The 115,343-nt window shown below is 35.7% G+C and carries 93 protein-coding genes, 13 tRNA genes, 6 rRNA genes, 1 pseudogene and 2 riboswitches (2 of these 115 only partly in view); of the genes and pseudogenes, 21 read left to right on the top strand and 92 right to left on the bottom strand.

Features of this window, described 5'->3' with window-relative positions; genetic code table 11:
* From Q8X41_RS13640 to Q8X41_RS13630, 3 genes are all read right to left on the bottom strand, one after another.
* Positions 1-34, bottom strand: partial view of a nucleobase:cation symporter-2 family protein gene (locus Q8X41_RS13640; protein ID WP_397536839.1) — the beginning only. It extends 1,313 nt beyond the left edge of the window; the window shows 34 of its 1,347 coding nt (coding positions 1-34); the start codon lies at positions 32-34; its stop codon lies off the left edge, out of view.
* 15 nt (positions 35-49) lie between these two features.
* The gene (locus tag Q8X41_RS13635) at positions 50-619 is read right to left on the bottom strand and encodes a xanthine phosphoribosyltransferase (protein WP_397536838.1); all 570 of its coding nucleotides are present in this window, start codon (positions 617-619) and stop codon (positions 50-52) included.
* Positions 620-841: 222 nt separating this feature from the next.
* Positions 842-943: riboswitch (purine riboswitch) on the bottom strand.
* A 238-nt stretch (positions 944-1,181) separates the two neighbouring features.
* Positions 1,182-2,654, bottom strand: coding sequence for an amino acid permease (locus Q8X41_RS13630; protein ID WP_397536837.1), 1,473 nt, complete (start codon positions 2,652-2,654; stop codon positions 1,182-1,184).
* Between the two features lie 140 nt (positions 2,655-2,794).
* Positions 2,795-2,974: riboswitch (Lysine riboswitch) on the bottom strand.
* A 210-nt stretch (positions 2,975-3,184) separates the two neighbouring features.
* Here Q8X41_RS13630 and Q8X41_RS13625 point away from each other — a divergent pair.
* The gene (locus Q8X41_RS13625; protein ID WP_397536836.1) at positions 3,185-4,399 is read left to right on the top strand and encodes a CynX/NimT family MFS transporter; all 1,215 of its coding nucleotides are present in this window, start codon (positions 3,185-3,187) and stop codon (positions 4,397-4,399) included.
* 195 nt (positions 4,400-4,594) lie between these two features.
* On the opposite strand, the gene Q8X41_RS13620 is transcribed toward Q8X41_RS13625, so the two are convergent.
* From Q8X41_RS13620 to Q8X41_RS13570, 11 genes are all read right to left on the bottom strand, one after another.
* Positions 4,595-5,659 (bottom strand): nitric oxide synthase oxygenase, encoded by a 1,065-nt coding sequence (locus Q8X41_RS13620; protein ID WP_397536835.1) that lies wholly within the window; start codon positions 5,657-5,659, stop codon positions 4,595-4,597.
* Between the two features lie 267 nt (positions 5,660-5,926).
* Positions 5,927-7,117: a GGDEF domain-containing protein gene (locus Q8X41_RS13615; protein ID WP_397536834.1), complete on the bottom strand. Its 1,191-nt coding sequence runs from the start codon at positions 7,115-7,117 to the stop codon at positions 5,927-5,929.
* 300 nt (positions 7,118-7,417) lie between these two features.
* Entirely contained in the window at positions 7,418-10,621 is a 3,204-nt protein-coding gene (locus Q8X41_RS13610) for a hypothetical protein (RefSeq protein ID WP_397536833.1), read from the bottom strand.
* Positions 10,618-12,045: a glycosyltransferase gene (locus Q8X41_RS13605; RefSeq protein ID WP_397536832.1), complete on the bottom strand. Its 1,428-nt coding sequence runs from the start codon at positions 12,043-12,045 to the stop codon at positions 10,618-10,620. The genes Q8X41_RS13610 and Q8X41_RS13605 overlap by 4 nt, the downstream gene beginning before the upstream one ends.
* A gap of 2 nt (positions 12,046-12,047) precedes the next feature.
* Positions 12,048-13,079, bottom strand: a complete 1,032-nt coding sequence (locus Q8X41_RS13600; protein WP_397536831.1) for a HEAT repeat domain-containing protein — start codon at positions 13,077-13,079, stop codon at positions 12,048-12,050.
* Positions 13,079-13,990, bottom strand: a complete 912-nt coding sequence (locus Q8X41_RS13595) for a response regulator (RefSeq protein ID WP_397536830.1) — start codon at positions 13,988-13,990, stop codon at positions 13,079-13,081. Before Q8X41_RS13595 ends, Q8X41_RS13600 begins: the two co-directional genes overlap by 1 nt.
* 363 nt (positions 13,991-14,353) lie before the next feature.
* Positions 14,354-15,511, bottom strand: a complete 1,158-nt coding sequence (locus Q8X41_RS13590; protein ID WP_397536829.1) for a transglutaminase domain-containing protein — start codon at positions 15,509-15,511, stop codon at positions 14,354-14,356.
* 312 nt (positions 15,512-15,823) lie between these two features.
* Complete coding sequence (locus Q8X41_RS13585) at positions 15,824-20,599, bottom strand: collagen binding domain-containing protein (protein ID WP_397536828.1); 4,776 nt, start codon at positions 20,597-20,599, stop codon at positions 15,824-15,826.
* Between the two features lie 405 nt (positions 20,600-21,004).
* Complete coding sequence (locus Q8X41_RS13580; protein WP_397536827.1) at positions 21,005-22,126, bottom strand: response regulator; 1,122 nt, start codon at positions 22,124-22,126, stop codon at positions 21,005-21,007.
* Positions 22,104-25,187, bottom strand: a complete 3,084-nt coding sequence (locus Q8X41_RS13575) for an ATP-binding protein (protein WP_397536826.1) — start codon at positions 25,185-25,187, stop codon at positions 22,104-22,106. The genes Q8X41_RS13580 and Q8X41_RS13575 overlap by 23 nt, the downstream gene beginning before the upstream one ends.
* A gap of 175 nt (positions 25,188-25,362) precedes the next feature.
* Entirely contained in the window at positions 25,363-26,559 is a 1,197-nt protein-coding gene (locus tag Q8X41_RS13570; protein WP_397536825.1) for an MFS transporter, read from the bottom strand.
* Between the two features lie 613 nt (positions 26,560-27,172).
* Between Q8X41_RS13570 and Q8X41_RS13565 the strand changes: the two genes are divergently transcribed.
* Positions 27,173-28,657, top strand: a complete 1,485-nt coding sequence (locus tag Q8X41_RS13565; protein WP_397536824.1) for a catalase — start codon at positions 27,173-27,175, stop codon at positions 28,655-28,657.
* 273 nt (positions 28,658-28,930) lie between these two features.
* Here the strand turns inward: Q8X41_RS13565 and Q8X41_RS13560 are convergent, their stop codons facing one another.
* Both Q8X41_RS13560 and Q8X41_RS13555 read right to left on the bottom strand, forming a co-directional pair.
* The gene (locus Q8X41_RS13560) at positions 28,931-29,131 is read right to left on the bottom strand and encodes a hypothetical protein (RefSeq protein WP_397536823.1); all 201 of its coding nucleotides are present in this window, start codon (positions 29,129-29,131) and stop codon (positions 28,931-28,933) included.
* A gap of 182 nt (positions 29,132-29,313) precedes the next feature.
* A complete protein-coding gene (locus Q8X41_RS13555) occupies positions 29,314-29,514 on the bottom strand; it encodes a hypothetical protein (RefSeq protein ID WP_397536822.1) in 201 nt (66 codons plus the stop codon).
* A gap of 182 nt (positions 29,515-29,696) precedes the next feature.
* Between Q8X41_RS13555 and Q8X41_RS13550 the strand changes: the two genes are divergently transcribed.
* From Q8X41_RS13550 to Q8X41_RS13535, 4 genes are read left to right on the top strand one after another with little or no spacing between them, the layout of a single operon-like run.
* Positions 29,697-30,272 (top strand): accessory gene regulator ArgB-like protein, encoded by a 576-nt coding sequence (locus Q8X41_RS13550; protein ID WP_397536821.1) that lies wholly within the window; start codon positions 29,697-29,699, stop codon positions 30,270-30,272.
* On the top strand, positions 30,256-30,438 hold the full coding sequence (locus tag Q8X41_RS13545) for a cyclic lactone autoinducer peptide (RefSeq protein ID WP_397536820.1): 183 nt from the start codon (positions 30,256-30,258) through the stop codon (positions 30,436-30,438). The genes Q8X41_RS13550 and Q8X41_RS13545 overlap by 17 nt, the downstream gene beginning before the upstream one ends.
* 13 nt (positions 30,439-30,451) lie before the next feature.
* The gene (locus Q8X41_RS13540) at positions 30,452-31,747 is read left to right on the top strand and encodes a sensor histidine kinase (protein WP_397536819.1); all 1,296 of its coding nucleotides are present in this window, start codon (positions 30,452-30,454) and stop codon (positions 31,745-31,747) included.
* 1 nt (position 31,748) lies between these two features.
* A complete protein-coding gene (locus tag Q8X41_RS13535; protein WP_397536818.1) occupies positions 31,749-32,498 on the top strand; it encodes a LytR/AlgR family response regulator transcription factor in 750 nt (249 codons plus the stop codon).
* A 189-nt stretch (positions 32,499-32,687) separates the two neighbouring features.
* Here Q8X41_RS13535 and Q8X41_RS13530 read toward each other — a convergent pair whose 3' ends face one another.
* Positions 32,688-33,989, bottom strand: coding sequence for an ABC transporter permease (locus tag Q8X41_RS13530; protein ID WP_397536817.1), 1,302 nt, complete (start codon positions 33,987-33,989; stop codon positions 32,688-32,690).
* Positions 33,979-34,674, bottom strand: coding sequence for an ABC transporter ATP-binding protein (locus Q8X41_RS13525; RefSeq protein WP_397536816.1), 696 nt, complete (start codon positions 34,672-34,674; stop codon positions 33,979-33,981). Before Q8X41_RS13525 ends, Q8X41_RS13530 begins: the two co-directional genes overlap by 11 nt.
* A gap of 551 nt (positions 34,675-35,225) precedes the next feature.
* On the opposite strand from Q8X41_RS13525, the gene Q8X41_RS13520 reads away from it, so the two are divergent.
* The gene (locus tag Q8X41_RS13520; RefSeq protein WP_397536815.1) at positions 35,226-35,648 is read left to right on the top strand and encodes a hypothetical protein; all 423 of its coding nucleotides are present in this window, start codon (positions 35,226-35,228) and stop codon (positions 35,646-35,648) included.
* Positions 35,649-35,881: 233 nt separating this feature from the next.
* On the top strand, positions 35,882-37,039 hold the full coding sequence (locus tag Q8X41_RS13515) for a hypothetical protein (RefSeq protein WP_397536814.1): 1,158 nt from the start codon (positions 35,882-35,884) through the stop codon (positions 37,037-37,039).
* A gap of 72 nt (positions 37,040-37,111) precedes the next feature.
* On the opposite strand, the gene Q8X41_RS13510 is transcribed toward Q8X41_RS13515, so the two are convergent.
* A complete protein-coding gene (locus Q8X41_RS13510) occupies positions 37,112-38,041 on the bottom strand; it encodes an AEC family transporter (protein WP_397536813.1) in 930 nt (309 codons plus the stop codon).
* 163 nt (positions 38,042-38,204) lie between these two features.
* On the bottom strand, positions 38,205-39,782 hold the full coding sequence (locus tag Q8X41_RS13505; protein WP_397536812.1) for a diguanylate cyclase: 1,578 nt from the start codon (positions 39,780-39,782) through the stop codon (positions 38,205-38,207).
* Between the two features lie 846 nt (positions 39,783-40,628).
* Between Q8X41_RS13505 and Q8X41_RS13500 the strand changes: the two genes are divergently transcribed.
* Both Q8X41_RS13500 and Q8X41_RS13495 read left to right on the top strand, forming a co-directional pair.
* Positions 40,629-41,429 (top strand): LysM peptidoglycan-binding domain-containing protein, encoded by an 801-nt coding sequence (locus tag Q8X41_RS13500; protein WP_397536811.1) that lies wholly within the window; start codon positions 40,629-40,631, stop codon positions 41,427-41,429.
* Between the two features lie 167 nt (positions 41,430-41,596).
* Positions 41,597-41,935 (top strand): heme oxygenase, encoded by a 339-nt coding sequence (locus Q8X41_RS13495; protein ID WP_397536810.1) that lies wholly within the window; start codon positions 41,597-41,599, stop codon positions 41,933-41,935.
* A 106-nt stretch (positions 41,936-42,041) separates the two neighbouring features.
* Here Q8X41_RS13495 and Q8X41_RS13490 read toward each other — a convergent pair whose 3' ends face one another.
* Together Q8X41_RS13490 and Q8X41_RS13485 are read right to left on the bottom strand one after the other, a co-directional pair.
* Positions 42,042-42,908 carry an SDR family oxidoreductase gene (locus Q8X41_RS13490; protein ID WP_397536809.1) on the bottom strand — a complete coding sequence of 289 codons (867 nt, stop codon included), beginning with the start codon at positions 42,906-42,908 and terminating at the stop codon, positions 42,042-42,044.
* A gap of 277 nt (positions 42,909-43,185) precedes the next feature.
* Positions 43,186-43,950, bottom strand: coding sequence for a C40 family peptidase (locus tag Q8X41_RS13485; RefSeq protein WP_397536808.1), 765 nt, complete (start codon positions 43,948-43,950; stop codon positions 43,186-43,188).
* Positions 43,951-44,505: 555 nt separating this feature from the next.
* On the opposite strand from Q8X41_RS13485, the gene Q8X41_RS13480 reads away from it, so the two are divergent.
* The 3 genes from Q8X41_RS13480 to Q8X41_RS13470 all read left to right on the top strand — a co-directional run bounded on the left by Q8X41_RS13480 (position 44,506) and on the right by Q8X41_RS13470 (position 47,228).
* Positions 44,506-45,144, top strand: coding sequence for a CotZ-related putative spore coat protein (locus Q8X41_RS13480; protein ID WP_397536807.1), 639 nt, complete (start codon positions 44,506-44,508; stop codon positions 45,142-45,144).
* Positions 45,145-45,237: 93 nt separating this feature from the next.
* Complete coding sequence (locus Q8X41_RS13475; protein WP_397536806.1) at positions 45,238-45,600, top strand: S-Ena type endospore appendage; 363 nt, start codon at positions 45,238-45,240, stop codon at positions 45,598-45,600.
* A 428-nt stretch (positions 45,601-46,028) separates the two neighbouring features.
* Positions 46,029-47,228 (top strand): class I SAM-dependent rRNA methyltransferase, encoded by a 1,200-nt coding sequence (locus Q8X41_RS13470; RefSeq protein WP_397536805.1) that lies wholly within the window; start codon positions 46,029-46,031, stop codon positions 47,226-47,228.
* A 572-nt stretch (positions 47,229-47,800) separates the two neighbouring features.
* Here Q8X41_RS13470 and bioB read toward each other — a convergent pair.
* The 3 genes from bioB to Q8X41_RS13455 all read right to left on the bottom strand — a co-directional run bounded on the left by bioB (position 47,801) and on the right by Q8X41_RS13455 (position 51,659).
* Complete coding sequence (gene bioB / locus Q8X41_RS13465) at positions 47,801-48,799, bottom strand: biotin synthase BioB (protein ID WP_397536804.1); 999 nt, start codon at positions 48,797-48,799, stop codon at positions 47,801-47,803.
* Position 48,800: 1 nt separating this feature from the next.
* Positions 48,801-49,391 carry a biotin transporter BioY gene (locus tag Q8X41_RS13460; RefSeq protein ID WP_397536803.1) on the bottom strand — a complete coding sequence of 197 codons (591 nt, stop codon included), beginning with the start codon at positions 49,389-49,391 and terminating at the stop codon, positions 48,801-48,803.
* A gap of 348 nt (positions 49,392-49,739) precedes the next feature.
* On the bottom strand, positions 49,740-51,659 hold the full coding sequence (locus Q8X41_RS13455) for a S8 family serine peptidase (RefSeq protein ID WP_397536802.1): 1,920 nt from the start codon (positions 51,657-51,659) through the stop codon (positions 49,740-49,742).
* Positions 51,660-51,900: 241 nt separating this feature from the next.
* Here Q8X41_RS13455 and Q8X41_RS13450 point away from each other — a divergent pair, with 241 nt between their 5' ends.
* Positions 51,901-52,377, top strand: a complete 477-nt coding sequence (locus Q8X41_RS13450) for a hypothetical protein (RefSeq protein ID WP_397536801.1) — start codon at positions 51,901-51,903, stop codon at positions 52,375-52,377.
* A gap of 629 nt (positions 52,378-53,006) precedes the next feature.
* On the opposite strand, the gene Q8X41_RS13445 is transcribed toward Q8X41_RS13450, so the two are convergent.
* The 6 genes from Q8X41_RS13445 to Q8X41_RS13420 all read right to left on the bottom strand — a co-directional run bounded on the left by Q8X41_RS13445 (position 53,007) and on the right by Q8X41_RS13420 (position 58,722).
* Entirely contained in the window at positions 53,007-53,621 is a 615-nt protein-coding gene (locus Q8X41_RS13445; RefSeq protein WP_397536800.1) for a PH domain-containing protein, read from the bottom strand.
* A 454-nt stretch (positions 53,622-54,075) separates the two neighbouring features.
* Positions 54,076-54,453, bottom strand: coding sequence for a hypothetical protein (locus Q8X41_RS13440; RefSeq protein ID WP_397536799.1), 378 nt, complete (start codon positions 54,451-54,453; stop codon positions 54,076-54,078).
* A 34-nt stretch (positions 54,454-54,487) separates the two neighbouring features.
* A complete protein-coding gene (locus tag Q8X41_RS13435) occupies positions 54,488-55,942 on the bottom strand; it encodes an FTR1 family protein (protein WP_397536798.1) in 1,455 nt (484 codons plus the stop codon).
* A gap of 322 nt (positions 55,943-56,264) precedes the next feature.
* Entirely contained in the window at positions 56,265-56,915 is a 651-nt protein-coding gene (locus tag Q8X41_RS13430; RefSeq protein WP_397536797.1) for a FusB/FusC family EF-G-binding protein, read from the bottom strand.
* Between the two features lie 256 nt (positions 56,916-57,171).
* On the bottom strand, positions 57,172-58,326 hold the full coding sequence (locus Q8X41_RS13425; protein WP_397536796.1) for a VanZ family protein: 1,155 nt from the start codon (positions 58,324-58,326) through the stop codon (positions 57,172-57,174).
* 105 nt (positions 58,327-58,431) lie between these two features.
* Positions 58,432-58,722, bottom strand: a complete 291-nt coding sequence (locus tag Q8X41_RS13420) for a DUF6509 family protein (protein WP_397536795.1) — start codon at positions 58,720-58,722, stop codon at positions 58,432-58,434.
* A 64-nt stretch (positions 58,723-58,786) separates the two neighbouring features.
* On the opposite strand from Q8X41_RS13420, the gene Q8X41_RS13415 reads away from it, so the two are divergent.
* Positions 58,787-60,016 (top strand): alanine--tRNA ligase-related protein, encoded by a 1,230-nt coding sequence (locus Q8X41_RS13415; RefSeq protein ID WP_397536794.1) that lies wholly within the window; start codon positions 58,787-58,789, stop codon positions 60,014-60,016.
* Positions 60,017-60,062: 46 nt separating this feature from the next.
* On the opposite strand, the gene Q8X41_RS13410 is transcribed toward Q8X41_RS13415, so the two are convergent.
* The 13 genes from Q8X41_RS13410 to Q8X41_RS13350 all read right to left on the bottom strand — a co-directional run bounded on the left by Q8X41_RS13410 (position 60,063) and on the right by Q8X41_RS13350 (position 71,651).
* A complete protein-coding gene (locus tag Q8X41_RS13410; RefSeq protein ID WP_397536793.1) occupies positions 60,063-60,800 on the bottom strand; it encodes a sulfite exporter TauE/SafE family protein in 738 nt (245 codons plus the stop codon).
* 168 nt (positions 60,801-60,968) lie between these two features.
* Positions 60,969-62,282 (bottom strand): hypothetical protein, encoded by a 1,314-nt coding sequence (locus Q8X41_RS13405; protein ID WP_397536792.1) that lies wholly within the window; start codon positions 62,280-62,282, stop codon positions 60,969-60,971.
* Between the two features lie 149 nt (positions 62,283-62,431).
* Positions 62,432-63,133 (bottom strand): hypothetical protein, encoded by a 702-nt coding sequence (locus tag Q8X41_RS13400; RefSeq protein ID WP_397536791.1) that lies wholly within the window; start codon positions 63,131-63,133, stop codon positions 62,432-62,434.
* Positions 63,130-63,873 carry a hypothetical protein gene (locus tag Q8X41_RS13395; protein ID WP_397536790.1) on the bottom strand — a complete coding sequence of 248 codons (744 nt, stop codon included), beginning with the start codon at positions 63,871-63,873 and terminating at the stop codon, positions 63,130-63,132. The genes Q8X41_RS13400 and Q8X41_RS13395 overlap by 4 nt, the downstream gene beginning before the upstream one ends.
* Before the next feature lie 21 nt (positions 63,874-63,894).
* Positions 63,895-64,638 carry a hypothetical protein gene (locus tag Q8X41_RS13390; protein ID WP_397536789.1) on the bottom strand — a complete coding sequence of 248 codons (744 nt, stop codon included), beginning with the start codon at positions 64,636-64,638 and terminating at the stop codon, positions 63,895-63,897.
* 1 nt (position 64,639) lies between these two features.
* The gene (locus tag Q8X41_RS13385) at positions 64,640-65,371 is read right to left on the bottom strand and encodes a hypothetical protein (protein ID WP_397536788.1); all 732 of its coding nucleotides are present in this window, start codon (positions 65,369-65,371) and stop codon (positions 64,640-64,642) included.
* Positions 65,355-66,251 (bottom strand): ATP-binding cassette domain-containing protein, encoded by an 897-nt coding sequence (locus Q8X41_RS13380; RefSeq protein WP_397536787.1) that lies wholly within the window; start codon positions 66,249-66,251, stop codon positions 65,355-65,357. The genes Q8X41_RS13385 and Q8X41_RS13380 overlap by 17 nt, the downstream gene beginning before the upstream one ends.
* A gap of 2 nt (positions 66,252-66,253) precedes the next feature.
* On the bottom strand, positions 66,254-66,628 hold the full coding sequence (locus Q8X41_RS13375; RefSeq protein WP_397536786.1) for a GntR family transcriptional regulator: 375 nt from the start codon (positions 66,626-66,628) through the stop codon (positions 66,254-66,256).
* 130 nt (positions 66,629-66,758) lie between these two features.
* Positions 66,759-67,427 carry an ankyrin repeat domain-containing protein gene (locus Q8X41_RS13370; protein ID WP_397536785.1) on the bottom strand — a complete coding sequence of 223 codons (669 nt, stop codon included), beginning with the start codon at positions 67,425-67,427 and terminating at the stop codon, positions 66,759-66,761.
* 33 nt (positions 67,428-67,460) lie between these two features.
* Positions 67,461-68,078, bottom strand: coding sequence for an NAD(P)-dependent oxidoreductase (locus Q8X41_RS13365; protein WP_397536784.1), 618 nt, complete (start codon positions 68,076-68,078; stop codon positions 67,461-67,463).
* 166 nt (positions 68,079-68,244) lie between these two features.
* Entirely contained in the window at positions 68,245-69,543 is a 1,299-nt protein-coding gene (locus Q8X41_RS13360) for a M48 family metallopeptidase (RefSeq protein ID WP_397536783.1), read from the bottom strand.
* A gap of 80 nt (positions 69,544-69,623) precedes the next feature.
* Positions 69,624-70,277, bottom strand: a complete 654-nt coding sequence (locus Q8X41_RS13355) for an SIMPL domain-containing protein (RefSeq protein WP_397536782.1) — start codon at positions 70,275-70,277, stop codon at positions 69,624-69,626.
* Positions 70,278-70,445: 168 nt separating this feature from the next.
* Positions 70,446-71,651, bottom strand: a complete 1,206-nt coding sequence (locus Q8X41_RS13350) for an MFS transporter (RefSeq protein WP_397536781.1) — start codon at positions 71,649-71,651, stop codon at positions 70,446-70,448.
* Positions 71,652-71,793: 142 nt separating this feature from the next.
* On the opposite strand from Q8X41_RS13350, the gene Q8X41_RS13345 reads away from it, so the two are divergent.
* Positions 71,794-72,525, top strand: coding sequence for a DUF421 domain-containing protein (locus Q8X41_RS13345; protein ID WP_397536780.1), 732 nt, complete (start codon positions 71,794-71,796; stop codon positions 72,523-72,525).
* A gap of 185 nt (positions 72,526-72,710) precedes the next feature.
* On the opposite strand, the gene Q8X41_RS13340 is transcribed toward Q8X41_RS13345, so the two are convergent.
* Complete coding sequence (locus Q8X41_RS13340) at positions 72,711-73,127, bottom strand: dual specificity protein phosphatase family protein (RefSeq protein ID WP_397536779.1); 417 nt, start codon at positions 73,125-73,127, stop codon at positions 72,711-72,713.
* Between the two features lie 2 nt (positions 73,128-73,129).
* Entirely contained in the window at positions 73,130-74,086 is a 957-nt protein-coding gene (locus tag Q8X41_RS13335; protein WP_397536778.1) for a carbohydrate kinase family protein, read from the bottom strand.
* 203 nt (positions 74,087-74,289) lie between these two features.
* On the opposite strand from Q8X41_RS13335, the gene Q8X41_RS13330 reads away from it, so the two are divergent.
* A complete protein-coding gene (locus tag Q8X41_RS13330; RefSeq protein ID WP_397536777.1) occupies positions 74,290-74,853 on the top strand; it encodes a GNAT family N-acetyltransferase in 564 nt (187 codons plus the stop codon).
* A gap of 202 nt (positions 74,854-75,055) precedes the next feature.
* Here Q8X41_RS13330 and Q8X41_RS13325 read toward each other — a convergent pair whose 3' ends face one another.
* Together Q8X41_RS13325 and Q8X41_RS13320 are read right to left on the bottom strand one after the other, a co-directional pair.
* The gene (locus Q8X41_RS13325) at positions 75,056-75,877 is read right to left on the bottom strand and encodes a fibronectin type III domain-containing protein (protein ID WP_397536776.1); all 822 of its coding nucleotides are present in this window, start codon (positions 75,875-75,877) and stop codon (positions 75,056-75,058) included.
* A 63-nt stretch (positions 75,878-75,940) separates the two neighbouring features.
* Positions 75,941-76,633, bottom strand: a complete 693-nt coding sequence (locus Q8X41_RS13320; protein WP_397536775.1) for a Crp/Fnr family transcriptional regulator — start codon at positions 76,631-76,633, stop codon at positions 75,941-75,943.
* Between the two features lie 154 nt (positions 76,634-76,787).
* Here Q8X41_RS13320 and Q8X41_RS13315 point away from each other — a divergent pair, with 154 nt between their 5' ends.
* Complete coding sequence (locus Q8X41_RS13315; protein WP_397536774.1) at positions 76,788-77,678, top strand: EamA family transporter; 891 nt, start codon at positions 76,788-76,790, stop codon at positions 77,676-77,678.
* 78 nt (positions 77,679-77,756) lie between these two features.
* Positions 77,757-78,533, top strand: a complete 777-nt coding sequence (locus Q8X41_RS13310; RefSeq protein WP_397536773.1) for a FixH family protein — start codon at positions 77,757-77,759, stop codon at positions 78,531-78,533.
* A 96-nt stretch (positions 78,534-78,629) separates the two neighbouring features.
* Here the strand turns inward: Q8X41_RS13310 and Q8X41_RS13305 are convergent, their stop codons facing one another.
* The 38 genes and pseudogenes from Q8X41_RS13305 to Q8X41_RS13120 form a co-directional block, all read right to left on the bottom strand.
* Positions 78,630-78,917 carry an MMPL family transporter gene (locus Q8X41_RS13305; RefSeq protein ID WP_397536772.1) on the bottom strand — a complete coding sequence of 96 codons (288 nt, stop codon included), beginning with the start codon at positions 78,915-78,917 and terminating at the stop codon, positions 78,630-78,632.
* A gap of 33 nt (positions 78,918-78,950) precedes the next feature.
* Positions 78,951-79,352, bottom strand: coding sequence for a hypothetical protein (locus Q8X41_RS13300; RefSeq protein ID WP_397536771.1), 402 nt, complete (start codon positions 79,350-79,352; stop codon positions 78,951-78,953).
* Between the two features lie 83 nt (positions 79,353-79,435).
* A complete protein-coding gene (locus tag Q8X41_RS13295) occupies positions 79,436-80,809 on the bottom strand; it encodes an ATP-binding protein (RefSeq protein WP_397536770.1) in 1,374 nt (457 codons plus the stop codon).
* Positions 80,806-81,483 carry a response regulator transcription factor gene (locus Q8X41_RS13290; protein ID WP_397536769.1) on the bottom strand — a complete coding sequence of 226 codons (678 nt, stop codon included), beginning with the start codon at positions 81,481-81,483 and terminating at the stop codon, positions 80,806-80,808. Before Q8X41_RS13290 ends, Q8X41_RS13295 begins: the two co-directional genes overlap by 4 nt.
* 267 nt (positions 81,484-81,750) lie before the next feature.
* Positions 81,751-82,851, bottom strand: a complete 1,101-nt coding sequence (locus Q8X41_RS13285) for a DUF1648 domain-containing protein (protein WP_397536768.1) — start codon at positions 82,849-82,851, stop codon at positions 81,751-81,753.
* A gap of 175 nt (positions 82,852-83,026) precedes the next feature.
* Positions 83,027-83,143: ribosomal RNA gene (gene rrf / locus Q8X41_RS13280) — 5S ribosomal RNA — on the bottom strand.
* Between the two features lie 59 nt (positions 83,144-83,202).
* Positions 83,203-86,130 (bottom strand): 23S ribosomal RNA (locus Q8X41_RS13275).
* Positions 86,131-86,312: 182 nt separating this feature from the next.
* Positions 86,313-87,860 (bottom strand): 16S ribosomal RNA (locus Q8X41_RS13270).
* A gap of 143 nt (positions 87,861-88,003) precedes the next feature.
* Positions 88,004-88,079 (bottom strand) — tRNA-Ala (locus Q8X41_RS13265).
* Between the two features lie 17 nt (positions 88,080-88,096).
* Positions 88,097-88,173, bottom strand: a tRNA-Pro gene (locus tag Q8X41_RS13260).
* Positions 88,174-88,176: 3 nt separating this feature from the next.
* Positions 88,177-88,253: transfer RNA gene (locus Q8X41_RS13255), tRNA-Arg, on the bottom strand.
* 41 nt (positions 88,254-88,294) lie between these two features.
* Positions 88,295-88,383: transfer RNA gene (locus Q8X41_RS13250), tRNA-Leu, on the bottom strand.
* A 5-nt stretch (positions 88,384-88,388) separates the two neighbouring features.
* A tRNA-Gly gene (locus Q8X41_RS13245) sits at positions 88,389-88,463 on the bottom strand.
* Positions 88,464-88,510: 47 nt separating this feature from the next.
* A tRNA-Leu gene (locus Q8X41_RS13240) sits at positions 88,511-88,595 on the bottom strand.
* Between the two features lie 15 nt (positions 88,596-88,610).
* A tRNA-Lys gene (locus Q8X41_RS13235) sits at positions 88,611-88,686 on the bottom strand.
* A gap of 15 nt (positions 88,687-88,701) precedes the next feature.
* A tRNA-Thr gene (locus Q8X41_RS13230) sits at positions 88,702-88,777 on the bottom strand.
* 13 nt (positions 88,778-88,790) lie between these two features.
* Positions 88,791-88,866 (bottom strand) — tRNA-Val (locus Q8X41_RS13225).
* A gap of 7 nt (positions 88,867-88,873) precedes the next feature.
* Positions 88,874-88,990, bottom strand: a 5S ribosomal RNA gene (rrf, locus tag Q8X41_RS13220).
* Between the two features lie 125 nt (positions 88,991-89,115).
* Positions 89,116-92,044 (bottom strand): 23S ribosomal RNA (locus Q8X41_RS13215).
* A gap of 99 nt (positions 92,045-92,143) precedes the next feature.
* Positions 92,144-92,219: transfer RNA gene (locus tag Q8X41_RS13210), tRNA-Ala, on the bottom strand.
* A gap of 14 nt (positions 92,220-92,233) precedes the next feature.
* A tRNA-Ile gene (locus Q8X41_RS13205) sits at positions 92,234-92,310 on the bottom strand.
* Positions 92,311-92,414: 104 nt separating this feature from the next.
* Positions 92,415-93,962: ribosomal RNA gene (locus tag Q8X41_RS13200) — 16S ribosomal RNA — on the bottom strand.
* The 16S, 23S and 5S rRNA genes sit together here with 11 tRNA genes alongside, the layout of an rRNA operon.
* 535 nt (positions 93,963-94,497) lie before the next feature.
* On the bottom strand, positions 94,498-95,988 hold the full coding sequence (gene lysS / locus Q8X41_RS13195) for a lysine--tRNA ligase (RefSeq protein WP_397536767.1): 1,491 nt from the start codon (positions 95,986-95,988) through the stop codon (positions 94,498-94,500).
* Between the two features lie 179 nt (positions 95,989-96,167).
* A complete protein-coding gene (dusB, locus tag Q8X41_RS13190) occupies positions 96,168-97,196 on the bottom strand; it encodes a tRNA dihydrouridine synthase DusB (protein ID WP_397536766.1) in 1,029 nt (342 codons plus the stop codon).
* Between the two features lie 106 nt (positions 97,197-97,302).
* Positions 97,303-97,431: pseudogene (locus Q8X41_RS13185) on the bottom strand (helix-turn-helix domain-containing protein); the annotation flags it as partial.
* Positions 97,383-97,904: a 2-amino-4-hydroxy-6-hydroxymethyldihydropteridine diphosphokinase gene (gene folK, locus Q8X41_RS13180; protein ID WP_397536765.1), complete on the bottom strand. Its 522-nt coding sequence runs from the start codon at positions 97,902-97,904 to the stop codon at positions 97,383-97,385. The pseudogene Q8X41_RS13185 and the gene folK, both read right to left, overlap by 49 nt.
* Entirely contained in the window at positions 97,901-98,269 is a 369-nt protein-coding gene (folB, locus tag Q8X41_RS13175; RefSeq protein WP_397536764.1) for a dihydroneopterin aldolase, read from the bottom strand. The genes folK and folB overlap by 4 nt, the downstream gene beginning before the upstream one ends.
* 91 nt (positions 98,270-98,360) lie before the next feature.
* Positions 98,361-99,191 carry a dihydropteroate synthase gene (folP, locus tag Q8X41_RS13170; RefSeq protein ID WP_397536763.1) on the bottom strand — a complete coding sequence of 277 codons (831 nt, stop codon included), beginning with the start codon at positions 99,189-99,191 and terminating at the stop codon, positions 98,361-98,363.
* Between the two features lie 4 nt (positions 99,192-99,195).
* Positions 99,196-100,035 (bottom strand): aminodeoxychorismate lyase, encoded by an 840-nt coding sequence (gene pabC, locus Q8X41_RS13165; protein WP_397536762.1) that lies wholly within the window; start codon positions 100,033-100,035, stop codon positions 99,196-99,198.
* On the bottom strand, positions 100,032-100,616 hold the full coding sequence (gene pabA / locus Q8X41_RS13160) for an aminodeoxychorismate/anthranilate synthase component II (RefSeq protein WP_397536761.1): 585 nt from the start codon (positions 100,614-100,616) through the stop codon (positions 100,032-100,034). Before pabA ends, pabC begins: the two co-directional genes overlap by 4 nt.
* Positions 100,613-102,004: an anthranilate synthase component I family protein gene (locus Q8X41_RS13155; protein ID WP_397540270.1), complete on the bottom strand. Its 1,392-nt coding sequence runs from the start codon at positions 102,002-102,004 to the stop codon at positions 100,613-100,615. Before Q8X41_RS13155 ends, pabA begins: the two co-directional genes overlap by 4 nt.
* 141 nt (positions 102,005-102,145) lie before the next feature.
* Complete coding sequence (cysK, locus tag Q8X41_RS13150; protein WP_397536760.1) at positions 102,146-103,081, bottom strand: cysteine synthase A; 936 nt, start codon at positions 103,079-103,081, stop codon at positions 102,146-102,148.
* Between the two features lie 147 nt (positions 103,082-103,228).
* Complete coding sequence (gene hslO, locus Q8X41_RS13145; RefSeq protein ID WP_397536759.1) at positions 103,229-104,119, bottom strand: Hsp33 family molecular chaperone HslO; 891 nt, start codon at positions 104,117-104,119, stop codon at positions 103,229-103,231.
* A 16-nt stretch (positions 104,120-104,135) separates the two neighbouring features.
* The gene (locus Q8X41_RS13140; RefSeq protein WP_397536758.1) at positions 104,136-104,900 is read right to left on the bottom strand and encodes a type III pantothenate kinase; all 765 of its coding nucleotides are present in this window, start codon (positions 104,898-104,900) and stop codon (positions 104,136-104,138) included.
* Between the two features lie 112 nt (positions 104,901-105,012).
* Positions 105,013-107,037 carry an ATP-dependent zinc metalloprotease FtsH gene (gene ftsH, locus Q8X41_RS13135; protein ID WP_397536757.1) on the bottom strand — a complete coding sequence of 675 codons (2,025 nt, stop codon included), beginning with the start codon at positions 107,035-107,037 and terminating at the stop codon, positions 105,013-105,015.
* Positions 107,038-107,166: 129 nt separating this feature from the next.
* A complete protein-coding gene (gene hpt / locus Q8X41_RS13130; RefSeq protein WP_397536756.1) occupies positions 107,167-107,709 on the bottom strand; it encodes a hypoxanthine phosphoribosyltransferase in 543 nt (180 codons plus the stop codon).
* A gap of 30 nt (positions 107,710-107,739) precedes the next feature.
* Complete coding sequence (gene tilS / locus Q8X41_RS13125) at positions 107,740-109,152, bottom strand: tRNA lysidine(34) synthetase TilS (protein ID WP_397536755.1); 1,413 nt, start codon at positions 109,150-109,152, stop codon at positions 107,740-107,742.
* Between the two features lie 15 nt (positions 109,153-109,167).
* A complete protein-coding gene (locus tag Q8X41_RS13120) occupies positions 109,168-111,576 on the bottom strand; it encodes a SpoIIE family protein phosphatase (protein WP_397536754.1) in 2,409 nt (802 codons plus the stop codon).
* 183 nt (positions 111,577-111,759) lie between these two features.
* Between Q8X41_RS13120 and Q8X41_RS13115 the strand changes: the two genes are divergently transcribed.
* Together Q8X41_RS13115 and Q8X41_RS13110 are read left to right on the top strand one after the other, a co-directional pair.
* Positions 111,760-111,833 (top strand) — tRNA-Met (locus Q8X41_RS13115).
* 44 nt (positions 111,834-111,877) lie between these two features.
* A tRNA-Glu gene (locus Q8X41_RS13110) sits at positions 111,878-111,949 on the top strand.
* A gap of 230 nt (positions 111,950-112,179) precedes the next feature.
* Here the strand turns inward: Q8X41_RS13110 and Q8X41_RS13105 are convergent.
* From Q8X41_RS13105 to mazG, 6 genes are all read right to left on the bottom strand, one after another.
* On the bottom strand, positions 112,180-112,611 hold the full coding sequence (locus tag Q8X41_RS13105; protein WP_397536753.1) for a S1 domain-containing RNA-binding protein: 432 nt from the start codon (positions 112,609-112,611) through the stop codon (positions 112,180-112,182).
* 114 nt (positions 112,612-112,725) lie between these two features.
* Complete coding sequence (locus tag Q8X41_RS13100; RefSeq protein WP_397536752.1) at positions 112,726-113,142, bottom strand: septum formation initiator family protein; 417 nt, start codon at positions 113,140-113,142, stop codon at positions 112,726-112,728.
* A gap of 76 nt (positions 113,143-113,218) precedes the next feature.
* A complete protein-coding gene (gene yabQ, locus Q8X41_RS13095) occupies positions 113,219-113,677 on the bottom strand; it encodes a spore cortex biosynthesis protein YabQ (RefSeq protein ID WP_397536751.1) in 459 nt (152 codons plus the stop codon).
* A complete protein-coding gene (gene yabP, locus Q8X41_RS13090) occupies positions 113,674-113,973 on the bottom strand; it encodes a sporulation protein YabP (RefSeq protein WP_102693370.1) in 300 nt (99 codons plus the stop codon). The genes yabQ and yabP overlap by 4 nt, the downstream gene beginning before the upstream one ends.
* A gap of 182 nt (positions 113,974-114,155) precedes the next feature.
* Positions 114,156-114,446, bottom strand: coding sequence for an RNA-binding S4 domain-containing protein (locus Q8X41_RS13085; protein ID WP_397536750.1), 291 nt, complete (start codon positions 114,444-114,446; stop codon positions 114,156-114,158).
* Between the two features lie 17 nt (positions 114,447-114,463).
* Positions 114,464-115,343: the 3' portion of a nucleoside triphosphate pyrophosphohydrolase gene (mazG, locus tag Q8X41_RS13080; protein ID WP_397536749.1), read on the bottom strand. Its footprint extends 572 nt past the window's final position; 880 of the gene's 1,452 nt are visible here — the last part of the coding sequence; its start codon lies beyond the right edge, outside the window — the gene reads right to left on this strand; its stop codon occupies positions 114,464-114,466.

Genomic DNA, 115,343 nt, shown 5'->3' with positions numbered 1-115,343 from the left:
GAATCCCAAGTGTTGCAAGTTTTACCTTGTTCATTTGATCAGTTGCCTCCTAAGCAAATTGTACTTTTTCGTTTTCTAATGAAGAAACAATAGCTAATGAATCAACGCGATAACCTTGTTCGCGTAATAATTGGCCTCCAGGTTGGAAACCTTTTTCGATCACAATACCGATACCACTTGTAGTAGCACCTGCTTGTTTTACAATATCCAGTAAACCTTTGGCAGCTTCTCCGTTTGCTAAGAAATCATCGATGATTAAAACAACATCATCATTATTTAAATAATCTTTTGAGACAGAAATTGTACTTGTTACTTTCTTCGTGAATGAGTAAACATCTGCAGAATAGAAGTTATCTGTTAATGTTACAGATTTACGTTTACGAGCAAAGACAACAGGGATTCCTAAAATCAGACCCGCCATTACTGCTGGTGCGATACCTGAAGATTCAATCGTAAGGATTTTTGTTAAACCTGCATCTTTATATAGATCAGCAAATTCTTGTCCGATTTCTTGCATGAGTTTTGGATCGATTTGATGATTTAAGAATGAATCTACTTTTAAAACGTCTCCTGATAAAACTTTACCTTCACTTACGATTTTGTCCTGAAGTGCTTTCAACTTTAGGATCTCCCTTCTTGTTTCGTTTTCTTGATATTCCTTTAATAATGTAGATTCTATATCAACTATTGGAGTAAGACTTTAAAATGCCTAACAAATTGATAGAACCAAAATAAAAAAGCCCAAAGAACTTGTACATCCAATCATCTACGAGTGGAGCAAAGTCCTTCGAGCTACAGAGTCGAAAGGAATAGTAAAGAGAATACTACTTAAGTAAACTTATTACTATTTATTGCTGCTCATAGTCAGTTCATTTACGGTGACCTGGTAGAGACTTGCGAGCCATATTCTCGCTATTATATGAGTGAATGATATTTTGTTTTAGATTTGAGAATGTCCCAATTATAGCACGCTATAGACAAATTTCAACAAAATATTTAAATATAAAACTATTCAGAAATGTTTAAAACCCGAATATTTACAAATATATAAGCGGAAATATAGGCATTATGCGAACATTAACGACGTTTATAATCATAAATATACGCTGATTCACCCTTTAATCCTTTAAAAAAAGCTAATCTATTTCAGGTATCTTCCCTGAGATAGATTAGCCTTTTAATTAACCGTGATTTGGTCGATCAGATGTAAAATCCGCATCCTCTAAACGAACAATTTTAGTTTTATGTTTCCATTTGTAACCGAACCACAGGATTAAGAAGATTGGTAAACCGATATAAGATACTAATATACCGTACCAATCGATATGATCTCCCGTAAATGCTGTATAGTTTTGTCCTAATACTACAATCAAACATAATACAAACGCAAAGATCGGACCAAATGGGAAGAATCTTGAGCGATAAGGTAGTTCAGATAAGTCATGACCTTGTGCAACATATGCTTTGCGGAAACGATAATGACTTGCCGCAATCCCTAACCATGCAATAAATCCGCACATACCTGAAGCATTTAACAACCAAATATATACAGTACCTGTACCAAATAATGATGCTAAGAATGATAAACAAGCTACTAGAACTGTTGCAACAAGTGCAGCAACTGGTACTCCACGTTTGTTTAATTTTTTAAAGATTTTAGGTGCTTTACCTTCCATCGCTAATTGCCATAGTGTACGAGATGATGCATATAAACCAGAGTTACCAGCAGATAAAATAGCTGTTAATATAACAGCGTTCATAATAGATGCTGCAAAAGCAATACCTGCATTTTCAAATACTAAAGTAAATGGACTTACTGTTACATCATCACTATTAGCAAGACGTGGATCTGTATAAGGGATTAACAAACTAATAGCTAATATCGCCAGAATATAGAACAACAAGATTCGCCAGAAAATTTGACGAACTGCTTTTGGAATTGTTTTACCAGGATTTTTTGTTTCCCCGGCAGTAATACCAAGTAATTCTGTTCCCTGGAATGAGAATCCTGCAGCTAAGAAAATACCAAATGTTGCAAAGAAACCACCGTGGAAAGGTGCATCACCTTTAAAGAAATTTGTAAATCCAACTGGTGCTTTGCCTCCAAGAATTCCAAAAATCATTAAGAAGCTGACAATCAAGAAGATAATAACTGTAGCTACTTTAATGAAAGCAAACCAATATTCACTTTCTCCAAAACTATTAACAGATAAGTAATTTAACACAAAAATAATCACTAGAAACGCTGCGCTCCAAATAAATGAAGGCGTGTCTGGGAACCAATATTTCATCACAATGGATACAGCTGAAATTTCCGCCGCAATTGTAATAGCCCAGTTATACCAATAGTTCCAACCTAGTGCAAATCCTAATGCTGGATCGATAAATTTTGAAGCATACGTATTAAACGAACCAGAGACTGGCATGTATGCAGCCATTTCTCCAAGACTTGTCATCAAGAAGAATACCATAATCCCTATCAAACCATAGGCTAGTAATGCTCCACCAGGTCCAGCAGCAGCAATCGAATTACCACTTGCTAATAGCAAACCTGTACCGATGGTTCCACCAAGCGAAATCATCGTAATATGACGACTTTTTAAACCTCTATTTAAGCTCGGTTGTTCACCAGAGCTTGTATTTTTTGTACTCATAGCTCTCCTCTTTCCCATTTTCATTGCAAGAAAGGTCGGGTTGAAGTCAATTCAGCTTCGGACACGAGCCCGTAGCTATAAAAATAAAAATACCATCACAAGGATGCTTGAGATGGTATCTAAAATCCCCCATCAACCTTGATAAAGATAGCTCAACACGTCGTTTCAGACGTGACAGTTCTGTACCTTTCGATAACAGCCCCAGCATTGTTAATAAAAAGCTTACCAACACTTCGGCAATATTCCCTTTTTAATCGAGTCGTTAATGCTTTTTCATCTCGTCGATCATACTCATGAATATCGCGACCTCTACCTCACCTATTGGATGAGGCATGCAATATATAATTTCAATACGTTTCCCATTATAATACAAGGTATCCTCGATAACAAGACATAAAGCATATGGTATTTTAATACAATAAAAGTTTTATAAATGTCATAACCTCTTATTTTATGTCGAAATATTGAAATTTACTATCTATTAATGATACGGTTGCTAAAGAATCTTAATTACAAAGGAGGTAAAGAAATTGACTTCACAACAATCCTCTAGAGAAAGTAAAAAAATACCTTGGAATCGAAATACTTGGATACTCGTGCTAGGCATTATTTTCATTGCTGCTACATTACGTTCACCACTAACTTCTGTAGGTCCAATTATTTCTTACATAAAAGAAGGCTTGGATATTTCGAATGTACTAGCAGGGTTTATAACAACCATCCCTTTACTTGCATTTGCAATTGTGTCACCATTTGCGCCAAAATTCGCCAGAATATTTGGATTCGAAAAAACACTACTAGTTGCAATGGTTATATTAACAGTCGGTATTTTCATACGTTCACTTGGAGATACTTTCTTCCTATTATTAGGAACTACATTAATCGGGATTGCTATAGCATTTGGTAATGTTTTGCTTCCAGCTCTTATTAAGTTAAAATTCCCATTACAAGTAGGCTTACTAACATCTATCTTCACGGTTGCAATGAATATCTCAGCAAGCGTTGCAGCTGGGATTAGCTATCCAATAGCTGGTACCGCTTTCGGTTGGAAAGGTGCACTTGGTTGCTGGATTATTCTTGCCATTATCGCAATAATTGTATGGTTACCACAATTACGCCAGAAAGTAGCGATACAAGAAAATCATAATGACGCGAAACTAAGTAAACCCATTTGGAAATATCCTTTAACTTGGGCAATTACACTAGCAATGGGATTGCAATCATTAATATTCTATACAACAGCAGCTTGGATTCCAGCAATGTTGGAATCCCAAGGAATGAGTGCAAATCAAGCAGGGTGGATGTTCTCTATTATGCAATTTTCACAATTACCAATGACTTTTCTCATTCCTATTTTAGCGGGGCGAAAATCTGATCAACGCTCACTTGTAGTAATGTTTGGTACATTCTATGTAGTTGGGTTCGCAGGAATATTAATGAATTGGACCTCACTAACAATGCTATGGATGATTCTTCTCGGACTGGCAGGTGGGGCATCATTTGGACTTGCGATGATGTATTTCTCTTTACGTTCTCGCAATGCATTAGAGGCAGCAGAACTTTCTGGCACAGCACAATCTGTTGGATACCTACTCGCAGCTGTTGGACCCGTTCTTTACGGATATATACATGATTTATGGGATAGCTGGCATGCAGCAAACATACTTTACGCCATCACAGTTGTCGGTTTAATAATCTCCGCATGGATCTCAGCAAAAGACCGCTTTGTAACACCAGAAAAGTAAAAAAAATCTTGAGCGACTACGTAATGTCGCTCAAGATTTTTTGTTCCTTACTGTTTATCATTAAATAAATAGTGTGCAATTATCTTTACAAATGAATTCATTTACAGTAATTAAAACAAAAATACATCTCTCACATTACATTGAAACTTAATGGAACGATGTATTTAATGTAATTTTCTTGTTTATAATCCAATATTAATAAGGTGTTTTTTGATAAGAATAGATAGGCGATTTTTTCGTATTATCGTAGGGCTTACGGAAAATATGAGTTGTGGCTGGTGATAACGGTGGTATTAGCCATGTCCAGTTTCCTGTTACATCACGATTTGCACTCTCTTCATTTGCCTCAAAACGTTTAAACTGTTGCGCCGCTGTATGGTGATCAACAATACTCACACCGTCTTCTTTAAAGGAATAAAGTACAGCTGCATTTAGTTCTACTAAGGCACGATCTTGCCATAGACTTGAACTTGAAGACATATTTAAACCCATTTTCTCCGCAACAACCGGCAATAGATTATAACGGTGTTCATCTGCTAAATTACGGGCGCCAATTTCCGTTCCCATATACCAGCCATTAAATGGTGCTGCTGCATATGCTATCCCCCCTACTTCAAGCTTCATACTTGAAATCATCGGTACTGCATACCATTTCAATTGTAAATCAGCAAACCAATCAAATTCAGGATGTAGCAAAGGTACTTCTTTTACGTATTCTTGCGGGATATCAAACAATCGAGGTTGACGATCCTCAATTTGAATAACTAGTGGCAATACATCAAACTGACCGCCTTCTCCTTGCCAACCTAATTCAATACATTTTTTCGTAAAAGTAAGAGAATCAGAATCCCCAATTACGGAACCATCTTCTTGTTCATAACCAGCATAACGAATTAACTGGTGATTCCAAATCCGCACTTTTTCCGGTTCGAAGATGGAAATGGTAGGTCGTATTTTCCCATTATTCGTTGCAAATTCGATATGTTCTAAAAGCTTTTCATAAATCGTTTCTTCATCTGTTATAGCGCGTTGATCTTTTACTTGTAGCGATTGCCAAAACAGACGTCCGATACACTTATTACTATTTCGCCACGCCACTTTTGCCCCGTAAGCGAGTTCATCTGAAGTATGTGTATAATGTCCATACTCCATAATATCCCTTTCAACTTCTTTCAGTCGTTTTTCTAACTGATCTATTGGCAAATTATTTTCCGTATAATACAACTTTATAAAATCAAAAGCCTCATTTAGCATCGGCATAATATTACTAAAAACCTCCTATTAAAAACCAAGTACTTCTATCATAAATGAATTATTCTTAATAAAAAATATGTAGATTAAATACTAATTTATATCTTAATTTTTATTAGGTAATATTCTATCCATGAGCTATAGGCTCTCAACATTGAATAATTTTATACATAAAAAATGTCTGGAGTATAAACTCCAGACATTAATATCTTCTATTAAAAAATAAACATATGATTTTTATGTTTCAAATTTTGAGAAAAACTAATCGATAAGAGCTTATTGTAATATAAGATACGAATTTCTACCTCTATCTTTTACAACATATAAAGCATGATCTGCGCTAATTATCACATCTTCAATTTCATTAGATGTTGTACATAATCCTGTGGAGGCACCCATACTGACTGTTACAAATTGAGAAACACATGATTCTGCATGCGAGATATTAAGTGTTGAAACAGCAACTTCAATTTCTTTACAAAGATCTTCTACGCGTTCTAAAGACATATCGATGCCCGCAACGATAAATTCCTCACCGCCCCATCTAACGGTTGTATACCCATATTTATTTGCTAACATTTCAATTGTTTTAGCCACCGATTTTAATACTTCATCACCATTTGTATGGCCATAATAATCATTAAAATTTTTAAAATAATCAATATCGATTATAACAATAGTAAAGGAAACACCTTTTTTCTCATTAAGTTCAAATAGGTTATTAATATACGCCTGAAAGCCATGACGATTCAAAACAGTGGTCAATTCGTCATAATGGGCTTGTTTAGCTAGTTTTCTATTTGCAAATTGTAGCTGCTCTGCAAGCAAAGCATTATTTTCCAATTCCTGACGCCATTGTAGCTTGGCAAAATATAAATTTACAAATACTCTGTAAACAATACGAGACAAGATAAATGATACAAATAATATTAGAAAGAACAGATATAGTATCCGATAAAAATCTGATTTGTAAGAAGAAATTATTGTAAGACACGTACAAAACAGTATAGTAGCAAGTAGGTTAATTACAATCATTTGCTTAGCAGAAGTATAAAATAATGCAGCACAAAGAAACAAACAAATTGAAAGCATTAATATATGCTGATACCCAACCAGATCAATTATAGAAATTACTACTCCCCAAACAATTGAAACTATTAAATAAATTATTACGATTCTTTCCCATTTTACAATTTCCCTCGTAGTCCATTTAGATTCTTTTATTCGATTATGAACAAAATAAAAAAATGCAATATTAAATATTCCAAATAAAGAATACAAAGTTAGATAAACTACAGAAAATACAGGCTGGAAATCCATAAAAAATACAGCATATGTATTCAATAAGCCAACCCATACGATTACACCGATAAATACTTTAGATGTCAAAAGTATTCGAGACATATTTTCCAACAATCTCTCTTGTCGAAAATCCCAGCTATTATCTATGTGCCTGTTATCAAGCATATACAGTCACTCCCATTAAAAGTCCTCTAACCTCTTCTAAAATACTTCTGCATTAATATCAATCCACTCAGTTATTTACTATTTAAAACGAAACGTTTTATATCATTTATTTCCAATATATCAATTAATAAGACGCAATAAATATCCTTCGCTATCTATATTAATAGTTATATTAACCTGTATTAAATAAACAAATTCTGAACAAATGTTCAATATATTTATCATAAATTAGCAGAATACCAAAAAGAGACCCTAATTAAAAAAATAATTAGGGCCACTTTTAACATTAACGTATTATTTCTAGTCTCCAATAGAATTGAATTTTTTTTGCAAGATATAATAGGATTCTTTTAATCGATAGATTGACTTTGGTAGATCCCAATTAACCCAGCTATATTGTTTAAATGCAGGAATCATCTTTTTTTCTGCTTTCGGGAATGAATCCAACAATTTCCCTTGCTTATTTACATAAGCAACTCCCACCTGAATTCCATTCACTTTTTCACTTGCAGAAAAGTTTAGTTCGCTTATGTTCCCCATAATTTCTTTCGTACTAGGGTCTTTAAAATTCAACAAAAGCCAAGGAATGCGTAACTCTATGGTATTTTCCTTTTCATTTATATTAAAATCAACTAATGAGTTATAGTCCTTACTAGCAGGATTTCCATTCCCTTCTTTCAACTTACCCGTTTCATAGTATGAAAAAGGAATAACCTTTTTAGTCGTAGGAATTGTAAAACTATCATTTAATACGTAACGAACAGGAGAAAACAAACCTGTATTTCCTTTGCTATAATAATCGAATCCTGCTCTATAGCCCCTATAAAGAGCTGCAAATAAATCATATTGACGATCCACTAAGACATGTGCATCATTTTTACTTTTAATTGGTACAATGAAATCAAGTCCATTTTTTGTATGAACCATTGGCATTTGCTTAATGGAGGTATTCCCTTTTCCTTGTAACGTATCTAGTAGTAATACAGGATAACCTTGTTTTAAGTCCTTCATTTTTATCTTGTAATATAAATAACGTTCATCATGGTCGACCATTAAAGATTGTAATTCTCCTCCGCCACCTTTATAGAGTTCTTTAGCTTCAGACCAATCATCATACTTTCCATCCACTTTTATCTTTAGTCGATCAAAACTTAATAGACCAAATTGCTGCTCGTTCGTTTGAGCATTCGACCAATAAGGGCGACGATTTGGATCATCATAATCCATCGTATTCCAAGTTCTTTTAAACCACTCATCCTGCCATGTAAAGGCAAGTCCTCCTAAAAGCCCCTCATGTTCAATATCTTCATACAAATGCACTAAGATATCGCCTTGTTCCTTTTCAGATAAATGCCCTTGATTCCAACCATAGATATTTGTATGGGTCATTCCTCTAGAAGATGGTACACCAAATTCAGCAACTAAAATGGGTAGGTTATGCGCCTTATGCAAATCATGTAAATATCCAGCATAATTATTTTTCTTCCCTCTAAAATCAACAAAATTTTTATAATCATAGTTCATTGATTCCGGGTAATAAGGATAGATATGATAACTCGCAAATTCCTTGGTCAATGTAAAGGGACCTTTTAAATGAATAACATTCGGATTAACAGAAACTAAATCTTCCTCTTCACTTGGTTCAGTAGGATGTTTTAATAAGTCTGTCGTCACCCAGTTCGTGAAGCTTAGTGGACGTATCCAATTATATTTTTCTAATTCATATGTTGCCGTATAATCCATTTGTGTAGTTAACCAGTTTTCAAACGGAGATGCATTTTTTGCCTCGACATATTTCCCCTTATAGTCGTGCATTGTTTTATTCAATTTATTTGTTGATTGAACCATTTCAGGATCCCATTCAATCCCAAGTATCCATCCAATAACGTATTTAGAAATATCCGCATTATATGCACCTGAAGCATGCCCAGCTTTTGGTAAAATCAATGCATTCCCATGAATAATATCTATCGTCTTCTTTATTTCATTTTGAAAATTAATTGTTCCTACTTTATCAAAGGCATTGCCCTTACTAACCAGCCTTTCCTCATCAATCCATACACCATGTAGAACATATATAGGTTTTTTATGATTTTCATTGTATTTTTTTAATGCATTATAAAATCCAGGTGGGTGGATTGTATAAACTCGGATTGTATTGGCTCCTAGTTTACCTATGTCTTTAAACCACTGATAATACTCATCTTCTGTAATAGCTGTTTCTCCTGGAAAATAACCAGGTTTCGCAATACCAACATTTACGCCTTTGATCTTCATACTTTGCCATTTACCGTCTATTTTAACTTCCATTTTGTCGTCAGATATTTTAGCTGTGTAGTGAACATCTTTATTATTTTCAGTTTTCTTCTTGCTTATATGTTCTTTATCATCGTTTTTATCGGCATAAGCCTGTTTTAAAATTTCTTTCATCATAGGAACATATGCATCAAAATAAAATGCTGAATCTGAAAATCTATTAGCGTATTTATTAATAGTAAGGATGCCTTTCATTTTGTAAAAGTTTGGCGCAGTTGAAATATCATTAAAATCTCCTGCTAAATAGTAGGTTGTTGCACTCTTAATTTGTGTTTTATTTACTGCTACAAAGGATGTCGGAATATTATTATCTGTTAATTTCTCTTGCCCTTTTTTGGTTAAATTCCAATCATAATTAGCCAATACATTTCTTTTATCTTCTGATGTCACAATGTCAAACCAATAATTATATTTGACGCTCTTTTCAATATTGAACTCTTTCTTACCCTGTTCAGTGAATTTTAGCCAAATCCCCTTGTTGTCTATATCTTCTCCCGTTTTTAATACAACAATTTCATTTTCTTTCTCATTAATTAATATAAAGCCCTTACCTTTATATCCCCAATTACTACCGTATTTATCAACTATCCATTTAGGAATTTCATTGTTTTTACGATAATCCAATTCATCAAAATATCGCCCCATCCATCCAGATGACTGAATACCTAAAACACTGCTCATATGATTTCTTACTGTTTCATCTGTTGGGGATGCTAATGTATTAAATTCGGCTACTAACGTACTTTTTTTGTCCTCATTTAATCGATTAACAATTGCTTTCCATTCATTCATTTTCAGTCCGCCGTATACTAGATTAGATCGCTCTCCTTCTCGATTTTTGTTTATCCAAGGAAAATCATCTTGATATACTCCATATGTATCGGCAATGTAAATGACATCATCATTTTCATATGAATCTGGTAAGCCTTTTATAGAATACGTCTTTTTACGGGTATTCGGTTTAAATCCAAAATAATCATCCAGCTTATAGGAATCATTATTTGAATCTACATATTTTAAGGTTTTTAATAACCAATTCAATCCTAAGTGTTCTCTATAGGATTCATCGGGCACTGTTTTATCAATTATCGCTATTTGTAACTTCTTCTCATCTTCTAGTTGCCAAAGGATAAATGATAAAGAAATGACCAAAATTACGAAGACAAAAATCCCTATAATCTTTTTCATTCTACTTTCCCTACTTTCCTATCTAGACCTTTTCTAGTCATATCCCCCCAACTACTTTTGCGCGTAAGATAATTCATAAGTCCTTCTAATCTAAATAACAAAGTTAAAGGCTTATACCATAAAACTTCTGTAAAAGAGAGAATTAATAGATTAAATAAGTCTTTTATTTTAGGATAGCTTTTCATCGTCCAACCTTCTAATATAATTGATAGCATAGAAAATAACGTTCCATACAAAATAAACAACAGTAACAATAAAACGGCAAATTCAAAATAGACTTTCCCGGTAAAGAATGCATAAATAACGTAGATATACCCTCCCAGTTCAACAATCGGGCCAACACATTCAATAATAAGATAATAGGGAAAAGCAATCATTCCAATGCGTCCGTATTTAGGATTCAACATCATCTGGCGATTTTTCCATAAACTTTCCATCAATCCTTGATGCCAACGACCTCTTTGTTTTCGAAGTGTTTGAACAGTTTCAGGCGCTTCTGTCCAACATACCGGATCTGGTACAAAAACAATTTTTTTCTTTTCCTTTTTTTCTCTCGTTAATCGATGAAGTCTTACTACGAGTTCCATATCCTCACCAATTGTATTTCTTAGATATCCTCCAGCATCAATTACATATTTTTTAGAAAACACGCTAAAAGCGCCTGAAATAATCAACACCATATTTGACTTACTAAAAGCAATTCGCCCCATTAAAAATGCACGGAAGTATTCAATAACCTGCATTACAACAAGTGGTTTTTTTGAAAAACCAACACTCATAATTGACCCCATTTGAATATCCGATCCATTTGCAATCTTTACGCTCCCACCAGTTGCAATGACATCATCTGATTGAATAATAGGTTCCATTACTCGCAATAACGAATTAGTATCTAAAATACAATCACCATCAATTGAACAAAAATAAGGATACTTAGACACATTAATTCCACAATTCAATGCATCTGCTTTTCCACCATTTTCTTTATCTACTAACACGATTTTTTTATTAATTGTAGATTGGTAAATAGCTCTAATTGGATTGGTGGTAATTTGTTTACGTACAACTTTATCAATTTTCTTCATTTTGAAATTTTTGATTAAGACATCGAGTGTTTTATCTTTTGATCCGTCATTAATAATGATAATTTCATACTCTGGATAATTGATACATAATAATGATTGAACCGTATCCAGAATATTTTGTTGTTCATTATATGCTGGAACTAATATGGAAACAGGCTTCGAAAATTGAATATCATTTAATTCTTCATATAAATTCACCTTATCTAATTGATGATCTTTCCATAATGTATATAAAGAAAAGAGTAGCATAATAGTATAAGTAAAAACGATGATTAATACATAAAATAATATTAAATATACAAATGGATGAATTAGCATCTGTTTTAGTAAATAGTCCATTTTTACGCTCCTAACGACTCTAAAATAATATCTCTAGCGTATAGATCATCTGTTTGTTCATAAAGTAATTTCAATACTTTTTCACCATTCTTTTGATCAGTAATCATTTGTACAGTATGATGCCTTACCCACCATGAAGGATCAGTTACCAAAACTTTGAGGTAATCTATAATCTCATCTAATGGAAAATATTTTAGTATTTTTGCAAATAACATTCTTTCTCTCCAATCGTCTGCATAGAAAAATGGTTCATATGTTTCAATTGGTTGAATAAAACCTATTTGCTCGATTGCCTTCATGGCATGTATCCGAATCTCAATATTCTCATCTTTAATCAATTCATGCAGGAAATCTGTATACTCTAACATACTTTTTGATGCAATTGTATCAATAACAGCAATTTGTTGGCTTTGTGTTAATGATGAAAAGGCTTGCATGATTTCTTTTATAGTATCCTCTTTTAATAAGGCTAATACTTTATATAATTCAATATTACTTATTCTATCAGTAGAGTTTTTTAATTGGCTCATTAAGTGTTCTGGCAGGAAGAGGGCAATCACCTTATACATTTCAAAATACTCTTTTTGCGAAAATTTTCTGGAGCTATTTAAAAGTTCCAACACGCTTGGCGCTAAAGTTTGTATTTTAAAATCAAGTATTTTAAATAGCGCGTTTAAACGTATCCCCCATCTTCTACTTTTGAGGTTTTTTTTATAATGCTCTGATAGGTTCTTTTCAACATATTGAGTTATACGTTTCACGACATCTTGATCGTTTAATAAATGAATATATTTTGTAAGAATGATTTCGATTGCTTTGACTTGATATGGATTATGAACATTCTCGAGAGTTTCTATTGAACTACCTTCTATGAAATAGTGATAACACTGAGGTAAAAGTTCTGATACGTATTTCTGGACATTTTTTTCATCTTTATTTTGTAACAAACGACTATAAATAAGATAAATAGAGCAACAAGCCACGATTACGACGATACAAAAAACAACGATTGTCAAAAGTAATATTTCACTCATTATATTCGGATCCTTTTAATCATTTGTTTTAACTCCGCTCTTACGACACTTAAATTAAACGGTTTAATAATAAAACCATCTACTCCCGATTCATAAGCATAAATCAAATCTTCCGGGGCTTGCTGTTTCGCAATAATATAAATAATGTATTTTCTGTTATTTGGCATCGACCGTAATTCATGCAATAATTGCATTCCATTCTTTTTAGGTAAAGCGTAGTTCATTAATATTAAATGCATATGATCTGATTGATACCATGACGAATCGAGAAAACTTTGACCATCAAAAAAAGAGCGTATATTTAATTCGAAATTTTCAACATCTATTTTTTTCATCATCTCACAAAAAATATTATTTGTGATTTGGTCATTCTCTATAATACTTACTTTTAAATCTGCAGGTTCTGGTGTTTGGTACTTTTCCACAACCTTAAAAGAAAATGATTCTTCCATTAAAGCTTCTTTTAAAGCCTGTATTCCATCTGTATAAATTTCTTCAAATGCAGCAAGTGTATTCTTAATTTCAACTATACTAGCACACCATTTTATTCCCTTTATTGTAGAAAATTCTTCTCTTATCTTATTTAACCTTCTTAAATAATAAACACCCTCTAATTCCTCTGCGTTTGGTAACAAGACGATCCAGCCATTAAAATCCGGTAGTTTTGTCAATATATCTGATTCTCTTAATGTTTCGGAAAGAAATTGATTCATATAATCATACTCGAGTTTATAATCAGTAACATTCGAATTATTTTTTTGAGGGATATTTTGAATATTGATAAATATTAAGGTTACTGGACTTTTTGTACGCTTATTATTACTAGAAATAAAATTAAAAAATGTAAAAAAATCTTGAAACTGAACTAAATTCGACTTTTGTACAGTTGGCGGATTTATGGTATTTTCCATTTTTCTATTTCCCTTCTTTCAATCTTTAATAGAATGCATAGGTATGTTCATAATAATGTATTTATCTAAACAAATTCTGAAAATATTCGATTCGTGTCACAATTTTAGGGATATATAAATTAATAGATTTCGCTCTACATAAGCACCTTTTGGAAGTGTAATTAGCTAAATTTATTCATTTCATACTTGCAGTTACTTTGCTAGAATACAGAACTTGTAAATTACACCTACTCATATGAAAGTCACTAACAATTACCTAATATTACTTCGTCTCATATTTATCCATGGTCTTTATAATAAGCACCACATAAGAAGAAAAGCAAACCCTTTTAGAGTTTGCTTTTCTTCTTAGCGTTATTTTTTCTAAAGCTCTATGCGACCTATTTCGCCTGAACTTTTCACCGTATAATACAGTACATTACTCTGAGTATATAAATTTATAACATGAAAATTTTTCACTTTCATTTTTTCTTTACCAGTAAGCTTCACTTTGTATAAATTACCGCCATTTGAATAATTACTGTAATAGATCCACTGACCACATATAGCAAGATACGGAGCTCTATCATTAACTACTTTTGATATTTTTTTGCTACTTTTATTCATTTTATAAAGAATATCATTTTGTGCGTTTGAGTAATAGTAGTAGCCGTTTCTTTCAATCATGTTGTTCATATTATGAAAATAATTGTAGTTTTCGCTAGTAGCAGTAGGATAATTACTTTTCACCCAATAATGGTCTTTTTCCAATTGTTTGTTCGTCAATAGAAAATAATTATAGTTTATTATTCCTTTTTTGTTTGGCACAGGATCATCCCACGTAGCATCTACGTGGGAGTATTTTCCGTTTATTTTCACTAGGTTCCATGAATGATTTTCACCATTTGCCGTTCCCGTTACATAAAAGGATTGTATACCTGCCTTTTTCAGCAGTAGCTGCATTGATTTTGAATAACCATCACAGACCGCTTTTTTATTTATTAAAGCACCATAAACTTGATAAGAATCATCTGAGACTGTATTGTTTAGATAATTTTTATAATCATATTCTACATTTAAAACTAGATAATCATGGATGGCCTTTACCTTTTCAAGTTCATTCATTTTCTTTTTTATAGTTGTATTCATGACCTTTTTTACTGCAGTATCAATTTTATTTTTCTTTTGAATAATGTTCTTTTTGCTATCATTGTATTTAAATATAATTGTTCCGTCCGAGATAACCGTTACACCATTATAATAAAAAATCTCTGGGTTTTCTTCGACAACTTGATTTACAATATCCCCAACATCTCTATAACTAATATTTTCAGGATTAAATTTAGCACTGCTATCTATATTTAAGATGCTTTTTAGTGCAATATTATAAACAGTTTGTTGTTCTTTACTTAGCGTATGTACGGAATCTTTCTCCATTGCAAATCCTTGCATTGGAGCGATACTAATTATTAATATGATGGATAAAATAACTTCTATTAATTTCCTCATCTGTATCATTCCTATCACTTCTTTTTCTTTCATTATAATAGAAATGACACAAAACCAGAACGTTACGTTAGACTTGTAGACTATTTAAACTCCATAAATGCCAACAGTATAATTACCTAAAAATATTAATAATTAGCGGAAATAGAGTGTTTTTATAGGTGTTTAAACCTAATTGTGTCATTAGATTAATAGTTTTACATAACAATACGGATGATATTCCATCATTTTCGCTACAGATAAACCCTTCACCCACAAAGGATGCATAAGAAATCCACTATCATATATCAAAACCAATAAAAATAGCTATTCAGTAGATTAAATTCTGCTGAATAGCTCTTCTATAATTTACGCTTTTTTATTTCTCTTATTAAATACGATCCATAAACCTAACAACATGATTAACATCCCTGCAAATATCGATCCCCATAAAGAGTCTATACCGGTTTGGGGTAGAAATTCACCTTTGTTAGAAGATGCTGGTTTTCTCAATTCTTTCGTCTCTTTCACATCTTTAGATTTGGCTGGCTTTGTATTACCCGAAGAATTAGGTTGATTTTCTTTATCTTTTTTACCAGAATGATTTGGCTTTTGATTGTTGTTATCTTCTTGGCTATTTGGATTATTTGGATCTTTAGAGTTATTTGGTTCACTCGGCTTACTTGGTTTTCCTGGCTTACCTGGCTTACCTGGCTCTCCTGGTTTGCCTGGTTTGCCTGGTTCTCCTGGTTTCCCTGGCTCTCCTGGTTTACCTGGTTCTCCTGGCTTGCCTGGTTCTCCCGGTTTCCCTGGTTCTCCCGGTTTCCCTGGCTCTCCTGGTTTGCCTGGTTCACTTGGATCTGGGATATAAGGTATACGTACATTAGACTTTGATAAATCTATAATATTAATCTGTTCTCTATCAATAGTAAATTCAACTGGTTTATTATCTAAATAATATCCTGTTGGTGCTTTTGTTTCTATTAGTTGATAATTACCTTCTTCCAGGTTTTCTACATAGATTTCTCCGTTAGCGTCTGTTACCAGTTGTTCTTTCCCAAAAACAACTTCATATCCATCTGTACCTGGTTTTTGATACATCAATTTGAATTCGGCACCTTTTAATCCAAGGTTTGTATTATTAGCGTCTACTTTTTTCAGTTTAAACGCACGAATAATTTTATTATTTTTAACCTTTATTTCTTTGTCTTCTTGATCTAAATCCACTGATAGATTGCCATCTTCTTTATCGATCGCATATCCATTTGGTGCTTTTACTTCTTTTAAAGTGTATTGATCATACGGTAAATCTGTAAAAGTAATTTTACCATTATTATCAGTTTCTTTAGTAGCAATCAAAGTATTTTGACTATCATAAAGCTCAAATTTTGCCCCTTCTAAAACTTGTGACGGATCTTTTCCATCCACTTTAACAATAGAAAGATTACCTTTACCTCTTTCATTTGCCTTTTTAACTTCATTTGTTGCTATTTGGTCCTTTTCAATCGTAAATGAAACTGGTTTTTGATCTAATACATAATGTTCAGGAGCTTTTGTTTCAACAAATTGATAGTCACCTGGATCAAGATTATTCACAAAGATTTTACCATTTTCATCCGTTATGAATTTTGAATTCCCTTCAACTGCTTTATAGTTACCTTCTGCATCTTTTTTCTGTAATTCAAATTCGGCACCTTTTAATGCCTTTTTATCATTGTTTGCATCTACTTTTGTAAGCTCTACAGCTCGTATGACTTTTGAATTTTTAATAGTTAAGTCGTTATTACCATTGATCTCTACTCTTTGTGGATCTTTAATATCTATTGCATAACCATCTGGAGCAAGTAGTTCTTTTAATAAATAGTTTCCAAAAAGAAGTTTATCGAATATTGCAATACCATATTCGTCAGTTGTTAATGTTTTAATTACAGTATTAGTTTCCTCATCAATTAATGAGAATACAGCACCTGGTAAGAATTTTTTCGAATCCTCTGCTGCCACCTTTTTAACTGTAAGGCTACCTACTTTACCTTCACCTGTTCCCATTCCTGTTGTTTGTTTGACGGTAACAGTAGAAGAGGATTGCGTATTCTCTTCCGTTATTTCATTACCTGTTAGTTTGATGTCGTTATTAATTTTTGCACCTACTTTATCTAGTATAAGTGATTGATATTCTAGTATATATGGTGCATCAATGGCTTTTGTAAACTTAAGTTCAAATGATTCATCATCAAACGTCTTGGTAATCGTATAGTCTTCGCCTTCTTTAAGCTCTTTTCCCTTCTTAACATTTCCATTTAAATCAACAATCGTATCATATAAGCGGAAAGAATCCTTTAAAATAGATTGGTTTTCGCTTGGGGTATCCGTTAAAACAACATTAGAAATTACGGATTGACCAAAGTTAATATTCACACGCCAATTAATAATTTTACCTTTTTGCTCAGCTGATTTTGTTGTATATTCGCCACCGTGTTTTACGGATACAGCTGCTGAGAGGTCCGTTACTTTTTCTCCATTATTATAAACTGTAGCTGTATTGTGATATTGATTTTTTATAAGTGAATCTTTTAAGTTTGTTTTATACTTGATTTGATATGGCTCATTTATTTCATTTTTGAAAATTACTTTAAAGCCTGAAATTCCAGCTTCATTTGGGCCAATTTTTTCTACAGTATAATCTTCGTCTTTAGCTAATTCTTTATCAACTATTATACCATCTGCTCCTCCAGTTAAAGACATTTTATAGACCTTAATGGAATCCAGATCAAGCTTCTGACCATCTACTATATAATCTTCTACCGTAGCATTTGAAAGTGTTTTAAGATTATAGTTAACCCCAATACTCCAAGTAATTTCTTTAGTTACGGCATTGTATGAACCATTTTTAAAACCATTCGATTGCGTATAGTTATCCGGCTTAAATGTCGCAGTTGCTTCTTTCTCTTTCACATTACCTATTTTGTCTTCCCATGTCAGAAGCGCTTTATTGTCCAGTGATTTTTTAGCCTTATCTTCACGTTCTTCATAGTTAAATGTTGTTTGGTACTCAATTGTGTATGGCTCATTAATCTCATTTGTAAAAGTAATTTCAAAACCATTATTATCTGATGTAACTGTATAATCTTTATTTAATTGAAGTTTTGTTCCACCGGTTTTAATGACCAATGTATCTTGAAGGAATTTTAATCCCTTATTTGTAAAGGTATCCTTCAATTTCACGTTCTTCATTGCATGACTATCATTATTAAAAGAAATTTTCCAATTTGCAGTCTTTTTATTATAATCTGCACTAGCAAATACTTTAGTTAGTATTTGTTGATTGATGTCTCGAGTACCAGTTGTTTTTGTACCGTCACCATTTGTTACTTCATTTGTAATCTTTTCTCCTTTATAGACACGGTCAATCGCTTTGGTATGATAGACAATTTTATATGCTTTATTTATATCATTGTCGAATTTAAGTTCAAATCCGTTTTTTCCTTCTTGTGATTTCTTAGCTACTGTAAAACCGGATGTAACCGGAATTAAATTCCCTTCACTTCCATCATCCTTAATAGTAACTTCATATACTTTAACTGAATTATCTACAAGCTCTTGTGAATCATTAAAGTAGTCTGTTAAGGCTGCTTTTTCTGCTGAGATAGTTTTTTCGTTGTAATTGTACTTAATTTCCCAATTAATGGTTTGCTTAGAGCCATCGTAACCTGTTGAACTTTTGGATAACGATGTACCACGGCCAACATTTACGGTCGCACTTGCAGACTGATTCGTAAAATCATCACCAGAAAGTGTGGCTGTATTGGTATAATGAGTTTTATCCTGATCTGTAATATTCGTTGTGTATACTACTCGATATGCTGAATGAATATCTCCTAAATTGATTTGGAAATCCTTACTTTCGGTTGTCTTTCCAATGTCCAATCCCTTTACTTCTTCACCTAGTTCTACGCTGCCATCAAGATGTGTAATTAATTTATACACTTTGATAGAACCCTCTTTTAATGCCTGACCATCTTGAATCGGATCACTTAGTACTACATTTTGGATATCATCAAGATTTTTATTGAAATCAACTGTCCAATCGATTGTATTCGCATTGTATTTTTTATTAGGGGTACCACTTTTATCTATTGTAGAACCATTCGAAATGTAATTAATCGGAATATCTATAGATGCTTGCCCTTGAATAGGTGTTACAGTCACCTTTTTATCATCAGTAATCGCTACTTTCTCACTAAGTTTAGATAATACTTGGAGTGTACCTTGGATATTAGAGTGAGTTTCAATGAAGTTATTAAAAACTACCGTAACTTCACCATCCATAGCTACTGAGAATTCCCCAATAGTTTCATTGCCAAATTTAAGTGGCTGCTGATCCACAGTTTCGTAAACTTCTAATTCCTTTGGTAGATGAAATTTAAATGTAGCCCCATCTGTGTACTTATGACCATTCGGAAGGACAAACGTGTAATCTACAGCAATTGTTGATTTACGATCCACCTTATCAATAGTGTCACCTTGTGAATTTGTAAAGGTTAACTTTGCACTTGTTAAAATATTTTCTTTGATATCAGTATTTGATGTTTTAATACTGTTAATTTCCTCAGCATTTTCATTTGCATCAACTTGAGGTTGTTCTTCAACATTTTCAGCAGGTTGTTCTACTGATTTCTTTATGACTGGTTCTATTGGTTGTTCTGTTGTCTTTGCTACTGATTCTGCTTGTTTTTCTTCAGCCGAAGTATCAGGAGTTGGTTCCGTAATCTCTTTTTTTCCATCTATCTCAATCGTTCCTGTCCCACTAACTGTTTGATGCGCTAAAATAGATATTTTTATCTCATTACCTGATACGGTATATGAACCAATTACTGCACCATTAATTTGTAAAGAATTTGTTTGTGTGTTTTCAACTTTAATATTTTCAGGTAGTTGAAAGTCGTATGTCGTTTCTGTTTCCTTATCACCAGCGGTAAAATTCCAATTATATGTTACTTTTACCGATGATTCGTCTATTGTATTTGCCTTTGCTTCACCTAAAGTAAATGCTTGTTTATTGGTATCTGTGGCATATGCAGCTAGTGGTGTTAAGAAGCTATTTGCAAGTAATAGTATTAATGCAACTATTAAGCTAATCCTTTTCATAATGCTCTCCTTTTATAATTGATAAAAATATTTAGTCTCCGGGCTTAAACCATTAATTCTTTCAGCCCCCCTATTCTTCTAATGTGATTGCTTTCTGTATATCTGAACTAATAAGCTTAGATAATTAGCTCAAGCTTAGAGCCTTTTAGTACATATTAACGGTGCAAACTAAACAAATTCTGAAATTTATATTTTACGGTAAGTAAAAATGTCTATCATATCATATATATATTATTTAATTTAGCCGGATTTAGGATTTTTTTAATATTAAATACCTAAAAATATCGTTTTATATATATTTTCAATAAATAAACCATTACTTAATTACCAATTATTTATTCTCTTTCATTTTATTGCACACAAAAAAGCTTATGATTTCTATAAAGCTAGAAATCATAAGCCTTTTTAAAATTTATTAAAATAATTATTTTTCAACTCTACGATATTAGTTGGTATACTTACTCCTAATTCATCTTTCAAACGATGTGTAATGACTTGGAATACTTCTTTCACTTTTCTTGTGTTGTTTAACTCACAATAATACTCCAATAATTGATACATAATCATGTCATCGTATGGATTAAGAACGAACATTTTGTCTAAGCATACCCCAACTAACTTTGTATAATCTTTTTCATACTTTGAACTAACGACAAACTTTTGAAGATAGCGTAGAACTTCTTGCTTTAGTTCTTGCTGATGTTGAATCGACCAAATAAAATCATCATTTTCTAAGTAGTCTCCACTATACAATTCAATTACTCTTTCAACTTTTTTTGAATCTAAACTATCAGATTGAATGATCTCCTGTAATTCAAGCACATCCGCCTCTAATTGCACTGATAATTTATAATGATCGTTTATTAGTGTTATAGGATTTTCTACACCAATTTCCTTTAATGTTTTTCTCAGCTGATAGATGGTCGTATGTAGTAAAGACACAGCTTTCTCCGCTTGCTTATCCGGCCAAAGTTCCTCAATAATAAGAGATTTGTGTATAGGGTTTTTCCCATTATGCCATAGAAATGCAAATAACTCCTTTACTTTTTTTGTACGCCATTTCACCTCATTATTTTGATAGTCAATTAACTGAAAGCTAACCATAAAGTAGCTACGCAATATACTTTTTGATTGATCGGCAAGCTGTTCCCTAGTCTGATACAAAGCTAACTTTTCTTCTATCTTATTTATTGCCTTTTGCAATCTCATCATACTAACAGGCTTCAATAAATAATCAATCGCATTAACCTCGAATGCTTCTAAAGCGAATTGGGGATAGGCTGTTACAAAAAGCACCTCAATATCACTATGTTTCCCCATCACTTTCTCTGCAAATTCAAGACCATGCATACCAGGCATCTCCATATCAAGGAAAATAACATCGACTTGCACTTCTCCCAGGTCTTTTAATGCTTCAATGGGATTGTTGTATTTCCCTACAATTTCAATGTTCGGTATTTTATGAAGCATGATTTCCATTACTTCTAAAGAAAGTTCCTCATCATCAATTAATAAGACTCTCATCATATCCTACCTCAGGTAATATTATTGTAATTCTCGTTCCTTTTCCTTCTGTACTTTCCAATGAAAATGTTGCTTTTTTGATTAACTTTAATTTTCTAAATGGATTAGAGAAACCAATTCTTGTTCCTCTTTCATTTAATAATTCTTCTTGTTTTTCAATCGGAATGCCCACTCCGTTATCTTCTACTATTATTTTTATTCCTTCCTCTACGTGCTTAATGGCAACTTTAACAGTCCCACCACCTTGCTTCGATACAATTCCATGATGTACTGCATTCTCTACTAACGGTTGAATTGTCATAGAAGGTATTACAGCCTCAATATTCTCATCAATATCATATTCAATATCCAATCGATTACCAAATCGCAATTTTTCTATTGCCAAATAGGCTTGTACTAGTTCGATTTCATTTTCTAATGGGATAAGGTTATTTCGGCCTTTATAATCTAATTTAGCTCGGAAATAGATTGATAAATATTGCAGGGCTTCTCTAGTTTTTTCTTGATCTTTATAGCTCAATCCAATAATCGTATTAAATGTATTGTACAAGAAATGTGGCGTTATCTGAGTTGATAAGAAACTCAATTCATTTTTTATCGCTTCTTGTGAAGATTCCTTTATTAATAACAATGAATCTATACGAACTTTCAATTCTTCCATATTCACAGGCTTTTGTAAAAAATCATTAGCCCCTCCTTTAAAGGATACGACTAAATCAGTTAGTTGTCCTGCAGCTGTTAAAATAATAATTGGCAATTCCGTTAAATCATAATCCTGTCGTACAATCTTACAAACTTCAATGCCAGACATAGTAGGCATCATTAAATCTAATACTAATAAATCAATCGGTTCTTCTTTTATTATTTGAATAGCTTTTTCGCCACTATCAACAGCAATAACTGTATAATCCATAGAACGTATACAATTAATCATTACCTTTAAATTTGTATGATCATCATCAACTACTAAAATGGTATATGATTTTTCCCCTTCTATTTGAAGAGGTAATTGCAAAAATTGCGATTGACGATTAAATTGCTCTATCATCTTTGTGTTGTTTGGTTCAATCGATGCTGCATATTCTACCGTATTAACTTCTTTTAGTTGGTTACTATTTGCCAATGGAATCGTAAAAGTGAAAATAGAACCTTTCCCTACTTCAGATGTAACCCAAATTTGCCCACCAGATGCTTCTACTATTTGTTTGGTAATACTTAATCCTATTCCAAGCCCTTCTGATTCTCGACCATGCACTTGATATAAGGATGCAAATACTTTATCATGGTTTTCTTTTGCTATTCCTTCACCTGTATCCTCAACAGATATTCGCATTTCTTCACCTTTCACCTTAGCTGAAACCGTAATTTCTCCGTTTTTAGTAAATTTAATGGCATTGTAGATTAGATTAAAAAATACTTGCTTCAATCTACTTTCATCTACATAAACTAGCTCTAAATTAGCAGGAACCTTATTAATCAAATCCACATTATGTTTTGATGGAATTAAGTAAGATAGTTCTTTGGTGATTTCTTCCACTATATAGATATTTACTGGTGACGGGACTAGATGAATATTCTCGATTTGCATTTCACCGGCATATAATAAGTCCTCTACAACTCTTTCTAATCGACGCCCAACAGAGTGAACGGAAATAACCGCATCTAACTGTTCTTTTTTTAATACACCATGATTTCCTTCTATTAAAAATTTAGAAATATTAATAATACCGTTCAAAGGTGTTCTTAATTCATGAGAACTCTTCATCAAAAATTCATTCTTCATCTCATCCATACGTATCAATTCTTTTGATAAACGATCTATCTCTATAAAAGCTTGTTGATGTCGGAAACCTATTAATGAAGACATTCCAATAACCATGATTAAAAATAGAAGGAATGGTTCATTGTTAATATGCGTTTCAAACAAAAAGTGCAATCCTACTAATAATCCATAACACCCAAACGATGTCACGATAAATAAGAGATACTCAGAGCCTTCCACTTTTTTTATTAATACCTTTAGTAACACATAAAATATATAGCAGTAACTAAAAACGATAATAATAACCATACCTATTTTCTCAACCATAACCGGCAAATGAAGCCACAGTATTGGACTTGGTATACCTTCAATTAGTTCTTGCGCAATGATTAAGGAACATAAAACCTTCACAATCAGCTTATTTACATACGGTTTATAAAAGGCATATATAAATAAAAGGAAAAATAGCAATGTTAAATGAAAAAATGACAATTGAAAAAACGCTCTATGTAAAGAAGGCATCTCAGGAGTTCCGATAAATAGTAACTGTTGATTTAGCGAACTAATATAAAATCCCTGAAAAAGGCAAAATAAACTAAAGTACAATTCAAACAAGTTTCTTCTTCTTTGGAGAAAAGTGACGAAATACATAATAAATAATAGAAAATAACCTGAAAAAAGTGCTGTATCAAACAAAATATCGATAGTTTTTGATGTGGCTATTTTCTCCTTTTCACCAAATTCAATTGATTTAACAATCCCTACCACAGGATAATCCGGAGATGCTACTTGCATAACGATTTCTATTTCATTGTTTTTACCTGTACTATATGCTACATACTTTTCGTCACTATACTGATATTCCCCCATATGTTTTGTTGGGTTCCCTTTTTCTCCGGATTCAACTCCATTTATAAATAATCTGCTAGCGTTTCGAATTGTATCGGTTTTAACTCCATATGATCCGTCTTTAGGTAACTTAATAAGCAAACGATACGTACCGATTTTATATTTCTTTTGATTATTCCAATTTCCCGGGACATGAATAGTTGTTAGCTTATGTTTATACTCATTAAAGGTGTGCGGATTTTTATCCGGTGTGATTAAATCCCCTCCATAAAATTGCCACTCACCATCTAAATTCACGTTTCCATTTTTCTCAAAATCCCAATGACTTAAATCTAATACACCATTTTTAGCATCCGGGCCTTTTGGCTCGAAAATATTAAAATAGTTAAAACTACTTATAATGGTGAAAAGAAAAATCATGATACAGCCAATTATAAATAACTTTCTTTTCATAGAGCACCTCTTTATATGAACATCCAATGTGATTATTATTTGGTATTATAATACATAATTCTCTAATTCTATTGTAAATGAAGAATCCCTTAAACGCCTTCTATTGTTTAAGTTCATCTTAAAAAAATTAGAAATAAAAAGATGCCCAAAGTAAAAACTTCAGACATCCATTCACCTATATAAATAGCTGTTTATTTTTCAAGATGACCATCATTCCCACAAACAATATTAACCCAGATCCTAAAAATACAATACGAATGCCAATCCAGTCTACCAAAACCCCAACTAGTAATGCCATGATGCCATACATACTTAAAGTTGCGGTACCCATTGATGCATAGACAGTTGGTAGTTCCTCTGTCGGAACAGATTTTTGAATAATTGTAGCCTGCGGAATATTCTTTAACTGTCCAAACATCCCCATCAATCCTGACATAACAAGTGCAACAATCGGCACACTTGTTAAACCGAAGAGTATTGTACTGACTGTAGTAATAATAGAACCCATTAAGATGAAGAAAAATTTTCGGTCATTCACTAATGTAGCATTTTTCATAACATATAAACTACCAAGTAATAAACCTATAAAAAACGAGCCATTGATAAAGCCCCACCACTTTTGACCAGTCTGTAATGCCTGTTCTACAAATACATAGAGTATCGAAGCAATCCAAACGGTACTTGCCATTGTTTCTAGTACTTCTATACTTAGCTGCACTTTTAAAAGCGGTGTTTTCTGAATGATTTTCCAGCCTTGCGTTAAGCTCGTGCGCATGCTTTTTTTCTCTTGATTTTCTTGATTATTAATAGTTGTTAAACAACCAAACATTATAGAAGAAATAATAAATAAAATTGCGACGAGTAAGACAAAAGCATTGGTACCCATCCAAATTAAAAGTAAACTTCCGAAAAGCCAAGATGCAATTTGTATTGTTTGTGAAACAGAGTCTACTATACTATTAGCCCTCACCAGTTGACTTTCCTCTACATAATGAGGTAGTAACGAATACATAATGGGATTTGCACAACCATCAAGTAATGCAATACCTGCTACTACTATGAAAATAGAAAAGAAATTTTCTTCATTGATGAAAAAAACGATAAACAGACTTAAGACTAACAATAAGTTTGTCTTTCCAATCTGTGAACTAACTAACAAAGATTTTAATGACCATTTACTCATAGCAAGTGGAGATAAAATACTCGATACAAACATAGACATAGTAATAGTAAATGGCACAAATGCACTTGCCATTGCAGATCCAGTTAGCTTGTATAGCGTGCTAATAATACAAATGATATAAAAAGAGTCGCCTAAATTAGCAATCGACTGACCAATTAATAACAAATAGAAATTACGATTAAACCACATGTTAATCCCCCTATTAAAACATGTCATTCTTAAGTTGTTTTAGGGGAATTTTATATTGGACAATTCATCTGTTCGCTACTCTCCTTTTGTAGTTAGCTTAATGGTCTATTGCAGGGGGCATAAAAGCTTTGTCGCTAACCAATTTCTCTTTCCGTAAATTTGTTATTTATCCATAAATAAGTAAATTCAAAATGATGGTTCCCAAAGATTGTTAGAGTTCATTATAGTTGATATGATTTTCATTTAACTTTATTAACACCATTATGTTGATAATAGTAATTATTATAATGTGCAATTAATCATTTAACTTTTTAGTTAACAAGAAAATAAATCAAATAATCTTCATTCTCTACACACTATATCTCGGTACTTTTTTTAACATTCAAAACGCAATAAGTATGTACAATCAGCTGGCTTTCATTTTTCCTTATGCTTATCTCAAACAGGTAGCAAATGCTTTTATTATAATACGTTAATTGATCAACACTTTATACTTCTTTCTTTAAAATATAAATTACTTAAAAAGAATCATTATAATTTACTTTCAATTTTATATCTGTTATAGTTATTTTCGAAGAGGTAATTCTAAGAATTTTATAGGGGGAATAATTTCATGACAAATGATAACAACAAAAAGTTAACTACTGCCGCTGGTGCTCCTGTCGTAAGTAATACAAACTCTATGACTGCTGGTGTTCGTGGTCCAGTGTTACTACAAGATGTTTGGTTGATTGAAAAGTTAGCAAACTTCAACCGTGAAGTAATTCCAGAACGTCGTATGCACGCAAAAGGTTCAGGTGCATTCGGTACTTTCACCGTAACTCATGACATTACAAAATATACAAAAGCAGCAATCTTCTCTGAAGTTGGTAAGAAAACAGAAATGTTCGCTCGTTTCTCTACTGTAGCTGGTGAACGTGGTGCTGCTGATGCTGAACGTGATATCCGCGGTTTTGCATTAAAATTCTACACAGAACAAGGTAACTGGGATTTGGTTGGCAACAACACACCCGTATTCTTCTTCCGTGATGCAATGCATTTCCCTGACTTAAACCACGCTGTTAAACGTGACCCACGTACTAACATGCGTTCTGCAAATAATAACTGGGATTTCTGGACCAATCTTCCTGAAGCATTACACCAAATAACTTATGTCATGGGCGACCGTGGTATCCCAACTGACTACCGTCATATGCACGGTTTTGGTTCTCACACTTATTCAATGATTAATGCTAATAACGAACGCGTTTATGTGAAATTCCACTTCACAACTCAACAAGGCATCCAAAATCTTACTGATGAAGAAGCAGAAGGAGTTGTAGCAAAAGATCGTGAATCTTCACAACGTGACCTTTACGAATCAATCGAAAAAGGGGATTTCCCTAAATGGACTATGTCAATCCAAGTGATGACTGACGAACAAGCCCAAAATCTCCCATACAATCCATTTGATTTAACTAAAGTTTGGTATAAAAAAGACTTCCCACTAATTCCAGTTGGTGAATTCGAATTAAACCGTAACCCAGCTAACTACTTCGCTGAAGTTGAACAAGCAGCATTTGCTCCTTCAAACGTAGTTCCTGGTATTAGCTTCTCTCCAGACCGTATGTTACAAGCTCGTTTGTTCGCATACGCTGATGCAGAACGTTATCGTTTAGGTGTAAACCACAACTTAATTCCAGTAAACGCTCCAAAATGCCCAGTACACAACTTCCACCGCGATGGTGCAATGCGTACAGATGGCAACTTAGGTAGCACATTACACTACGAGCCAAATAGCTATGGTGAATGGAAAGAACAATCTGAGTACAAAAACCCAGCTGAAGAAGCAGGCCCAACAGATATTTACGACTTCCGAGAAGATGATGATAATTACTTTGAACAACCAGGTAAATTATTCAACATCATGAACGAAGATGAACAACAACGTTTATTTGAAAACACCGCTCGTAACATGGAAGGCGTTGAATACTTCATTAAAGAACGCCATATTATCCACTGCTATAAAGCAGATCCTAAATATGGTAAAGGCGTTGCAAAAGCAATGGGTATCGAGATCAACAATATCGATGTACTGAAAGAAGTTCAATACCACTAATATTCTCAATTAAACACAATTCGACAAAATATCCACAAAAGACTGTAGACAAACTCTTAAGAATAAGTTTGTTTACAGTCTTTTTTTGCGCTATTAAATTTGATTATGATTTCTTTTAAAGAATATTTTACTTTATTGATTCAAACAAACATGCCTTGCATAAAGCTCGAGAACGAACCGTGTGGGACAAACAACGCAGTTGGCTCATGTCAGGCATTCCAGGAATCAATGTTTGTATTCCTCGAACAAGTAAATCCGATTAAAATATTTTAATTAACTTTTGAATTCTTTTAAAAAAAATACTCCCCAAAGAAAAACGATAAATAGCTCCAAAATCTGTATCCATTTAGATTCAATACCCAAAATCACATAAAGAACAACGATAATAATCATCAAAGCTAATATAATCCCTAACAATAATTTCTTTTTTGCACTCATTTTAATCGTATCTTTATGATTGTTTTCTCTATTCATTTTAAACACCTCTGAAAAATATACTCCCTTATTCAAATATTGATGATAGCATTACAAAAAAACTGCTGCATTTTGTTGGATTTTTTCGAGGAAGTTTACCTTATATCTTAATAAATAGCCAAAATATTTTCGTTTATCATTTTTATAAACAAAAAGAGAGCTCAAAGGAACTCTTTTTTTATTTATAGTACAACAGTTACAAAGGCTCTAGCTACTATTTCTGCAAACACCCTATTAAACCCTGCATAATCACAAAGGAAATCAGTTAATGCATCAGTAATTGTTGTACTTGAATCTGATATTACGTTAATTACCTTGTTCATTCCTTCCCAATGAAGAACCACCAACTTAGTACCAAAGTTTTCTTCGATAGTTTTCACCATTTTATCCCATGCTTTTTGACCGATTTTATCCATCGCTACTTTAAAAATTCGGCTCTTTTTATGTCGGAAATTACTTAGTGTATTTTTTCTACGTTCAAGACTGATTTCCCGACGTTAATGATCATATATATCAAAATAACTAAAATATTGTTAAAATATTGTTGAATGTGAGGATGATATAAATGCTTGGAATTGAATCAGCTATTATTAGTACACTCATAAAGCAAAAGAATTATACACAGCTAGATCAAGCGAAAATAAGATTTGGCATGCAAATAATTTTATCTAATGTATATAAAACTATTATTATTTATGGAATTGCTTTAGTACTAAACTGTATAGTTCCAACCCTTATTGCACATCTAACATTCTATTTACTCCGGAAAAAGTGCTTCGGGTATCACTTTTCTACTACTTTTACTTGTATACTCTGGAGTATTATTGCATTTCCATTTTTATCTGCATTTTTTGTTGTGTTTCAAATACCACAGTGGCTAATTTGGGGTATTAGTATTTTCTCCGTATACATAATTTTTGCATACGCACCTGTTGAAACTTTGAAACATCGTATTGTTAATGAAGAACATCACAATTATTTAAAAAAGCATGCACGAATACGATTGTTTGTGGTAATCATTTTTATAAAAATTTTGCCTATAGATTTTCAAATATTTGTGGTTCAAGGTTTATTCATTCAAGGCTTAGCTATTCTAATTCAAATAATATTAGGGGGAAAAACACATGAATCTAATTTATAAAGTAATACGATCCTTTAACAACTATGTTCTTTCTAGATTATCAAGTGTTGCCTTATTTGTAGGAACCCAAGCTGTTGTAAATTCTTGTACATTGTTTTTTCATGAAGAAGAAATTCCTAAAGAACTACAAAAAAACCACCCCTTTAAAAAAAATAATTCTAAATGAAGAAGGGTTTTAATTGACGAAGAACTTTTTATTTTCTGCTTTTATTGAATATAGTTCGATTTTTATTGCTTTAATCTATACATTGAACATCCGATTAAATATTAAATTGATCTTAGCAATTATTGGATGCATTATTTTACCATCTAGTTTTGTTTATTTATTCCTTGTAGATTGGTTAGGTATAATAATTCTTTTTCTATTTACGGGAGTCTTTTTTTATATAATTTCAAAAAATATTCGAACGTTGTTAGATATATGTACTATATTTTTTATAGGTATGTTAGCAGACCAACTTACACAGCTTCTTGAGAATTCTCTAATTCCAAAAGGTATTATGTATTTACCTTTGCATTATGCTCTTTTTATTATTTTTTTCTCTATATTTGTTTACGGCTATAAACAGATTATTATTATGAAAATGTGGGCTCGTTTAGATATTCCACTAATTGCACAAGTTTCTATCTTTTTGATTTCTAGCATAACGGTTATAGTTCTTTATTTAAATGTTTTTATTCCTGGTAATAAAGATGCAATAGAATTAGTAAAAATTAACTTAGCGATTCAAATAGGCTATTTTCTTTTAATGCTTTTTTTATTCGCTTTACTTTTATACAACATAAAAAAGGAGAACCAAGTGAAGCAAAACATGATAGAAAATGAACAATTTAAAATGTATGTAGAAGAGCTTGAGCATGTCAATCGCGATATGCAGAAGTTCCGTCACGATTATGCCAATATTTTACTTACGATGAAAGGCTATTTAGATAACAATAATCTAGATGATCTAAAAAAATATTTTGAACAACATATCTTAAAAACCGAGGCAAATGCTTCTTTTAACAATAAAGTATTAGGCAATTTGGAGAATTTAAAACTACTTGGATTAAAAGGGCTTATAGCTACTAAAGCTCTACAGGCGGATGAGCTAGGTATTAAAATCAGTATCGAAATACCCGAAACAATTAATAGCATTTATATGAATATTATTGATTTAACTCGAATTATGGGTATTCTAATAGATAATTCCATTGAAGCAAACAAGTTGGTAGAATCGGGAGTGATTAATCTTGCTTTCTTTAAAACACGAACAGATTCAATAATCATCATTATTCGGAATACAATGGGAGAAGAAATCACTAATTTAAAGGATATTTACAATGAATCCTTTTCCACAAAAGGAAAGGATCGCGGAATTGGTTTATCTAATGTTAAATATATTTTAGAAAGATATCCACAAGTGATCATGAACACACGAATCGAAGATGAGTGGTTTATACAAGAAATTGAGATTCCGTTTAGGGGGCGCTAAAGTGAAAGTAATTATTTGTGAAGATGATGAAGCACAACTTCATTTTATTCACACAAAGCTAAAACAATATGCATTCATTGAACACTCTGGTATAGATTTTGTCCTAGTTACTTCTAAACCTGAGGATGTTCTATTTTATATAGAAAAAAATCAAGCTGATTGTTATTTTTTGGATATTGAATTAGAAAGTCATATAACAGGATTAGAATTAGCGAGTAAAATTCGTGAATATGACCCATTATCAAGTATCATTTTTGTGACTACTCACGCAGAAATGCTTCAATTGACTTTTACATATAAAATTGCTGCACTTGATTTTATCATTAAAAGAGAACAAGAGGAGTTAACCCATCAACTAATAGCTGCATTAGAAACTGCTTATCAAAAATATAAGCAATTAGGCCTTGTTGATGAAAGACATTTTTTTCAAGTGAAAATTGGAGAATTGATTAAAAATATACCCTATGATGAAATTTGTTATTTTTCAACATCTACTCAAATTCATAAGGTTCAATTACAAACTAAAAATGGACATTATGAATTTTATGGAAAGTTAAAAGACATTGAAAAACTTGATGGAAGATTTTATCGTTGTCATAAAAGCTTTATAATCAATATAGACCATGTCCAGGAAATTGATAAAAAAAATCGAACAGTTACAATGACTAATGGGGAAATCTGCTTTATTTCTTTTAGGTCTATACGAGGATTACAAGAAAAAATAAAGAAAGTATCTGTTTTCAATAAGTAAGAATGGGTTGTCTAATAAGTCTCTATAAAAAGATAAGAACCAACAAAAAACAAATTGTTTTTCGTTGGTTCTTTATCTCTTCCGGCTAGTTACTGACCATGGGAGAGACAATGAAAATTGAGCTTCCCTACAGTCTTTATTAATTTTGGCTAGTCAAGATTATGTTGAAGCTAGATGGGCGCCCCACTTTTATTCTTGACGTAATGCTTGAATAACATCAACTTTTGTCGCTTTTCGTGCTGGTCGCCAACCGCTCATAATAGCAACACCTATACTAATCAATGATGCAATTACGACAAGCTCCCATGGTATAGTTGAAAATTGAATTCCGGCTTTCCCAATACCGCTATCAGGCATGACAGCATCTAAGATTTTTGGCAATGCAAAATTCGCCAAAAAGCTAATGATATAAGAAATGATAACTGCAATAACTGTACCTAAAATACCTATATATGCACTTTCCATTACAAACAGTCGCTGAATTAACTTTGGACCAGCACCAATCGCCTTCATCACACCTATTTCACGTGTACGTTCAGTAACAGCCATTGTCATCGTATTGAAAATACCAATAGAAGCAATTAAAACCGCTATTGTCCCTACAAAAATAAGTCCCACTTTTAAGGCTAGGAAAAATACATTTAATTGATCTAATTGTTCGGTTACAGAATAAACTTGCAAATTCATTGCCTTTAACTCTTTTAGTACACCTTTAACTGCTTCAATATCAGTTGCATAAACGGAGTAGTTCACATTATAAAAATCTTTGTCTTTCATTGCTTTATCAGCGATTGCATTAAAGTCTTTTAAAATGACTGGCTTCATCGTTTCACTCAGCTGTATACTCATATCCATAGCCCAATCTTTAGAAGGCTTCTCACCAATTCCAACTATTTTATATTGTCTTACCTTCGTATGCTTATCTCCATTCTCTGGTGTAAAGGATAAGGAAATGGTTTTACCTAATAATGAATGCTGATAACCCTTGTTTGATGTTCCTTCCTCATTTGGCCCCTCTTTAATGCTTTGTTCTTCCTTCTTCGTCAATAAGTTCTGTCCTAAATTATAGCCAACAACAATTTCATCATCATTTGTAGGGTATGTTCCCTTTGATAATTTAATTTTAGCCTTATGTTGTTCTTCGAAATTATTAAATTTGACATCACCATACCCAGTACGTTTTTCAAATTTTACAGTAGGACTCACTGCAGAATTGAACTGGGCCGTTCCAACTAAGGCTTGTACATTTGGAATTTCTTTAATCGCCTTTTGATCAATACCTTTTTCCTCACTACTATATACTTCGATCTTCGTCACAGCACTATCCGATAAAATTTCTTTCTTCAGAGAACCCTGTAGACCAAACGCAATCGACGCTAATACGATTAAAAATGCACATCCCATTGTTGTTGCTAATATAGTCGTGAAAATGCGCATAAGATTTTTCTTTACATGTTGCCGAACAAAATCTACTTGATCTCTAAACTGCACTTGGAACAGCCTCCTTTAATTCGCCATCATGCATACGGAATTTCCGATGTGCTATATTCGCTACTTCTTCATCATGGGTGATGATAACAAATGTAATATCCATCGATTCATTTAATAGCATAATCAGCTGTAAAATTTCTTGTTCTGTTTCAGAATCCAAACTTCCAGTTGGCTCATCCGCTAAAATAATTGGTGGATTTGTCACAAGCGCTCTAGCAATACAGACACGTTGTTGTTGACCACCAGATAATTCATTTGGATAATGATCTGATACTTTCTCTAAACCTACTTTTCGTAAAATATTTTGAACTACTTGAAAGCGTGCATTTTTGCCCATACCTTGGATTTTCAAAGCCAATTCGATATTTTCAAAAGCAGTTAATCCTGGCATCAACTGAAAATTTTGAAAGATGAAGCCAATATTTTTCGAGCGGAATTTTGCATGCTCTGCTTCTGTTAGATTCGTCGTTTCTTTACCATGTATCATAATTGACCCCTGCTCCAGCTTCAAAAAGCCAGCAATTGCATTTAATAATGTTGATTTACCAGATCCACTTTTACCAACAATCGAGATAATCTCTCCTTGCTCGACCGAAAAAGAAATATCCTTCAATACAGGAACCTTTTTTTCGCTCCCTTTCTTCCCAATTTTAAAAGTATGATTTATATTTTGTAGCTTAATCAATTTCGTAATCCTCCCTCAACAATCAATCTATTAACAAGTATATGGAATAAATCTTAATAATTAGGTGTCAAAAGAATGAAGATTTTCTTAAGATTTCATCATATTAAAAAGAAAGAGCCTTGCTACAATATGAAGCAAGGCTCTCTAAAACATTTAAATTTCAATTAATCCATTTGTATGAGTTTATCTACAGTCTTTTTTTGGCGCTATTAAATTCGATGAATTCTGCTTTAGTTGGTAAGGACATTTTTAACTATTAATAATGAAATATAATGCTTAAAAGTAAAATAAAAGATTATTTAATACTACTTTAAAATTTTATTTTTCAGAACAAAAATATCATTGATTTAGTAAATATGAACCTTTTATTCCAATATAACTTTCTTCAAAAAACTTTTATGATATATTTATTCCAAAAATTCAGGAGGAAAAACATGAGAAATTTTAAAATGTTAATATGAGGTGCCGTCTTATTCTCGTCTATTTCATTTGGGGGAATTATTGGAGCTGATACTGTTTTTGCAAAAGAAGTAAATTATCAAAAAGAAATTTTGAAATTAGAACCTGCCTTGTCAAAAAATGAATTAGAAAGTAGCGTTAAAATTTCTTCAAAAAAATTACATAAATCTGAAAAGGCAGTATATAAACAAATCTATAACGAATTAAAAGCCGACATAGCTCAAGGTAACCTCGAAGATAAAGATGAATCTTCAAAGCTTCATACTCTTGGAGCTAGTAGCGGAACAAAAAAATTGAAGAATAGCGCTACCGGTGATTTTTACTATACACCTTCTAAAACGGCAGGGGTCAACCACGGACATGTAGGATTATATTACAGTAAAGATAGTATTGTAGAATCTGTTCCTAAAAAAGGGGTATATAAAATTAAAGTAACAAATAGAAGAGTGGAGAACGGAGCTGTAATTAAATCGGTTAAAGTATCTTCTTCAAAGAAAAAAAGCGCTACAAATTGAGCACTTAAACAAGTAGGTCAAAAATATTCATATAACTTTGCAACAAATCGTTTAACTGGACGTGGTGGAAGTGCTAATTGTTCAAAATTAATTTGGTCAGCCTTTATAGAAAAAGCACACATTGATTTAGACAAAGATGGGGGAGCAGGTGTTTACCCTAGAGATATTCGTGATGATAAAAAAACTAAATTAGTAAGTAAATTATAGTGCCTTTAAATTTGAAAGGAATATTAATGAGAAAAAAAATAGGAATTGGTATTTTAATAATTGCTATATTAGTAGTATTAATATTTTGTATAAAGACATTGATAGGTACTGTAATCGATAAGAAGAATGCTGTGTCTGAAGAAAATATTATTTCCGATACAAAAGCTGTGCTCTACTTATCTTCAGCTTTACAAGATACAGACTTTAAAAGCTATGCAGTCTTTATTGATAAACAAAATAAAGCATCTTACATGAAACTGAATGGACTAGATTTTGGAACAATTGCTTATGGTAATAAAACACTTTTTATAGAAGATACTAATTCGATTCGATTACTAACAGATCATAAGACAAAAAAAACAAAATTTAATAATGCCGAGTATGCCGCTACATATGCAAATTATTTACCAAAGCAAAAGTTGTTTTATAGTATACACAATTCAGGTGTTGGTCAGAATGGAAATTATTACTCAAATATTCGCTTCGGAAACCAAAAAAAATTTTCTTATCAAAAAATAGCAAAATATATTGTGGCTGCAGGAAATGATAAGGAAAACATTTTCTATCTGTCAGAAAATGATAATGGAACATCCTATAAGATGTCCATCTCAACGATTTCGAATAACAAATGGAAAGAAAAGATATCAAAAAAAATTGATGAATGGAATAATCAAGACATGACGCCTATTTCTGAGTTCTTTTTTAAAGATGGTAAAGCTTATTGTCTAGTTACAAATTCTCAAAATAAGAATAAAGATGCGTTATCCTTATTTATCATAGATTCCAAAAAGAATGATTATACAATTCAAAAGGTGAAAGATTTAAAAGAATCTGATACAGAATTATCTGGAACGTATAGTTCTAGTACATCTAGCTATTTAAAGGATCATCACCTATTTTATGTTACAAATGAAATGAATGTATTTTCAATCGATATAAATACAAATAAAATAGAAAAAAGGCTTGAATTACCCAATACAGACACAAACACTAGATTAGCTCAAGTTTCTTTCCATGATAATCTTCTTTACTATTTATATAAGACTCATCAAGGGGATTATTTTTTGGATGCCTATAATCTAACATCCTCAAAAACAATACAGCATAAAAAATTAGAAAATATGTCGACTATCGAAAAAAGGGTCGATGGACTGTACAATTATGATATGAAGATTCTTCAATAGTTTTTAGGGTTGTGCAATTTGCACAACCCTTTTTTGGTTAACGATTTGCTATCTATAGCCTAATTGATCCCTTTATACATATAATAATTTCGCCACATAAATCACGATAGTCACAGTTATACAGCTAACAACGGTTGTAAAAAGAACTGTTTGTGCAGCAAGCTCTGGTTCGACGTCATACTCTAAAGCCAAAGTGGCACTGTTCCGCGATGTCGGAAAAGCACTTGCTATTAATAAAGACTGCGCCACAACACCATGGAATCCGAAAATGGTAATCCATGCGAAACCTACTAACGGTCCCATAAGTAATCGACCGATACAACTCATATATAACATTTTATTAAACATCGTACTAACGTGAATTTTTGACAACTGTGCCCCTAAAGTTAGTAAAGCAATTGCAACAAAAGCATCGGCCATATGTCCAACCGCAATGGATAAAAACTGTGGCAACTGAATATTCGCTACATTTAAAATAACACCTAGTATTAAACCATGTACAATCGGTAATTTAACAATACTTTTGGCGATTTCCCATCCGGATTTTGTCGTTGAAATCAAATTATACAATCCATATGTATAGGTCGTTAAATTTTGGAAAATCACAGTAATAATTTGAATCGCTGTACCTAATGGCTGTGCATGGAATACCATTTGACTTACTGGAATTCCATAATTCCCAGAGTTAATGAGGACAATACTATTTTTGAAGATTGCTGCTTTCTTTTTTTCAAGCTTCAATACCTTACTAATAATCGTACTAATAACCATTAAACTGATACTAAAAGCAAATAAATAGAGTAATATTTCCCCTAAAACTGCTAGGTTCACTTTTGTTTCATATATATTAACAAATACAGCTGATGGCATTAAACAATATGTGATTAAATTCGACAATGCTTTCAAGTTAAATTGAAACTTGCGTTGCATGATTCCACCCACGACAAGTAAAACTAAAATAGGTGCGACTACTTGAAAAAATACTAAACTTAAATAACTCATCATCTCTCCCCTATCTCATTCCTCCTCTATTATGGAACTTTTCAATATAAATAAAAAGAGTAGCTATTCCAAAATTTATTTAATTGTGATGATGAAGTAACTTTTATTTTAGGTGTTTTTCCAGAAACCTAATCTTAAAAAATCATAAAAAAACCCAACTACTTTATCTAGTTGGGTTTAAACTTTTCGCCATTATAACACGGTTTCGACCTTGTTCTTTTGCTTGATATAAGCATTGATCTGCTTGTTCAATTAGCTTAGCAGCAGTATATTCTGTTTCCAGGTATTCAGCTACACCTGATGAAATTGTTATTTCTTTTCCTGTAGGACTGGATGTATTCTCAAGATCTTTCCGTAAAATTTCTGCGACTTCAAAAGCATCTTGAGCAGTAGTGTTTGGTAAAAGAACGATAAACTCTTCTCCACCATATCGACAACATAAATCGGTTGCTCGAGTGACAGTTTTCATTTTATATGCTAAGTATTGTAAAACTTCATCTCCTACACCATGTCCATAAGTATCATTAACCAGTTTAAAGTGATCTATATCCATTAAAATAATAGAAAATGGTGTTTTTGCATTTATCAATTCATCCATTTTAGCAGTTAATGTTCGTCGGTTTGTTAATCCTGTCAATGGATCTGTAGTTGATTGATCCATAAAGAAATTTACCTGTTGATGCAAAAAGCTTAAACTGTGAATTAATGCATTTTTTAGTTGTATCACTTCGTAATACCATGCTGGAACAGCAGATAGATTTTTTTCTTCATCTTTTTTCATGCTACTCTCTGTTAATTCGGCTAATCGTTGCAATGGTCTTGAAATTTTGATTGCTGCCCAAATAATGATGGCTAAAGTTATGATGAGTAATGGTAATGCTACATAGAGCATTTCTTTTACCATATTTTCTGCAGGCTGTAATGCAACTTCTGTTGGTCTTTGTGATACAACTCCCCAACCAGCGTTATCTACAGTTGAATAACCCGCTAGCATATCCTGTCCTTGTGAATTGGTTATTCTTTGTGCACCACTTTTATCGTGATTCATTATTTTTTGAACTATAGGATTTTCTGTCACTACATCATTAATACGTGAACGATCTTCGTGATAAATAATACGTCCATTTCGATCTACTACATAAACATATGAACCGTCATCATAAAAATGTTTCCCTAATAACTCATTGAGAATATTTGTTTCTTCCAAATAAATTGTTCCGCCTACAAGACCTAAGTATTTACCTTTCTTATTAAAAATAGGCGCCGAAATATAGATTAATTCACGATTTGTAATCGCTCTATATGGATCTGAAATCATTGGTCTTTTTTCTCTTATGGCATCTTTTATGGCTTTGGATGCTAAGACTTTACCCTTGATTTCTAGCGTTTGCGGAGAGGTGGCCAGCACTTTTCCCTTTGTATCGACAATGGAAATCGAGTTAAATGTATTTGTTTGCATTCTCAGACGATCAGCCTCTTCATTAAGTCTTTCTTCGTTATCTATGTATTTTGCGATAGTATTTGAATTATAAACAAGGGTTTGAAGTGTCTCCGTTAAATAATTATTAGCGGTAGTTGCTAGTTTTTCAGCATATACTCGGTTTGTTTCTAATGTGTTATCCATTAACGTTTGATTGTTCATACGATAACTACTCCACAAACTACTTGCAATCGTTAAGAGGAATGCTAAAATTGCAACACCAATGATTAAATGCTGCAGTTTTAAGTGATATTTTTTCATTTATTTTTCTCTCTTTATGTTTTTTCTTTATTTTACCAAATAAAGATATCTATTGCTTAAAAAAATAAAAAATAGCTAAACTGATTAATATGACTCATCAGTCTAGCTATTTGATTAATATTATGCATCATAACGGTGTATTGTATCGTCATAATCATCATCTAAATCATCTTGTATAAAACCTAAAAACCTTAATAGCTTTTTCAACATACAATCATCCCCTTAACTTGTACATGCATATCGCTAAAACGGTTGGCTATAATTCCGAATATTCTTTACTTATATTTTACATGAAATTAATATAAAATTCTATTAAAATGCTGTTTTGTGTCCAAAAACACATTTTTGATGTCTCAAATTGGACACACCCATCCATCTATTTTCTATACTAATTCGTATCCTATTTACTTCTAGATTTATCTGTATTGGTAATTTTTGATTTTTCACTATTTTTATAGTTATTGTATTGCATTTAACACTCTAACATCCTATAATATTAACCAATTAGAATAGTAGGAATTAAACTCTCCCCTAATCTAATAGCTGACATTTCATGAATGTTAGTGAGTTATGCAATTTTGTCACAACACTTTTTATTAAGTTGAAAAATTGTATAGCAAAAATGTAGAACTCTCCTTATTATAGGCATCAGTAGCCCCCCTCAATGGTTGCTGGTGTTTTTTTGATTCAACCGAATAAATGAAAATCATATCACCATCTAACTCAATTCTTTCAATTTGTAAAATAATGTAACATTTCGTAATGTTAATTTGATATTCTTATCACATTTTTGCCATTTATCTTCTTTATAATTAAACTTGTGCAAAATTATAAGGGGGATAAAAATTGAAAAAATTGAAACTATCTGCAGTCGCACTAAGTTCAGTGATGCTTTTCTCGACAATGTGTGACTTCAATGCTTCAGCAGCAACTACTACATATAAAGTTAAATCCGGTGACACTTTATCAAAAATTGGTGCAAAGTACCATACTTCATATAAAAACATCATGAGCTGGAACAAGCTTAAAACGACCAAAATTAAAGTCGGGCAAAAACTAACAATTAAGACAAGCTCATCTTCTAGTAAAGCGAGTACTTCTTCTACTACATACAAAGTAAAAGCTGGTGATACACTTTCAAAAATTGGTAAAAAATATGGTGTATCTTATAAAAGCATCATGAGCTGGAATAACTTAAAATCAACAAAAATTAAAGTTGGACAAAAATTAAAAATTAAGAAGTCTACAAAGAAAGTTAGCAGTAGCGTTCCATCATCTACTGCCAATTCCAAACTGCAATCAGCAGTATCTATTGCAAAATCTGTGCAAGGTGTACCCTACGTTTTTGGAGGATCTTCAAAAAGTGGCTTTGATTGTAGTGGATTAATATTTTATGCATATAAGAGTGCAGGTATATCTGTTTATCGTACGACCGCTGCAGGATATTATTCAATCTCATCAGCTACAAGTTCACCTAAAATAGGAGACTTAGTGTTTTTCAAAAATACATATAAATCTGGTATCTCCCATGTTGGCCTTTACATGGGAAATGGTAAATTTATCAGCGCAAGCGGTACAAAAGTTCAAGTAAGTTCAGTATATGAATCCTATTGGAAAAACCATTTCGCAGGCTATCGACATTTGTAATGTCTTTACAGAACACAGTACAAAACGCTTGAAATGTCCTTTTTCAAATTAGTAAATAAATTCTCAAGAAATTATTGTCTTGTCATAGTTCTCATTTGCATAGAGGCCTTTACATGATATAAGATTTCATAGAAGATATGTAATTGAATGAAAAGGAGCGATTTTACATGTACGTAGTTACAAACCGTATTAAAGTAAAAAAAGGCTTTGCAGAAAAAATGGCACCAAACTTCACACGTCCTGGTGCATTGCAATCATTTGAAGGATTCGTAAAAGTTGAAGTTGCAGTTTGCAGAGATTTTGAAGAGTATGACGAAATGAGCGTAAATATGTACTGGGAAAATCTTGATGGCTTCAAAAAATGGCGTGAAAGTGATGCATTCAAACAAGCTCATAAACGCCCAGAATCTACACCAGGTGGAGCACCTAAAGAATCTCCATTACTTGGTAGTCAAATTGTCGTGGCAGAAATCGTTTCAAGCATCGGAACTGCTACACAAGCCTAATCATAAGGAAAAAGCTCTAGAAGAGAATATTACGTTCTCTTACTAGAGCTTTTTTTAATTTTTTATTCTATCCGATAACGCTGGTCAAGCCGCTTCCGCTTTTATTTTAAGAATTCATGATAGCACCGCCATTCACATGAATGCATTGCCCAGTCATGTAAGTACCTTCATCCGATGCAAGTAACACATATGCACCTACTAATTCACGTGGTTGTCCTGGTCTCTTCATTGGTGTATCTGCTCCAAAGATCGCTACTTCCTGAGCATCAAATGTAGATGGAATAAGGGGTGTCCATATAGGACCGGGTGCTACCATATTCACACGAATCCCTTTACCCACTACATTTTGTGCAAGTCCTCGTGTAAAACCTACGATAGCTCCTTTGGTAGCAGAATAATCAATCAATTGTTCATGTCCTTTATATGCAGTAATTGACGTTGTCGTTATAATCGAGCTTCCCTCTTTTAAATGTGGTATCGCATATTTACTTAAATAAAACGCTGGATCAATGTTTGTTGCAAAAGTTTTATGCCATTGCTCAGTCGTAATTTCCGTAAAATTTTTTACTGGATATTGTACCGCTGCATTATTAACAACGATATCAATTTTGCCAAATTCCTTTACTGTTTGATCGACAATTTCTTTACAAGTAGCTTCTTTTGAGATATCCCCTGGTATAAGTAGACACTTAACTGCTTCCTGTTCAACTAGCTTCTTTGCCTCATTTGCATCTTCATGCTCTTCTAAATAATTTATTACAATATCGGCACCTTCTTTCGCAAAAGCAATCGCCACCGCTCGCCCAATACCCGAATCGCCACCTGTAATAATTGCTACCCGACTTTTAAGCTTGTCACTCCCTATATAATCGAGTGGTTGTATAGGAGCCGGGTTCATACTTGACTCAATGCCTGGTTGCTTATCTTGAGTTTGAGCGGGCTGTCCACCCTTTTGTTGTTTATTGATATTCATAGAAAGTTGCCTCCTTGATTTTGACTATATTCAGCCTTTGCCAACTACAAATGAAATTAAACATAAAAAAGGGCAAATTCACCCCTGTTCGCTTCGTAACAATCCTCGCGGGGCACGTGTAAAGCCAGTGTCTATTCTTTTCAGCTATCAAAAAAAAAATTTAAAAGCGCCAATATAAAAAGCCACACTGCTCATCCAATTGGATAAAAAGTGTGACCTTCTTTTAACGAAGAAAGAAATTCCTTCAACATATTTCGTTTTTCTCCATAAAACTTGCTTATAGCGACCCATAACCTATTACACGATCTGCCCAATAGCTACCTTTCGCTACACTTTGGAATTGTACTTTGTTACCAGCTGCATGTAACACTTCACCATTCCCCGCATAGATTCCTACATGTGTAATTGTATCGCTATTTGGAGTTGCACCGAAGAAAATTAAATCGCCAACATCTGGGCTGCTTACTCGTTTTGTAACAGAATATTGTGTACGACTGCTATGAGGTAGTGTACCGTAACCTGCTTTTTTGTAAACATATGCTGTAAATCCTGAACAGTCAAATCCTGATGGAGACATACCGCCCCATACATAGGGAACGCCTAAGTATTGACGGCCAATGCTGATTAATTCGTTTCCAGCTACTGCATTAGACACTTTTTTAGTTTTTGTATATTTCTTTAAATATGATGCTGAAACCCAGCCTGTTTTGCCTTTATATTTTACTTTATACCACTTTTTGTTACTAACAGTTTTCTTATATGTAGCAGTAACAACCGCACCTTTTTTTAATGTAGTGACTTTTTTATATTTTGTTGAAGCACCTTTTCTCATGTTTAGCGCTGCTTTTGTTTTATATTTACCTGATGCTTTAACAGCCTTTGAGCTAGATACGGTTGTAATGTTATGTGATGTATGTTCTATGTTAGTTTTTGCTTGTGCTTGTAATTGTTCTTGAGGAGCAGCTCCTAACAATGTTCCAAGGCCCAGTGTTAGAGTCAATGTACTTGCGGTAATTACTTTTAATACGCTTTTCTTGTTCATATAGATGATGTTCCTCCGTCATTAATATTATTTATATTTGATGATTCGATTAAATTTGCTGAATTCTTAATAGCTTACACACTAATATTATGGAAATTTTAATGAAGAAACAACGCGATTTCATTTACAATGCTATTACTTTTTGTTACAAATAATACAAAATGACATACCATAGCGCGATTTTTAATACTTTAGAAATTTAATTGGTTTTTTTTTACATATAAAAAGCATTTTAAGCTTTTTTAGGTTGAAATGCTTTTTGCTATTAGGTAGTGACACTGATAATTCTGTTTAAGTGGATTTAAACTTCCGTAGATAAACCGTGATTTTTTTGGGGAATTGGTTGCTCATATTATAGATAGCCTTTCAGCAAACGATGGATATTCTTCCTTTAAGCAAAAAGAAAACTCTGTAGAGACTCAACAGAGTTTTCTTTTATCACTCATTTTCTACTTTTTTTATAAAATAAAAAGACATAGTGTATCCACCTTTTACAGTCCTACGTATGATAATAATACACGCTAATTTAATGTGTTAAGGGAGGTGACATTTTTTATGTCTAATGTAATAAACCAACTATGTAATAAAGCACCTCAAGTTCTAAAGGCTAAATCTGTACATCCGTTCGTTTTAATAGGAAAAAACGGCGAATTATTTTCTACAATCGGAAACTCGAGAGGCTGTTTCATTACATCTTGTTTTTTTAACCTCATTTCTATAGATGAAAAAAGCAAATGTGCTGTATTGGAATTACTAAAACCTTTATGTGGTGCAAAGAAATTATTTCGAACACAGGCACGAGTTACAGTAGATTCTTCTTGCTTCTGTGGAATAGAATTTGTATCTATCCCTGTTTTCGATTGCTTAATAAAATCTAATGTTACAAAAGATGAATTATGTTTACCATTCACTTTAACAAATGAAGATAATCCAAAGAAATTATGGGTGAACAGAAAAAAACACTTAGAAAACATAGTGACCCTTGGTATTCAATACGATGGCATTGATCCTGAACTAAACTTAATTTTTCATACAAAACAAGGTGACATTTCATTGATAGTTCCAAAAGGGCGTTGCGAATATCTAACTATTTCAGAGTTATTATCCTTTGAAGTAGTCACTCCAGTTGAACTAGTAGAAGGAAAAATTAACATGCAATTAAACTGTTGCAAAAAAAATCAAATTTATTTTTAATGTCTTCTAGACAAATTCTTCAAAACACATCAGACCTCTAACATAGACTATCAATGTACATGTACAAACAAAGCAATAAAGGAGGTAACAAAATTGGCTAAATTAGGAAATTGCAATATGGAATTTTGTTGTGTAAATGATGAAGTTTGTCTAACTGTAGAATTAGGAGATTTAGTAGAAAATGTTCCTTTTGTATTTTGGACTAACAATACTGAATTCAGAGTAAACGGTACAGTTGTAGTTAAAAACAATGAGCTTGGTGATGACGAAGGAACTACAGTTGAATTAGTAGTAAACGGTATCGATTCTGATGATCCAGCTTTTATCATTGAACCAGGTGATACAAAGTCATTCACTCTTGATAATATTCAATCACTTGCTTTAGAAGCTGAATCCGTATCAGGAAATGGCGAAAACACTGCATCAATTTCTTTCTCCTTAAATTACAAATTCTAAGGTAAGCAAGAGTAACCTTCGCTCTCAAAACTAGGCAAACTCAAGCATTACCCCAGAATGACCATCAGGCTCCAAAATGCAAATCCGTCAACATAATGCGCAGTATGTTGATGGATTGTTCTATGAATTATTAAGAGGATATCAACTTACACTAAGTTGGTATCCCTTTCTTATTGTATTCTTCCATTTAAATAATAAGGTATTTTTGATTTTGCCTTTAGTGAGTCAGGAGCCCCTGATGTATAGTATGCAGCACGTATCAATAAATTGAAGAACTTTACTCAAATGTTACTGAACTGTAATCCAGAGTAGCTGTAGCTTCAAAGTTAAATACTCATTGCTTCATTTGCCAACACTTAATATACTTACCTTCGCATTTCTTCCTGAAAAATGCGATAATGAGGAAAATAAACATTAAGGATGACATGATGACAAATATTCTTACTTTACGAGTAGACCCTAAGTATGTTGCTGAACTTAATAGAGGCTATTCACTTATATTAAAAGACGCAATTCAAAATAAAGATTTATTAGAAGAGGAAGGCGAGATCATCCGTTTGGTTGATCATCATAACCGCTATATTGGAACTGGTTATTATGGCCACCAGAATAAAGGAATAGGCTGGATTTTAACAACAAAGGAACATGAACAAATCGACCAAGCTTTCTTTAATAAGAAGTTAACAATTGCGCTATCTCATCGCGAGGATTATTTTACTGATAGCGACACAACAGCTTTCCGCATTTTTAACGGAGAGGGCGATGGCATCGGTGGTTTATCAATTGACTACTTTGATGGATACTATATGGTGAGCTGGTATAGCGAGGGAATATATTCATTTAGAGAACATGTTTACAATGCTTTAAATGATCTTGTTGAATACAAAGCGATCTATGAGAAAAAGCGTTTCGATACAAAAGGTCAATATATCGACCAAGATGATTTTGTTATGGGAACAGAAGGGGATTTCCCTATCATCGTTAAAGAAAATGGTATGAACTTTGCTGTTAACTTAAATGATGGAGCAATGACGGGTATTTTCCTTGATCAACGTGATGTTCGTCGTGCTATTCGTGATCATTATGCAGATGGCACAAATATGTTAAACACATTCTCCTATACAGGTGCTTTTTCAGTAGCTGCTGCATTAGGTGGTGCTACAAAAACCACAAGTGTCGACCTTGCAAAACGTAGTCTAGCGAAAACAATTGAGCAATTTAGTGTTAATGGTATTGACTACGAAGCACAGGATATTAAAGTAATGGATGTCTTCCACTACTTCAAATACGCTGTTCGACATGAATTAAAATTCGATTTAGTCGTACTCGACCCACCAAGTTTTGCACGCACTAAAAAGATGACCTTTTCTACTGCGAAGGACTATCCAAAATTATTAGCAGATGCCATTGCCCTTACTGAAAAGGATGGTATTATCGTTGCTTCAACAAATAATGCAAGTTTTGGTATGAAAAAATTCAAAACCTTTATTGACCAAGCCTTCAAAGATACTAATACAAAATATAAAATTGTCGATCAATACGGATTACCTAAGGATTTCCGCGCAAACCGCGATTTTCCGGAATTCAACTATTTAAAAGTTGTTTTCATTAAAAAGTTAAGTAAATAATATTACGCAAAAGCGACTGTCCTTAAGGAGCAGTCGCTTTTTCTATACAATTAATATAGATAAATAAGACCGTTAATTTCCACTGTGGACGAACTGACGAGCCTCCTCGTGCGAAAACCATTTGCTCCTGCGGGGTCTCGTCTAGCCATTTTCCCCACTGGAGTCTACGCTAATTCCACTTCAACTAAGATGGTAATACAAGATTTCCGTCATAAAAATCTATCTTTTTTTACTTTTTTCGTGGCCACCCGTTTTTCCCGATGCAGTCGCAGCCCTCCGTTTCTATCAACTGAATGCGTATATATAGAATCAAATAAACAATACTTTCGATGTGATGAGCCAAGATGGCGAAATAACAAATCAATGCACGTGAACCGTTAGAAATGCTAATAGTTGATCAATTATTTTCACAAGATCATTTAGTGCGTAAACTGTATGTTGCGATTGATTTTTCATTTATCTATCCTAGTGAAATTGAACTGTATCTATATAAAAAGAGCAACAATCAGCTCATGCTTTAGCTAATTGTTGCTCTTTCTTAATTTATTATATTATTGATGAAATTAGATTCATTAATTACATGTATGTTCATGCAATGGCGCCATATCGATTTCAAAACCTAAATCTTCAAGTATTTTCTTATCTTCATCACCTGGTTGACCGTCTGTTGTTAGGTAGTCACCTAGGAAAATAGAGTTGGCAGGATATAAACTAAATGGTTGAAGTGAACCTAAGTTTACTTCGCGACCACCTGATACACGTATTTCCTTTGTTGGATTGATGAAACGGAATAATGCTAACACCTTTAAGCAGTATCTTGGATTCAGTTCATGCGTACCTTCTAGTGGTGTACCATCGATGGCATTTAAGAAGTTTACTGGAATCGAATCTGCATCTAATGCATGTAGGCTACGTGCCATATCAATGACATCTTGTTTTGTTTCCTTCATACCGACGATTACGCCTGAACATGGCGAGATTCCTGCTGCTTTTGCACGTTCAACTGTTTGCACACGATCGTCATATGTATGTGAAGTTGTAATGTTTGCGTGATTTCTAGCTGATGTGTTGATATTGTGGTTGTAACGATCTACTCCCGCTTCTTTTAGACGCTCAGCTTGCTCAGGTTTTAAAATACCTAAACATGCACAAATTGTCATATCCTGATGCTTTTCTTTAATGGCTTTTACAGAATCAACAACGATATCAATTTCCCGATTCACAGGACCTCTTCCACTAGCAACGATGCAATAAGTACCAACATTTAATGCAGCTGCACGATCTGCACCTGCCATAATTTCTTCTTGTTTCATCATTGGATACTTTTCGACGGGTGCCTTTGAGACGATTGATTGAGAACAGTAGCCACAGTTTTCAGGACATAATCCTGATTTTGTATTGATAATCATATTAAGTTTTACTTTATTACCAAAATAGTGATGGCGGATTTGATAAGATGCATCAAGTACTTTCAATATATCGATATCTGGACACTCTAAAATTGCTAATGCTTCTTCATCCGTGATTTTATATCCTTCAATTACTTGCTGAGCTAATTTTGCGAAATCCATATTAATGCCCCACCTTTATAATTTTTTGTAATCGGAAACCAAATATTCCTGCAAATATAGCTAATATAATATCTTTTGGAAGTGGAGGCACCATCCATAACCAAGCCATTTTATATGTAAATCCTTCTGGTGCTGCCGCCCAAAGTTTGTATGCATAGTACATCCAGTTTGTCCCAATTAAATAGTTAACAGCTATACCAACAAGAGCTGCAGCAATATACATAGATTTAGTACGACGATATTCCACCATTTTCCCTGCTACATAAGCTGATAATATAAACGTTACGATAAATCCAAATGTCGGACTTAAAATATAAGAAAATCCACCGCTAAACTGAGCAAATACAGGTGCACCTACTAAACCAAGCAACGTATAAACTGTTATTGAAATGGCACCTAGACGGCTACCTAAAACAAGGCCAGCTAAGATTGCAAATAACGGTTGCAGTGTAATAGGCACCCCACCTACCACTAAAAACGGTGCGAAAGATGTAATGTTTGCTCCAATCATCATTAATGTAGCAAACATTCCACAATACACTATTTCTAAAGTAGAAAGCTTACTTTTTGTTCCTGAAACATTTGAAGTCATTTATTCCCTACCCTCTTCGTTAACTGATTTTAAATATAGGTTAACATATTTTCGCGAAAATGAAACTAAAATTTTTAAAAAGTTAGAAGAATATAGGAATTTCACATTGATTATCAACCCTATATCACTTTAATCTATGTTGCTATTTTTATTAATCCTTATATTGTTGGCTTCTTTATCTAGTAGACTTAATAATTTTTCTTCTTTCATGATGAATCACTTGATGTTCATCAAACAAAATTATCATCACCTACAAAATAAAAAAACGCTAAATTCCCCTAAGAAATTTAGCATTTTTCAATAAAACCTGTTGTTTTAAAGGACGAAAGAATATTATTTTGTATGAAGTTATTTCACAGTAAATTTCACTGCTATTGGCTTTTTAACTGCTTTACCTTTAGATGTTTTTAACCCTTTTTGATCGATGATAATCACGTAGTTTCCTGCAGCAAGTGCTTTCTTCGTTGATAATTTAATCGTTTTGCCTTTTTTGCTTTTTGATAATGTAAAGGTATTCAAATTTTTACCTGAAAAATTCACATAAATATGGTTCGATTTTAAAGTGGATGGTTTAATGGCTGTTTTAAACGTAATCGTTGTATATTTTTTCTTTTTCATCTGTGATAAATTTGTTGCTTTTACTTGTGTTGACTTTGCCGTTGTTGAAATTGCAATTAAATTTAGCTTTTCACGGTATTTTTTAACAGCCTTTTTTTGAGAAGTAGTTAAATCGCTGTATACCGTGTAAAGTGGCAAGAATTCCGATTTCAAACTCAGTTTCTTTCCTTTGTTGATCTTCTTTACAACATTATTAATCATCGTTTTATTTTTACTTACATAGATTTTGGATGCAGAATCTTTTGCTGTTGTAAATTGAATTGTTTTGCCAGTAGATTCTTTACCGATTGTGCTGATTGTTGTTACTTTTGCATGATACATTGTGCCTTGTTTTAAGTTTGTTAATACATAATTCGTATCTGTTGTTGTGATTGCTTTCTTGCCTGTTACTTCTATTCGATATTTCCCTACTGGAACAATGGCATTTTGTGCTATCTCATAGTGCAAGGTTGCTGATGTTTTCTTAATATTTAGCGCAGACAATTTGCTAACATTGCTCGGGTTCGTTATAGCTGTATTTAGTATTCCATAACCGAATAAAGAATCCCTTCCTTTATTTCCTAAATCAATCGTGTAATTTCGTATTACATGACGTAGTTCACTAGGGGTATAGGTTGGATATTGCTGCTTTAGTAATGCAATCATTCCTGTAACATGTGGTGCCGACATGGATGTGCCTGACATTTGTACATAGGATCTTGTTGGACTCAGTGTATAAATATTTACACCAGGTGCAGTATATTCTACCTGGCTTCCTGTATTGGATTTCTTCCATAGCATTTTAGCATTATCGATTGATGATACGGCAATTACTTCACTATATTTTGCTGGATAGTCAACATCATGTGCATTGCCTTCATTACCAGCTGCTGCAACCATTGTAATGCCAGCTGTATTTGCCTTTTTAATGGCTTGATAGAGTATGGGATCATCTTGTTCCGTACCAAGTGACATATTGATGATATCGATATTATTTTCTATAGCCCATTCCACAGCTTTTAGAATTGTTTCCATTTTTGCACCAGTAGGATCAAAAACTTTAACACTGTATAATTCTACATCTGGCGCTAAACCGACTAAGTAACCATCTGCTAGAGGTTTGCTTACTTGACCAGCTATAATTCCTGCAACAGCAGTTCCATGTCCATCTGTATCTAATGGTGAACTTTCATCATCAGGAGTTGCAGGATCATCTTCAACAAAGGAATACTTTTTGACATTAGCTAATGCAGGAATGTTAGCTACACCAGTATCAAAGGTTGCTACTTTAACGCCTCGTCCTGTTAAGTTTTGATTCCACGCATTTTGAACGCCCAACATTCGCATATTCGCTAATGGAATAATGCCCTTTAAGGACGCACCCTTTGTTTCTATAGTTGCCGGCTTTTTCTCAATTACTTTAATATCTTGCGATTGTTTTAAAAGTGCTAGATTATTTGCACTAAAATTCCCTTGCACAATATTTAATAAGTCAAAATGATTCTCAATAGAGGATGCTAATTTCATAATTTGCTGTTTTCCTGCTGCATTGCTGTAAACAATCATCACTTCTTTATACTCTGGTTCTATCGCCGAAGCATTGTGAGGGTTGTAAGCAACTATACAAAGCGCTAAAGCAAAAGGCATCCACCATTTTGTATTTCTTAACATAACTTCACCTGTCTCTATTCAATTAGTATCATATGTATATTTCCAATATCTTTAAGGTTTTTTCTAGACAGTTTTATAGTACCATGTAGTAAGAGTATGATTATCTAACAAGCGAATTAAGTTTCTGTAACAATTCATGTGCAATGTCATCGCTACTGTTCTATAATGTGATAGATTGAGATTTAAAACTTCTAATAACAATGAATAGATACCTATTTTATTAGGTGAAGAAGGGATTTCTATGTTTAGAAATAAAAAGATTAAAATTCGTGTTTCTGGATGGTCAGCTTTGTTACTAATTATTGCTATTTTAGCTATTTCACTTACTTTGGCCATTTCAGTGCCTTACTTTGGTTTTTACGGTTTATATAATATACTGGCTAAATTCAATCTAGCGAGTATTGATATTTTCGAAAAATGGTACCAAGATCTTTTCTACTTTGGTTGGTTTATCATATTAATCTTTTCTATGATTATCTTACTTGATTTGTTCTGCTTATTTATTATTGCAAGTTGCAATATAAAATTGACGAAATCAGTAGATACTATTAGTACTATTATGCAATTTGCTATTAGTGTTGTACTCTTTAAAAAGTTCATCGTTGCTGGTTTTGAGCGTATTGATGTAACATGGGCTGGCACTTTCATTCTTTTCTTATTGCTGTATGTTGTTGTAGCTGTTTTTAGTTATGAAAAGCCTAAGAAGGTAAACAAATAAGAAGGAATCTTTAATTTAGTAACAATTAACATTGTTGTGTCAATATCTATACAATACTTGAACACGCATTGATAGTATGATAAAATCCTAAAGTTCAGTATTTTATTTCTAAATAAAATCTGAACTTCGTGTGAGTTTAAACCTAATTTTGGGTCTTTAGCTTAAAAGCTGAAGACTCTTTTTTATTTGGCTCCGTTATATGAAATATTATCCAAACCTAATAGCTTGTTTTAAAGAATGCCCATAGTTTATATTCGCTACTTATACTCTCATATAAAGACAAAAAGGGATGTCTAGTGATCCCTTAAGTAGTACAAGAAATTAAATTAGCACCCCTGCCTTACATAGAGCACGAGAACGAACCATCTCTAGCTCCACGCGCCAGCTTTTTGTACCAGATAACCTTCTCGCTGTGATGCAAAGAGCGCCTCTTCGCGTGAAGAGCAACTGACCAATAAAGCTAAACAGGCGCGTTCCGCATTTTGAGGCAACGCGGTTGGCTCATGCGGTTTGTACGCTTAGCGGGGTGCTTAGCAAAAAACAGTAGAATGTTTTTTATTTCGAGTAAGAAGGATGTTCAATAGTGGGTTATTCATTCACTTTTGAGACAGCTCCCCTCAAATACGATATTAATGATTAATATACAATTCAAACACGTCACCATAATCTTTTTTCATATATTGTTCTTTGTTTTTTAACGCCCAATCATTTGCAAACCGTGTAATTTGTTCGAATGATTGTGCAGGTGTTACTTCTTTTGATTCTATTTTTCCGATAGATTGTGCTGCATAGCTTAAACTATTTTGTGCGATTTCGAAGTTTTTCTTATTTTGAAGCATTTCTACTGAAATTGTATGGAATGCTTTATAAAGATCTTTGATTTCAGTATCAAATTTTTTATGAATATCAATTGACATCGGTATGTTATCAATTGTGAATTTAATTTCAATATCTAAATCAATCGTACCTGCTGTTTCTAACATTACATCTGATATTGTGCTATGTTCGTAATCATATCGTTTTAATAGACGCTTTTTACTGATCGCTGAGTCACCATCAACATGGATTAATGCTTGATTTGTAAAACAGTATTCATCTGACTTCGTTTTAATCAAGAAATACACAACTTCTCCTGATTCATGCTTAACAAAATCATCTGCCTCTGTTTTATCGAAATCCTCTTTTGGTACAACGACCCCAATATCAGATAATCCAAGTGCATCGGATGCTAGTTTTTTTAACATAAAGCATTCCTCCTAAGTTTATTGTTGCTCTACTATATTTACGAAAACCCCCAAAAAAAGTTTCAATAAGAAATTCACTGTTTCGTTTTGCACCAATTACTATCGCGAAAGATCCATCCACAATAAGAGCTAATCCATGTGGATAAATTTAGACTATGTTAATGGATACTGTTAATTTTTATCCAAAATGCCAGCATGCTATGCGCAAAAATTTGATAAGCATGTGGATAAAATGGTTTTATCCCCTTTTATTACTCTGTTATTAACATTTTGTGCATAAGTTTTTTGTTAACTGTGTACAGAAAATTTATTTTAAAATAGTTTATCCACAAGTTAATGCATCATCATCTAATGGTTTACTGATGAAAAGGAAATCTTCTATGTGCCAATCATCTTAATACAAAAAAAGCCAAAGCACTGTAGCTTCGGCTTTTTTACCAATATAATAGTTAATTTACTTCGTTTTATCAGCTAATTCCTTCAGTGCATCAGTAAGTTTATCATTTAAAGAACCCAATGCTTTTTTATCCAAAGTAGGCGCTTCTGAACCTGCAATCGTTGGATCAAGATACTTTTCAACTTTGGCATAAAGATCTTTATTATCTTTCTTCACATCATCTTCAAAAACTTTCCATTGATCTTCTAATTTCGGTCCAACTTCTTTTACTTTCGCTTGATCTCCACTATCAATTGCTTTTGATAATTGTTCAGTTGTATCAAGCATTTTATTGACCCCATCAGAAACTGCATTGTTATTATTCGAACCACAACCAGCTAGTAATAACGCACTTGCAAATCCAATTGATAAAACCATTGATGTTATTTTTTTCATGACTTTTTCCTTCTTTCTATATGACTACTGTTAGTTATTGTTTTTTAAATTTTTTTACTAGAATGATGGCAACAGCCACAAGAATAAGAATCATTTGAGGAATGGCGCTCTCCCAAGAAGGGTATAAAGCGAAAAATTCAATGCTTGGAATACTTTCAACATTAGTTGTTGGAATTAATCCAGCTAATTGTAGGCTATGAATGCCCATTCCAGTAAACTTAATGCAAAGATAAAATACAATTAGGCTTGATACCATAAAGAATGGTCGAAGCGGTAACTTTAAGCCTACATATATCATTAAAAAGGCTATGATTCCTAGGATAGCTGCTCCTATTAGAAAACCAAATAGAAGTGACTGAAGCTTAATTTGGCTTGCCATTCCAATATAAAATAGGACAGTCTCTGTTCCTTCTCGGAATACTGCTAGAAAAGCTAAAACGCCAAGTGAAACAAGTTTTCCAGTAGATAATGCTGCTTGACTTTTTTCACGAATATATCGATTCCAATCAGCAATATTTGATTGGCTATGAAGCCAATAGCTCATATACAATAACATGACCGCTGCAAATACTCCTGTCCAGCCAGCAATAAGTGCATTATTATTACCAAACGCTCCGGAAGATATCACGAATTTGACTATTAGTGCAAGAATGATACTAACTCCAAATCCACTTAGAACGCCACTCCAAATCCATTTCTTCCCTCTTGTTTCGCCTGATTTCTGTACAAAAGACATCAAGGCAATTACGACAAGTAATGCTTCCAGCCCTTCACGAATAAGGATCATTGCAGCATCCCAATAGGTGTAACTAGATTTTTCGGCTAATGGTGTAAGATAATTGATCATACTTTCTATTGTTTCATTTGCTTGTTTATAATTTGGCGGATTAGCAGATAGCATTGCTTGTATTTTCACCAAATCTCTTTCGGAATCACTATAGACCGATGCAGATTGTGCAACAACTACTCCCTCAACACTTAGCCAACTAGCACTCGCTTTTTTTATGTCCGCAAGAGCTTCCTTTTGATTTTGATTATTAATCTCTTTCTTTGTTTGTTGAAGTAGAATAATAAAATCATCTAAAGAAATGTCCTCTTTCTTATAACTTTTCTCTTTTGGATATCCACCAGTTGCAAATTTATCATTTACATTCTTTAAACCTTCTAAAGCCTGAACTACCTGATCTTGTTTTTTAAGAGTAAATGCATAGACTACTTGTCCCATATTTGATTCAATATCTTGATAAGCTTTTGCTGAATCATTTTTTATTCCAGTTTCAATTTCTCGCCAAGTTTTATCATATTCGTTATAGGTTTTCTCTGCTTCAGAGAGGTCCCCTTTTTTAGCCAATTCAATAGCTTTATCAACAGATTTCTCAGCCTTTTTCATATCATCATTGGAATTTCCAGCAGCATACGCAGGATTATGTATTCCAACTCCAATAACTAATAAAAGGATAGAAATAATATATAGTAATTTTTTTCTCATAGGCTCTCCCTCGAAGATATAAAATAATCTCCAACTTAATTGATAATGAATTTCAATATCAAAATACATTATTATTCTAATCACATTGATGTAGACTGTCAATGAGTAATTTATTGTATTTATATAAATATTAATCAGGAAAGTAAGTATTTCTACAGGACGCTTTCAACGCACTATTTTGTATTAGTAATTCAGTAATTTATACAGAAATAGAACGAATCCATTTTTGTGAGAAAAGCTGAGTTGTAGGTACTGAACTTTAGAAAAGATTGTATAAAAAAAAGACCTCTCAATTTTTTACTGGAGAGGTCTTTCCTTTTATTTAATGTGTAACACGTTCAAAAAAGTCATTTAATCTTTGCAAATCTGAGATGTTTTTATTGCAATTTTTACTATCTGCACAAATGTAGTTACTGTATTTTGTAAACGTATCTGTAACTTGCCCTTTTACCTTTGTTGTGAACAGACTAACATCTGAATGGCGATTACAAACTGCACAAATCCCTTTAATTACGTTGGTATCGATGTTCCCTTTAATAGCTTTAAGCTTTCCTTGTTGTTCAAGCACTATATACTTACGATGTGTACTAACATCGTCCCAAGTTAGATAGCAGATCTGATGAAAATCCATACTTTCTAGTTTAGGTAGTTTTAATTTCTTTTCTTTTTTAAAAAGGCTTTTTAGCTTACTTGCTGTCACTGCTTTAAACGGAATGACATACAGCTTTAAGCTTTCTAAAAATACATCACTCTGAGTATGGTCCCTAATATTGTATATTTGATCAATTAGTTTTAATTGATCAGGGTCAAGATCCAGATTTTCCGTTAGCTCTGTATCTACGAGCCCTTGTACAGCAAGAATGACATTTTTATCTTTTGTTGTGTTATACGCATTTATCATTTTATTCAATTGTTGCTCTATTAAATGATAGTTTGCCACTGATAAAAACGGTTGAATTGTTTGTTTTTCCATCTAAAAATCACTCCAATTTTTTAGGCTTTTAAATTTAGTTATTGGCCTAAAGAAATGGTCCATTTTGCCGTTGGAAAAATTATTCAATTATATTGTCCAAGACATTTACAAATCTTCGATGGAGATTTCTTTAGCCATGAAGTTTTGTCTTCTAGAGTATGCATTACTGTATAATGCGACCATTGAGATTCCTCCTTGTAAAGAAAACTACATACATATTATCATCAAAACACTGATAATACAATTTTGTAAATATCTAGAATTTATCTTTTTTTGTCGTATATAAATCAGATGCTTCATCACAATAGAAACGTCGTTTACCTTTCCCAAATACAACTAACATGATATGGATAAACAGTACAATCGTGACGATACCATACAACATCATTGTTCCAATTTGAAGGAAATAAGAAACGTGATAGTAAGGTGAATCCATTGAGATTTGAGATTGATTTAAGACTTTAATCACAAAGGTAATAAAAAATGTTACATAAATCGCTACAAAACGTTTAAATAAGCGATACACAGTTGCACTGCGACTTACTTTACTATCATATCGGAAACGCATTATAAATGTTCCGATTGTTCGACCATTCCAAAGTATTGGGATCACAAAGAAGAATACAAATAGTGAGACAGAACGAACAAGGAATTCATACACTTCGTTTACACTCGTATAATGTAAGAAAATTTGTGTCGCAATATCAGTGCAAAATAAATCCATGGCAATCGCTATTAGCACTGACATCGATCCAACTTCATCTAATTTTAATAAGATATCTGCCTTTTCATTGATTTTTTTCTTTGATGGGAATAGCGCTAATACTGCTGGTGCAATGAAAAATCCTACAATCCCACCCAGTGTATTTAATAGTAGATCATCCACATCAAAAATACGATATGCACAATTATAATAGCCAAAAATCCCTGTCACTTGTGTCATTTCGTAAAATAATGTCAACACAAATGTGATGCCAAGAGCTATTGCCCACTGTTTCTTTTGCTTTAAGAAATGGCGCAAATAGACACCAAATGGTATTAACAACAGGAAGTTAAAGAACGCTTGATAAAAAGCAGTTTGTTCAAATAAATGTACATATGTCCATGGTTGTGTCCAAACAATTCCACTGTTTTCAAAAATATCGGAAATAAATCTGAACGGAACTAAAGAATAATGCTGTGTTTCAGGTTCTTGCATTGAACAAGTATCTCGAATTGATGGTAAAGGTAATATTACTAGAAATAGTGCTGAGAAAAAGTAAAAAATAAATGAAAATGAAATTAACGTCGTAGACAATGGCAAAAATCCATATTTGCGATATGTATAAATAAGCCATGGAATCCAAATCACAAATGCCAATAGTATAAATGCAACAATAGCAACATTAATAGGTTGTGTATAAGCATCCATTTCTTTCAACTCCTTTTTTAATTTGAACGGAAATAGACATCCAGAAATCCTACACTTAAGTATTCCCGAATGTCTATTAGACAAAGCATATTACAGGCCGTTTTTCTATTCTCCTGCAGCAATACGTTCTTTACAAAAAGTTAAAATCATTTCTTCTTCATCATCTTCTAATGCAAAGTCTAATAATTTTCCGCTTGCTTTTGCAGTGATAAAGTAATTAGCTAATGCAAGTTCGTCATCTTTTTTTGCAACAATCGCACGAATTTCAATTCCACCTTCTGTATAAAGTTCATCGTCTTCATCTACATTAATATCTAACAGAAATTCGAAACGTTGACCTTCAATAATATTAGTTGGATCTAAAATTTCTTCCATTGTATATGCTAAAATATCCAATAAAATCGCTCCTTTTATCTTTCACTACTTTATAATATAGGAAATTGGCAATTAGTAAAGTTTTATGTTAAAAATAGGCGATAACATAAGGGAGCGTGGAAAAATGCAAGAACTTTTCTATTATCAAGATGTCATGATGAAAGAATTTAATGCAAGTGTTCAAACTCAAAAAGAGGATGAAGAAGGAAGAAAATATATCGTATTAGACAATACTGCTTTTTACCCCACTGGTGGTGGACAACCGTATGATACAGGTATGTTAAATGCAGTGGAAGTAATAGATGTGGAGAAAATTGATAGTGAGATTCGACATTATGTAACTAAGTTTTTGCCAGATAATACGACAGAAGTTCATGGTGTGCTTGATTGGCAACGTCGCTTCGATCATATGCAACAACATGCTGGCCAACATATTTTAACGGCAGCTTTTGTTGAGCTTTTCAACTATCCTACGGTAAGCTTTCATCTTGGGACAGAAACAGTGACGATTGATATTGATCATGCGAAAATTTCAGATGAAGAACTGGCTGCAGTAGAAAAAAGAGCCAATGACATTATTTTAGAAAATCGTCCAATCGTAACAAAATGGGTAACAGAAGAAGAGATGTTAAATTATAATTTGCGAAAAGCTGTCTCCGTTACTGGAGAAATTCGTCTTGTTATTATTCCAGATTACGATTATAACGGTTGTGGAGGCACTCACCCTACTTCTACCGGACAAGTTCAAGCCATTAAAATTTTAGCGACAGAAAAGCAAAAGAAAAAAACACGTGTGCATTTTGTTTGTGGAGGACGTGTACTTCATGAACTACATTGGCGTAAAAAAGAATTATCTGAAGCAGCTCGTCTTTCAAATGTACCTGAAGAAAAAACAGCACAAGCCGTAACAAAGCTATTACAAACGCAAAAGGAACTTGAAAAGGCCTTAGCAGATGCCAATAATCAATTGCTAACTTTTGAAGCAAAAGAGTTATTACAAGAATCCGATGCGAATCTTATTTGTAAAACATTTACTTCCCGCTCTGTTCAGGAGTTACAACAACTAGCACGCGCAATTATAGCAACAGATGAAGCAAGCACTGCACTATTCGTTTCAAAGCAAGCTGATAAACTACAATTTGTGGCAGCAAAAGGGGAAGCTGCACATATTGGTAGCATGAAGGAAATAGCAAACACTGTATTACCAGTCATCAACGGTAAGGGGGGCGGCAATGATACCTTTGTCCAAGGTGGCGGTGAGGTTACTATTTCCGCTGAACAATTGCTTGAGAAGATGACAAAAGTGTTAGTATAATACAAAAGGACGTTTCCAATCAATTGTGGAATCGTCCTTTTACCATTTACCCTCTAAAATAACTGATTACAATTTGAACTATTAGAATAAGCGTAATCATTCTTAATAATGGATTCACATATTTCGTATCCAGCTTTCGTGCAACCCTTACTGCTACTTGTGCTCCGATTGTTGAGCCAATCATTAAAGCGATCGTTAATCCCCACATAATCTTTCCTGTGGCAATGTAGGAAATTGCTGAACCGAAGCAACCTGCAAATACGCCGACCCTGGAAAGTCCAACAGCACGAATATAGGCAATCTTTTCATGTGCATATAAATACATTTGTAGTGTGCCACTCCCCGGTCCGAACATACCATCATACATACTAATCCCTAACAATGAAGGCACCGTTATTTTATTGGGCTTAAATAATGCATGTCCTTCAAAATCATTTTTACTAAAAAATGAAGTGACAAATGCGAAGGCAAGTAAAATAATGGCAATCATCGTTAATGTGCTATCGCTTAAGAGGGAAGCGGTGACTCCACCAAGTGCCCCTCCTATTAAACACATCACAAGAACCGTAAACGTTTCTTTTAACGTAATCTCTTTTTCTTTGAAAATAACAAGAAAACTTGTAAAAGAACTAACGGTATTTGAAACTTTATTTGCCCCGATTGCAGAATGCGCAGGTAACCCCATTAGCAACATTGTTGGTAATGTAATCAGACCTCCACCGCCACATAGTACGCCGACAAAATTACCTAAGAATCCAATGATCATAAAAACAACAAATTCCATCTCTACACCCGACTTTATGTATAGTTTATCCCCAATTAACAGGCAGAAGAGACTCGCTGAATGCACGACCTATTTAAATAGGATAAGTTCTTCTTATAACGTATTATTATTTGCTTATTAATAGAAAAACTGTGGATACATAGTTGGTACCCACAGTATATTAATAGATCATTCGAATATTTTTCCAGAGGTGAATATCATCGATGGCTGCACCGCGATTTTTTCGATAAAACGATTCCAGTCTTCAATCATTGTACTGAAATGAAAAGCATCGGGTTTACCTGCAGGATAAGTGATAGACTCTGCATTCTCATAAAACTCATCCCAATCATTTTGCTCCTGATAACGTTCAAGTAGGCTACCAGCTTCTACTTTTTTCTGGAATTCTGCGAATGCAGCTGGCAAAACTTCTAGAAAAACAGATTCAACATTTTCCTCTTGAATATGGCTTCGCATAATAGTTGCCCAATTCAAAACAACCTTCTCATCCAATTTCGCATATTTCTTATTTAGACGTGTATATGGATAGTGTTTGGATTCTTCTTGACGTTTATTAATATCTTCAATTTTATAAGAAGTAAATGATTGATAGACTCTGCCTAGTTTTTCTTTCAAATTTTGAGACAGATCCTCTTTACATGATAGAACCTCTAATTTCATACCTAGATAACCTAGCTCTACGCCAAGCTGTTCCTCGCTAACAGCCGTTGATTTTTGATTAATAAGCCATTTATGCGCAGACTGATAGAAAGCTCCTGCAGCTGCTAAATCATTAGGAGTATATAAATACTCAGGTAATAAAATACATTGAGAATAGACCTTAGATACCACCAAACGGAGAATGTCCCCCATAAAGTATGAATCTCTTTCAAGCCATTCGTCTTTTGTTCCTTTAATGTAAGCATAATCAGGATAAATACTGATAAATTGCTCATATTGCTTTATTTTACGTTCATAAAGAGCAGAAATTGACTTTCTCATTAACTCTTTTTCACTATTGATCTCATTTCGCTCAAAGAAAGTACCCACTGTTTCAACATAAGCATTTGAAAGGCGTTCAAAGCCACGACCTAAAATGGCATTTAATTTCTTAAGCTGTTGTTCCTTTTCTTGACCTTCAAAATCACGATGAATCCGTGCTTTATACGTACTATATTCAGAAGCTAAAAAGTTAATATGTTCACTAATAGCGGCAATTCTTTCAAAAGATACCCCACCTCTTGCACTCACATTAAATTCGACCATTTTCCAAAAGATTTCCTTTGGCAAACCATTCAATTCAATCTCTTCCTTTGTAAGTGCTTGCACTTTCATACGCTTATTAGCAGAGAAATGTTGAGGTATTCTATTTTCGGCATCTTGTTTATATTGTTCTTTTATTTTTTCGACATTTAGTATAATTTGTAAATTTTCATGGTCATTCTTTGTATCATGCTCATTGAATGACACAGATGGTAAAGGCCAATTCTCATGTTCCTTCATGTCCTTTTAAAGGGCCCCCTTTTCAAATTTCAGACCAAATTGAATATTACTAAAATCATTATGCTTATTCTATCAATAATTGTGACATGCGACTAGAGAATTTTTCACTATTACTTTATTTTATGAACTATTTTTATCGTTTTTTGCACTTATTCAGCTTTCCATATTAAATGATTAGGATCGCTAATGTCTATATGTTTTGGTACTTTTAATGAGACAACTGTTTGTGCATTAAATATACTTGAATTGGTTTTAGTATCTCCCTTAAAACTCTCAGGGTTGAATGGAAATGGCATCACTACATCTGTCACAACTGAATACGTCTTTTCGGCAATTTGCGGTTCTGTAAATCTTAATGTATGTGGAAATTGCCAATCTACTTTTACATAAGGCATTTCATCATTCAAGTTAAGTGACTTATAATAGGCATTTGAATGATACACTTCACCTTCAACTATATAGCTACTACTATCCACTCGTTCTACATAAACATTTATATTGTCATTTGAAGTATTAGCAGTTAAAAATAATCGATTTCCTTTTATATCTTGTTTAAATGATTTTACATAGAAAGCCTCATCTTTTCCCTTTAGCTGATGTCGTTCTGCACGGATACTAAAATCTTCGTTTTCATTCTCAATTTTTGCTTTCTCTGAATCGTCCATTATATTTACATCGTTTTTCATAAAGCAAACATAGAGAGTTGCAACAATTAACAGAATGCCGTAAATAGTCAATATTATTTTCATATGTTTTGGCTTCCATTGCTCCGTTCGAAGTATCTTCCTTACTACAAATATAATCAAAAAGAATATGGCAAGGAAAATGAATGATGACAATAAAGTAGTCATTCTTTCACCTCCAGTTTATTACTTAGAAAACACGCTACATATATGGATATAATCGCCACTACTAAAAATGGAACATTGAATAATATTACACTTGATATTTGCCACGTAGCATTAATAACTCTTTCTATAATTGAAATTATGAAACCTTTAAATATAACTACTAATACGATAGCCACACCTGTTAACGATAACTTTGAAATTTGATTCAATACACCCATAACATATGCAAACGAGCCGACTGCTAGAGCAACAATTGCCATCGTTAATAAGTTAGCCAAGAATACTATTGGTGCATTGCCAATTATATATCCAACGATAAAGTCTCTATTAAAAAATAAGTTTAATATCATAGCACTTAGATAATTCGTAGTCAGAACTGTAATAGCAATCACAAAACTAAATATCCCTACGAGCATTAAATCTGTTAGAACATGGCTAGTACTACTACTAACAAAACTATTAGAAATTTTTCTTTGTTCTTTACCTGGCATCTGAATGGCAATGGCAAAAATCCAAATTAAACTAACGAAAAATGTTCCAAACTGTGACGATACATGTAATCCAACTCTCATCATGCCTATTTCGTCTTCCATAAACTCTCCTACATTATTAAACAACGAGAGCAACAGCATGATAATTTCAATTATAGCTAATTGCATGAAATTACCTAATGATATTTTCGTTTTCAACTTAAATTGCTCTTTCAATAGACTTACTTTCGAAGGCTTCACTAATTCCATCCGCTTTCTCCCTTCTCTCGATTAATCATAAATACGCATATTATTTTCATCGATAATATCCATATGTTTTGGTACTTTTAAATACAGAAAATAAGAAGTATTTAAATCAATCTCATGCTCTGCTTCCCATTCTGATGAATAATCTAGATTTTCATTTTCAAATAAGCTTTGCCCAAATGGAAATGCCACGATTTTATCTGTAATGATTTTATTATTTAATTTAATTGGTTTTGGATTCTGAATAAATAATGAATGATTGCTTTTCCAAGTAACCGTTGGCTGTTGTATCTTATTTGTAAGGTCAAGTCCGTATTGAATAAACGGTGCCCGGTACAGATAGGCCGATACTTGTTGTGAATCAGATTGAATCCATTCGACAACAACACGCACATAAGGATATGGCCCATTTTCATCCAAAAGTTTTAATCCCAATTTGTCCCCTTTAACTTCAAACAACCAATCTTCCAAATGATATTTACTATATTTAGCTAATTTCCCTTGTATTAAATCCTTCGCAAATGTTTCATGTTTCTGAACTTCCGTTTGCTGTTCAGCTTTGCTTAGAACTTTCAAATCTTGTTTATTTGGTAATAAAAAATATACAATCGGTGATAGAAGCAACACACAGCTATAAATCAAAATAAATATTTTTGAAAACTTTTGATTGCCTCTCATATATTTTTTTGCAAAAGTAAGAACTAAAAGTGTAGGTACGATCAATATAACAACTACCAATATGATTGTTATCGTAAGTAAATAGCTCACTTTACCGCACCTCCAAAGCTGTCGAAAATCTTGTACTGATACCAAACAAAAGAGTAATTGCTATACAAATACTTCCAAAGAGCAAAGACGGATTGTTCAACTTTTCGTATACGACCTCAGCATCTTGTTTTTGTAACCAAAATAAGAAAGCGCAGATTGCCGCAAAAAATAGCGTATAAACAAATTTATATTTATAGGCGAGTAATCCTAGAAAATAGCCAATAGCACTTGTGAACAATAAACATAATATTGCGAATATCAGGCTCACAAAAAATACGCGTGGTGCATGAAGCAAATTCGACTCATCTATAACGCCTGTTGAGTTGTATAGTAAAAGCACAATTCGTGTTACATAGTTCAACAACATAGTTGTAAGACTAGCGAATATTGAAAAGCATAAAAAGAGAGATATATTTGTGGTATGTTCCATTTTCCTTGTAACGATAAATGATGCCATTTCTAACCGCTGTTGCTTTTTTGTTACCAAAATCCCCATATAAAATGACCAAATAGCCGAGAAAAAGAGAACGAAAATTGGTGTAAATGCGTGATATTCTAGTTTTACAAGTGGAGCGCTACCACTCTTCAATATCCCATCTATATAAAAAAACAAAACTTCAGCTATAATTTGCAAAATGACCAAATAGAGTAACATATCCAAATACATATGGATTTTCAACTTAAATTGCGCTGAATAGATGTCCCTGAAGCTTTTATTAATTAAAGAGTTCATCAATCCCCACATCCCTTGTATTTGTCATATACATATACACTTCGCTCGCACTAACAGATGAAATGGTAATATCCTCTTGTTGTAATGCTCGTTCATCAAAGGTGCAATCTTCAGCTCTTAAAAGAACTTTTGCATATCCAAGGGCTATTTGCTTTTCTTCTAACTTTTCGAGTCCAACAGTCCACTTTTGTATAGCATCAGTTGGACCTTGCAATGCCAATGCAAATGATTGTATTTCCTCCAACGATTTATTAAAAACCACTATTCCCTGATCAATGAGCAATACAACCTCAAGTAAATGCTCCATTTCTTCTAAAAAGTGACTCGAAATAATAATGGTTCTTGGATTAGCTATATAGTCTTTTAAAAGTGCTCTGTAAACATCTTTTCGAACCGCTTCATCCATCCCGTTAATCGGTTCATCGAATAATGTTAGTGCACAATGTGTCGATAAGCCTAAGATAAAGTTAAAGGTATTTTTCATCCCTTTTGATAAGTCACTATGATACGCTTGGGGATCCAAACTAAAATATGATATTAGCTTGTTAGCTAGATTTCCATCCCAATTACCGTAAAAGTTCGCTGCTGTCTCTAAAATATCCTGTAACGTAAATGATCCCGGAAATTGCATCTGATCATGAATATAAATGGAATTTGCCGACACAAATAAATTATTAAAAGGTGTTTCTCCAAATACTTTTATCACACCTGAAGTTGGTTTTGTCATACCTGCTAAAAGTTGCAAAAGTGTCGTCTTTCCTGCACCATTGCGTCCTATTAAACCCATAATTTTGTTTTCTTCTAGCTGAAAGGTAATATTCGATAATGCATCTTTTCTTTTAAACTTTTTTTGTACATTAGAACATTCAATCACAGTCATCTTCAGCACTCCTCTCGATAAGATTTTTTTATAAAGTTAATGATTTCATCTTCTGAAATTTTGAGCCTTTTTGCCTCTAATACAATATCGTCAATCATTTTCGTAAAGCCTTCATTTTTCCGTTTTACTAAAATAACCTGCTTTGCTTCTGTTGTGACGAACATGCCAAGCCCCCTTTTTTTGTACACAATTTGTTCTTCTAAGAGAATACTTAATCCTTTACCAGCAGTTGCTGGATTTATATTAAATAGCTCTGCTAGTTGATATTGCGAATACACTTTATCATCTGTTTTTAAATGATCTGCGATGATTTCATTTTCAATCCAATCCGCAATTTGCACATAAATTGGCTTCGTTCCATCACTATTTAAATGCACAAAAAGACTCCTCCTTTCCTCTTGATAATTAGTACATTACTGTTGTAATGTACTATACATTAAATGCCTATAAATGTAAATATTTAAAAAAGGACCCATCCGATTGGATAGGTCCATATTTAAATTATTTTTAGTAAGTGTATTTCTTTAATAATACTTCAATTTCTTTATACCCAAGTTTTTCCGCATGTTCGATCGGTGTTACACCATCTTTATCTGCAATATTCGGATTTGCTTTATGTTGTAGTAACTTCCGTATGCATTCTTGATATTTTTTTCTACCATCGCCTAAAATGATAGCTTCAAGTAATGCAGTCCATCCCAGATTATTAATGTGATTCACATCTATTTCTGTTTTATTTAATAACAAGTTCAGAGCGTCCAAATTGCCATGTTCAGCAGCCGGTATTAAGGCTGTATTACCATAGCGATCTGTAACAGTGGGATCCGCATCAGCTTGTATCATTAGTTTCAAAATATCCAAGTACCCCTCTGCAGCAGCATATAAAAACGGTGTATTTTGCATATCATCTTGAATATTTACATCGCCACCTAAATCTATTAACATTTTAGCAATTTCTACATCATGGTTATATGTAGCAATCATCAGTGGAGTACGTCCTCTATCATTTTGTTGATCTAAATCCGCACCAGCTCTAACCAGCTTCTTCACTGCGTGTAAATCTTGTTGATGTACAGCGTTCAAAAGCGTCATTTTTCCATCTTTATTTTTGGAATACTTCACTAATGCAAAGCCCAAAGATAAAGCAACCATTGCAGCTTTGTGACTTTTTTTCATGTACTCTCCTCATTCCCCATCTGCTTCTGTTCCTTAATAAGCCAGCCCTACCCTTGTATATAAGAATTGTCGTTTGAAGCATTCTTCATACGCAAATTTGGCAGTATCGCCTACTGTTATCTTTTCCCCATTCAAAGGTAATTTATTTTTTTCTATTCGATATTTTCCTATTGCTTCTCCATCTGGTAAATAGGTTGGGCATACGATTGTCCAATCCACATTAGATTCTGCTAGCATTTTATACACTTTGGCGTGTTCCTCAGCAGCAAATGTTAATTTCTGTTTTGATTCACTTGATTGAAATCGGAACTTTCCAGGTTCCGTACGGCTATCTAAGATTCCCGCCGTTCCTATAGTGACGATTCTTTTTATATGATGTTTCTTCATCGTGGAAATAATATGTGGAATACCTTCTGATAAGGTTGTTGTTCTATCTGTACCTAATGCACTAATTACTACATCGGCACCATTAACTGTATTTTCAATATCTTCTTCATTAAATACATTTCCCTGAAGAATTGTTAAATGACCAAAATTTTTTAATTTTGTTGGTGTCCGTATAAGTGCGCTCACTTCATGTCCATCTTGCAATGCAAGGCGTACTATTTCGCTGCCAACCCTTCCAGTTGCTCCAAAAATAGCCAACTTCATAAAGAACTTCCCCTTCCGACTTTTTTCTAGTCATTATTTTATCATTGCATATTTTTCTTACAAAACAATGTGATTATTCAATAAATGTAACCATTTAACTACGAGCTTAGAAACTAAAAGAGGCTGATTAAGAGTTAATGACTACTCTTGATCAGCCTTTATTTTTTTATTTGTTTCTTTTCCGTTCTTCCTTTTTCTCTGGTACTAAATCTTCATTTTTATCAACTACACTATATATTCTTTCTAACATTGGTGGGTGCGTATAGCGGAACCATTTCACAAGTAATGGCGGATTCACTTCACTTAATCCAGCCTTCGTAAGCTTTTGGAATGAAGTAACAGCAGCTTGATGGTCTCCAGTTAACTCGATTGCATACTGATCAGCTCTTGACTCCTGATATCTCGAAATATAATTCGACAATGGGCTTGATGCAAACAGCAGAAAAGAGGTAACGAGTAAAAACAATGGCATCGAACGAAGATCACTTATTTTGCTAATTTTTAATGCTTTTCCATAACGTGCGATGATCCAATTCATCATTTTCGCTGCTAGCCAAAGACCAACAAATGAAAGAAGTATATAACAAGCTATTCCGATATAAATATGCTTTTCTACATAATGCCCCATCTCATGTGCCATAATGAAAAGAATTTCTCGATCGGTTAATCGATTTAATGTCGTATCCCATAACACAATTCGTGAATTACTTCCTATCCCAGTAACATAGGCATTCATAGCATTCGTCTTTTCTGCCATATTTACTTCATAGACATGGTCTGAAGGAATATTGGCTTGATCTGCTAATGCGAGAATTTTAGCTTCTAATTCTTTATTTTGTAATGGATAGAAATCATTATATAAAGGATCTATCACAACTGGTTGCACAAACATAACGAAAATTGAAAAAGGAATGGATAACAGCCAAGCATATAGCCACCATCTCTTTGTGCTTTTTTTAATCAACCAATAAACAACTGACATTACTAATATGGATGTTACAAAATTAACCCCAAAATCAATTAATCCATCCTTCATCCATGAAGGAAAAGTCTGGGTGCTAATCCCAAAGTCTTTACTTAAATGATATTTATAATAATCTAATGGCCACAATATAAGATACATGAGAAGTGATAGCCAAAAAACATAGATGGTGGTTTGGAAAAGTGTTGATTTTGCACGTGATACAGACCATTTTTCGAACAACTTTGAAAGTCCTGCAAGTAAAATAAATAGGTAGATTAACCATTCAAGTGGTGTTGATACAAAAAAGAGGTAGTTCCTAATTTTTGAATATTCCCCACTTAGTAATAATTCATGATGAGACATAAAAACTGCTGGATCAGCAACAGTACCCTTTAATGCTGCTGGTATATCCCCACTGCCACTCTGAAAAATATAAAGATACATTCCTACAGCATAAACTCCAAATAACATTAGAGCTATAATGCCAATTTTCTTTGCCATGTTATCTCCACCTTGTTTAGTCTGTCCTATATTTTAGTGTAATCATTTTAAAAAAATATAGAACCAATTTGTTATGAGGATTAGTATTGAAATTTCACTCTTAATGTTGCACTAATTGTAATTAGACCTTGTTCAATTGGTGTTGTAAAATTCTGACTTGCCATAGCAGCTGATTTGTATAATACAGGTTCCGAAGTACTTTCTTCGAAAATTTGGATTGGTTGTGGTGGAATAGATAAGTGCATTGTCTCAGCTATTGTATTTGCTTTCATTTGTGCATCTTGGAGGGCCAAAGATAAAGTCTGTTGATAATAGCGATCTTCATGTTCAATTTTAAATTGAATGCTCGAAACACGATTTGCACCACTTTTTACTGCTGTATCTATGGCGGTTCCCACTTGATTCATATCCCTTACCTTTACAGTTATCGCATTGGTTACTTCATATCCCCTAAAAACTTGTTTGCCCTCGATGTAATCATAACTTGGTGAAACATTATAAGATGCCGTTTGAATATCTTCTCTCGGAATTCCTAATGCTATAAGAGATTGAATAACTCGATGCATAATTGCTGCATTTTCTTGAGCTGCCAAACTTACCTCTTTTCCATTCGTAATTACTTCTACTTGAAGTTGAACGTAATTTGGCGTAGCAGCTATCTTACCATTACCTATCACTGTGATAACACGTAATGGATTGAATAGTCGTATTGGATGAACTTTTTGATGATTCATAGGATTCCACCTTCCATTTTGTTCATACTGCTTATCCTATGCTTTTTCTTTTGAAAACTTTCATTGGTATCATTTTTATTAAATAGAAGTGGTTTAATTGTATTTTTTAAGAAAAAAAGCTCCGAAGAAAAATATTCCGTTTTTCATCGCAACTTTATTTTCAAATTCTTATGCTGTTTTATGATCCGCTGGAAGCCAAAATGCAACAAATGCTAAAATCGGTAATACTGATATAAAAATCATCGTATCCAAAACACCATAATGGTCCATCATTATGCCAATAACAACTGAACCAATCGCCCCCATACCAAAAGCAAGGCCTACTGTTAAACCAGCCATTGTACCAACTTTACTTGGCACCAATTCCTGAGCATAAATAACCGTTACTGAAAAGCTCAGCATAATGAAAAAGCCGATAACAGCAAGGAAAATTACGACTAACCATAAAGGGATATATGGCAACATTAGCGCTAAAGGCATTGGAACTAAAAATGATAGCAAGATAACATTTTTTCTACCCATGCGATCTGCCATTGGACCGCCAAAAAATGTTCCAACAGCTCCGATTGCAAGGAAGATGAAGATTAGTAATTGCCCTTTTTGAATCGTTAAATGATATTTGTCCATTAAATAAAAGATATAAAAGTTCGTCATATTGGTAACATAAAATGAGCGAATAAAAATTACAGCCATTAATAAACCAATGGCAATTCCTATTTGTTTTTTCGTTAAAGTAGGTAAATTAGAAACCAATACTTTTTTCGTTTTCGAGACACTTTCTTCTTCTAATTGTTGTTTATACCATACAGAAATTCTTGATAGCAGAAGAATTCCAACAGCTGCAACAATTAAAAACCAGGCTGCTCCAATTTGACCAAATGGCACAAGAACGAACGCACTAATCAGTGGGGCTAACGCTTGTCCAGAATTTCCACCAACTTGATAAATTGATTGAGATAGTCCACGTTTTGAGCCAGCTGCCATAAAACTAACTTTTGAGCCTTCTGGGTGGAAAATAGCAGAACCTAACCCTAAAAAGATGACAGACAAAAGAATCATCCAATAATTTGAAGATATAGCAACACCTGCTAGACCAACAAATGTGCATGACATTCCTAAAGGCAGAGCATATGGCTTTGGATTACGGTCACTGAAAAAACCAACAACTGGTTGTAATACAGAAGATACCATATTCAACACAAATGTTATTAACCCCAATTGTGTAAATGTTAAACCGATTTCTTTTTCTAATACTGGAAACATTGCAGGTACTACAGCCTGCAACGTATCATTAAATAAATGACAAACACCGATTGCTACCATCACTGGATATATGGGATTTCCTAATGCTTGCCTTGCCATTGTCGTTGACATGATTGATTTTGCACTTCCTTTATATTTTGAAATTGGTGTACTAATTATAACAATTTTCCAACAATAATTATTATTTAATATGAGAATATCCTCTTTTTTAATGTTCATACTAAGTACGATTAGAAAGAGGAGGAATTAAAAAATGGAGAACTTTTTTGAATTGAACTTCTGGGAGATGATGCTTAGAACCACAATTTCTTTTGTAGTATTACTGTTATTAGCTCGTTTACTCGGTAAAAAACAATTAAGTCAGCTAACATTTTTTCACTATATAACTGGTATTACCATTGGTTCTACGGCGGCCGACATTGCTTCACAGAAGGAAACTCCCTTTATCGATGGCCTTATTTCGCTAATATGGTGGACCATCCTTACAATGATCGCCACTAAAATTACACTTAATTCCACTAAAATGCGTGATATATTAGATGGTAGTTCAACTGTTATTATTAAAAACGGTGAGATTTCGGTTCAAGCATTGAAGACTTCCAAACTTCATATGGATGATCTTCTAATGATGCTTCGAGAACAATCCGTTTTTTCTATACAAGATGTTCACTATGCAATATTAGAAACTAATGGTCAACTTAGTATCTTAAAAAAACCAGCAGAACAATCAGCTACCAAAACAGATGTAAAAGCAGATGTTTCAATACCACCACATATTCCTATAGAAGTTATTGCTGATGGACATATTGTATGGAATACAATGGAGGAATTAAACTTAACAGAAGATTTGTTAATGAAAAAGCTGAAGAAGAAAAATATTGAAAATATTGAAGACGTATTTTATGCACAGCTTCAACCAAATGGCTCATTATATATATGTACTCGAGAAGAAAATAAAGCAACACAAAATGATAAATCAGAGTAACTTATACATTGACATCAATTGATGAATTCCCATAATTCCCGTACCGATTCCCTATAATTCCCCAGGAAATATCGCTATAAATCGCTATATTTCTCTTTTATCTAATAATGCTCATCAAAAAGGAGTTGTACTTATACCAGTACAACTCCTCTTTCTGTTTTTATAATAACGGTACTTATTTTGTATTACTCATAAATTTGTTGTAGTGCTTTTCTCATCGGTTCTCGTACATTTACTTTTGGGCGGATTGCTTTTGCTTTTTGCTCTGCTTCCTCCACCGTTTTCGCTTGTCCAAGTTCTAGCAAAGTTGCCGTTGCAATAGTACCTGCTCGGCCACTTCCACTTCCACAATGGAAGAAAACCTTTTTGCCATTATGATAAGCTTTCATAACTTCACCTATTGCATGCTCGATGGATGGTGCAATTTCTGCTTCCTCATCTGCAATGGGTGCATGAATTCGCTTATAATTTACTTCTCCTGGTTCTGCTAATCGTAAATCAATTACTACATCAATATTTTCGTTCGCAATGGCTGCTTCAGCATCGGCTGCTCCACCAAAGAAAATTTGATTATTTACTAATTCCTGATAGTTTTTCTCCATCTTTATCCCTCTTCGTGAAGTAATTCTTTGATTTCTTCATAATGTGGCATTGCTGTAATAGCACCTGCTTTTGTTGCTGTATAAGCTCCTAAATGATTCGCAAAGTATACATAGTCATAAGCTTCTTCCATTGTCTTAGGCATACCATATAAATGAACTTGACGAAGAACCCCTGCCATAAATGCATCGCCTGCACCCGTTGTATCCACACAGTCAATTTTAATAGAAGGAACATGTTTAATTTCATCATTAAACACAACATATGCACCATGTGCACCAACAGTTATCATGATTAATGGAATATCAAATTGTTTCAGAGCTTGAATACCATCTTCCAAATTATCTGTTTGCGTTAAGAAGAACAGTTCTTCATCTGCCAGTTTCAATAAATCTGCATCTTTTAAGAAAGATGCAATGGTATCATGACAAATTTGAGCACTTTCCCAGCGAAGTGGACGAATATTCGCATCCATTGCCACAAGCGCAGAATGTTTTTTTGCTAAAGCAACTGCAGCCTTTGTTGTTTCTAAAGCAATAGGATGAAACATGGTATTAGAGCAAAGATTAAAGATAGAGGCACGTCTGAAAGCTTCTTCTTGTAAATGTTCTGTCTCTACTTGAAGATCCGGCGTATCATCAATATAATTCGTAAAAATACGTTCATTTCCTTCAGTTAAATGAACATGGACTCCACTTACTCGCTTTTCAGGAATGATTTGTGCATAATTCATGATGACGCCTTCGTGATCTAGTTCGTGACGAACGAACTCAGATGTTTCATCATCCCCTGTTACGGTAATCAATGCAGAAGGAGCACCTATTCGGCTGATACCTGCAGCCACATTGACAGTTGCTCCACCCAAAAACTTAGTAAACGACGTATTCGTAGTATCATTAGCTATAAAATCAACAAATGCATCCCCATAGACGAGAACGAATTCTTTTTTGGACTCTAACATTTACAAACTCCTTCACACATATCTTCCTTCTATCGTACCATGAAGTCTGACAACACAAAAGTAGCTTGCGAAATAATTTAGGTAATAAATCATAAGATGCGAAAAAATACACTCCTAATTGGATAAATTCTTCAAATTATGTCTAGTCTAAGCAAATATTTACGTCCTCTGTTATACTATCTTCTGAAGGAGATTGATAAAAAATGGACATTACTGTAAGACCTGCTCAATTAGCAGACGCACCATTTGTTGCACCTTTAATCGTAGATGCTATTGATGAAATTGCAAATCGACTTACTGGTGAAGATGAACCTCGAGCTATTTTAAATGAATTGGAAGTACTATTTAAACGCTCAGATAATAGACATTCTTATAAGAACACATATATCGCTGAAATCACTGGTGAAATCGCTGGCATTATGGTTGTATATGGCGGAGACAAAGCACCAACATTAGATAGCAACCTTGAAAATTGGTTAGTCTCTAAAGGCGCAGAAATTCAAACTATTGAAGTCGAAGCACGTCCGGACGAATTTTATATCGATACAATCTGCACAGCGCCACATTTCCGAGGTCATGGCGTTGGCACAACCTTATTAAAATATGCTGATATCATAGCTAAAGAAAAAGGCTACCACAAAGTATCCTTAAGCGTGGAAAAACAAAAAGAACGAGCTCGTCACTTATACGAAAAAATGAGCTTCACTTACGCAGAACCCTGGATGATTATTGGTGAAGAATTTGATCATATGGTGAAGGAAGTTTAATTCCTTCTAGCTGTATACGCTGGATTTTAACAAAAGACAGCCAAAATTGTTTATCTCTTGTTCTCCAGATTAAAAATAAAAAGGATGACTCTAGCTGAATCTAGAAGTCATCCCATAGTGGATTAAACATTAAACATATATAATTCTTTTATTAAACTGCTCTATTTTTTTAGAGCAGTTTAACTTTTCTACATAATATTTCTTAATAGGACGGTGTAATTTTTAAAAACTGTCCATTTTTTACCTTTACATACTCGGTTCCATTAATTTCGCCATTATATGCGATTGCTTCGAGATTTAAAATTGAAGAGTTGTTGATTACCTCATAGTAGCTACCAAATGAAATTTTATGAGTACCCGCCTTTAAATCTGTACCTATTTTATACATACCTGGTTGTTTAACAGATGAGGAAAGTGTATGTTTTACTTTTGAAGAAGGGATAAAGTAAGCACCTGTGCCATAGTCAACTAGCTTAAAATATTGTCCGTTTGATAAACGAACATAGGCTTGATTGTACACAAAATCATTTGTAAGAATTGCTTCGAGCTTTGATGGTTCTTTTGATATTTCATAGTATATATCCTTACCGAAAATCATGTACTCTCCGGCGGCAATATCTTTACCTACTTTATATGTACCTGCATATTTGGCATATGGTATAAATGTTTTTGCAGATTTTACTGTTGAATATTTACTATAGTATGTTTTCTTCCCTGCCTTTTTTATGGCACGAACTTTATAATAGTACTTTGTAGAAGATTTTAATTTGCTATTGGTATAGGAAGTATTTTTCGTTGTAACTATATGTTTATAATTACCACTTTTTGAATTAGCACGATAGATCTGATAAGAAGTTGCTCCCGTTACCTTTTTATAAGAGATGCTAATCTTAGTTGTACTTGTGGCCTTCACTGTAACCAAAGGTTTAGAAGGAGCACTTACAGCTGATGCTACAAATTGATTACTTAAAACTAAGAAAATTGGACAAGCTAATGTAAGAATTGTTACGATAATTTTTTTCATCTTTACCTACCTTTATTAATAATATGTTTAATATTAATACAAAAGATAGAAAATTACCATATTTTATTCATACCGAATCCCCTGCGACATTTCCTCTAGCACTTGTTCATTTAATATACGAATAGCTCGTCGACTTTTTTCGATAACTCCTCGTTCACATAAATCACGAATCACTCGATTTAAATGTCGATGTGTCGTACCAAGCAAATCAGCAATTTCCCCTATATTCGTCGTTTGTAACTCTAGGCCAAACTCATTATCTGGCGTTGTTGTTGACAATAAATAGCTTGCAAAACGATTTTCCACCGATGCAAGTAAATTGACACGAGAAGCGGTTGTACTTGTTTGTAGCTTATAGCTTAAATGATTCAAAAGATCCTTTAAAAACAACGAATTATTCATCTCGAAGTTGTATATATAGTCAAAGGATAATGCAATGCATAAGCAATCTGTCACTGCTGTTATTTGGGATTGTACTGGCACATGACGCACTAATTCTATATCACCAATAATGGCAAGTGGATGGTTAAAACGTAATAATAGAGATTTCCCTGTCTCTACACTTGAAGTAGCCTTTACTTTTCCTTCAACTAGGTAGAGCAGTGAATGTAATTCTATTCCTTCATGCAGTAAAATCTCCCCTGCCTTGTACTTTTGAAGAACAAACGGCAGTGCATCAACATCAGTAAAAATTTGCTGAAACTTATATTCAGTTAATTTTCCGTGGAGTAAAACTGAATCCTCAATGACTTTCATATAAAATCTCCCTTTTGGACATATGTCCTTTTTCATTATAATTTGAATTGCTATGATGGTAGAAGTAAAAAACGCAATAAAGCGTTTTATTCTTACAAAATTGCTATTCGTGGTATAATTCTTCTTTAGTATTTTTCTATACAGGAGTGTCGATATGAACAAAAATTTAATATATCCATTGCTCATCGTTATCGGATCGAGCTCATATGGTATTTTATCTACTATTATCAAGGTTGCAATGCATCACGGCTTCGAAACAAAGGAAGCGGTTACAAGTCAATATTTTATTGGTTTCTTACTTGCATTCATCTTATTCATCATTACTCAACGTTCTTTACCAAAGTTAACTGGTAAAGGCTTTTTAATAATTATGCTTTCTGGATTATTAACTGGGAACACAGGAATTGTATATGGACAAGCTGTTCACTATCTACCTGCTTCTCTTGCAGTAGTTATGCTATTCCAATTTACATGGATAGGCTTATTTTTGGATTGTATTATTCACCGTCGTCGACCAGCACGTAGCGAGTTAATCTCTATCGTATTCCTTATCATCGGTACAATTCTGGCCGCAGGAATTTTAGATGTTGATTTGAGTGGTCTTGATTGGCGCGGATGGGCATTTGGTTTGGCATCAGCGTTAAGTTTTGCTTGCTTTATGCAGTTCAACTCAAAACCGGTTGAAGGAATTTCAAGAATTGGCCGTATGACCATTATGGCATTCTTCGCAATGCTGATTGTTTTAGTATTCCAATCACCAGAAATTATCGTAAACGGGAAGTTATTTGGAACAGAGCTACTTTACTTTGGACTTGCCCTTGGTTTCTTCGGAATAATTTTACCAATCCTACTATTTACTATCTCCGTTCCTAAAGTCGGAGGAGGATTAGCATCTATTTTAAGTGCAATGGAGCTACCAGTGGCAATTATTGCTTCTGTAGTAGTACTTCATGAACAACTAACAATACTCCAAGTATGTGGAATTATCTTAGTATTAGTTGGCATGACTTTACCAACACTTTTACAAAAAAGATTAGCTAAATAAAGAGACTTCACACTTATTTCGCAAACTCCTTTTTTCTATTTGCTACAATGATTTATGCAAATAGAAGGGAGTTTTTTTATGAAAAAAATAGCAATGTTACTAATGGCATTAGCAACAACTACAACTCTTGCAGCATGTAATAGTAATACAAATACAGCAAATGACACGAAAAAAGAAGCAGCACCTTTAAAAGCTGCTTTAACTGTTCCCGAAACAGCTAAAGTTGGCGACAAAATTGAATTAAAAGTTGATGTAATACAAAATGGTAAAGCTGTTACAAATGCAAAAGATGTCGCATTTGAAGTAAAGAATAATGATACAAATTCGGATAAAATGGTAACTGCTAAATTGCAAGATGATGCATATGTTGCTTCTTATGATGTAAAAGATGCAGGTAAATATGAAGTCACTGCACATGTTGCTGCAAAAGACGGCGGTCACGTCATGCCAAATGCAGATATGACTGTTTCAAAAGATGCTACAACATCTGAACATGCAACACATGATAATCATAAATCTACTACTGGATCTGCTACTGCAGAGCAAGATCATCATCATGGAGATGTAGCCGTAATGTACAATCATAAGCATACGGTAGCTAAAGACAAAGCAATCAATCTTAGCGTCTCACTAAAACATGATGGCAAGGCATTATCAAATGCAAGTGTACATTATCAAGTTCTTCCACAATTTAAAGGTGGCAAACCAACTTGGATTACATTAAAAGAAACTTCTGATGGCACATATGAAGGGAAACATACATTTACACAAGCAGGAGCATATCAACTAAAACTGCATGTCGAAAATGATGAAGGCCTGCATGCTCATGAAGTGAAAGTTTTTACTGTAAAATAATATTTCAAGAAAACCTCTAGTAAATTTAGAAATTTTCTCTAACAAATAAGCCTGAATGGAATTGTTATTTCCATTTAGGCTTTTAAATTCTAATGATTAATCATGTTTCAATTTTTTTGGCCAGAAGCTACATTTGCCAAGTATTACAATGAGTGCGGGGATAACAATCGGACGTACAAGAAATGTATCTACAAGTACACCAATTGCTACAGTAAAACCAAATGCACGAAGTTCCATTACTGGTTGTGTGATTAATACGGCGAATGTTGCAGCTAAGATTAAGCCAGCGGATGAAATCACACCACCAATCTTAGCTACCCCTTCACGTACAGCGTCTTTGATTGGTAAATGTTCTTTTTCTTCACGAATACGTAAGATTAACATAGTGTTTCTCTTTAAAGAGTTTCAAACCAATCACTACTTTCTATTAGAGCTAGAATCAATCATAAAGGTTGAGATAATAAATAACCCAAAACTAATTAACAGGATTGAACCACCAATAATATAAAACAGTAGTGCAAATGTATCGTTAATACCAAATGGTTTTAATGTGTTTAGCCACATGCCTACAGTTAATCCGATTGAGCCAATAATTGCTGTCCAACCATGAGCAGCCACTAATTTAGCGGACTTTATTTTAAATACGCTATAGAAAATTCCCCATGCAAAAACAGATAACCATCCAACGACTAAAATATGTGCATGAATTGGACGGAATTGATAGCTACCTGAGCCAGCCATGTGTGAACCTAACATTGCACCGATTAAACCAAAGATTGCAGCTAAACGAATTAAACGTATTCCCCATTTTCTTTCCATACAATTTACCTCCATAGATTTCAGACTTTTAATACTATGATGTAAATATAAACTGTCAATATGAACTCTATATGAACTCCATATTACAAATTCGGAATTATAATGATAAAGGTTGTCCCCTCGCCAAGCTCACTTTCCACCTCAATATGTCCTTCATGAAAATGAATAACCTTCTCTACAATAGATAAGCCAAGTCCAGTTCCATCTTTTGTACGCGATTCATCTGCACGGTAAAAGCGTTCAAATAACTGTTTCTTAGTCACATCACTCATGCCAATCCCTGTATCCTGTATACGAACAGTCACTTCATGTTCAGACGATGTCAGTAATACTTGAATATCTCCGTTTGGACGATTATATTTAATTGCATTAGTCAATAAATTCTCCCAAACCTTTTCTAATAGTCCAGCGTCACCATTAAAAGTAGTTGGCTCTAAAGTCATTGAAAGATTAATACCCTCTTCCTCCAACCACCAACGATGCTTTTGTATCGTCGCTTTTAGTTGCCGATCAAGTGAGTATGCCTTTCTCTCCATTTGACGCGCTGATTGATCAAGTGAGGTTAATAATAATAGCTGCTTCGTTAGTGTCGATAATCGATGTGTTTCAGTTTGAATAATAGTAGCGTAATTTTGGCGCTCCTCATCAGTTATATACTCTGATTTTAGCAATCCTGCATACCCTTGAATATTTAATAACGGTGACTGAAAATCATGCGAAACATTGCTTATAAATTCTTTACGCATCAAATCATTTTCTTGTAATTGGCCCATCATTGTATTAAAACTTGTTGCCAGTTGTCCGATTTCATCCTTTCTCTCAATTTTCAGTGGTGTATCGAATCGTTCATTCGCAATACGTTTTGTTGCTGCAGTAAGTTCTGTAATAGGTCTAATTAATAACTTCGCAAAAAACAACATCGCTACTAAACTAATAATCCCCATAAAGAGAGTCCATCCGCCCATAATTGTGTGCACTTCATTAAATAACAGTTTAATGTCCGGTCTTAAAAACATCGCATAGCGTTGATGGTGATATTGGAATGGAACACCGACTGTATTAGACATATAATTCGCAAAGAATCCTGTTACAAAGGTTTCTCTAGGGAAATCCCGCATACCATGATAAATCTCACCATCTAGCACATTTTGAATAGTAGAGTCAGGTAGATCCTTAACACGATAATTTCCGCCATAAAATTTATGCTTTTCATTGTCTTCTACAATATAAATTTGGTATCCCACATCGCCAATTGTTTTTAAATAATGATCTAAATTGAGGTCTGGTACTTCATTAATATGTTTAATAATCGACTGTGCAATTGCTACGTTTTTTTCATCATTTTTTTGCTTTGTCACTTGATGATAGTATGTGTTCGTTAATAAAAAGCCTGTGATAGAGCTGAAAATCATAATTAAAATTGTCGCTAATAAAAACTTACTATACAAAGATTTCATTGATTATGTACCTCTAACTTATAGCCAATTCCTCGTATTGTTACGATTTCTACATCTGTCGCAATTTTTACTAGTCGTTCACGAATTCGTTTTATATGCGTATTTAATGTTTGCTCATCTCCTTCATAATCAAAGCCCCAAACTTTTTCCATAATTTCTGCTCTTTCGAAGACTTGATTTGGGCGGGAAGCAAGTAATGCAAATACCTCAAACTCTTTTAGTGGCATGAGTAAGGTACTTTGTCCAGAAGATACTTCGAAACTTTTTCGATTAACGGTAACGGTGCCTACCCGAAGTATAGCGTCTCTTGGTTTATCATATCGACGTAAGATTGCTGCAATACGGAATAATAACTCTTTTGGTGCAAATGGCTTCACCATATAATCATCCGAACCAGCTATAAATCCCTTCTCCTTATCCTCTAATTCTCCTTTCGCTGTTAATAACAATACAGGCAAATTTAATTTCTCACGTATACGTTTTGTCAGTTCATAGCCGTTCATTCCTGGCATCATCACGTCTACTACTACCAAATCAGGTATCTCTGTTTCTAAAATACTTAGTGCTTGAATAGCATTTTCAGCTTTCAACACTTGATAACCTGCTTGTGTTAAATGAATACGTACTAAATCTAAAATATTCTTATCATCATCTACGATTAAAATTTTAGACACTGCGGTCGCTCCATTCCCCGTCTTTTTCTTCCATTATAGCGAAAGAGCTGGTGAGGCTATACCCACCAGCTCTTTTTATATTGAAGTTTTGTTTAACTCGATTGTTGATATTTTAAATTTTATCTACAGGTGGACGCTTTCCGCGGGCGAATCAACGAGCTTCCTCGCTACGCCCCAGGTCTAATCTGGCTTGCTTTCTCGCAGGAGTCTCTGCCTTTCGCCAAGTATAATCAATTCAAAAAAATCAACAATATCATAAAACAGAACCTATGTTAAAAATGCTATTAATAGAATGATTATGATTGGCACAAATACTATTAAATAACTCATTGGTCTAGCAAAATTAATCGTCCAACCTATTCCAAATCTTTTTTCAACGAAAAGTGATGGATCTTCCTTATTAAAATACATTAATCCGCCTTTCCAATAGCGATCATCATCTACGTCCGTAATACCATCTGGATAGCTTGAATCATTTCCAACCTTCTCTAAACTGCTAACCTTTACAGAAAAAATAATGCTACCTACAATAGTCACTACTATAAATGTTATAAATATAGTCAGCATAATACCTTCTCCTACAATGCCATGATGAATAGTTGTTAGCTGTAGAAAGGTAAATAAGACAGTAATAAGAAAAGCTGTCAAAAACATAAACCAACTAGTATATTTTCTTTTCTCCAATTGTTTATAAGCTGATTTTTGAGGATGAATCGCACTTATCTTCATACCAGAACGCTTTGTTCCTTCAGTTAAAGAAGCGAATAAAATTTGCATAAGGAACATTAAAAGTGGTAACGAAATTACTGAAAAGCGATTCTTCTCCGTGAAAGCATCAGGTGCTCCACTTGGGCCCCAATGTGTAGGAATTTGTTCAGGTAGTAAAGCATACTGATAGTACGTGTAAATGATTAGTACCAATGGAACAAAAGCTAAACTTATAAAATAAGAAAACGGTAGCATCTCATCTTGCCCACGTAATGATGTATCTACTACCTTTACTTCTGTTAAATTGACTCCCCATTGTTTTTGTTGTTTTTCCACTCGCAATTTTTGATGGAAAAATGCATAGAATAGCATACTTACAATCATTAAGAGGAACATTAATGCTGTACCAACAATGATTTGAAGGTCTTCACTATGAGTTACTAGAATCGACCAAATGCTATAAGCAACTAAAAACAAGAGCCAAATACTCGCTACGGCTATACTATAGATTTTTTTAACTTGAATAACTGATTTGTCTTCAATATGTGAAGCAGGAATCGTAACGCCAAATACAACTGTCTTTTTTAACGTATAAGGAATAAATATTTGAACTAGCCCTGTAAAACATAACATAACAATAGCTATCCAAAAACCAATCATAGCTAAACCTCCTAGATTTGTTGTGTTAATTGAGTATATATAGGGACGTCTGTATTTGGTTTAATTTGAATAAACATTTAATCCCTCCTCCAATCTGTTCTATATGTATTATAACAAAAGCAACTTCAAAAAAATGAAAAAAGCACAACTGAATAATCAGTTGTGCTTTAAGTGTGCCTAGCAACGTCCTACTCTCGCAGGGGGACAGCCCCCAACTACCATTGGCGCTAAAGAGCTTAACTTCTGTGTTCGGCATGGGAACAGGTGTGACCTCTTTGCCATCATTACTAGACTATTGAGATTGTTCTCTCAAAACTGGATAAACATTCATTGAAGTTCTTAAATCAACTTTTGGTTAAGTCCTCGATCTATTAGTATTCGTCAGCTCCATGTGTCACCACACTTCCACCTCGAACCTATCTACCTTGTCGTCTTCAAGGGATCTTACTTACTTGCGTAATGGGAAATCTCATCTTGAGGGGGGCTTCATGCTTAGATGCTTTCAGCACTTATCCCGTCCACACATAGCTACCCAGCGATGCTCTTGGCAGAACAACTGGTACACCAGCGGTGTGTCCATCCCGGTCCTCTCGTACTAAGGACAGCTCCTCTCAAATTTCCTACGCCCACGACGGATAGGGACCGAACTGTCTCACGACGTTCTGAACCCAGCTCGCGTACCGCTTTAATGGGCGAACAGCCCAACCCTTGGGACCGACTACAGCCCCAGGATGCGATGAGCCGACATCGAGGTGCCAAACCTCCCCGTCGATGTGGACTCTTGGGGGAGATAAGCCTGTTATCCCCGGGGTAGCTTTTATCCGTTGAGCGATGGCCCTTCCATGCGGAACCACCGGATCACTAAGCCCGTCTTTCGACCCTGCTCGACTTGTAGGTCTCGCAGTCAAGCTCCCTTGTGCCTTTACACTCTACGAATGATTTCCAACCATTCTGAGGGAACCTTTGGGCGCCTCCGTTACTCTTTAGGAGGCGACCGCCCCAGTCAAACTGTCCGCCTGACACTGTCTCCTACCCCGCTAAGGGGTACGGGTTAGAATTTCAATACAGCTGGGGTAGTATCCCAAGGACGCCTCCACCGAAGCTGGCGCTCCGGTCTCTCTGGCTCCTACCTATCCTGTACAAGCTGTACCAAAATTCAATATCAGGCTACAGTAAAGCTCCACGGGGTCTTTCCGTCCTGTCGCGGGTAACCTGCATCTTCACAGGTACTATAATTTCACCGAGTCTCTCGTTGAGACAGTGCCCAGATCGTTACGCCTTTCGTGCGGGTCGGAACTTACCCGACAAGGAATTTCGCTACCTTAGGACCGTTATAGTTACGGCCGCCGTTTACTGGGGCTTCGGTTCTCACCTTCGCTTACGCTAAGCAATCCCCTTAACCTTCCAGCACCGGGCAGGCGTCAGCCCCTATACGTCACCTTACGGTTTTGCAGAGACCTGTGTTTTTGCTAAACAGTCGCCTGGGCCTATTCACTGCGGCTCTCTCGGGCTTGCACCCTACTAGAGCACCCCTTCTCCCGAAGTTACGGGGTCATTTTGCCGAGTTCCTTAACGAGAGTTCTCTCGCTCACCTTAGGATTCTCTCCTCGACTACCTGTGTCGGTTTGCGGTACGGGCACCTCCTACCTCGCTAGAGGCTTTTCTTGACAGTGTGAAATCAGGAACTTCGCTCATACGAGCTCGCCATCATAGCTCAACGTTATAGAGAGCGGATTTGCCTACTCTCACGCCTTACTATTTAGACGCACATAACCAACAGTGCGCTTACCCTATCCTACTGTGTCCCCCCATTACTCAAATGGTAGGGAGGTGGTACAGGAATATCAACCTGTTATCCATCGCCTACGCCTATCGGCCTCGGCTTAGGTCCCGACTAACCCTGAGAGGACGAGCCTTCCTCAGGAAACCTTAGTCATTCGGTGGATGGGATTCTCACCCATCTTTCGCTACTCATACCGGCATTCTCACTTCTAAGCGCTCCACCAGTCCTTCCGGTCTGACTTCTCAGCACTTAGAACGCTCTCCTACCACAGACATCGTAGATGTCTATCCACAGCTTCGGTGAATTGTTTAGCCCCGATACATTTTCGGCGCAGCGTCACTCGACCAGTGAGCTATTACGCACTCTTTAAATGATGGCTGCTTCTGAGCCAACATCCTGGTTGTCTAAGCAACGCCACATCCTTTTCCACTTAACAATTACTTTGGGACCTTAGCTGGTGGTCTGGGCTGTTTCCCTTTGACTACGGATCTTATCACTCGCAGTCTGACTCCCGTGCATAAATCACTGGCATTCGGAGTTTGTCTGAATTCGGTAATCCGGGATGGACCCCTAGTCCAAACAGTGCTCTACCTCCAGGATTCTCTATCACGAGGCTAGCCCTAAAGCTATTTCGGAGAGAACCAGCTATCTCCAGGTTCGATTGGAATTTCTCCGCTACCCACACCTCATCCCCGCACTTTTCAACGTGCGTGGGTTCGGGCCTCCAGTAAGTGTTACCTTACCTTCACCCTGGACATGGGTAGATCACCTGGTTTCGGGTCTACAACCACATACTCATTCGCCCTATTCAGACTCGCTTTCGCTACGGCTCCGTCTTTTCAACTTAACCTTGCATGTAATCGTAACTCGCCGGTTCATTCTACAAAAGGCACGCTATCACCCATTAACGGGCTCTAACTACTTGTAGGCACATGGTTTCAGGATCTCTTTCACTCCCCTTCCGGGGTGCTTTTCACCTTTCCCTCACGGTACTGGTTCACTATCGGTCACTAGAGAGTATTTAGCCTTGGGAGATGGTCCTCCCAGATTCCGACGGAATTTCACGTGTTCCGCCGTACTCAGGATCCACTCAGGAGAGAATGAACTTTTGACTACAGGACTGTTACCTTCTTTGGTGGGTCTTTCCAAACCGCTTCGTCTAACTCATTCCTTTGTAACTCCGTGTTGAGTGTCCTACAACCCCAAGAGGCAAGCCTCTTGGTTTGGGCTCTTCCCGTTTCGCTCGCCGCTACTAAGGGAATCGAAATTTCTTTCTCTTCCTTCAGGTACTTAGATGTTTCAGTTCCCTGAGTCTGCCATCATGACGCTATGTATTCACGTCAAGATACTGTCCCATTACGAACAGTGGGTTCCCCCATTCGGAAATCTCCGGATCAAAGCTTACTTACAGCTCCCCGAAGCATATCGGTGTTAGTGCCGTCCTTCATCGGCTTCTAGTGCCAAGGCATCCGCCATGCGCCCTTAATAACTTAACCTATAAGTTATTAAGCCTAAAAAATTTAAAACTTAATATAAAAAATGTGTTACTTAAGAATTTCTTCAATGTCGTTTTATCCAGTTTTCAAAGAACAAGTTTTGAAAGCGATGAGCCTTCAAAACTGAACAGCAAGCGTTAATCGTATAAGTTCCAAGAACTTATTCCCGAAATATTCCTTAGAAAGGAGGTGATCCAGCCGCACCTTCCGATACGGCTACCTTGTTACGACTTCACCCCAATCATCTATCCCACCTTCGGCGGCTGGCTCCAAAAGGTTACCTCACCGACTTCGGGTGTTACAAACTCTCGTGGTGTGACGGGCGGTGTGTACAAGGCCCGGGAACGTATTCACCGCGGCATGCTGATCCGCGATTACTAGCGATTCCGGCTTCATGTAGGCGAGTTGCAGCCTACAATCCGAACTGAGAACGGTTTTATGAGATTAGCGTACTCTCGCGAGTTAGCGACTCTTTGTACCGTCCATTGTAGCACGTGTGTAGCCCAGGTCATAAGGGGCATGATGATTTGACGTCATCCCCACCTTCCTCCGGTTTGTCACCGGCAGTCACCTTAGAGTGCCCAACTGAATGATGGCAACTAAGATTAAGGGTTGCGCTCGTTGCGGGACTTAACCCAACATCTCACGACACGAGCTGACGACAACCATGCACCACCTGTCACCAATGTCCCCGAAGGGAAAACTCTATCTCTAGAGCGGTCACTGGGATGTCAAGACCTGGTAAGGTTCTTCGCGTTGCTTCGAATTAAACCACATGCTCCACCGCTTGTGCGGGCCCCCGTCAATTCCTTTGAGTTTCAACCTTGCGGTCGTACTCCCCAGGCGGAGTGCTTAATGCGTTAGCTGCAGCACTAAGGGGCGGAAACCCCCTAACACTTAGCACTCATCGTTTACGGCGTGGACTACCAGGGTATCTAATCCTGTTTGCTCCCCACGCTTTCGCGCCTCAGTGTCAGTTACAGACCAGACAGTCGCCTTCGCCACTGGTGTTCCTCCAAATCTCTACGCATTTCACCGCTACACTTGGAATTCCACTATCCTCTTCTGCACTCAAGTTCCCCAGTTTCCAATGACCCTCCACGGTTGAGCCGTGGGCTTTCACATCAGACTTAAGAAACCACCTGCGCGCGCTTTACGCCCAATAAATCCGGACAACGCTTGCCACCTACGTATTACCGCGGCTGCTGGCACGTAGTTAGCCGTGGCTTTCTAATAAGGTACCGTCAAGGTACGTTCATTTCCTAACGTACTTGTTCTTCCCTTACAACAGAGTTTTACGATCCGAAAACCTTCATCACTCACGCGGCGTTGCTCCATCAGACTTTCGTCCATTGTGGAAGATTCCCTACTGCTGCCTCCCGTAGGAGTTTGGGCCGTGTCTCAGTCCCAATGTGGCCGATCACCCTCTCAGGTCGGCTATGCATCGTTGCCTTGGTAGGCCGTTACCCCACCAACTAGCTAATGCACCGCGGGCCCATCCTGTAGTGACGCCGAAGCGCCTTTCAACATCTTCACATGAGAGAAGATGGATTATCCGGTATTAGCTCCGGTTTCCCGAAGTTATCCCAGTCTACAGGGCAGGTTGCCCACGTGTTACTCACCCGTCCGCCGCTAAATCAGAGGAGCAAGCTCCTCATCATTCGCTCGACTTGCATGTATTAGGCACGCCGCCAGCGTTCGTCCTGAGCCAGGATCAAACTCTCCATAAAAGTAAAGTTTGAAAGCTCATTAGCTTTGCTAGCGTATCATCTATAAGATGATATCTATTTTTGCCCTTGTCACTAACAAGAGTTAGTGAACAAAGTTTATTGATTAACGTCTTGCTTGTTCAGTTTTCAAGGTTCATAAAAATTGGTGGAGCCTAGCGGGATCGAACCGCTGACCTCCTGCGTGCAAGGCAGGCGCTCTCCCAGCTGAGCTAAGGCCCCAATAAGTTTATTTAAAATGGTCGGGAAGACAGGATTCGAACCTGCGACCCCTTGGTCCCAAACCAAGTGCTCTACCAAGCTGAGCTACTTCCCGATATGGTGCGCCCAGCAGAAGTCGAATCCACAACCTTCTGATCCGTAGTCAGACGCTCTATCCAGTTGAGCTATGGGCGCATATTATATATAAATCATTTTATTATATTGTATATTAAAAATGGTGCCGAGGGCCGGAATCGAACCGGCACGGTAGTCACCTACCGCAGGATTTTAAGTCCTGTGCGTCTGCCAGTTCCGCCACCCCGGCATATTTGGAGCGGAAGACGGGGTTCGAACCCGCGACCCCCACCTTGGCAAGGTGATGTTCTACCACTGAACTACTTCCGCATATGCATGTGTTATTTAATCTGGCAATTATTAAGTTTTATAATAAATGGTGCGGGTGAAGGGAGTCGAACCCCCACGCCTTGCGGCGCTAGATCCTAAGTCTAGTGCGTCTGCCAATTCCGCCACACCCGCAATATTTAATTAAAATGGTGAGTCATGCAGGATTCGAACCAGCGACCCTCTGATTAAAAGTCAGATGCTCTACCAACTGAGCTAATGACTCATTTTAAAAGAAATATGGTGCCGGCGAAAGGAGTCGAACCCTCGACCTACTGATTACAAGTCAGTTGCTCTACCAACTGAGCTACACCGGCAAAATAAAATATATGGTGGAGGATGACGGGATCGAACCGCCGACCCTCTGCTTGTAAGGCAGATGCTCTCCCAGCTGAGCTAATCCTCCATATACAGCCTAGCAACGTCCTACTCTCGCAGGGGGACAGCCCCCAACTACCATTGGCGCTAAAGAGCTTAACTTCTGTGTTCGGCATGGGAACAGGTGTGACCTCTTTGCCATCATTACTAGACTATGTTTTTTAAAGACAAGAATAATTATATCACTTTCCGAGTAAAAGTCAATACTTTTTTCAAAAAGTTTTTTCTTGTTCTTTCAAAACTGGATAAACATTCATTGAAGTTCTTAAATCAACTTTTGGTTAAGTCCTCGATCTATTAGTATTCGTCAGCTCCATGTGTCACCACACTTCCACCTCGAACCTATCTACCTTGTCGTCTTCAAGGGATCTTACTTACTTGCGTAATGGGAAATCTCATCTTGAGGGGGGCTTCATGCTTAGATGCTTTCAGCACTTATCCCGTCCACACATAGCTACCCAGCGATGCTCTTGGCAGAACAACTGGTACACCAGCGGTGTGTCCATCCCGGTCCTCTCGTACTAAGGACAGCTCCTCTCAAATTTCCTACGCCCACGACGGATAGGGACCGAACTGTCTCACGACGTTCTGAACCCAGCTCGCGTACCGCTTTAATGGGCGAACAGCCCAACCCTTGGGACCGACTACAGCCCCAGGATGCGATGAGCCGACATCGAGGTGCCAAACCTCCCCGTCGATGTGGACTCTTGGGGGAGATAAGCCTGTTATCCCCGGGGTAGCTTTTATCCGTTGAGCGATGGCCCTTCCATGCGGAACCACCGGATCACTAAGCCCGTCTTTCGACCCTGCTCGACTTGTAGGTCTCGCAGTCAAGCTCCCTTGTGCCTTTACACTCTACGAATGATTTCCAACCATTCTGAGGGAACCTTTGGGCGCCTCCGTTACTCTTTAGGAGGCGACCGCCCCAGTCAAACTGTCCGCCTGACACTGTCTCCTACCCCGCTAAGGGGTACGGGTTAGAATTTCAATACAGCTGGGGTAGTATCCCAAGGACGCCTCCACCGAAGCTGGCGCTCCGGTCTCTCTGGCTCCTACCTATCCTGTACAAGCTGTACCAAAATTCAATATCAGGCTACAGTAAAGCTCCACGGGGTCTTTCCGTCCTGTCGCGGGTAACCTGCATCTTCACAGGTACTATAATTTCACCGAGTCTCTCGTTGAGACAGTGCCCAGATCGTTACGCCTTTCGTGCGGGTCGGAACTTACCCGACAAGGAATTTCGCTACCTTAGGACCGTTATAGTTACGGCCGCCGTTTACTGGGGCTTCGGTTCTCACCTTCGCTTACGCTAAGCAATCCCCTTAACCTTCCAGCACCGGGCAGGCGTCAGCCCCTATACGTCACCTTACGGTTTTGCAGAGACCTGTGTTTTTGCTAAACAGTCGCCTGGGCCTATTCACTGCGGCTCTCTCGGGCTTGCACCCTACTAGAGCACCCCTTCTCCCGAAGTTACGGGGTCATTTTGCCGAGTTCCTTAACGAGAGTTCTCTCGCTCACCTTAGGATTCTCTCCTCGACTACCTGTGTCGGTTTGCGGTACGGGCACCTCCTACCTCGCTAGAGGCTTTTCTTGACAGTGTGAAATCAGGAACTTCGCTCATACGAGCTCGCCATCATAGCTCAACGTTATAGAGAGCGGATTTGCCTACTCTCACGCCTTACTATTTAGACGCACATAACCAACAGTGCGCTTACCCTATCCTACTGTGTCCCCCCATTACTCAAATGGTAGGGAGGTGGTACAGGAATATCAACCTGTTATCCATCGCCTACGCCTATCGGCCTCGGCTTAGGTCCCGACTAACCCTGAGAGGACGAGCCTTCCTCAGGAAACCTTAGTCATTCGGTGGATGGGATTCTCACCCATCTTTCGCTACTCATACCGGCATTCTCACTTCTAAGCGCTCCACCAGTCCTTCCGGTCTGACTTCTCAGCACTTAGAACGCTCTCCTACCACAGACATCGTAGATGTCTATCCACAGCTTCGGTGAATTGTTTAGCCCCGATACATTTTCGGCGCAGCGTCACTCGACCAGTGAGCTATTACGCACTCTTTAAATGATGGCTGCTTCTGAGCCAACATCCTGGTTGTCTAAGCAACGCCACATCCTTTTCCACTTAACAATTACTTTGGGACCTTAGCTGGTGGTCTGGGCTGTTTCCCTTTTGACTACGGATCTTATCACTCGCAGTCTGACTCCCGTGCATAAATCACTGGCATTCGGAGTTTGTCTGAATTCGGTAATCCGGGATGGACCCCTAGTCCAAACAGTGCTCTACCTCCAGGATTCTCTATCACGAGGCTAGCCCTAAAGCTATTTCGGAGAGAACCAGCTATCTCCAGGTTCGATTGGAATTTCTCCGCTACCCACACCTCATCCCCGCACTTTTCAACGTGCGTGGGTTCGGGCCTCCAGTAAGTGTTACCTTACCTTCACCCTGGACATGGGTAGATCACCTGGTTTCGGGTCTACAACCACATACTCATTCGCCCTATTCAGACTCGCTTTCGCTACGGCTCCGTCTTTTCAACTTAACCTTGCATGTAATCGTAACTCGCCGGTTCATTCTACAAAAGGCACGCTATCACCCATTAACGGGCTCTAACTACTTGTAGGCACATGGTTTCAGGATCTCTTTCACTCCCCTCCCGGGGTGCTTTTCACCTTTCCCTCACGGTACTGGTTCACTATCGGTCACTAGAGAGTATTTAGCCTTGGGAGATGGTCCTCCCAGATTCCGACGGAATTTCACGTGTTCCGCCGTACTCAGGATCCACTCAGGAGAGAATGAACTTTTGACTACAGGACTGTTACCTTCTTTGGTGGGTCTTTCCAAACCGCTTCGTCTAACTCATTCCTTTGTAACTCCGTATTGAGTGTCCTACAACCCCAAGAGGCAAGCCTCTTGGTTTGGGCTCTTCCCGTTTCGCTCGCCGCTACTAAGGGAATCGAAATTTCTTTCTCTTCCTTCAGGTACTTAGATGTTTCAGTTCCCTGAGTCTGCCATCATGACGCTATGTATTCACGTCAAGATACTGTCCCATTACGAACAGTGGGTTCCCCCATTCGGAAATCTCCGGATCAAAGCTTACTTACAGCTCCCCGAAGCATATCGGTGTTAGTGCCGTCCTTCATCGGCTTCTAGTGCCAAGGCATCCGCCATGCGCCCTTAATAACTTAACCTATAAGTTATTAAGCCTAAAAAATTTAAAACTTAATATAAAAAAATGTGTTACTTAAGAATTTCTTCAATGTCGTTTTATCCAGTTTTCAAAGAACAATTGGTGGAGCCTAGCGGGATCGAACCGCTGACCTCCTGCGTGCAAGGCAGGCGCTCTCCCAGCTGAGCTAAGGCCCCAAAAGAGAAATAAATGGTGGGCCTAAATGGACTCGAACCATCGACCTCACGCTTATCAGGCGTGCGCTCTAACCAGCTGAGCTATAGGCCCCTTTTGAGATTTATATAAAATTTCGAAAGCAATGAGCCTTCAAAACTGAACAGCAAGCGTTAATCGTATAAGTTCCAAGAACTTATTTCCCAAATATTCCTTAGAAAGGAGGTGATCCAGCCGCACCTTCCGATACGGCTACCTTGTTACGACTTCACCCCAATCATCTATCCCACCTTCGGCGGCTGGCTCCAAAAGGTTACCTCACCGACTTCGGGTGTTACAAACTCTCGTGGTGTGACGGGCGGTGTGTACAAGGCCCGGGAACGTATTCACCGCGGCATGCTGATCCGCGATTACTAGCGATTCCGGCTTCATGTAGGCGAGTTGCAGCCTACAATCCGAACTGAGAACGGTTTTATGAGATTAGCGTACTCTCGCGAGTTAGCGACTCTTTGTACCGTCCATTGTAGCACGTGTGTAGCCCAGGTCATAAGGGGCATGATGATTTGACGTCATCCCCACCTTCCTCCGGTTTGTCACCGGCAGTCACCTTAGAGTGCCCAACTGAATGATGGCAACTAAGATTAAGGGTTGCGCTCGTTGCGGGACTTAACCCAACATCTCACGACACGAGCTGACGACAACCATGCACCACCTGTCACCAATGTCCCCGAAGGGAAAACTCTATCTCTAGAGCGGTCACTGGGATGTCAAGACCTGGTAAGGTTCTTCGCGTTGCTTCGAATTAAACCACATGCTCCACCGCTTGTGCGGGCCCCCGTCAATTCCTTTGAGTTTCAACCTTGCGGTCGTACTCCCCAGGCGGAGTGCTTAATGCGTTAGCTGCAGCACTAAGGGGCGGAAACCCCCTAACACTTAGCACTCATCGTTTACGGCGTGGACTACCAGGGTATCTAATCCTGTTTGCTCCCCACGCTTTCGCGCCTCAGTGTCAGTTACAGACCAGACAGTCGCCTTCGCCACTGGTGTTCCTCCAAATCTCTACGCATTTCACCGCTACACTTGGAATTCCACTATCCTCTTCTGCACTCAAGTTCCCCAGTTTCCAATGACCCTCCACGGTTGAGCCGTGGGCTTTCACATCAGACTTAAGAAACCACCTGCGCGCGCTTTACGCCCAATAAATCCGGACAACGCTTGCCACCTACGTATTACCGCGGCTGCTGGCACGTAGTTAGCCGTGGCTTTCTAATAAGGTACCGTCAAGGTACGTTCATTTCCTAACGTACTTGTTCTTCCCTTACAACAGAGTTTTACGATCCGAAAACCTTCATCACTCACGCGGCGTTGCTCCATCAGACTTTCGTCCATTGTGGAAGATTCCCTACTGCTGCCTCCCGTAGGAGTTTGGGCCGTGTCTCAGTCCCAATGTGGCCGATCACCCTCTCAGGTCGGCTATGCATCGTTGCCTTGGTAGGCCGTTACCCCACCAACTAGCTAATGCACCGCGGGCCCATCCTGTAGTGACGCCGAAGCGCCTTTCAACATCTTCACATGAGAGAAGATGGATTATCCGGTATTAGCTCCGGTTTCCCGAAGTTATCCCAGTCTACAGGGCAGGTTGCCCACGTGTTACTCACCCGTCCGCCGCTAAATCAGAGGAGCAAGCTCCTCGTCATTCGCTCGACTTGCATGTATTAGGCACGCCGCCAGCGTTCGTCCTGAGCCAGGATCAAACTCTCCATAAAAGTAAAGTTTGAAAGCTCATTAGCTTTGCTAGCGTATCATCTATAAGATGATATCTATTTTTGCCCTTGTCACTAACAAGAGTTAGTGAACAAAGTTTATTGATTAACGTCTTGCTTGTTCAGTTTTCAAGGTTCATATGTTCGCTCGTTAGCGACTCACTCATTATATCACATCAACTTATCGTTGTCAAGAGTTTTTTAAAAACTTTTAAACTCTTATAATTAAGTTATCACCACTTGTTAGCGACTTAAATATTATATCAGCTTTGTTTTTAAACGTCAACAACTTTTTTAATTGTTTTCAAAGCTAGCTTACTAAATAAATTAGCAACTCAATTACTATATCACCATATCATTATTTGCACAAGTGTTTTTTGTTAAAAAATTAAAAAAAATAGTTAATCACTTGTGATTCATTTCTTACAGCTTGTCTACTATTGTATATAATTCTACGTTATTTTACAAACAAAACAATTAAACAACAAGAAACGACGTTCTCATAACTCTGAGAACGTCGTTTAAGGTCATCTATAGATTAATCACGCGTACGCATTAATGGGAATAATAAAACATCACGAATAGATTGAGAGTTTGTTAAAAGCATGATTAAACGGTCAATACCGATACCTAAACCACCAGTAGGAGCCATACCATATTCTAATGCTTCTAAGAAATCTTCATCCATTTCTTGCGCTTCATCATTACCTTGTTCTTTTTCAATCATTTGTGCTTCAAAACGTTCACGTTGGTCAATCGGATCATTTAATTCCGTGAATGCATTTGCATGTTCGCGGCGCACGATGAATAATTCAAAGCGATCAGTAAAACGTGGATCTTCAGGGTTTTTCTTAGCAAGTGGAGAGATTTCCACTGGGTGACCATATACAAATGTAGGTTGGACTAATGTTTCTTCTACTTTTTGTTCGAAGAATTCATTAATAATATGTCCTACTTCCATTGTATCTTTAATTCCAATATGGTGTTCTCGAGCTAAAGCTTGTGCTTCTTCTTTCGTCATTTCTTTCCAGAAATCTACGCCAGTAGCTTCTTTAACCGCATCTACCATGTGTAGACGTTTCCAGCCTTTTGAAAGATCAATTGTGTCTTCACCATACTGAACTTGAGTTGTACCAAGTACTTCTTGAGCCACATTACCAATTAAATCTTCAGTAAGATCCATGATGTCCTGGAAGTCAGCATATGCTTCGTATAGTTCAAGTAATGTAAATTCAGGGTTATGACGTGTAGATACTCCTTCGTTACGGAATACACGGCCGATTTCGTATACTTTTTCCAGTCCGCCTACGATTAGGCGTTTTAAGTATAGTTCAATTGCGATACGCATATACATAGTTGCATCTAATGCATTGTGATGTGTAACGAACGGACGAGCTGCTGCACCACCAGCAATTGAATTTAGCATTGGTGTTTCCACTTCTAAGAAGCCTTTACCATCCAAGAAAGTACGAATTGAACGGATGATTTGGCTACGTGTGATGAAAGTTTGTTTACTATCATTATTTGTAATCAAGTCAAGATAACGTTGACGATAACGTTGTTCAACGTCTTGTAAACCATGGAACTTTTCAGGTAGTGGACGTAATGACTTAGATAGGAAAGTGAATTCTAAAGCTTTAATAGTTAATTCACCAACATGAGTTTTGAAGATTGTACCTTTAATACCTACGATATCACCAAGATCAGCGTGTTTGAAAATATCATAAGCCTCTTCACCGATTGCATCTTTACGTACATAAATTTGAATTTGACCACCAAGGTCTTGGATGTTAGCAAATCCAACTTTACCTTTACTACGTTTTGTCATAATACGGCCTGCAATAACCACTTGTTCTAGGTTCTCGTTTTCATCTAAATCTTCTTTTGATAAATCTGCATATTGATCTTTTAATTCGTTTGATAAATGTGTGCGTTCAAAGCGTTGACCGAATGGGTCTAAACCTTTTTCTTTTATAGAATCCATTTTTTGGCGTCTTACTAAAAGTTGGTCATTTAATTCTTCTGCCACGATTTTCACTCCTTATAATTGTTCCGCTAAGCAGTCCATAATGTATTTATTGTACACAATTTTCACTAACGATTCACGTCTTTCTACTCATTTCCCCCTTTAAATCTAACATTATATGTGACAAAGAGGAAAAAAGTCGCCACTATTTTAGGGCGACTTTTGGTTTCCAGAAAGCTCTTTTAGCCAATTTGAATAGATTGAGAGCTTGAGTCACATTCTTCTATTTCATTGACAAGTTCATTTAAAATAGTACGTAATTCTAATGCTGTTTCAGCTTGGTTAATAAGCTTACGAGCCTTACCATTACCACGAACACCTTTTAAATACCAAGAAGCGTGTTTACGCATTTCACGTACAGCGATTACTTCACCTTTTAGCTGCATTAAGCGCTCGAAGTGTAGTAAGCAAACATCGATCTTTTCACGAATTGGTGGCTCCGGCATTAATTGACCTGATTTAAGGTATTCAACTGTGCGGTAAATCATCCAAGGATCGCCTAGTGCCGCACGTCCAATCATGACACCATCAGCACCAGTGTATTCAAGTAAACGTTTTGCATCTTCTGGTGTTTCAACATCACCGTTACCAATGAATGGAATATTAATATTCTCTTTAACTTCTTTTAGAATATCCCAGTTTGCTTGTCCTTCATACATTTGAAGGCGAGTACGGCCATGCATAGCAATAGCAGATGCCCCTGCACGTTCGGCAGCTTGTGCATTTTTTACTGCGAAGACATGATCTTCATCCCAACCGATACGCATTTTACAACTAACCGGTTTATCTACAGCATCTACTACTGCAGAAACCATTTCATAAATTTTATTCGGGTCTAATAACCATTTAGCCCCTGCTTCACATTTAATAATTTTATTGACTGGACAACCCATATTAATATCAATGATATCTGCTGTAGTATATTTGTCTACATATTGAGCCGCTTCTACTAATGTTTCTTTGTCTCCACCAAAAATTTGAAGTGAAAGTGGGTTTTCGCGTTCATCAATATAAAGCATATTCATCGTTTTGCTGTTGCGTTGAACGATTCCTTTATCCGAAATCATTTCTGCATATACTAGACCCGCTCCAAATTCTTTAACAGTTAGACGGAATGCTGAGTTACAAACTCCAGCCATAGGTGCAAGTACGACGCGGTTGTCCAAGATGATATCGCCAATTTTAAACGGTTTCCCTTGTGTTTCAGCCACCGTTTTTCCTCCTTTTGATCAGTGAGTATCAAGCTTCACCTTTTAATTCATTTATATTTATTTCAAGATTATTTCCTATAATTTGTAGCTCTTCGTCATTTACCTAACGTTCTCCCCGTTCGATTTTCCCCAAAATCGATAGTGATATGCCTGTTTTTTTAGCGAATTCGGCTTGCTTAATTCTTTTTAGCTTTCTGAATGCACGAATTCTGAAACCCCAGCGACTGTTTTCCATTGTCTAACGCCCTCTTTTCCAACTTGTGCAAGCATTGTTAGTAATGCCTCATTAGTCAGAGGGTGCTTAAGCTCTGGAGCAATTTCTACTAAAGGTACGAGAACAAATGCACGTTCATGCATACGAGCATGAGGTACGATTAACGTCTCTGTTTCAATATTGTCATTATTATAGAGCAAAATGTCAAGGTCTATCGTTCTTGGACCCCAGCGAACAATACGTATCCTTTTTAATTCTTGCTCTATTCCTTGGCATACTTCAAGCATTTTTTGAGCTGTTAATGTAGTATTTAAAAGTACAACCATGTTCAAAAATACATCTTGATCTGTAAAGCCAACTGGATCTGTTTCGTAGATAGAAGAGAGTTTAATAACCTCAACAGCCTCATGTCGTTGCAATAGTTCTACCGCATGACGTAAGGTCTCTTCTTTATCTCCCATATTAGATCCTAACGAGATATAGACTTCATTCATGCGAACGCTCCTCTAGTAATTTCTACAGAGACTTCTCTGTAATGACCTGGAATTGGTGGATCTGGTTTAATAACTTCTACACGGATTCCTTTCACAGCATTTGGATAGGTTTCACACACTACTGCTGCAATTTTTTCCGCAACAGCTTCGATTAATTTATAAGGTTTTCCTTCTACAACTTCTTTGCAAAGATCATATACTTCAGCATAGCTAACTGTATTGTCTAATTCATCGGTTTCACCTGCATACTGTAAATCCGTCGCAATCGCTAATGTGACGCGAAAGCGTTGGCCGAGTTTTGTTTCCTCTCGCAATACACCGTGATAACCGTAGAATTCCATATCTTTTATATGAATGTAATCCATTATGGACCTCCTAGTGATGGGCTTAATAGTATTTGATGCTTAATCATTTGGCTTTGCAAAACGAAATGCATCAAACGAGTACTTTCAGCTTTTATTTCAATGCATCCATCATTTTCATCATTCTCGTAATTGGTTTTACATCATGTACACGCACCATATGACAGCCCTTGTCTACACCATAACAACAAGTTGCTCCAGTACCTTCCATACGTTCATCTACAGGAAGATCAAGAACTGTTCCTATCATACGTTTACGAGATGTTGCCAGTAATACAGGATATCCCATATCCACAAGTTGCGGTAAAGCTTTCATCATTTCAATATTTTGCTCATGTGATTTTGCAAATCCGATACCAGGATCTAACCAAATGTATTCGTCTTTTACACCGGCTTTATGTGCTATATCAATACTCTTTTCTAAATCTGCTTTGGCATCTGCCCAGAAATCTTCCCCATAATCTTCGTTTGTGCGATTATGCATTAAAATGATAGGCACTTTAAGTTCCGCAGCTACTTTAGCAATTTCAGGATCATATTGTGCTCCCCAAACATCGTTAATAATATGCGCTCCTGCTTTAATAGCAGCACGTGCCACCTCTGATTTAAACGTATCAACTGAGATTAATACACCATCCACCTCTGAGCGAATAGCTTTTATTGCCGGAATAATACGAGAAAGTTCTTCCTCTGCAGAGATAGGTGTATGGCCCGGCCGAGTAGATTCACCGCCGATATCAATGATTTTCGCACCATCAGCAACCATTTCTTTTGCGTGCTTCACCGCATTTTCAACAGAGTTAAACTTTCCACCATCTGAAAATGAGTCTGGTGTAACGTTTAAAATCCCCATAACAAATGTTTCATTCGCAAAATCTAGCTCATTACCATCAATGGTTACTACTCTATATTTATCTAAATTCATTCGTCTACTCCTTCTCGATTGATGCAATATACATTTTGTGTAAGTTACGATAGATTACCCCTTCATTACCTAAGTAACATTTTTCACCCAACCCTCGAATCGGAATCAATTCTTGAATCGATGTAGTTATAAAACATTCGTCTGCGTATTCCAAATCTTGTGGAGTATACTTTCCCTCATGTATATCGAGGCCTGCTTCATTTGCCAGATTTAATACATGTTGTCGTGTAATACCTGGTAAAATTCCTGTAGAAAGAGCTGGCGTATATAACTCATTTGCTATTACCCAGAAAATATTCGATGTAATACCTTCAGCAACATAGCCCTCTGAATTGATAAAGAATCCCTCTAGATTTTTCAATGAAGGTAATTCAAGACGAGCGCGTACATTGTTTGCATAATGATGGGACTTATAGCGAATTTCTTGCTCGGGTGAATTACGTACAGTATTTAGCCATACAGCATTCTTCTCTTGTCCTCTTAAAACCGATGGCAATTCCTTACGAAAAATAATGACATTTGGGTTTGGATAATGTGTATTTCCCAATCCAATACCACCTTCACCCGCTGAAATGTTTAACCGAAAATAGCCATCCGTTTGTCCATTTCTTTTATTTAGTTCTATTATAACATCCCTCAATTTTTCGAAAGTGTACGGCATCGTAATCCGGTATTCTTCTAAAGCCCTCTGTATACGTGCGCAATGCTCTTCCCATAGAAAAGGCTTATCACTATATGTACGAAATGTCTCGAAAAAGCCCAATCCATATAGGTAGCCATGATCAATTGGAGAAACGGAAAGTTCCGTACTCTCAACATACTCCCCATTCATCCAACAAATCATCGCACTCTCTCCTTACAATACGTATCGATAAAGTTTTTTAAAAGCTGTTTACCGTCTTCCGTCATAATTGACTCAGGGTGGAATTGTACGCCTTCAACCGCAAGTTCCTTGTGGCGAATACCCATAATTTCCCCTTCTTCTGTCCAAGAGGTGATCTCTAGACACCCTGGTAGCGTTTCTTTTTCAACTATTAATGAATGATATCTTGTTGCAACATAAGGGTTAGACAACCCTTTATTCACACCTTTATCGTCGTGATGTATTGGTGATGTTTTACCATGCATTAAACGTTTTGCACGAATAACTTTTCCTCCAAACGCTTGTGCAATCGCTTGATGTCCTAAACACACGCCTAAAATCGGAATTTTGCCTGCAAAGTAATTAATAACATCAAGGCTGATTCCAGCTTCATTTGGACTACAAGGACCAGGTGAAACGACAATTATTTCTGGATGTAACAATTCAATTTCTTTAATTGTAATTACATCATTACGCTTTACGAGTAATTGCTCGCCCAGCTCACCAAAATATTGCACTAAGTTGAATGTAAATGAATCATAATTGTCAATCATTAAAATCATAGTGCGTTTACTCCTTCTGCCATTGTTTTAGCCTGCCATAATGCTTTTGCTTTATTGAGCGATTCAATGTACTCACGTTCAGGTACTGAATCAATTACCACTCCTGCCCCAGCTTGAATATAAGCTACTCCATTCTTGATAAAGGCAGTACGAATAACAATATTAAGCTCGATATCCCCATTAAAACCAATCCAACCAATTGAACCTGTATACAGTCCACGGCGAACGGGTTCTAATTCCTCAATTATTTCCATTGTGCGGATTTTCGGAGCCCCCGTTATAGTTCCTCCAGGAAAAACAGCACGAATTATATCGGTATTACTTTGCCCCTTAGCCACTTTACCACGTACATTGGACACGATATGCATAACATGTGAGTACTTTTCAATAACCATAAATTCATCAACATGGACCGTACCATATTCAGAGACACGCCCTAAGTCATTACGCTCAAGATCTACAAGCATGACATGTTCTGCACGTTCCTTTTCATGATTTATCAATTCGTTAGCAAGTGCTAAATCTTCAGCATCATCTTTACCACGTGGTCGCGTTCCTGCAATTGGACGAGTTGATAAATCTTCGCCATATTTCTGAATTAATAACTCTGGCGACCCTGAAACAACAGCGAAATCTGGTGAAGCGATATACGCCATATAAGGAGAAGGGTTAAATTTACGAAGCGCTTCGTACATTATCAATGGTTCTACATCAAGTTTTTTTGCCTGGCGAACAGATAAGTTCACTTGGAACACATCACCTTGTGCAATATAATGTTGAATTTGCTCAACAGCATCTTTAAACTGCTCGCTTGTCATTGAAACTATGCGAGAGTCATCGTTCTTTACTGTTTGAGCAGTTGTGTCATCAAAATAACTTCTCGAACGCTCAGTTTGCCAACTGTTTGCTAGTTCCTCGACATCTACATCGCTTGTAGATAACTTCATTACTGTTGCCTTTTCATTTTCAACATCCAGTACTGTCCAACAGTCCATTATATAAAAATAAATATCCGGTACATGAAGATCATCCTCAGCAATATTCGGAATGACTTCAATTTGCCGTACATAATCGTAAGTGATAAATCCAATCGCTCCTCCATAAAATGAATCACTTGGAGCATTAATTTTATATTGTAAAAGTAATTTTTCAATTAAATGGAGTGGTTCGCCTATATGTTGTTCACACTTACCATCTCGCCAGTCTATTTGTAATCCATTTCCTATCGATTGTACGACTGCAAGTGGATTCCAAGCAGCAATGGTTTTAGTACCACCTCTACCACTTTCTAAAAATACACTATGTGTTTCGTTTTCTATTTGCTTTTTATAGCTATTAAAAAAAACATCTTTTTGCATCGAAAAAGGTTCGGACTTTACCAGTTGAATTTTCAATTGAAAACCTCCGTGTTATATATGTCTTTCTAAATCTGCTTTCAGTATAACAACACCTATGTATTTAGCAAAATAATAATAAAAAAAGAGCACCTAATTATTAGGCACTCTTCTGATCCTATAGATTCATTAAGATTAGTCTTCATAACGATATAACGGTGTACTTAAGTAACGTTCACCATTATCAGGAAGAATAGCTAGAATATTTTTACCTTTACCAAGGCGTTTTGCAGTTTCAATTGCTGCATACATTGCTGCACCTGCAGAAATACCACCAAGAATACCTTCTTCTCTTGCTACTTTGCGAGAAGTTTCGAAAGCATCATCGTTTTCAACTGGCAAAATAGAAGTGATTACTTCTGCATTTAAAACTTCCGGTACGAAGCCAGCGCCAATACCTTGGATTTTATGAGGTCCTGGTTTACCACCGGATAGAACTGGAGAATCTTTTGGTTCAACTGCAATAATTTCGATTTCTGGGAATTTAGCTTTTAATACTTCACCAGAGCCAGTAATTGTACCACCTGTGCCAACACCTGAGATAAATGCATCTAGTGTAAGACCTGCTTCTTCAAATGCAGAAACGATTTCTGGACCAGTTGTTTCGCGGTGAATCACTGCGTTTACAGGGTTTTCAAATTGTTGCGGTAAGAACCAACCGTTTTCTTTTGAAAGTTCTTCAGCTTTTGCAATAGCGCCTTTCATACCTTCTGCCCCAGGAGTAAGAATTAATTCTGCACCATAAGCACGAAGTAAATTACGACGTTCCATACTCATTGTATCAGGCATTACGATTACCGCTTTGTAACCTTTTGCAGCTGCTACCATTGCAAGGCCAATACCTGTGTTTCCACTTGTTGGTTCAATTAATGTGCTACCTTCTTTTAATAAGCCATCTTTTTCTGCTTTATTAATCATAGCATATGCTAAACGATCCTTTACACTACTACCCGGGTTATAGTATTCAACTTTCACATAGACATCTGCATCATTAGGACCAGTTACATTATTCAACTTCACAATCGGTGTATTTCCGATTAAATCTACCACTGAATTAACTAATTTACTCATATCCTAAACCACTCCTAATCCCTAGTATTTTAATAGGTTTTGTTAATTTGATTTTACAACTATTAGGAATAGTTTGTCAATAAAAACAGCCCACATTTTAAAATCATGTAAGCTGTTTTTGTCTATTTATTTACATTAGACATTGAACTAGTTTTTTTGCTCGTGAATTTCTTCGATAAAGCCTTCTAATTCTTCATTAGAGTAATGATATTTCTCTTCGCAGAAGTGACAATGGGCTTCTGCCATACCCTCTTCATCAATTATATCTCGGATTTCTTTTTCACCAAGGCTAAGGATTGCTGCACCAAAGCGTTCTTTAGAACATGTACATTGGAATTTAACAGGCATTGTATCTAAAATTTGAACATTTCCTTCACCAAGAACAGCTTCTAAAATTTCTTCTGGTGTGTATCCTTTTTGAATCATTTTTGAGACCGGTTCAATAGTTGATAAATGTTCTTCAATTTCTGTAATTGTTTCATCATCCACACCCGGCAATACTTGAATAACAAATCCACCTGCTGCAAGAATCGTGTTATCTGTGTTGACTAATACACCTAGTCCAACAGACGATGGCACTTGTTCAGATTTCGCAAAGTAATAAGTGAAGTCTTCTGCAATTTCACCAGAAACAATAGGTACTTGTCCTGTAAAGTGATCACGCATACCAAGGTCTTTCACAACTGTCAAAGATCCTTCAGTTCCAACCGCACGTCGAACATCTAATTTTCCTTGAGCATTTAAATCAAAGTGTACTTGTGGATGCGTTGCATAACCTCGAACCTCACCTTTTGCATTTGCGCCTACAAGCATAGGACCGATTGGACCGTTACCATCTACTTTAACAGTGATTGAATCATTACCTTTTAACATAGCACCCATCATTACAGATGCAGTCATCGTACGTCCAAGTGCTGCAGAAGCTGTCGGCCATGTGTTATGACGACGTTGTGCTTCCGCTACAGTATCTGTTGTACATACTGCGAATGCTCGAACACTACCATTAAATCCAAGTCCTCTTACTAAATAATCAGCCATTATTTTTCCTCTTTTCCTAATGATTTCTTTTATAAATTAAATGTAATCCTTTTAAAGTTAAAAATGGGTCAACAATATCGATTATCTTTGACTCTTTTGCAATCATATTTGCCAAACCGCCTGTCGCAACAACTAGTGGATCTTCTTTACTTTGTTCACGCATACGCTGTACAATTCCTTCTACTTGTCCGACATAGCCATAAACGATACCCGCTTGCATTGATGATACCGTATTTTTGCCAATAACACTTTGGGGTCTCGTAATTTCAACTCTCGGCAGTTTAGAAGCTTTCGTAAAAAGTGCCTCCATTGAGATTGAAATTCCTGGAGCAATTGCCCCTCCCATATAATTGCTGTTTTCATCGATATAGCAATAGGTTGTTGCTGTCCCAAAATCAACAACAATAAGTGGCGTTCCATATTCATGAATTGCCGCAACCGCATTTACAATTCGATCAGCTCCAATTTCTCTTGGGTTTTCACACTTAATATTGAGCCCTGTTTTTACTCCTGGCCCAACTACTGCAGGTTCAATTGAAAAGTATTTTCGACACATTGTTTCTAATGAAAACATGATTGGTGGCACTACTGAAGAAATTATAATACCACGCACATCCTCAAAAGATAAAGCCACATGCATAAACAGTGTTTTGATTTGCATAGCATACTCATCCTCTGTTTTTTGAGGGTCTGTTTTCAAACGCCAATGATGCTCAAGCCGATCGGCATTATATACCCCTATTGAAATATTCGTATTTCCTACATCCATCACTAAAATCATGAAATATATCCTCACTTATATGCAATTTCTCCATGAATCATAACATATATGCATGAATAAAAAAAAGCTGACCACCTTACACAATGTGAGGGGCCAGACTTTTGTTTTGTATTTATTTGCGTTCTTCTTGAATGCCACCGTTTCGTTGTTCACCATCAGAATCATTAGGTAGATCGCTAACTGTTGGATCAGTAGTGCCTAATACATCTACTTTTGTTTCTTGAACAATATTGGCATCAGTAGATTCAGTCACTTCAGCATCGGTTTCATTTCCTGCTTTATGATTCTTTTTCTCATAAGCACGTTCAGGAAGTTTACCGTATTTCTCTAAGTGTTCGATTTGTTCAGCATCTAATGTTTCAACTTCAAGTAAAGTTGTTGCAATTAGATCTAGAAGATCGCGACGTTCTGTCAAAATTTTTCTTGTACGGTCGTATTGTTCTCTAACCATTTGTTGCATTTCTTGGTCAATTTCATAAGCGATTCGATCTGAGTAATTTTGTTCAGAGTTCAAATCACGTCCTAAGAATACATTGCCACCTTGGCTAGAGCCAAATTGCAATTGTCCAAGTTTGTCACTCATACCATATTCGGTAACCATTGAGCGAACAATACTTGTAACACGTTGGAAGTCATTATGAGCACCTGTTGAAACTTCACCAAAGACGATATCTTCAGCTACACGTCCACCAAGTAAACCTGATACTTTATCAAGAAGTTCAGGTTTTGTCATAAAGTAACGATCTTCTTTTGGAAGCATAACAGCGTAACCGCCAGCTTGACCACGGGGAACAATTGTTACTTTATGCACTTTTTCAGCTTCATCTAGTGTTAAACCAACCACTACGTGGCCAGCTTCATGGAATGCAACGATATTACGTTCTTTTTGTGAAATGACTCGACTTGTTTTCGCAACACCTGCAATTACGCGGTCTGTTGCTTCATCAATATCGCCCATATCAATTTTCTTCTTATTTTCACGAGCTGCAACGAGCGCTGCTTCGTTTAATAAGTTTTCTAAATCTGCACCAGAGAATCCCGGTGTACGTTGAGCAATTGCTTTTAAGTCTACTGTTTCATCTAATGGTTTTTTACGAGCATGCACTTTAAGTACAGCTTCACGGCCTTTTACATCTGGACGACCTACAGTAATTTGTCTGTCAAAACGACCTGGACGTAATAATGCAGGGTCTAATATGTCTGGGCGGTTAGTTGCAGCGATGATAATAATACCTTCGTTTGCACCGAAACCATCCATTTCAACAAGTAATTGGTTTAATGTTTGTTCACGTTCATCATGACCGCCACCTAAGCCTGCACCACGTTGACGACCAACTGCATCGATTTCATCGATGAAGATGATACATGGAGCATTTTTCTTAGCGTTTTCGAATAAGTCACGAACACGAGAAGCACCAACACCGACGAACATTTCAACAAAATCAGAACCACTGATTGAGAAGAATGGTACGCCAGCTTCACCAGCTACTGCTCTTGCCAATAAAGTTTTACCTGTACCTGGAGGTCCTACTAATAGGATCCCTTTTGGAATACGAGCACCGATTTCAGAAAATTTCGTATGGTCTTTTAAGAATTCTACAACCTCTACAAGTTCTTGCTTTTCTTCATCGGCACCAGCTACATCTGTAAAACGAACTTTTTTCTTTTGATCGTCATACAGCTTCGCTTTACTTTTACCAAAGCTCATCATACGATTACCGCCGCCTTGAGCCTGATTCAACAAGAAGAAGAACAGGATGAAGATGACGATAAATGGAATAATCCCAGTAAAGAATTGAATCCACCCACTCGTTTCTGGAGCTTTTAAGAAGTTGATTTTCGAATTGCCTTTAGCAGCAGCAGTAATCTTATTCATCAACTCTTGGTCATCACGAGGAATATTAGTAACGAATGATTCGCCCTTTTTATATCCCTCCATCTTACCTTTTACGACATAGACTAACTGATCTGGTTGAATCACAGCCTCAGTTACTTTGCCATTTTCTAATGCAGTAATGAACTCGTGATATTGTATCTCTTTCGTAGGTTGGTTCGCATTATTAAACGTCCCAAAGATCCCGATAATCACGAGGAAAATTAATAAATAAAATATGGTGTATCGAAATATTCGATTCATCCCCAGCCTCCTCACAAGATAAACAGAAAAACTATAGTAAATCTTAACATATGAACTTTTGGTCGTACAATGAAAAGCCTTTTATTCAAGATGTTTCCTTATAAAATTGTCTAAATTTAAACATTACTCTTAGAATGAGTATACTGCCGGTTTCAGAACACCAATATATGGTAAGTTACGATATTTCTCTGCGTAGTCTAAACCATAACCTACTACAAAAGCATCTGGAACTTCAAAACCTACATAATCTGCTTGTAGGTCCACTTTACGACCAGATGGTTTGTCTAATAATGTAACAATTTTAATAGACTTCGCTTTACGATATTTAAATAGATCTACAAGATAGCTTAAAGTTAAGCCACTATCAATGATATCTTCAATGATAATGATGTCGCGACCTTCTACGCTTGTATTTAAGTCTTTAACTATTTTCACCTCTCCAGATGAAACAGTCGCATTACCATAGCTTGTTACATCCATAAAATCGATTTCAACATAAGCATCGATTCGTTTCATCAGATCAGCCATAAATGGCATTGCACCTTTAAGTACACCAATCAATAACGGAAATTTATCTTGGTATTCTAAAGTTAGAGATTCCCCAAGCTCTTTAATCTTATTTTGTAACTCTTCCTCTGAAATTAATACATTTTCAATGTCTTTCTGAAGCATATTTAGTTCCTCCTTGATTGTATATAGACACTACAAAGTTTGTTGATCGACAATAAATATTATATCATCTGTCAATCGTTTGCTATTAGAAAAATAGCTACTTACACGGAGCCCTGGGACGGCTATGACCTCATTATCATTTGTTACAATAATTGGCCAATCTTCTCTAAGCGCCAATGGAACTTTATCGTCGATAAAAAGACGAGAAATTCGCTTTTGTACATTTGCTCCAAGCAATTGTATGCGATCTCCATCCATTCTGCCACGAATATGTAGTGGTTGAGCAAAACTTGTTGCGTTTACAAAATAGCTTTTAGCTTGAGATGTTGTATCTTGTGGAATATCACCATCTACTCTTCCTATATAAATACGTAAATTATTCGATAAATTCGTCCAATGTTCAAATTTTATTATTGTAGATACTAGCTTTGACGAATTTACTTCTGTTTTTATAAGGATTAATTCATCATATTGACGAATCGCTTTAGCTCCTTTTGGTAAATCAATTGTTGCATTACCATCTGTTGTTTGTGTCAGTTTTAAAATGGAATTCCAAAGGGTGTAACTTTGTATAATGATTGTATCTTTATAAAGATATTTTAATAGTAGTAGAATGATTCTTCTTTGTAAAGCAAGTGGTTTATGTTGAAATGCTTTTATATTAATTTTCCACAAATCACGTTGTTTTTCAACTAAAACATCCTCTAATGCTTTTTCAGCTAATGATTGTAATAACTCCTCATCAGCTTGTACTTTTTCTGTATAATGCATCACTGCTTCTGCTACTTTTGGGTTTTCATCTCTCAAAAGTGGAACAACATGGTGTCTCATACGATTTCGTGTATAGGAATCCTTTTGATTTGAGTAATCCTCTCTATAGCCCTGGTCGTAGGCTTGCAGATATTCTAGAACATCTGCTCTAGTTATAGATAGAAATGGTCGAATCAATTCACCATTTGCAAACGGACGGCGACGTTTGATGCCTTGTATTCCAATATCATGCGATCCACGAACTAAATTCATTAAAACACTTTCAATTTGATCGTCAGCATGATGTGCAACGACTAATTTCGCACTGTTAGATTCTACCATTATCTGTTCGAAGTAAGCATATCGCTCTCTTCGACAAACAGCCTGCATATTACCACGTTCCGCTTCTAAAATAGAGGGGATCGAAATATCAATGGCATACACCGGAATATTGCGTTCCTTGCAGAATGATTCCACATAACGTCGATCCCCAGCAGCATCTTCCCCACGTAGCATATGATTAACATGTACAGCAGCAACTGAAACACCCAAGTGCTGCTGTTCTCGATGTAAATAATGCAGCAAAGCCATTGAATCCGCTCCAGCAGAACAAGCTACAAGAAGACGATCTCCAGCACGACACAGCTCATATTGTTGTATATATGCATACACTTTTTGTTCGAGTTTAGTCATCTTCTCACCTCAACACTATTTTACCATTCTTTCCTGGGAAATCTCTTTAAAAGTAGGCTTAAATAATGACCAATCTACTGTTTTATGTTGGATTTCGACACATACGATTGTACAGTCATCAATCGGCTGGTCATCATTACGGAAAGTATTCAAGATTTGCGGGCAGATCTCCTGTATCGGGAGGCTTCTATGCTGTAGTAAACTATTGCGAAGTAGCTTTTCTTGTTGATCCCATGGCATATCCTCAAAGAATAGACCATCTGTACACATGAAAATAATATCCCCTGCCTTCAAACTTCTTTGTTCGGCATCTACCGAAAATGAAGTGAATAATCCGAATGGTTCACTGGCACTTTCAACTCTTGTCACTTCTCTTCCTCTCACTAAATATGTTGCCATACTTCCAGCCTTCCATGACCATAGTTTGCCGTGTTGCAAATCAATTAAAGCAAAGTCCATCGTTGCGTACATTTCTTCCTCTTGCTTTAGTGACATAACATAATGCAATGTATGCATTGCTGTTTCGGGAGACATTTGATGATGCAAACATTCACGCATAAGACGAATGAGTTTCCTACTTTCTTTATGCGCTCGTTTATTATGTCCCATTCCATCGGATAACATAATTGCTGTTAATCCTGGATTAAGAGAAAATACAGCATGCGAATCTCCTGAATACATCGTATTATTCTTTGAAATGGATAATACATCATATTGCATTGTAAATCGTATAGCAGATCGGAAGGTGATTTGCAGATGTGCGTATGGCTTTGTTTTCTTTACTGTTTGATGAATTTCAAAAGGCTCTTTAAAGACTTCCTGCAAAGCTGGAAGAATTAATCTTTCTGCAACCATTTGGTCTGTTTCCCATTGCGTTTTCTTATATGGTATGCAACATACTATTTTTCTATTGCCGGGGTCATTGGTTAAAATATCAATTTGGAAAAACTCAATACCAATTTCTTCAAAACGATTTGCTAATTGGTCTTCCTGTTGTTGAAATGAAATCGTATCATTCGTCATATCCTTCATAACACTATCAATATGTGTAGACATATCCTTTAACTGTAATGCAATCATTTTCTTACCGTGTTGGAACTGGCCACTTAGTTGCTGTTTAGAAACAAATTCAGCTAAAGCATTTAAAAACAATGCAGAGCGAACACATTTATAACGGATTTTATCATCATATTGTAACTTCGAAGTATTATGGCCGGCTGCTTGTGCCATTAACCATTGTTGCATTAGTGGCTCCATTTCATTTTTATCAGCTCCCCAACATCTTTCAAATTGATAACAACTTTCACACGGTGACAACGGCCTTGCTTCTACATCATCTGTTGGCTGTTTTTCACTCACACCAAAACGATCATTGACAAGTTCCTTCATAAAAATAACAAAGTCATTAAAATTGGTTAATTTCACCGTCACTTTTTCTGTAAGCCACCTCTGCCTTTCTAATAATACTTCTTCATGATTCGGATATAATTGACGTTGCCAATACATTAACCAAGTTTTAGGCACAGTAAGAAATAGAAGAGTAGCAACCCCTAAGGCCAAAAAGTAGGTTTTATCAATTGGCAATGTAGCATCATAAAGTGAAAAAAATGCAGTTGCAATACTACTACCTAACACAATTCCAAAACGTCCTAACTTTTTACAAACACCTGCGCATAATCCTGTTAACGCATAAGCAGCAATCATTCCACTAAAGGATAAATGAGACAAACTAATGATTGTCCCCATCAAAACAGCAATGGCGGTAGATAGCGTTGCACCTCCTACATACGCAGATCCTAATATTATGAACTGTAACGCTATATAAGTAGGTGACAACACATTCCAAACGACGTTATTCGTTGCGGTTAACATTGTCGCCAAAACAATTAAAGCTGCTCCCATTCTTTCTAAAGACCATGAAGCTGTCCATAAAGCTGGCATCGGTAAAAACAACTGCATTAAAAATAAAGTCATAAATATAGATAATATACTTTCATAACCAACATATAATAGAATCAACGTTGGAGGTTCTCCATGATAAGAAATCATTTGCCATCCAATTTGCGTTAAAAATACTGACACGCCTACTAATATTGCAATTGGCCATTTACGAATAAAAGTTTTCATAAAGAGACTAAAGAGAAGCAATTCAATTAGATGAATGGTCAATTCGCCAAAGCCTAATGTAAAACTTCCGATAACTCCACCAATGAGAGCCCATATAAAATAATCTCGATGATTGATAAATACGATGGCCATTGTTGGTAAAAAGAATGGAACAATCGCTTCAAAAAGTACGGCCTTTGATAAGAAAAAAGCAGCGAAACATAATGTCACAGCAAAGATTACAGGATATTGTTGTTTCAAACTCAAAGATACTTTTGGGATTGATAGTTTGTTTGGTTGTATGAATGCTTTTCTCATAGTAACAAAACCTCCATTATACATTTCTGATAGTATAACTGGAAAGTTGTGTAAAGTTTGTCTGTTTGTGAAGGGTTTAATAAAAATCGTTCGACGATAAATCACATAGACCATAAATTTTTAACAAAAATCGCTTGACACCTTATAATATTCTCTTGTATTATGTATTATGTTGTTCACGAAGGCGGCGTAGCTCAGCTGGCTAGAGCGTACGGTTCATACCCGTGAGGTCGGGGGTTCGATCCCCTCTGCCGCCATATCTTTTATAGTAGTAGGCCAATTGTTTGGGTCACTTATATTCGGCCCCTTGGTCAAGCGGTTAAGACACCGCCCTTTCACGGCGGTAACACGAGTTCGAATCTCGTAGGGGTCATCAAAAAAGAAGCTCTCCATTAGGAGAGCTTCTTTTTATTTGTCGATATTTTGAAAATGAACTCCAATACAGACTTCTTGCGACTAGCTAGCGATGAAGGGTCATCAAAGCCTTTCTATATAAAATCCCCATAAAGAAAAAGGTTGTCATATAAGTGTTATTCTACACTTATATGACAACCCCTCAACTATTAATAAAACACTTTTTCTACGATTAAAATAGCCAGCAAGTTATCCTCTTCTTGCGCCACGGCCACCACGTTTAGAATCTTGTGCACGCTTTAATGTTGTAAGGCGATCTTCACTATCCTTTAAGAATTTTGCCATTTTTTGTTCAAAGTTTTCTTTTGGTTGACGATTGTCGCCACGATCATTTGAACGATGGTTGTTGTGGCGTGAACGTTGAGGACGTTCTGGTCGTTCTGCTTGAGGTTTTGCTTTACGGATTGATAAACCAATTTTACCGTCAGCTTCCACATTCATAACCTTTACTTCAACCATGTCTCCTACTTTCAAATGTTCATTAATATCTTTAACATAGTTGTCAGCAACCTCGCTAATATGAACAAGACCTGTTGAGCCATTTGGCAGCTCCACGAATGCTCCAAAATTTGTGATACCTGTTACTTTACCTTGTACCTTGCTGCCTACTTCAATTGACATAAAAAAAATGCTCCTCCTTAAAATTTAAGCGACTTATAAGTCTAATAATCAATTTGTAAAACTTGAGTGATTCTTACCTTTATTATAGCCAACAAAAAAAGAGTGTCAATAAGACTACTCTTTTGAATCTGTTTTTTTCTTATCTTTTCCGGAAGTTTTTGGAATTGAAAAAATAATTTCCCCATCCTCAGATAAGAATAAATCCTTACGTGCAAGCTTAGCGATGTAGTCATCATCTTTTAATTTAGCAATTTGGATATTCAAATCTTCTTTGTTTTCTTTTTGTTTTGCTAAATCATGTTGAAGCTCAACTTTTTGCTGTTCCTTTTCCGCTAATGTATGCTTTTGTTTAATCAACATGAATACAAGGGAACCTGCAATTAGAACAAATACTAGTGTCATACATGTTAGGCGACGATATAAGCCTATCTTACGATTTCGGTTTACCTGTTTTCTGTGTGTTTCAGTTTTTGTGTAATCTGTAGGCATTGGAGTAGTTTTTTCATATTGTCGTTTAGTTGTTATTGGCATGCGGGTACCCTCCCTTGAGTAGATTTTTTACGATTAGAAACATTTACATATCAAACCTATTATACCTAACTTTTTCCTATTTTTTAAGAGCCAACTTTTTGACTTTTTTTGTAACAATTAAAATAGGATACGTAATAATTCTGTAAATAGAAAAAAGTAGTCGAATGATTTGTCGTATAAGACTCACAAACAGATGTAATATAAACCATATAGGCCGTATTACCAAAGTATCTACAAGTCTTCCTATAAAACGGAAGAACCTTTGCAAAAACAATTGGTAAAGGCAAAATCCTAACAATTGAGAGAGAAAGTCAACAAAATGCCATTCTCCATCTCTTACAATCATTAATATTAAAAATGTGCTAATTCCTAATAGAATCCATGTAGATAACTCAAATATGATGTAGCCTTTTCGCCGTAAAGATTTCGGTGGCGCATAATGACTTAATGTTCGTACCAAATCAATACAAGCAGCTCCTATAACACCACTAGCAATTAGTAATGTTATACTAAGGAATTGTTCAGAAACTGTCATCCAAATAATTTATGCAAGATACCACGGGATAGTCCACTTTCCTCTTCATCATATTGAAGGTTTTTCACTGTACCTTCTAACGTGAGCAACCCTTTATCTACATCTAAATGTACAATTCTTAAATCTTCTCCACGAATCTGTAAATGCCCTTGAGAGGTGAGTACAAAAAACTCCTCTTGATCAAAGCGTTCAATTGATTTTACAGATGTAACATCCATTCTTTTACGATTTCGTACCGTTAGTAAATGATCTCCTGTTGGAATTGTATATGTCGCATTATCTTGTTGAAATGTCATTTTCTTTCCCCCTCCTTGTCCTGTCTATTAACTATATGCTTGGACATTCCTTAATATGAGAGAAAAAATAAAATCACTATCAATAATTTTGATAGTGATTTTATAATCAGAAGAAAGATGTTTCAATTTTATCTATCACATATGTTTTTTCTATTGCATAATATCGCTCGATAGAAATATCATTAATCTTCATCATCAATAAATTGGGGCTCAACTCTATCTAGTTTTTCTTCTTTTAAGATTGTAAACATTTTAGCAGCGTCTTCTTTACGAACTATTTCTTTTAATTCTTCAACACGTACAGTTACTATTTTTTGACCAAAGCGAATTGCTAGCTCATCGCCTACTTTAACTGGACTGCTTGCTTTTACCACTTTTCCATTGATTGCAATACGCCCTTGGTCTGCCACTTCCTTTGCTAAAGTACGGCGTTTTATCAATCGAGAAATTTTCAAAAATTTATCTAATCTCATATGGGTAACCTCTTTTCCTATTGTTTAGCTTCTTGCCAAAATTGATCTAATTCTTCAAATGAATAGTCTTTAAAATCTTTGCCATCTGCCTTTACTTTTTGTTCAACGTAGCCAAATCTCTTAGCAAATTTATCATTTGCGTGAAGCATTGCATCTTCTGCTGATATTTTATAGACACGAGCTAAATTTACAAGTGTAAATAACAAGTCTCCAAATTCATCAAGTCTTGTTTCTGGTGTACCACTCTCTATTTCTTGGCGGAATTCTTGCCATTCTTCTGAAACCTTATCCCAAACACCTTCAATAGTTGGCCAGTCAAAACCTACTTTTGCCGCTCTACGTTGATAATTGTAAGAAGTTTGTAGTGAAGAAGTAGCACGATATTCGCCTTTTAATAGTGGTTCAACGCTATCATTTTGATGTTCTTTTTTCTTAATTTTTTCCCAATTATCATTAACATCCTCCACACTATTTACCTTTACATCACCAAAAACATGTGGGTGGCGGCGAATCATTTTTCCTGCGATCCCCTCAAGAATATCTTCCATATTCCAGTAACCTGAGTCTTCTGCAATTTGAGCTTGTAAAAATACTTGCAACAGTACATCGCCAAGTTCTTCAATCATATGTTCATCATCTTGTTCATCAATTGCTTGCAAGAATTCATGAACTTCTTCCAACATGTAACGTTTTAAACTTTCATGTGTTTGTGCACGATCCCATGGACATCCTCCTGGGCTACGCAAAGTAGAAATAATATCGCGGAATGTTGACCATTCACGTAGAGCAGCTTTTTTATCTTTAACAGGCGGAACATACACCGTTGTTAAATTATTAATTTCTGCAACATGATCTAATTCATGTAGTGGTACAGTACGGATGAATTCATCTTTTGAG

Source organism: Rummeliibacillus pycnus, from assembly GCF_044359855.1.
GTDB lineage: Bacteria > Bacillota > Bacilli > Bacillales_A > Planococcaceae > Rummeliibacillus > Rummeliibacillus pycnus_A.
The sequence above is the reverse complement of the archived record's forward strand: the minus strand, read 5'-3'. Positions and strand labels throughout refer to the sequence as shown.

What these genes read in the sequence shown, in the direction of transcription:
- Q8X41_RS13630 (WP_397536837.1), bottom strand. Translation starts at nt 2,654, where the DNA reads ATGAGTACAAAAAATACAAGCTCTGGTGAACAACCGAGCTTAAATAGA.
- Q8X41_RS13620 (WP_397536835.1), bottom strand. Translation starts at nt 5,659, where the DNA reads ATGCCGATGCTAAATGAGGCTTTTGATTTTATAAAGTTGTATTATACG.
- Q8X41_RS13615 (WP_397536834.1), bottom strand. Translation starts at nt 7,117, where the DNA reads ATGCTTGATAACAGGCACATAGATAATAGCTGGGATTTTCGACAAGAG.
- Q8X41_RS13610 (WP_397536833.1), bottom strand. Translation starts at nt 10,621, where the DNA reads ATGAAAAAGATTATAGGGATTTTTGTCTTCGTAATTTTGGTCATTTCT.
- Q8X41_RS13605 (WP_397536832.1), bottom strand. Translation starts at nt 12,045, where the DNA reads ATGGACTATTTACTAAAACAGATGCTAATTCATCCATTTGTATATTTA.
- Q8X41_RS13600 (WP_397536831.1), bottom strand. Translation starts at nt 13,079, where the DNA reads ATGAGTGAAATATTACTTTTGACAATCGTTGTTTTTTGTATCGTCGTA.
- Q8X41_RS13595 (WP_397536830.1), bottom strand. Translation starts at nt 13,990, where the DNA reads ATGGAAAATACCATAAATCCGCCAACTGTACAAAAGTCGAATTTAGTT.
- Q8X41_RS13590 (WP_397536829.1), bottom strand. Translation starts at nt 15,511, where the DNA reads ATGAAAGAAAAAGAAGTGATAGGAATGATACAGATGAGGAAATTAATA.
- Q8X41_RS13585 (WP_397536828.1), bottom strand. Translation starts at nt 20,599, where the DNA reads ATGAAAAGGATTAGCTTAATAGTTGCATTAATACTATTACTTGCAAAT.
- Q8X41_RS13580 (WP_397536827.1), bottom strand. Translation starts at nt 22,126, where the DNA reads ATGATGAGAGTCTTATTAATTGATGATGAGGAACTTTCTTTAGAAGTA.
- Q8X41_RS13575 (WP_397536826.1), bottom strand. Translation starts at nt 25,187, where the DNA reads ATGAAAAGAAAGTTATTTATAATTGGCTGTATCATGATTTTTCTTTTC.
- Q8X41_RS13570 (WP_397536825.1), bottom strand. Translation starts at nt 26,559, where the DNA reads ATGTGGTTTAATCGTAATTTCTATTTGTTATTAATTGGTCAGTCGATT.
- Q8X41_RS13565 (WP_397536824.1), top strand. Translation starts at nt 27,173, where the DNA reads ATGACAAATGATAACAACAAAAAGTTAACTACTGCCGCTGGTGCTCCT.
- Q8X41_RS13560 (WP_397536823.1), bottom strand. Translation starts at nt 29,131, where the DNA reads ATGAATAGAGAAAACAATCATAAAGATACGATTAAAATGAGTGCAAAA.
- Q8X41_RS13555 (WP_397536822.1), bottom strand. Translation starts at nt 29,514, where the DNA reads ATGGTGAAAACTATCGAAGAAAACTTTGGTACTAAGTTGGTGGTTCTT.
- Q8X41_RS13550 (WP_397536821.1), top strand. Translation starts at nt 29,697, where the DNA reads ATGCTTGGAATTGAATCAGCTATTATTAGTACACTCATAAAGCAAAAG.
- Q8X41_RS13545 (WP_397536820.1), top strand. Translation starts at nt 30,256, where the DNA reads ATGAATCTAATTTATAAAGTAATACGATCCTTTAACAACTATGTTCTT.
- Q8X41_RS13515 (WP_397536814.1), top strand. Translation starts at nt 35,882, where the DNA reads ATGAGAAAAAAAATAGGAATTGGTATTTTAATAATTGCTATATTAGTA.
- Q8X41_RS13510 (WP_397536813.1), bottom strand. Translation starts at nt 38,041, where the DNA reads ATGAGTTATTTAAGTTTAGTATTTTTTCAAGTAGTCGCACCTATTTTA.
- Q8X41_RS13505 (WP_397536812.1), bottom strand. Translation starts at nt 39,782, where the DNA reads ATGAAAAAATATCACTTAAAACTGCAGCATTTAATCATTGGTGTTGCA.
- Q8X41_RS13495 (WP_397536810.1), top strand. Translation starts at nt 41,597, where the DNA reads ATGTACGTAGTTACAAACCGTATTAAAGTAAAAAAAGGCTTTGCAGAA.
- Q8X41_RS13490 (WP_397536809.1), bottom strand. Translation starts at nt 42,908, where the DNA reads ATGAATATCAATAAACAACAAAAGGGTGGACAGCCCGCTCAAACTCAA.
- Q8X41_RS13485 (WP_397536808.1), bottom strand. Translation starts at nt 43,950, where the DNA reads ATGAACAAGAAAAGCGTATTAAAAGTAATTACCGCAAGTACATTGACT.
- Q8X41_RS13480 (WP_397536807.1), top strand. Translation starts at nt 44,506, where the DNA reads ATGTCTAATGTAATAAACCAACTATGTAATAAAGCACCTCAAGTTCTA.
- Q8X41_RS13470 (WP_397536805.1), top strand. Translation starts at nt 46,029, where the DNA reads ATGACAAATATTCTTACTTTACGAGTAGACCCTAAGTATGTTGCTGAA.
- bioB (WP_397536804.1), bottom strand. Translation starts at nt 48,799, where the DNA reads ATGGATTTCGCAAAATTAGCTCAGCAAGTAATTGAAGGATATAAAATC.
- Q8X41_RS13460 (WP_397536803.1), bottom strand. Translation starts at nt 49,391, where the DNA reads ATGACTTCAAATGTTTCAGGAACAAAAAGTAAGCTTTCTACTTTAGAA.
- Q8X41_RS13455 (WP_397536802.1), bottom strand. Translation starts at nt 51,659, where the DNA reads ATGTTAAGAAATACAAAATGGTGGATGCCTTTTGCTTTAGCGCTTTGT.
- Q8X41_RS13450 (WP_397536801.1), top strand. Translation starts at nt 51,901, where the DNA reads ATGTTTAGAAATAAAAAGATTAAAATTCGTGTTTCTGGATGGTCAGCT.
- Q8X41_RS13445 (WP_397536800.1), bottom strand. Translation starts at nt 53,621, where the DNA reads ATGTTAAAAAAACTAGCATCCGATGCACTTGGATTATCTGATATTGGG.
- Q8X41_RS13440 (WP_397536799.1), bottom strand. Translation starts at nt 54,453, where the DNA reads ATGAAAAAAATAACATCAATGGTTTTATCAATTGGATTTGCAAGTGCG.
- Q8X41_RS13435 (WP_397536798.1), bottom strand. Translation starts at nt 55,942, where the DNA reads ATGAGAAAAAAATTACTATATATTATTTCTATCCTTTTATTAGTTATT.
- Q8X41_RS13430 (WP_397536797.1), bottom strand. Translation starts at nt 56,915, where the DNA reads ATGGAAAAACAAACAATTCAACCGTTTTTATCAGTGGCAAACTATCAT.
- Q8X41_RS13425 (WP_397536796.1), bottom strand. Translation starts at nt 58,326, where the DNA reads ATGGATGCTTATACACAACCTATTAATGTTGCTATTGTTGCATTTATA.
- Q8X41_RS13415 (WP_397536794.1), top strand. Translation starts at nt 58,787, where the DNA reads ATGTTAAAAATAGGCGATAACATAAGGGAGCGTGGAAAAATGCAAGAA.
- Q8X41_RS13410 (WP_397536793.1), bottom strand. Translation starts at nt 60,800, where the DNA reads ATGGAATTTGTTGTTTTTATGATCATTGGATTCTTAGGTAATTTTGTC.
- Q8X41_RS13405 (WP_397536792.1), bottom strand. Translation starts at nt 62,282, where the DNA reads ATGAAGGAACATGAGAATTGGCCTTTACCATCTGTGTCATTCAATGAG.
- Q8X41_RS13400 (WP_397536791.1), bottom strand. Translation starts at nt 63,133, where the DNA reads ATGACTACTTTATTGTCATCATTCATTTTCCTTGCCATATTCTTTTTG.
- Q8X41_RS13395 (WP_397536790.1), bottom strand. Translation starts at nt 63,873, where the DNA reads ATGGAATTAGTGAAGCCTTCGAAAGTAAGTCTATTGAAAGAGCAATTT.
- Q8X41_RS13385 (WP_397536788.1), bottom strand. Translation starts at nt 65,371, where the DNA reads ATGAACTCTTTAATTAATAAAAGCTTCAGGGACATCTATTCAGCGCAA.
- Q8X41_RS13380 (WP_397536787.1), bottom strand. Translation starts at nt 66,251, where the DNA reads ATGACTGTGATTGAATGTTCTAATGTACAAAAAAAGTTTAAAAGAAAA.
- Q8X41_RS13370 (WP_397536785.1), bottom strand. Translation starts at nt 67,427, where the DNA reads ATGAAAAAAAGTCACAAAGCTGCAATGGTTGCTTTATCTTTGGGCTTT.
- Q8X41_RS13365 (WP_397536784.1), bottom strand. Translation starts at nt 68,078, where the DNA reads ATGAAGTTGGCTATTTTTGGAGCAACTGGAAGGGTTGGCAGCGAAATA.
- Q8X41_RS13360 (WP_397536783.1), bottom strand. Translation starts at nt 69,543, where the DNA reads ATGGCAAAGAAAATTGGCATTATAGCTCTAATGTTATTTGGAGTTTAT.
- Q8X41_RS13355 (WP_397536782.1), bottom strand. Translation starts at nt 70,277, where the DNA reads ATGAATCATCAAAAAGTTCATCCAATACGACTATTCAATCCATTACGT.
- Q8X41_RS13350 (WP_397536781.1), bottom strand. Translation starts at nt 71,651, where the DNA reads ATGTCAACGACAATGGCAAGGCAAGCATTAGGAAATCCCATATATCCA.
- Q8X41_RS13345 (WP_397536780.1), top strand. Translation starts at nt 71,794, where the DNA reads ATGGAGAACTTTTTTGAATTGAACTTCTGGGAGATGATGCTTAGAACC.
- Q8X41_RS13340 (WP_397536779.1), bottom strand. Translation starts at nt 73,127, where the DNA reads ATGGAGAAAAACTATCAGGAATTAGTAAATAATCAAATTTTCTTTGGT.
- Q8X41_RS13335 (WP_397536778.1), bottom strand. Translation starts at nt 74,086, where the DNA reads ATGTTAGAGTCCAAAAAAGAATTCGTTCTCGTCTATGGGGATGCATTT.
- Q8X41_RS13330 (WP_397536777.1), top strand. Translation starts at nt 74,290, where the DNA reads ATGGACATTACTGTAAGACCTGCTCAATTAGCAGACGCACCATTTGTT.
- Q8X41_RS13325 (WP_397536776.1), bottom strand. Translation starts at nt 75,877, where the DNA reads ATGAAAAAAATTATCGTAACAATTCTTACATTAGCTTGTCCAATTTTC.
- Q8X41_RS13320 (WP_397536775.1), bottom strand. Translation starts at nt 76,633, where the DNA reads ATGAAAGTCATTGAGGATTCAGTTTTACTCCACGGAAAATTAACTGAA.
- Q8X41_RS13315 (WP_397536774.1), top strand. Translation starts at nt 76,788, where the DNA reads ATGAACAAAAATTTAATATATCCATTGCTCATCGTTATCGGATCGAGC.
- Q8X41_RS13310 (WP_397536773.1), top strand. Translation starts at nt 77,757, where the DNA reads ATGAAAAAAATAGCAATGTTACTAATGGCATTAGCAACAACTACAACT.
- Q8X41_RS13305 (WP_397536772.1), bottom strand. Translation starts at nt 78,917, where the DNA reads ATGTTAATCTTACGTATTCGTGAAGAAAAAGAACATTTACCAATCAAA.
- Q8X41_RS13300 (WP_397536771.1), bottom strand. Translation starts at nt 79,352, where the DNA reads ATGGAAAGAAAATGGGGAATACGTTTAATTCGTTTAGCTGCAATCTTT.
- Q8X41_RS13295 (WP_397536770.1), bottom strand. Translation starts at nt 80,809, where the DNA reads ATGAAATCTTTGTATAGTAAGTTTTTATTAGCGACAATTTTAATTATG.
- Q8X41_RS13285 (WP_397536768.1), bottom strand. Translation starts at nt 82,851, where the DNA reads ATGATTGGTTTTTGGATAGCTATTGTTATGTTATGTTTTACAGGGCTA.
- folK (WP_397536765.1), bottom strand. Translation starts at nt 97,904, where the DNA reads ATGAATGAAGTCTATATCTCGTTAGGATCTAATATGGGAGATAAAGAA.
- folB (WP_397536764.1), bottom strand. Translation starts at nt 98,269, where the DNA reads ATGGATTACATTCATATAAAAGATATGGAATTCTACGGTTATCACGGT.
- folP (WP_397536763.1), bottom strand. Translation starts at nt 99,191, where the DNA reads ATGAATTTAGATAAATATAGAGTAGTAACCATTGATGGTAATGAGCTA.
- pabC (WP_397536762.1), bottom strand. Translation starts at nt 100,035, where the DNA reads ATGATTTGTTGGATGAATGGGGAGTATGTTGAGAGTACGGAACTTTCC.
- pabA (WP_397536761.1), bottom strand. Translation starts at nt 100,616, where the DNA reads ATGATTTTAATGATTGACAATTATGATTCATTTACATTCAACTTAGTG.
- cysK (WP_397536760.1), bottom strand. Translation starts at nt 103,081, where the DNA reads ATGAGTAAATTAGTTAATTCAGTGGTAGATTTAATCGGAAATACACCG.
- hslO (WP_397536759.1), bottom strand. Translation starts at nt 104,119, where the DNA reads ATGGCTGATTATTTAGTAAGAGGACTTGGATTTAATGGTAGTGTTCGA.
- Q8X41_RS13140 (WP_397536758.1), bottom strand. Translation starts at nt 104,900, where the DNA reads ATGATTTTAGTGATGGATGTAGGAAATACGAATATTTCAATAGGGGTA.
- ftsH (WP_397536757.1), bottom strand. Translation starts at nt 107,037, where the DNA reads ATGAATCGAATATTTCGATACACCATATTTTATTTATTAATTTTCCTC.
- hpt (WP_397536756.1), bottom strand. Translation starts at nt 107,709, where the DNA reads ATGCTTCAGAAAGACATTGAAAATGTATTAATTTCAGAGGAAGAGTTA.
- tilS (WP_397536755.1), bottom strand. Translation starts at nt 109,152, where the DNA reads ATGACTAAACTCGAACAAAAAGTGTATGCATATATACAACAATATGAG.
- Q8X41_RS13120 (WP_397536754.1), bottom strand. Translation starts at nt 111,576, where the DNA reads ATGAGAAAAGCATTCATACAACCAAACAAACTATCAATCCCAAAAGTA.
- Q8X41_RS13105 (WP_397536753.1), bottom strand. Translation starts at nt 112,611, where the DNA reads ATGTCAATTGAAGTAGGCAGCAAGGTACAAGGTAAAGTAACAGGTATC.
- Q8X41_RS13100 (WP_397536752.1), bottom strand. Translation starts at nt 113,142, where the DNA reads ATGCCAATAACAACTAAACGACAATATGAAAAAACTACTCCAATGCCT.
- yabQ (WP_397536751.1), bottom strand. Translation starts at nt 113,677, where the DNA reads ATGACAGTTTCTGAACAATTCCTTAGTATAACATTACTAATTGCTAGT.
- yabP (WP_102693370.1), bottom strand. Translation starts at nt 113,973, where the DNA reads ATGACATTTCAACAAGATAATGCGACATATACAATTCCAACAGGAGAT.
- Q8X41_RS13085 (WP_397536750.1), bottom strand. Translation starts at nt 114,446, where the DNA reads ATGAGATTAGATAAATTTTTGAAAATTTCTCGATTGATAAAACGCCGT.